The sequence below is a fragment of the Mangrovimonas sp. CR14 genome (assembly GCF_011764015.1).
GTDB lineage: Bacteria > Bacteroidota > Bacteroidia > Flavobacteriales > Flavobacteriaceae > Mangrovimonas > Mangrovimonas futianensis.
Genome location: NZ_JAAFZY010000001.1, coordinates 519,044 through 634,386 on the forward strand (window position 1 = coordinate 519,044; position 115,343 = coordinate 634,386).

Here is a 115,343-nt window from a genome sequence, read left to right on the forward strand (position 1 = left end):
TGGTCTCCTGAAATGCGCACTCTTACGGTTCTTTCGGGAGTGGAATTAAGAAAGCCTTGTACCAAATAGGTTTTCTTTTGAGCTTCTTGTTTGAAAACTTCAGAAGAGACTAAAAATTTGCGTTCTATTTCAACCATATTGGATGTGATATCGTCATTTAAAAATAGCATAAATTTGTGTTATGGACCAAGATATACCTATTCGGAAAATAATTCATGTGGATATGGATGCTTTTTATGCTTCCGTTGAACAAATGGATCAACCAGAATTGAAAGGTAAACCGATTGCGGTTGGCGGAAGTAGTAAACGAGGAGTTGTAAGTGCTGCAAGCTATGAAGCTAGGAAATTTGGTGTGAGAAGTGCCATGAGTGGGATTCAGGCCAAACGGCTATGCCCTGAGTTGATTTTTGTAAAGCCAAGATTTGAGAGGTATCACGAGATTTCTAAACAGATTCGAAAAATTTTTTTGGACTATACCGATAAAGTAGAGCCCTTGTCTTTGGATGAAGCGTACTTGGATGTAACTGAGAATAAGAAAGGACACCCTAGTGCAACCATGGTTGCTAAGGAAATTAGAGATCGCATTTTGGAAGAAGTTGGTTTAACGGCTTCCGCAGGTATTTCCATCAATAAATTTATTGCAAAAGTAGCCAGTGATTTTAATAAACCAAACGGTCAAAAAACTGTCAATCCTGAAGAGGTTTTGGATTTCCTTGAGGCTTTGGATATCAAAAAGTTTTATGGAGTGGGCAAGGTTACAGCCGAAAAAATGTATCAGTTAGGAATCTTTACGGGCAAAGATTTAAAAAATAAGTCACTGGAGTACTTGGAAGACCATTTTGGCAAGTCGGGCAAGTATTATTTTTACGTGGTTAGGGGTATTCATACAAGTGAAGTGAAGCCAAATAGGATAAGGAAATCCTTGGCAGCCGAACGGACTTTTAGCGAGAACCTTTCCTCTGAGGTTTTTATGCTAAAGAAGTTGGATCATATTGCCGATGAGGTGTCCAAGAGACTTCAAAAAAGTAACGTGTCTGGAAAAACGATTACTTTGAAGATTAAATACAGTGATTTTTCGCTTCAAACACGCAGTAAAACTTTGCCTTATTTTGTTCAGGATAAGAGTTTAATTCTTGAAACAGCCAAAGAGCTTCTATACCAAGATAGATTGCAAAATTCGGTGAGGTTATTGGGGATTTCACTGTCCAATTTAAATACTGAAAAACAAAAAACGCCAACAGAACCAAATTCTGTTAGCGTTCAATTGCGTTTTGAGTTTTAGATTTTATTTTGAAATTTCTCTAATACGTAATGTATTAGTCATTCCTTTCTCTTGAATAGGCATGGAAGCTAAACTAATTACCATGTCACCTTTTTTCACATATCCTTTTTTCTTGGCTATTAAGTTGACATCTTGAATAGTCTTATCTGTTGAAACCATTTTGTCATAATAAAAGGCATTAACACCCCATAAAAGACTTAATTGTGTCAAAATATGTTTGTTTGAAGTGTACACTAAAATATGAGATTTTGGTCTCCAAGCAGAAATTTGAAACGCGGTATAACCACTATTAGTCAAAGTGGTAATAGCTTTTGCGTTAATTTCGTTGGCCATCAAAGCTGCATGGTAACAAACAGATTTAGTAATATATCGCTTGGTTTTGATGTGTGGTGGTGATTGCGGTACTTGAATCAAAGCTGAGTCTTCAACACTTTTTATGATGTTAGACATGGTTTTGATAACCTGAACAGGATATTGTCCAACCGAAGTTTCTCCTGAGAGCATTACGGCGTCAGCCCCATCCATAACCGAGTTGGCAACATCATTTACTTCAGCTCTTGTAGGTGTCAAGCTTGAAATCATGGTTTCCATCATTTGGGTCGCAATGATTACAGGAATTCTAGCTTGTTTAGCTCTTAACACCAATTTTTTCTGAACCAACGGCACTTCTTGGGCTGGAATCTCAACTCCTAAGTCCCCTCTTGCTACCATAAGACCATCGCAATAGGCTACAATTTTATCAATATTCTCAACAGCTTCTGGTTTTTCAATTTTTGCGACAATAGGAATTTTTTCACTACTGTGTTCTTTAATCAAGTCTTGAAGCTGAATTAAGTCTTCTGCATGTCTTACAAATGAAAGTGCAATCCAATCTACCTTTTGTTTGATGGCAAAAATGGCATCTTCTATATCTTTTTCAGTTAAGGCAGGTTGTGATATTTTAGTATTTGGAAGGTTAACACCTTTTTTAGACTTTAAAGGTCCTCCTTGAATAACACGGGCTTTAACTTCTGATTCCCCATCTGTAGAAACCACCTCAAAAATCAATTTCCCATCATCCAACAGGATTTTTTCACCGGGTTTGGCGTCCTGAGGGAAATTTTTATACGTCATGTAAACTCGCTCTTTGGTGCCTTCAAAGCGCTCACCAGTAGCAAAGATGATTTCATCTCCTTCTTTGACAAAGACATCACCTTTCATCACACCAACTCTCAATTTAGGACCTTGCAGGTCACCTAAAATAGCAGCATTATATTCGTATTCTTCATTGAGTTCACGAATCATTTTAATGCGCTCTTCAACATCTTTATAATCGGCATGGGAAAAGTTAATTCTAAAAACGTTAACGCCTTCATCTAACATGCCTTTAAGAACTTCTTTACTACTTGTAGCAGGACCTAAAGTCGCAACTATTTTGGTTTTTTTCTGTTGTAACATTAATTAAAAATTAAGTTGTCTTTTGATTTGATTAGGTTGGGTTCAATTTTATACGCCGTTGAAATTTGGGATATTTCCTGAATTCGGTTTACGATGCGTTTATCAACTTGAAATTGGTGGAAATCGTCGCAAATTTTAAGGAAATAGTTTACATTTTTAAATTCTGGCATCAAATAAAATGTTTTGGTTATTTTTTTGTCATCACCAAATAATGTTGAACCATCATTTTTAGTATCAGAGAGTTCTACTTTACAAATGTTTGATACCACATTCCAGGTGGTCATTTGAGAAGGATTCTCCCATTCAAACAATGAAAATCTGGCATTGTTTTTAAAATCTACATCCTCTCGTTTTCTTACTAAACGAAGGTTTAATGCCTTGTTTAGCAGGTAAACCAAGCGGTAATCTTCAATAGAGGTATGAATGCCAATTAAGGTATACTCTATCTCATCGAAAAAATCATCAAGGTTTAGCTTACGTATTGCCATACAACCAAAATTCGGTGTAAATATAGCACTTCTAACCGTTATTTTTGTAAACGGAACTTTAATCTTCCCAAGTATTTTCTACGAAAACGTTGTAGGGTCAGTTGTTTAGAAAGATTTGGATATTTGTTTCTGAAAGACAAAAAAGGCACGTTTGGATGCTTTCTCTTCTGCTTTCTTTTTTGAAGTAGCCCTAGCTTTAGAGACGACCTTGTTGTTAATGGAGAGTTTCACTGAAAAATGCTTCATCTCATCATTGCCAGTATCTTCATAAACATCATAATTGAATGTTTTCTTTTCCTTTTGACACCACTCAATTAAAAGGCTCTTGTAACTAATGACCTTACCTTCAAGTTTTTCAATGTCAACATAAGGGATGATGACTTTTTTATAGATGAATTTTTCGCAGTATTTATAACCCCTATCTAGGAAAATGGCACCGATAAGTGCTTCAAATAAGTTGCCATAAATATTGTCGCCAAACTGTCCTTTAGGAATTTTACTCTCTACCAAGGAAATTAAATTAAGCTCTTTGCCCAATTCGTTAAGGTGTTCACGACTTACAACCTTAGAGCGCATTTTAGTCAAATAGCCTTCGTCTCCTCCAGGAACTTCTAAATATAAGTGGGAGGCGATCACAGCGCTCAACATGGCATCACCCAAAAATTCCAAACGTTCATAGTTAATAGGATTTCCCTTATCGTCCTTGATATTCATGGATCGATGCGTGAAGGCCGTCTTAAAATATTTTAAGTTTTTTGGTTTGAATCCTAAAATATTACGAATAGAAATAAAAAAATTCCCGCCACTGTTGGAACGGGAATTTAATATGTTTCGAATGTTTTTCACTCGCTATTTTAATCAAGTTTCTTGAACAATACGCAGGCGTTATGACCACCAAAGCCAAAGGTATTGCTCATGGCTACTTTAACGTTTCTCTCTTGTGCTTTATTTAATGTTAAATTAAGTTCAGGATCAATATTTTCATCTACAACTTGATGGTTGATGGTTGGAGGAACCAAATTGTGTTCCATAGCCATAATAGAGGCAATGGCTTCAATGGCTCCTGCAGCACCTAACAGGTGTCCTGTCATGGATTTTGTAGAATTGATATTAATGTTTTTGGCATGGTCTCCAAATACTTCCTTGATGGCTTTCAATTCAGCCACATCCCCTAGAGGGGTAGAAGTTCCGTGGGTGTTGATATGATCAACATCCTCAGGTTTTAGACCTGCATTTTCCAAACAATTTTTCATTACCGCAACAACTCCAATACCGTCTGGATGAGGTGCTGTCATATGATAAGCGTCTGAGGATAATCCTCCTCCTACAACCTCGGCATATATTTTTGCTCCTCTCGCCTTGGCATGTTCATATTCTTCAAGAATGATTGCTCCAGCTCCTTCACCTAAGACAAATCCATCTCTGGTTGCATCAAAAGGACGTGAAGCCGTTTCTGGGCTTTCATTTCTTGTAGATAATGCATGCATTGCGTTGAATCCGCCCATACCAGCAATGGTAACAGCAGCTTCACTACCTCCGGTAACAACCACATCACAGTGGCCCAATCGAATGTAGTTTAATGCATCAATCATGGCATTTGCAGAAGAAGCACAGGCTGAAACCGTCGTATAATTAGGTCCCATAAATCCATTTTTAATGGAAATATTACCAGGTGCAATATCTGCAATCATTTTAGGTATAAAGAATGGATTGAATCTCGGAGTACCATCTCCCGCTGCAAAGTTTAAAACTTCATCTTGAAATGTTTCCAATCCTCCTATTCCTGCTCCCCAAATAACACCAACCCTCAATTTATTGATTTTGTCCAAGTCCAAATTCGCATCTGCAATGGCTTCATCAGAAGCGACCATCGCATATTGCGTAAACCTGTCCATTTTCCGAGCTTCTTTACGGTCAATAAAATCGGTAACGTTAAAGTTTTTTACTTCACAAGCGAATTTGGTCTTGAACTTTTCAGTGTCAAAATAGGTAATAGAAGCCGCTCCACTTTTCCCATTTTTCAGGCCTTCCCAATATTCATCCTTGGTATTTCCTATAGGGGTAAGTGCTCCTAAACCGGTGACTACAACTCGCCTTATTTCCATAAAAAATAACTTATTTTGCGCCTTCTATGTATGAGATAGCTTGACCTACTGTTGCAATGTTTTCAGCTTGATCATCAGGAATTTGAATATCGAATTCTTTTTCGAACTCCATGATTAATTCCACAGTGTCTAATGAATCTGCTCCTAAATCGTTAGTGAAGCTTGCTTCAGGAACTACTTCGTTTTCATCTACACCTAATTTGTCTACGATAATCGCTTTTACTCTTGATGCAATGTCTGACATAATCTTTTAATTTTAAGTTTTAATTAGGACGCAAAAATAAAAAACTTTATTTTAAAACATACCTTTGGTTTAAAAATGTGATTCTAAATTTACTAAAATAACCAATAAGTATTTCGGTTTTTGCATTCTATTTGTAATTATTTATTCTTTTTTTTGCTGAGTAACAACTGTCATAACAATAAATGAAACGAATTGTAATCTTTGCCTCTGGTAGTGGGTCTAATGCCGAAAATTTAATTACTTTTTTCAAAGAGAGAGAAGATGCTTCTGTGGTTTTGGTTTTAACTAATAATCCACAAGCCAAGGTGCTTGATAGGTGTAAAAGATTGAAAGTTAGTGCTTTGTCCTTTAATCGTATAGCGCTGGTGGAAACCAATGATGTTTTGGAGCTTTTGAAGAATGCTAAACCAGATTTAGTTGTTTTGGCTGGATTTTTATGGAAATTTCCTGAAAACTTGTTGCATGCCTTCCCAAACAAAGTGATTAACGTGCACCCTGCTTTACTGCCAAAATTTGGGGGTAAAGGTATGTATGGTATGCATGTACATGAAGCTGTGGTGGCTAATAAAGAAAAAGAAACCGGGATTACCATTCATTACGTGAATGAGCACTATGATGAGGGAGCTATTATTTTTCAGGCCTCATGTCAAGTTGAGTCTACAGATACGGCCGAAGATGTGGCTGCTAAAATTCATGAGTTGGAAATGGAGCACTTTCCAAAAGTTGTTGCAAAGCTGTTGAATGAGTAAGAAAAAGAAAAAATACTATACCGTTTGGAAAGGGAAGCATACTGGAGTTTTTGAATCTTGGGAGGATTGTAAGGCTCAAATTAAAGATTTTCCGGGTGCCATCTACAAGTCCTTTGGTTCCTTTGAGGCTGCTAAAAAGGCTTTAAAGGGGAACTATAAAGATTATGTTGGGAAACAAAAGACCTTTGTTAGTCCATTGACAGACGACCAATTAAAGAAAATTGGTTCGCCCAATACAAATTCCATATCAGTCGACGCCGCTTCAAGTGGTAATCCAGGAAAGATGGAATATCAAGGTGTTGATACACAAACCAAGAAACGTATTTTTCATCAAGGCCCATTTGCTGAAGGCACCAATAATATAGGTGAGTTCTTGGCCATTGTTCATGGCTTGGCGTTATTGAAGAAAAAAAATAGTGATAAAATCATCTATACGGATTCCAGAACGGCATTAAGTTGGGTAAAAAAGAAAACCTGTAATACAAAATTGGAACGTTCTGAAAAGAACAAAGACCTATTTGAACTAGTAGATCGAGCTGTTAGTTGGTTGAAAAACAACACTTATCATACGGTGATTGTCAAATGGGAAACGAAAGCTTGGGGTGAAATTCCAGCGGACTTTGGAAGAAAATAGCATTCGTATATTCAAGCTTAAAACACTATATTTGCACCAAAATTCTGAAACCTCCTTATGGGTAAATTAGTGATTGTAGGAACAGTAGCTTTTGATGCTATTGAAACGCCTTTCGGTAAAACCGATAAAATTCTTGGTGGTGCCGCCACATTTATAGGACTGGCTGCTTCTCAATTTGAGGTAGATTCGGCTGTGGTATCTGTGGTTGGTGGTGACTTTCCAAATGAATATTTAGAGCTTTTAGAAAGTAAGAGTATGGATATTTCTGGAGTAGAGGTAGTGCCTCATGGCAAAACATTCTTTTGGAGTGGTCGCTATCACAACGATATGAATTCCAGAGATACGCTTGCAACAGAATTAAATGTGCTGGCTGATTTTAAACCAGTTGTTCCAGAAAATTTTAAAGATGCCGACTATGTGATGTTAGGAAATTTACATCCAAACGTCCAATTAGGTGTTTTAGAACAAATGGAAAAGAAACCCAAATTGGTGGTTTTGGATACCATGAATTTTTGGATGGATAACACATGGGATGAATTAATGGAGGTGATCAAAAAAGTGGATGTTATCACTATTAACGATGAAGAGGCTAGACAATTAACTGGAGAGCATTCTCTTAAAGTGGCCGCTAGAAAAATTCAGGAAATGGGGCCTACCTATGTGGTTATTAAAAAAGGGGAACACGGCGCTTTATTGTTTAATGGAGGCAATGCTTTCTTTGCTCCAGCCTTACCGTTGGAAGAAGTTTTTGATCCAACTGGTGCAGGGGATACGTTTGCAGGGGGATTTATAGGCTATTTGGCGAGTGTAGATAATGTGACATTTGAAAGCATGAAAAATGCGATTATTTATGGATCAACTTTGGCTTCATTCTGTGTGGAGAAATTTGGAACAGAGAGGATGAAACACCTATCAGCCAATGAGGTAAGGAAACGCCTGCAGGAGTTTAAAAAATTAACACAATTCGAAATTGAATTAACATAAATTAGCGCGCTCAAAACTGAGCGCGTTTTTAATTAAGAACAACAACACAACAAACAGGAAATGAGTGACGCTATAAAACACGAATGCGGGATTGCACAACTTAGGCTTTTAAAGCCACTTGAATTCTATAAAGAGAAATACGGAAGTGCTTTTTATGGAGTAAATAAGATGTACTTAATGATGGAGAAGCAGCACAACCGAGGTCAAGATGGTGCTGGTTTTGCAAGTATTAAGTTGGACACTAAACCTGGTGAAAGGTATATCAGTCGCGTTAGGTCCATTGCGCAACAGCCCATTCAAGATATTTTTGATCAAATTAACCAAAGGATCAATAAGGAGCTGACAGAACATCCTGAATATGCTGATAATGTAGAGCTTCAAAAAAGGCATATTCCATATGTAGGAGAAGTGTATTTGGGTCACGTTCGCTATGGTACGTTTGGTAAAAATAGCGTGGAGAGTGTACACCCATTTTTAAGACAAAACAATTGGATGCATAGAAATTTAATTGTTGCTGGTAACTTCAATATGACCAATGTAAATGAGTTGTTTGATAATTTGATTCGTTTGGGTCAACATCCTAAGGAAAAGGCAGATACCATAACCATTATGGAGAAAATAGGTCATTTTCTTGATGACGCAGTTGCTAAGCTTTACAAAAAGTTAAAAAAAGAAGGTTACAGTAAAAATGAATGTTCGCCATTGATTGCAGAACGTTTAAATGTTGCCAAAATCTTGAGAAAAGCTGCCAAAAACTGGGATGGTGGTTACGCCATGGCTGGGTTGTTGGGTCATGGAGATTCCTTTGTTTTGAGAGATCCAGCGGGAATTAGACCAACCTATTACTATCAGGATGATGAAATTGTCATTGTAGCTTCAGAAAGACCTGTTATTCAAACAGTTTTTAATGTGAACTATGACGATGTTAAGGAATTAGAGCCTGGGCATGCTATAATAACTAAAACTACAGGAGAGGTTTCCATTAAAAAGATTTTGGAGCCACTACCAAGAAAAGCATGTTCCTTTGAACGTATTTATTTCTCTCGTGGAAGTGATGCAGAAATTTATCAAGAGAGAAAAACTTTAGGTAAAAAGTTAATTCCTAAAGTACTGAAAGCTGTAAATCATGATACGGATAACACCGTGTTTTCATACATTCCAAATACAGCAGAAACATCCTTTTTTGGGATGATAGAATCTGTTGATCAGTATTTGAGTGAGCGAAAAACAAAGGCTATTATTGCTGGAGATGGAAAATTAACAGAGCAGGAAGTAACAGATATTTTATCTCAAAAACCGAGAATTGAAAAAATTGCTATTAAGGATGTTAAGTTAAGAACTTTTATTACAGAAGATAGTAGTCGTGATGATTTGGTGGCACACGTTTATGATGTTACCTATGGTGTTGTCAAGAAGGATGACAATCTGGTTATTATTGATGATAGTATTGTTAGGGGAACTACATTGAAAAAGAGTATCATTAAAATGTTGGATCGATTGAACCCGAAAAAAATAGTGGTAGTTTCATCTGCTCCACAAATCAGGTATCCAGATTGTTATGGTATTGATATGGCTAGACTTGAAGATTTAATTGCCTTTAGAGCTATGTTGGAATTATTGAAGGAAAACGATAAATATCATATGGTGGAGGAAGTTTATCGCAAGTGTTTAGCGCAAGTAGAGCTTGAAGATAAGGATGTTAGAAACTTTGTAAAAGATTTATATAGCCAATTTACTGCAGAGCAAATTTCAGATAAAATATCTGAGCTTATTTCTGATGAAACTGTAAGTGCAGAGGTAGAAACTATTTTCCAATCAATAGAAGATTTGCATGAAGCATGTCCTAAAAATTTGGGAGATTGGTATTTTACTGGGAATTATCCAACACCAGGTGGAAATCGCGTGGTGAATAGAGCTTTTATTAATTTCTTTGAAGGAAATAGGGAGAGAGCATATTAACCATAAAATTTGATATATACGGTTCGTCCTATAAATCAGTCTTTTAATCTAATATATATGCATTTCGTCTATTATTTATTTCGAAATGAGAAAATCCATCTAATTTAGTAAGACCATAACATAAGTAGGTTAAGTTCATGGTAGATTTGGGGCAAAAAAAGGTGAACACTTGTTCGCCTTTTTTTATGCCCTTTCTTATTTTAAGTCTTTCAAAAACCCAATTTTATCCTTTTTTAATGCTTCTTGTCTAATTTTTAGGCTGTTGGACTATTTTATTTTATGATTTCATTGCTTTCGAAGTTCTTTGAACTACCATAACATAAGTAGGTTAAGTTTATGGTAGATTTGGGGCAAAAAGGTGAGCACTTGTGTTCACCTTTTTATTTTATATAATTTGTTGCAAGTCAATCTTTTTTAATCTGTATTTGCTGATTTTCTAACTTTCAACAGATTTTACAACCGTTTATCTATTTTCTATTATCATTTGATTTCTTTCCTTATATATTTGAATCACCATAACATAAGTAGGTTAAGTTTATGGTAGATTTGGGGCAAAAAAGGTGAACACTTGTGTTCGCCTTTTTTATTTTCTAGAAATAAAAAAAGCAGTCCATTTGGACTGCTTTTTTTATCATGTGAGTTATGCTTAGAAATTATTTTGCTTCAGCATAGCGTCTTTCAACTTCATTCCAATTAATTACCTTGAAAAAGGCTTCAATGTAATCTGGTCTTCTGTTTTGGTAATTTAAGTAATAGGCGTGTTCCCAAACATCCAGACCTAAAATTGGAGTCCCAGTACAACCAACACCTGGCATTAAAGGATTATCTTGATTAGGTGTAGAGCAAACTTCAACTTTTCCTCCCTCATGAACACATAACCAAGCCCATCCAGATCCAAATTGTCCTGCCGCTGCTTTACTAAAGGCATCCTTGAAAACTTCAAAAGAGCCAAATTCAGCTTCAATGGCATCTTTAAGTTCTCCTGATAAACGACCTTTATCTTCAGGGTTCATAACTTCCCAGAAAAGACTGTGGTTATAAAAACCACCACCGTTATTTCTAACAGCTTTGTTATCCATATCCAAATTGATTAGGATGTTTTCAATGGTTTTTCCTTCTAAATCTGTTCCTTGAATTGCATCATTTAATTTACTTGTATAACCTTGATGGTGTTTTGTATGATGAATTTCCATGGTACGAGCATCGATATGTGGTTCCAATGCATCATACGCATATTTTAGTTTCGGTAATTCGAAAGCCATAATATATTGTTTTAAAGTTTATAAAAAATTTCCCTCAAATTTACGGATAAATGCGTTCAATTAAAAATAATATATCCTTATGAAATCATTGATACTTCTTATCTTGTGTTAAATTTTTATTAATGACGTCAAGCTCTCCTTTTCTGATTTACAGTGCTTCTGCAGGAAGTGGTAAAACTTATACTCTAGTTAAAGAATATCTCAAAGTGCTTTTGAAGCGTGATAATCTAGATCACTTCAAGCATATTCTGGCTATCACTTTTACAAATAAGGCTGCTGGAGAGATGAAATCGAGAATATTGGAAAAATTAAAGGTTTTTTCCAATACGGTGGGTGATGGTCAATTAGATTCTATGTTGCTCGATATATCTAATGAAATTGGTCAGGATCAAGTCTTAATTCAAGAGAAGTCGGCACAACTTTTAAAATATATAGTCTACAATTACTCGGCTTTCAATGTTTCTACTATTGATGGGTTTACCCATAAATTAATAAGAACCTTTTCTCATGACCTAAAGGTTCCTATGGATTTTGAAGTGGAAATGGATGTTGACCAATTGTTGGGAGAGGCCGTGGATGCATTAATTGCTAAGGCTGGAATTGATAAGAGCCTTACTCCTGTTTTAGTGGATTTTGCTATTGAAAAGGCTGATGAGGATAAAAGCTGGAATATAGCATATGACCTGAATAAAATAGCTAAATTACTTCTCGGAGAATCAGATTTAGAACACGTTGAAAAACTCAAAGGTAAAAATCCTGAAGACTTTAAAATCCTAAAACAATTTTTAAAGGAGAAAATTGAAAGGACAAAGGAGGAGCTCATTGGGTTGGCAAATAAAACCCTTGAATTCATTGCGTCCTGTGGCTTGGAACCAAGTCACTTTTATAGCAGTTACTACCCTAAACTGCTGCAAAAGGTTTCGGAAGGGAATTTTGAGGTCAATTTTGAAGTCCAATGGATCAATAAGTTTTTGAACGGAGAGCAGTTGTATACTGCAAAGCAAGCTCCTGAAATTTGTTCTATAATTGACAGCATTCATTCAGAATTGGCTAGAGTCTTAATGCAGATAAAGCAGCTTATTTTTCAACTGGAGTTTTATCGTGTTTTTTATAAAAATATTACACCGCTTTCCGTGCTTCATGCAATCAACAATGAATTGAAATTGCTGAAGGAAGATCAAAATAAACTGTTGATTTCAGAATTCAATAATTTAATTAGTAAAGAGATTAAGGATCAGCCTACGCCATTTATTTATGAACGGTTGGGAGAAAAATTCAGTCATTTTTTTATTGATGAGTTTCAAGACACATCTGTGAAACAATGGGATAATTTACAACCATTATTAAGCAATCCATTAGATAATAGAATTGGGTCTGTACTGTTGGTTGGTGATGCCAAACAGGCTATTTACAGATGGCGTGGTGGAAAAGCTGAGCAATTTCTTGATCTGGCCAATTCAGAAAGAGACTCTCCATTTCAAGCTGAAAAAAATATTGCTAATCTTCCGGCCAATTTTAGGAGTCATCAAACCATAGTAGAATTTAATAATGGGTTATTCGATTTCCTAGCAAAAGGGTTTTTTGATCACTCAGATTATTCAAACCTTTATACTTCAGCAAAACAAGAGGTAAAGTCACTTGATTCAGGATTTGTATCATTGGAATTTTTGGAACTTCAAGACGAGGACAGCAGAGAGGAGGCTTATTGCATCAAAACACTAGATATAATTTTGGCTAACCAAAAAAAGGGATTTGAGTTTGGTGAAATCTGTGTTCTAGTAAGGAAGAATAAAGAAGGGATAGTCATTGCAGATTATTTGAATGACCAAGGCATCCCTGTTATATCTTCTGAGTCTTTGTTGCTTATTAACTCTCCGGAAGTTTCATTTGTTATTGATTTTTTAACCTGGATGGTGCAACAAGACAATAAAGAAGCTCAGGTAGATTGGTTATATTATCTGTCTCAGCAAATACAACCTGATGCTCCCCATCAATTCATTCAAAAATTTATTAATGAAAGTGATGAAAACCTATTTGAAAAACTTCAAGCATTAGGTTTTGATTTGGATTATAGTACGGTGATGGAATGGCCACTTTTTGAAATGACAGAAGATATCATTCGGTGTTTCAAACTGCATAAGACATCTAATGCATATTTACAATATTTTCTGGATGTTGTTTTTGAATTTTCAGAAAGCAAGAGCTCTGACTTGCCTTCATTTTTGGAATATTTTGAAGAGAAAAAGGATAAGCTAAGTATTGTGACACCGGTAGATCAAAATGCAGTTCAAATCATGACAATCCATAAGTCCAAAGGCTTGGAATTTCCTGTTGTGATTTTCCCATTTGCCGATTTAGAAATCTACCGAGAGCAAGATCCTAAGGAGTGGTATCCTTTAGATACAAATACATTCTTTGGGTTCGAGGAGGGGCTTCTCAGTTTTAATACGAGTATGAAGGAATTTGGTGATGTTGGGGAAGCGATTTATACACGACATCGTGCAGAGCAACAATTGGACAATATTAATTTGTTATATGTTGCTTTAACCAGGGCTGAAGAACAGTTATATGTCATATCGAAGCAAACAAAGGTTAAAAGTAGGGTTGATGATTTGAAATCCTATGCAGACATCTTTGTTAAATATTTAGAACACCTCAACGAGTGGGATGAGGGGAAGTTAGTTTATACGTTTGGAACTCCAGAAAGGTTTGTAAAAAGTAAGTCTGAATTACCAAAGAAAGTGAAAGCGCTAGAATTTATTTCAGTTTCAAGAAAGGACCACCAATTGGAAATTTCAACCAAATCAGGAATGCTTTGGGATTCTAATCAGGAGAAAGCACTAGAGAAAGGTAATTTGGTTCATAAGTTACTTGCTAATATAAGAACCATTGATGATTTGGATTTTATATTTGCTGAATTCAATGAAATGGTTTTGAGCGATTTTGAAAAGGAAGAATTGCTGACCCAATTGCGCGAAATTATTTTCCATCCCCAGCTTCAAAAATATTTTGAAGGAGAATCTATAAAAATCAATGAGCGGGATATCCTTTCTACTTCAGGAGCTATTTATAGACCGGACAGATTGGTTATTGACGGTCAAAGAAATGCCACTATTATTGACTATAAAACAGGTAAGGCCCTGAAAAAACATGACCAACAATTACTTAGCTATGAAAAGGCTTTGGGTGAGATGGGAATAAAAACCGAAAAGAAAATACTTGTTTACATAAATGAAGAAATTGAAATAAAAGAGTTTTAACTTTACAACCAAATCAATCTAATTTAAATCATGTACGGAAAGATTAAGGAATATTTACAGCAAGAATTGCAAACAATTAAGGACAATGGCCTTTTTAAAGAAGAGCGCATTATTACCTCGGCTCAAGGGGCTGAAATTACCTTGAATACGGGCGAAAAGGTTTTAAATTTTTGTGCGAATAATTATTTGGGACTTTCCAATCATCCTGATGTGGTTCAAGCGGCTAAGGACGTTATGGATACACATGGATTTGGAATGTCATCTGTTAGGTTCATATGTGGTACCCAAGATATTCATAAGGAATTAGAATCGAAAATTGCCTCTTTCTACGGTACAGAGGACACTATTTTATATGCTGCAGCTTTTGATGCCAATGGTGGTGTTTTTGAACCATTATTAGGTCCGGAAGATGCGATTATTTCAGATTCTCTAAATCATGCATCCATCATTGATGGGGTTCGGTTATGTAAAGCCGCAAGATATCGTTATGAAAATAGCAATATGGAAGATTTGGAAAGCCAGTTGCAAGCAGCTAATGAAAATGGTGCTCGGTTTAAAATCATAGTGACTGATGGTGTGTTTTCCATGGACGGATTGGTTGCGCCCTTAGATCAGATTTGTGATTTGGCTGATAAGTACGATGCCATGGTAATGATAGATGAATGTCACGCTGCTGGGTTTATTGGAAAAACTGGAAGAGGAACCTTAGAGGAAAAGGGCGTCTTAGATCGCATTGATATTATTACTGGGACCCTTGGTAAAGCCTTAGGTGGTGCTATGGGGGGATATACCACAGGTAAAAAGGAAATTATTGAAATGTTGCGTCAACGATCAAGGCCTTATCTTTTTTCAAACTCTTTGGCACCGGCTATTGTAGGTGCTTCTATTAAGGTGTTTGATATGTTGGAAAATGATACAGCCCTAAGGGACAAGTTGGAGTGGAATACAAATTACTTCAAAGAAGGAATGAAAAAAGCTGGATTTGATGTTATAGACGGGGATTCTGCTATTGTGCCTATTATGTTATATGATGCCAAGCTATCTCAAACTATGGCTAATTTATTGTTGGAAGAAGGAATTTATGTTATTGGGTTCTTCTTTCCTGTAGTTCCAAGGGATAAAGCAAGAATTAGAGTACAACTTTCAGCAGCCCATGAAAAGGCTCATTTGGACAAGGCTATAGCCGCTTTTGTGAAAGTTGGAAAAACGCTTGAAATTATATAATCAAATTTAGACAAATGTGAGTATTCATGGGTTAATATTCAATATTTTTCTATATTTGTCTTTGTTAATAATATTTAACAACTTACATTTGCTTACAATTAACACTTAAAAATTAAATTTTTGAATATGAAAAATCTTAGCAGATTACTGTTTGCAATGTTGCTAGTTTTGAGCTATAGCAGCATGAATGCACAAGATGAAAACAATCCATGGGCAATTGGTATTGGAGTGAACGCTGTTGACTTTTACCCAGTAGGTGAAGATGCTCCTCGTGGTGGTATGTTTGATGAATATTTCAACGTTGGAGACCACTGGAATATTTTACCTTCACTATCAAGCTTATCCGTTGCAAGATATATCGATGCTGGTTTCAGTGTTGGAGTAACTGGATCTATTAACAGAATAGACAAATGGGGAGATATGGAAGTAGACGATCTTTCTTACTATGGTGTTGATGGTACTATCAAGTACAGCTTCGGATCTCACATTGGATCTTCAGTTTTTGATCCTTACCTTGGTGTTGGTGGGGGTTATACTTGGGTTGATGAAATCGGTGCAGGAACTGTGAATGGAACTTTAGGTTTCAACGTATGGTTTACTGAAAACATCGGTTTAACAGTTCAAAGTGCTTACAAACATGCTTTCGAAGATTATTTAGATACACATTTCCAACATACTGCTGGTATTACTTTCAAATTTGGAGGTAAAGATACTGACGGTGACGGAATCTATGACAAGGATGATGCTTGTCCAGAAGTACCTGGTTTACCAGAATTCAATGGTTGTCCTGATACTGACGGTGACGGAATCGAAGATTCTAAAGATGATTGTCCAAACGAAGCTGGTACAGCTGAGTTCAACGGATGTCCTGATACTGATGGTGACGGAATCGCTGATAAAGATGATGATTGTCCTTCTGTAGCTGGATTGAAATCTCTTAACGGATGTCCAGATTCTGACGGTGACGGTGTTGCTGATAAGGATGATGAGTGTCCAAACGAGGCAGGTCCTGCTGCAAATAAAGGATGTCCTTGGCCAGATACTGACGGTGATGGTGTTCCAGATAAAGATGACTTATGTCCAGAAAAAGTAGGTACTGTTGCTAACCAAGGTTGTCCAGAAGTAACTGAAGCAGTTCAAAAAGCATTGAATGCTTACGCTAAAACAATCTTGTTTGATACTGGTAAATCAACAATCAAAGCTCAGTCTGAAAAAGTATTAGGTGATATCATCGCAATCTTGAAAGAGTATCCTAACGCTAGATTCAACATTGAAGGTCACACTGATAGTGTTGGTAGCGAAAGCTCAAACCAAAAATTATCTCAAGAAAGAGCTAGTTCTGTAATGACTTACTTAATTGAAAACGGAGTAGCTTCAAACAGATTAACTCACGAAGGTTTTGGAGAGTCTAAACCAATTGACACTAACAAAACTAGAGCTGGTAGAGCAAACAACAGAAGAGTTGAAATCAACTTAATAAAATAAGTAATATTCAATAAATTATTTGAAAAACGCCTCGAGAAATCGAGGCGTTTTTTATTTTTAGGATATGACAACATTCATCAAAGAAGTCCTCTTAGATTTAAAGAAGAAACAAGTTGATTTCTCTCAACTAATTTTTATTCTCCCTAGTATTAGGGCGGGGGTTTTTCTAAAGCAGGAATTGGCTTCTATATTGGAGAATACTATTTTTTCACCTGAGGTAATTAGCATTGAAGAATTCACTCAAGAATTGTCCGGCTTAAAGCCATTATCAAATGTGGAATTGCTTTTTGAGTTTTATGACGTGTATAGTCAATTGACTGAGTCATCAATAAGGGATTCCTTTGAGGGTTTTTCTAAATGGGGCCAAATATTGTTGCAAGACTTTAATGAGGTGGATAGGTATTTAATCCCTGAAGAAGATATATTCAACTACATTAGTGCTATCCAGGATTTAAAAGTTTGGTATAAGGATGAATATGCCACCGATTTTATAAAGCAGTATAAGGCTTTTTGGGGTAAGTTACTGGAATACTATCAAACACTTAGAGAAAGTCTCTTAAATAGCGGCTATGCTTATCAAGGTCTTGTTTACAGGCAGGCCGTTTCAAACTTAGAGGATTATATACAGTCTTCAAAAAGAACACATGTTTTTATTGGTTTTAATGCGCTCAATCAAGCCGAGGAATCTATTTTCCAAGAACTTTTGCACAATGAAATGGCAAGTGTCTACTGGGATATTGATAAAGTCTTTTTTGACAACAAGCTTAATGATACCGGTTTGTTTTGTAGGAAGTATCGGTTTGACTGGCCTTACTTTAAAAAGCATCCTTTTAATTGGGTCTCAAACTACTATTCTGAGAAGAAGGAAATAAATCTTTACGGCGCTCCAAAAAGTATTTCCCAGGCTAAACAAATTGGAAATATTTTGAAGGAGGGAAATTTAGATATTACAAAAACAGCTGTTGTTCTAGCAGATGAAAAGTTGTTATTGCCTACATTAAATGCCCTTCCAAAGGACATCCAAACCTTAAATATTACCATGGGATTAAAACTGGAGTCCGTCCCCATGGCAAGTATGTTTGAGAAGCTATTTTATTTGCAAAAACAAGGAAGGAGTACCATGTATTTTAAAGATGTTGAAAGCATCTTGGCACATCAGCATATTTGGCCTCTTTTTCAAACGGGAAATGAAAATTGGGCACAGAAAATAATTCAAGATATAAAACTTAATAATTTATCCTTCTTAACCATTGAGAAACTTAAAGAATTGGCTCCCAACCATCATAACATAATAGATGTTTTATTTTCAGATTGGAAGCATCGTTCTGAAATAGCTCTAGAACGAATCGACCAACTTGTATTTTTAATTAAAAAACATTTGGAGGTTCAAAAGGAGGATCAAAAGTTAGCCTTAGAGTATTTGTATAAATTCCATGCTTTGTTCAATGACCTGAAGCATTTACAGCATCGCTTTGAACATCTTCAAACAATCAAAACACTACATGAAGTTTATAAAAATTTGTTGGGGTCTGAAACTGTTGATTTTGTTGGAGAACCACTAAGCGGACTTCAAATTATTGGGATGCTTGAAACCCGGGTATTAGATTTTGAAAATGTGATTATCGCGTCAGTGAATGAGGGGATATTACCAGCGGGGAAAAGCCAGAATTCATTTATTCCCTATGACGTCAAACTGACCTATGGTTTGCCAACCTACAAAGAGAAGGATGCTATTTATACGTATCACTTTTTTAGGTTGATTCAAAGGGCTAAAAAGGTTCATATTATTTACAATACGGAAGTGGACCATTTTGGAGGAGGAGAGAAGAGTAGACTTCTACGCCAGATGGCGTTGGAAGGGATTCATGAAATAGAAGAACAAATGGTGCTTCCTCATGTTCCGCCTATTCAAAAGGAATTAAAATCAATTCCTAAAGATCAAACCATTTTGCAAATACTACAATCCTATGCATCAAACAACGGATTTTCACCTTCTTCACTGACGAGTTACATCAGAGATCCTTTTACGTTTTATAAACAACGGGTCTTAAAAGTGAAGGAGTATGAAGAAGTTGAAGAAACTGTGGCCGCCAATACTTTGGGAACTGTTGTTCACAATACTTTGGAGGATTTTTACAGACCTTTTGTGGGATCGTTTTTAGAGGTTGAAAAACTAAAGGCGCTCAAACCTAAAATTGCTTCCATGGTAAAAAAGCACTTTGACGGTATCTATAAGATGGGTGATATTACCAAGGGTCAAAACTTAATTGTTTTTGAAATAGCAAAGCGTTACGTTTCCAATTTTTTGGACAAGGAAATACAAGAACTTCAAAACGGTAATACCATTAAATTATTGGCTGTTGAAGAAGACAATAAAATAGCCATCCAAATCCCAGAACTTGATTTCCCCGTCTTTATAAGTGGTAAGGTAGATCGTATAGATGAGTTTAATGGGATGACACGCATCATTGATTATAAATCAGGTAAGGTCGATCCTGGCCAAGTCGAGATAGTCAATTGGGAAGACCTTGTTACAGATTATGATAAATACAGTAAAAGCTTTCAGGTATTGACCTATGCATTAATGATACATGAAAAACAATTACGATCGCTGCCATTTGAAGGGGGAATTATTTCTTTTAAAAACTTAAGTAAGGGTTTTATGAAGTTTGGAATCAAAGATAATCCAAGGTCAAGATCAAAAAATCAATTGATTACTCAAGAGGTTTTGAAGTCTTTTGAAGTAGAATTGAAAAAACTGATTATCGAGATTTTTGATTTGAACACCCCTTTCGTAGAGAAGTAATTAAATCCTTCTTCCAAGATTATTAAAAAATACGTCAAATGACGTATTGTGCCAAGAAAGTGCTTTGTTGATATTTGAAGTATATGAATATCTTATATGCTTAATATTATGAAAACTAAACAACTAGTCACTTTTCTGTCACTTTTTATTGCATTATCGACAATGGGTCAGGATAAAGTGAAATATTCTGATGATGAAATCGATATGCTAAAGGCATATTATTTCAATGAAGGTTTCAATACTCCAGCAACCAAAAAGGTGTCTACCTTGGTTATGAAGGATGGAGCAATTCATAAAGGATATTGCAAAAGTATTGTCACCAAAAAGGGACAAATTCACCAGCTGTATTTCAAAGATAGTATTTCAGGAAATAAAGAAACTTACAAGGCTGAGGATATATCAGAAGCATATCTATTTGCAAGTGGTATGGAGAAGTTTAACAAGATGTCCAAAAAATTCAGTAATTATGGAATGGGAGGTAGAAATAGTGTGGATAAATTGACTTCGAGTGATGAGATATATTTCATAAACCAAAAAGTGGCGTTAAAAAATAAGAAAGACGAGAAAGAATTTTTAATGCAATTAATAAACCCTAGTTTCGGTAAATTCATTTCCGTTTATCATGATCCTTTTGCAAAGGAAACACAAGGAATGAAATTTGGTGCAGCTCCTAAAATAGGCGGTGGTATTATAAAGTCTTATTATGTGCAAAAAGGAGATAAGATTATTTGGCTTCATAAAAATGACTTTGAAGAAAATTACCAATTCCTTTTTGGTGACAACGAATCTTTCATGAAAAAATATCCTTATAATTCGGTAGACTGGGATTGGTTTAGTGCTTTAGTAAATGAATATACCAGACTGGCATTGGAAAGTGAAAGTGAATAATATTTGGTCAAAATAAGTAAAATAAAAACCCCATGAAATCACTGATTCATGGGGTTTATTTATGTGGAGCATATCGGAGTCGAACCGATGACCTCTACGCTGCCAGCGTAGCGCTCTAGCCAGCTGAGCTAATGCCCCAAGCTCTAGAATGCGAAAATACTACTTTTTCTAAATAAATTGAGTTTCTTTTAAAAGATTTTATTGAATACCACTGAGCACCAAAACAGGCATCGTACTGCAGTGAAAGTCCTTTTTTAAAATGGTGTTGCTTTCCCATAATTTGGTAAAAAAACCACGTTTACGCCTTACCACACAAAGAAGATTGGCTTGATATGTTTGGTAATTCTCTAAAACGCCTTGAAACGTTGTGGGACTTTCAACATGGGAAAATTGATGGACTAGGGTTTCTAATTCAGGATGTAAATTAAAATCTGCCTCTTGGTAAGTAGGCGTTTTGACTAAAAGGAGATCTAGTTTCGCATCATAATGTTTCATAACTAATTTCAAGGGTTCCAGAACACCTTCCTTTTTGATGTTGGCCGATTTCATTGCCAACAATATTTTGGAGATGGGTTCAAAAACATAGTTTTCAGGAACTATTAGCGCGGGAATCTGTGTTTGTTTAATCACTTTTCCAGAGGTCTGTCCTAAATATACCTCTTCCTTGATAGAGGTTGTTCTTGGGGCGATCATTAATAAATCAATTTGAAGATCAGATTGAAGGGTCTCCAAAGTGGAAATGAGTTCCCCAATGATGGATTTAGAAATGATTTCTACTCCTTTTTGATCCACCGATTCGAGAAGTAATTCCAATTCTTTTTCTACTTCGTCAACCAAATAGTTTCCAACCTTGACACTAGTTCCTGAATGTGGATAGATATCATTGATTTTAACTAAATAGATTTTCGCATTAAATGTGTGTGCAAAATCAATCGCATATTGTAGCAAACCTTTGGCATTTCCAGAAGATCCAATCAGAACTAAAATATTCCTCATAATTCAAATAATTTATAAGTAATTTGGAAACAAAATTACAGATAATCTTGATAAGAAAAGCCCAATTGGCAGATTTGGATCGCTTGCTTGAAATTACGGGAGCATGTGCACGTCATATGCAGGACCATGGCATATTTCAATGGAATGAATTCTATCCAAGTTTTGAAGCCTTTAAAACCGATGTAAACCGGCAGGAATTATACGTTTATGAATTAAAGGGTACTGTTCAAGGATGTGTTGTACTTTCAAGCCTTAAAGATGCCGAGTATGAGGCTGTGGAATGGTTAACCCCAGAAAGCAGGCACCTTTACATCCATCGGTTGGCAGTTCATCCCAAGGTTCAGGGTCATGGAATTGCTAGAAAATTAATGACATTTGCCGAACAGTGGGCAATCGATAATAACTATGATTCTATCAGATTAGACACGTTCTCCAAGAACCTCCGAAACCAAAAATTTTACGAACTTCGCGGTTATAAACGACTGGGTGAAATATATTTCCCCAAGCAAAGCGAATTTCCGTTTTATTGTTACGAACGTCTCTTGTGACTACCGATTTAAGTTTAAAACATATCAATAAATTGGCCATCCCGGCATTGATTGGTGGCATATCCGAGCCTATATTGTCTTTGACCGATACGGCGGTTGTCGGTAATATGGAGCTGAATGCTACAGAATCTTTGGCAGCCGTGGGTATTGTGGCCACTTTTTTATCCATGCTTATTTGGGTGTTTGGCCAAACAAGAAGTGCGATTTCTTCTATTATTTCTCAATACCTGGGAGCCAATCGCCTTCCTGAAGTCAAATCATTACCTGCACAAGCCATTACTATTGTAGTCTTGATCAGTTTACTGATTTTGGCCATAACTTTTCCGTTTTCCAGACAAATTTTCAAACTGTATAACGCGTCAGGACTTATCCTGGAATACTGTGTGGAGTACTTCAGAATCCGTATTTTCGGATTTCCGTTCACTCTTTTTACCATAGGTGTGTTTGGTGCTTTTAGAGGGCTTCAAAACACATTCTATCCCATGGTGATAGCCATCATTGGTTGTGTGTCTAATGTGCTTTTAGACGTGCTTTTGGTATATGGTGTGGAGGGTTTTATTCCTGCAATGAACATCCAAGGGGCTGCCTATGCCAGTGTAATTGCCCAAATTCTTATGGCATTGATTTCGGCGTTTTACTTGTACCAAAAAACACCATTGCCTCTTGTGGCGACTTGGCCCCTAAATAAAGAAATTAAAAAATTCACTTTCATGGTCCTCAATTTATTTGTGAGAACCATAGCTCTTAATGTGACACTTTATTTCGGTTCTTCTTATGCTACAAGTTATGGAGCAAACTACATAGCGGCCTATACCATAGCCATTAATCTCTGGTTTTTGGGAGCCTTTTTGATAGATGGATATGCTAGCGCCGGTAATATTTTATCGGGTAAATTGTTAGGAGGAAAGCGGTATCATGATTTGATACAGTTAAGCAACAAGCTAATTATCTATGGGATTGTAGTTGGAACAATCATGGCTTTAATTGGTACAGCGACCTATAGTTCTATTGGGCGTATTTTTACAGATGATGAAGCTGTTTTACAAGAGTTTTACAAGGTCTTTTGGATGATTTTAGCAATGCAGCCCCTATGTGCCTTGGCATTTATTTTTGATGGTATGTTTAAGGGGATGGGAAAAATGAAGTATTTGCGCAATTTATTGCTGGTAGCAACCTTTGGGGTTTTTATCCCAGTTTTACTTTTTGTTGATTACCTGAATTTGCAACTCTATGGTATTTTTATTGCTTTAACTGTCTGGATTATTGCCAGAGGAATTCCCTTAATCGTAAAATTTCGAAAACTCTTTTTACCCCTTGCCCAAAAAGCGTAACTTTGGTTTGTAAATTCACTAAGTGATATGTTTTTGTTGAACTTTTTGCAGGAACCAAGCATTGAGGAAAAAATAAAAAATGCACCTGATAAAGGCTATGAAATAGGCGTTTTTATCGGGACTATGTTGCCTTTTTTGGTTTTGGTTCTGGTAGCTTATCTTATTTATAGATACAACAAAAATCGCGTCGATAAATAATACGTTATGGGAGGAAATATGTTGTTTCTGCTGTTGGCAGTCGTTTTAATTATTATTTATATCTACAATCGAAACAGAAGGCTGTAAGCAGTCTATCTGGTTTTTAACCAACCAGTGATACTCAACCTTCTTGTGTTAACGGGTTTGACCTCGTGTTCGATAATTTGGCTTTCAAAAATAACCATACGACCCGGGAAGGGATAGATTACTTTTTCAGTTTCCTCGCCATTTTCATTGAGATAAAGTACCAATTCACCACCATTTTCTGGTAACCAATTTTCGTTGTTTAAATAGCAAACAATGGATAGCTTTCTTCTATCATCATTCTGAAAGGTGTCCAAATGACGCTTGTAAAAAGTACCTGTAGGATAAACGGCATAGTGAAACTCCTTTTGTAAGATGCCCAAAAAGCAGGTTCTATTTAAATAGGAAATCAGGTTGTTTACCTTGTCAAAGAACATTGTTTCAGCGGGAGTTGCCTGATTTTGGTCCAACCACATGATATGATCGCCCCTTATGGATTTAATGATGTTTTCATTAACCTTATTGCCAATAGCGGCCTTTTTAAAGGAGTCTTCTTTATAATTATCTAAAAGGGAATTACGAAGCGTATGCACTTCTTCTTCAGTAAAAAAGGTCTCAACAATACTATATTGTTGATGCATTAAATCAGATATAATCTGCTCATACTGCGGATTTTCAATAAAATCCAATTGCTCAAAAAGCTCTTCCATTGACTTCAATCACAAAAAGTGCGCAAATGTAATTTAAAAACCCATAGATTTTACAAATTCAATACCTTTGCAGTGAAATTTTTTTAGTGATGAGCCAAATAAGAATTACCAAGCAATTTTCCTTTGAAACAGGACATGCTTTATACGGGTACGATGGAAAATGTAAAAACGTTCACGGTCATAGTTACAAATTGGCGGTGACCGTCATTGGGCAGCCTATAGAGGATACTACCAATGTGAAATATGGAATGGTAATCGATTTTGGGGATTTAAAAAAAATCGTCAAGGAAGAAATCGTGAATGTCTTTGATCATGCTACCGTGTTTAATAAAAACACGCCACATGTGGAGTTGGCAAGGGAATTGGAGAGTCGCGGACACAATGTGTTATTGGTAGATTACCAACCCACTTCCGAACGTATGGTCATAGATTTTTCAGAAAAAATAAAAAGCAGATTGCCAGAGAATATCCAATTGCACTCGTTAAGACTGCAGGAAACAGATTCCAGTTATGCCGAATGGTATGCAAGCGATAATTAATTAAATTTGATAAATTGAATAAATTGAATTGTCGCAATTAGCCCGTCAAAGGGTACGCGCCATTGAGTATCGACTATATGAAAATCCCCGCCGGAAAGAAAATATATTTTGCTTCAGACAACCATTTAGGCGCTCCCACATATAAAGAGTCATTGCCTAGGGAGAAGAAGTTTGTGGCATGGTTGGATGAAGTCAAGGAGGATGCAGCCGCCATTTTTCTTTTGGGTGATTTGTTCGATTTTTGGTTTGAATACAAAACCGTTATTCCAAAGGGTTTTACCCGTACTTTAGGGAAGCTGGCTGAAATTACTGATTCTGGCATCCCTGTCTTTTTCTTTGTGGGCAACCACGATTTGTGGATGAATGGGTATTTTGAAGAAGAACTGAACATTCCAGTCTATCACAAACCTCAAGAATTTGTTTTCAACAACAAGGTATTTTTAATTGGTCATGGTGATGGATTGGGACCGGGAGATAAAGGATATAAACGAATGAAAAAAGTTTTTACCAATCCCTTTTGTAAATGGCTATTCAGATGGTTGCATCCCGATTTGGGCGTTAAATTGGCAACCTACCTTTCGGTGGAAAACAAATTGATATCTGGAGAAGAAGATGCTAAATTTTTAGGGGAAGATAACGAGTGGTTGGTACAGTATTGCAAGCGGAAACTGGAAACCAATGCCATTGATTATTTTGTATTTGGTCACCGACACTTACCGCTAGAAATAGACCTAGGAGGAAACTCCCAATACATCAATTTAGGAGATTGGATTGGCTATTACACCTATGGGGTTTTTGATGGGGAGAAGATGACTTTGGAAAAGTATTAAGGGCTATTATAATTGCTCTGTAAAATATTCCTATTTTTTAATTCTCCAAAGCAGGAATATAGAAGAGCTAAACCAAAAAGTAATATAGGATTTTATCTAAAGTACAGTAGTTGATATAAAAATATAGTACACTTAAAACTCTTGTTTTGTATTCCATAATATCAATCTAATTGGGAAAGAGGATTATCATAATTTAAATCCTTGCAATCATTATGAAGAGAAATAAAAATCATTGCAGAAAGAAAGTCATCCTCAAAAACTCAATTTTCATTTCTTTTTCGGTTTTTTTTATTCCAGTCATCAATAAACTCTAAATATTCAGGATATGACATCACCCTATTTTTATTTTTATATTCTTCTATTTTTTTTTCAACTAGTTTATAAGATTTAGCTGTTAATACAGCCTGCGGTGTTTCAAATTCTAAAATTATTCCAGGTAATGTCCCGTGAGGAGTAGGGCCTCCCCTAAAACTTAAAGAAGGGCAAAACCAGGCCACAATGGGGAAAGATTTGGAATTGGCGAATCGAATGTCTTTTAGCGTTCCAGTAGCTTTATAACATGTTAACCCTAATATCTCTTTTTTAGATTTAGAAATATCCCAAATAACATCGTAGGGATTAAGTTTTCGATCAATATTAACCCAAACATCAAAACCTCCCAAGTAGGATATACTATCATTTAAATCTGTATAGATGTCATTACCATCCAAAATTCTACTTACAATTGAAGTGACTGAAACATTATAGTTGTCAGAAACCATTGGTTTTTTGTATGAAAAAAAATACTTGTTCCCGTCAGACAATAGTTTAAAATTGATAAATTTTACTAAACTTTTCTTTTCATTTAAGTTATCATTTAGAAAATCATTAGCTGCTTCACTAATTGTATTATCGTAAATTCTAGATTTTAACTCTGCACTATATTCAATTTCGATTGTTTTTTTTTCTGTAAAACTAAGTAATAGGATGGCAACAAGAGGAACAAGTATTTGTTTCATAAAATAAAGATTTTTTTAAGGGATATCTACAATCAGATTTCCACAGTCATTAGGATAATATGCAAAACAAACTCAATAGAGTTCTATTAAATTCTAAATTGTTGGTTGGCTAAATCATTGTGTTGCCAACTGGTTAAACAAATTGTATTGTTGAAGCCTTTGGCACTCTTAGTTTTAAGGGAGAAATAAAAAACTAACACTAGTTATGTTGTATAGCTTGTCTCTAAATGACATTGTAAACGGCTTCAAATGTTTACGTTATCAAATCAGGATATTCCAAACCTACAAAAAAGGAATAGCTAATTGTACAACTTTTTTAAAATGACTAGGTATTTCATCGAAAAGTTGGGGTTTCCATTACGGTTTTTTCCGTAATGTATAATAATTGAATTACAGGATGTTAGGATTTATTGGGTGTCTTCCTCCTCATGCGCTTCCATATCCTTGGTTAAATCCAAACGTCTAAAGGAAGGTGACACCAAACCAGTGGTGATCACGGTTAATAAAGTCATCGTGCCTCCAAAAACGACTGCTGTGACTGTTCCCATAAGTTTTGCAGTTAGACCACTTTCAAACGCCCCTAATTCATTGGAGGAACCAACAAAAATAGAGTTAACTGAAGAGACGCGTCCACGCATGTGGTCAGGCGTCTTGAGTTGCAAAATGGTTTGTCTAATTACGACCGACACCCCATCAAACACGCCACTAAAGAATAAGGCGGCCAAGGAGATCCAAAAGTATTGTGACAATCCAAAAACAATAATACTTACCCCAAATCCAAACACGGCTCCAAGCAACTTAAATCCAGCTTTTTTGCTTAAAGGCATGTAGGCGGTTACCAACATAGTAAGCAAAGAACCTACTGCGGGAGCTGCCCGTAAAACGCCGAACCCTTGGGAGCCTACTTTTAGAATGTCTTGGGCAAAAACCGGTAATAAGGCCACGGCACCTCCAAACAAAACAGCAATCATATCTAAGGTGATGGCTCCTAAAATGGCTTGGTTTCCAAACACAAATTGAATGCCTTCTTTCAAACTTTTTCCTACCGATTCCCCAATTTTAGGATTGAGAATGGGCTTTTTGGAAATATTAAATAACGCAGCCAGCGCTAAGACCACACAACCAAAAATAAAAAGCATGGTCCAATGAACCCCTATCCAGTGAATGGAAAACCCGGCTAGGGCAGGTCCCATTACGGCAGCCATTTGCCAGGTAGAGCTACTCCAAGTGGCCGCATTAGGGTAAAGTTTTTTAGGAACAATCAAAGCCACTAAGGAGAATACCGTAGGGCCAATGAAAGCTCGAACAAAGCCACCAAGAAAGACCAAAAAGTAAATGGCATACAGAATGAGCTTTGAGTTCCACTCAGCCACAATCTGATCCCAGGTTAAAAGGAACAGGGCAAAACTGATACATGAAAACGCTACAATACACTTGATGAGTAGATTTCGTTTTTCATTCTGATCGACAAAATGGCCCGCATAAAGCGCCATTAAAACCGCGGGTACAACTTCCATCAATCCGATGATACCCAATGAAAAGGGATCTTTGGTCATGGAATACACTTCCCACTCAATCACAATAAATTGCATGGACCAGGCAAAAACCAATGCAAACCTGACAATAAGGAATATATTGAACTCTTTTATACGAAGTGAAGCGTATGGGTCTTTTTTGGCCATTTGGTTTTGGGAATTGGAAACTCAAATGTACAATTTGAAATTGGGTTTAGGAATTCTATTAGAAGTAAATTAAGAGGCTATAAGTTTAAATTCTACCCGTCTGTTTTGCTCCCGTCCAGCATCCGTTTTATTACTTGCTTTGGGCTTGGAGCTCCCAAAACCAAACCATTTAATTCTCTGCGAATCCAAGCCTTTTTGAATCAAATAGTCTGACACGGCTTTGGCGCGTTGTTCAGATAACTCATGGTTTCTTTCAGATGTTCCCACGTCATCTGTATGACCATAAATCTCTACGGATAGGTTGGGATGCTTTTTTAAATGGTCGTAAAGGGCATTCAATTCGTCTTTGGATTTTGGAAGGAGGATGGATTTATCAAATTCGAAAAGAACATTTTTTAAGGTGTAGACTGTTTGTTCTTCAAAGGTTACTAAAAACTTTTTTATAGGTTTTTCAATCTGTTTTATCGGTTTTGGATGAAGGAGCTTTATCTCGACATCATCAATGTAGTAATATCCCATGGGCTTCAATTCATTGCTTTCAAGCTTTTCCACATCAGCATTCAAATTGCTTTCAAAATTGCCAATAAGAAAATAGGTCTCAAACCCTTTGGCTTTGTAAGTGGTTGTTATTTCTACCCATTGGGTTTTATCATTTAAATACCCTTTATGAAAAATAGGCCTGTAACTAACATTACTGGATTTTTCTGCGATCCTACGAGCATTGATGGCTCTATCATAATTGATGTTACTTAGTTTGTGGTCTAAAAAATAAACCCCAAAATGTTTAATGGCTCTGTTGGATAGTTCTGCGAGACTGACATAGAAAGAGATTTGATAGGTGCTGTCTTTTTCTAAAGTGGAGGCGAGGGTTCCTTGAATGTATTCGCGGTAATTACCATGTGCAAACCCATAAAAACCAGCATAGCCTTTTCCTGTTCGGGCTTTTTGGTATCCGTTGAAATTTTTGTAACCTACTATCTGACTACACTCATTAAAATAATCGGGTGTCCCACCTGTTGGACGTAGCCAATATGGAACATCATTATTTTCTTCTTCGAAACTGATATAGCCAATACTTGCAGGACAGTTTTTATAATCTTCAAAGCTAGGATTTAAAACCAAGTTTTGAGCATAAAGTCCTGAGCAAAATAGAAAAAGAAAGAAAAATCTCATAACAAGCGGAACGGAAAAACGACTCACTTTATTTTATGTCCCTTAATTTTAATTGCAGCGAGGTCTGTCCGTTCCAGTGGTTTTCATCCACCGAATAGACTGCTTTAAAGGTTTTTGGTTTTTCGATAAGTGGTAACTTCTCACCTAATCCAAAGCCTATGGCCACAAAGGAGTCGCTGTCATTTTGTTTGACAGTAATCCTGAGGTGTGTGCCATCTCCCACACATTTACCATAACCTGTATCTTGCAGGTCTTCTGTCATAAAAATGGGAGTCATGTTACCTGGACCAAAGGGTGCAAATTGTTTTAGAATGCGGTAAAACTTAGGTGTGATATCACTTAAAGGAATCTGGGCGTCAATTTTAATTTCAGGGGTTAAAAGGGTTTTGTCAATGGTGTTTGAAACCACATCTTCAAAAGCTTGTTTAAAGGCTTCGTAGTTTTCTTCTTTAAGCGTTAACCCAGCAGCATACTTATGTCCGCCAAATTGCTCAATGTGATCGCTACAGGCTTCCAAAGCATTATAAACATCAAACCCACTCACCGATCGAGCCGATGCTGCAAGCTTATCACCGCTTTTTGTAAACACCAGAGTGGGTCTGTAGTAGGTTTCGGTTAAACGGGAGGCGACAATGCCAATAACTCCTTTGTGCCAAGAATCTTGATACACAACGGTTGTGTAGCGTTCTATTTCGTTTTTCTCCAGAATTTGCTCCAGCGCTTCCTCTGTAATTCGGCTGTCTTCTTCTTTTCTATCAGAATTATAGGTTTCAATAGCTTTTGCAAATTCTACAGCTTTTGAATAATCTGTTTCTGTCAATAATTCTACGGCATGATTGCCATGTTTCATACGTCCAGCCGCATTGATTCGAGGTGCAATAATAAACACCACATCGGTGATGGTCAATTGGTCTTTTTTTACTTGAGCAATAATGGCTTCAAATCCCGGTCTGGGTTGGGTGTTGATTACCTGCAAACCAAAATAAGCCAAGACTCTATTCTCTCCTGTAATAGGGACAATATCAGCGCCTATGGCAGTAGCTACTAAATCGAGATATTCGGTAAGATCTTCTGGCGTTTCTCCTTGTTTGGAAGCCAAGGCCTGAATCAGTTTAAAACCCACACCACATCCGCATAATTCTTTGTAAGGATAATTGCAATCTTCTCGTTTGGGATCCAAAACGGCCACGGCTTTTGGAAGTTCTTTACCGGGGCGGTGGTGGTCACAGATAATAAAATCGATGCCTTTTTCTCGGGCGTAAGTAACTTTATCTAATGCCTTGATCCCGCAATCCAAGGCAATGATGAGACTGAATTCGTTATCATGGGCAAAGTCAATGCCTTTAAAAGAAACCCCATAGCCTTCATCATACCTATCAGGAATATAGGTAGCCACCAAATCAGTCCGGGTCCTTAAATACGTGCTCATTAGGGAAACGGCCGTTGTGCCGTCAACGTCATAATCACCATAAACCAAAATTCGTTCGCCATTGGTTAGAGCTGTTTCAATACGTTCAACAGCTCGATCCATATCCTGCATTAAAAACGGATCATGTAAATCATCCAAATTTGGACGAAAGAAGGTTTTGGCTTCTTCAAAGGTTTCAATACCGCGTTGAACCAGCAAACTCGCAACTGCACTTTCCACCTGTAAATCGTTGGAAAGGGTAGCTACTTTTTCTGGTTGAGGTTTAGGTTTGATGGTCCAACGCATGGGCAATTATTCTTTAACTCTGATATAACTTGAATAAATCTCTTGATCGTTTTTTAAAACAACCACTTTGTAATATTGATTCTTAGGAAGATACGATAAATTTAAATCAATTGGTCCAGATTTAAAATTTGGATAATGATGTTCTTCAAATACTTGGTCCTCCTTTTCTCTATCAACAATTTTAATGGTCACTTTTCCAACTGTATTGGAAAAGTAATCAATGCTTACTGGGCCATATGTATTTCTAGGAAAAGCCGTCACCTTTTCAGCTTTATCCATATGATATGTCTTGGTTGAATCGACTTTAAAGTTATAAACGATATCATTTCCAAAATCGGAATTGAAGTGTTTAATAGCCTGTCCCTGTAAATCCTCAAATCTAATTTCTCCTCTGCCAGCCGTATCATGGTACCAAAAATCAAGACCATCACCTACACTATCGGTCAATTTAAATTGATAGAGACCTTCTTTTAGTCGGATGGTATCCCGATACACTTTATTGGGTTTGATTTCGGTGGTATCTTTTACAAAAATAGACTGCCCTCCAGCATTTGTGAAACCATAGATGTTCTCACTTTGTTTTTGGTTGGTTTTATAATAAACAATAAACTCTTTTGGGAGGTAGTCAGGACGTTTGTACTCGGTCTCCAAAGAATTGTCATGAGAAAAAGCATCCTTTTTCCCATTGGGTTTACTTAAACGGATTTGAAACATAGCAGTTTCCTCGTCTGTAAAAATGATTTCAGGGAGTTTCAGTTCCTGTGTTTCGGCAAATGCTAAATGACCGTTCCATTGGTAGGTTTTTTGAGGTTCACCTTTCAAACCATACTGAATGTCTAAGCTCTCCAATGTTTTAGAACCATTATTTTTTATTTTGATAATGGGATAGCCCAAAGTAGGATTTCGTCTGCTGTTCACATCCGATCCTGAAGGTTCGATGACCTCCAAAAGGGATACATCGTTTTGATTGTTGGGAGCTTTATATTCAATCACATAGGCCGTGATGACTTCATCTGCGCTGGGGTCTTCTGTTTCGTAAGGTTCCATGTTGATATCCATCACAAAAGGTTGCCCTTTTTCTATGGGTAGCACCATTTCATCGGGTTGCAGCAAATATCCGGGACACCAATTGGCCCGATCAAAAATCCAAGTACCAGCTTGGGGATATAAAGGGTTGCTGCCGCAGCTCGTCCAAACATCTTTATGTTCTATTAATTTATCATTTACTAACACCTCCCGATATTTACTGCAAAACTCACCGCAACCATTGGCGTCCATACCATGTCCGGTATGCAGAATTTTAATTTTAGCAACGCTCGTTTTTTTGTGAAGTTTGATATTTTGAGGAGTTAGGTGGCTTTCAATGGGGTTGTTTTTATCACCATATCGAAACTTGCCATCATACACTTTATGGATGGCTAAAGGATGAGCAACAGGTTCTCCAAAAGTGATTTCAAAATCAACAGTAATCTTCCAGCCTCGTTGTTTGTTGTCTTCATAACCCGTATGAATGTATTCCACTTCAATATCATCTCTCAGTAACATGCTGAAATCTGTGACATCCAATTGCCATTTGAAGCTCCAGTCCTTTTGATAAAAGGCACCATAAGGTGTCAGCATCCTGGCAATTTCATAAACGGTGGTGTCTTTTTTGGAACGGATGTTAATCTTGTCGGCATAATCCCAGTGGGCGCAGTTGATGGAATCAGGACACTCAAAAGTTAAGTTTAATATGATGCTCCTGATATCTTGTTTTTTACTAGGAAATTTCACCCAATGTTTATAACTGTTTTCTCCCTTGGAAGGGTCTGTGACTATGACTTCCTGATTATGGGAAATGACATGGGACTTATTTTGGGCCAATAGAAAATGGGTGCCTCCAAGAATGAGGAAGCACCCTATTAAAATTCTTAATTTCATAGTTAGTGATTGTGGTAATGAATAGCAATCTTTACTTCAGCAAATTGACGGAACATTTCCATGACGCCACAATATCTTTCAACTGATAAATCTACCGCCTTTTTAATTTTCTTTTCATCCAATTGGCTTCCGTGAAAGTGATATTCTACCAACACTTTATTGTAGTATTTTGGGTGTTCTTCGGTAAGTTCTCCATGTACATCTATTTTGAACTTGGTATATTCAACTCTCATTTTTTTAAGCAGAGACACCACGTCCAAGCCAGAACACCCTGCTAATGACGACAGCATCAAAGCTTTTGGGCGCAGGCCTTCACTTTGTCCACCATGTTCTGGAGAGGCTTCTATAAAAAAGGTGTTGCCACTGGGGTTGTTTGATTCGAATAGCATCCCTGATTCCCATTGAGTTGTCACTAAATCTGTCATCTAAATAAAATTTTTTGTTACTTGAAGCTTCAAAAATACCACTTAAAAATCTAAAAAAGAACAATTATGCCGTTAGTTACACCGTTGCCAGCAGACCATGATTTAGAAACCAAAGAATTGGCAAATTTCTTTAATGAAACCTTGGGCTTTTGTCCAAATTCTGTGTTGACTATGCAACATAGACCCGCCATTTCAAAAGCTTTTATAAACCTTAACAAAGCCGTTATGGCCAACGAAGGGAGGGTTACTTCCGCTCTAAAGCGAATGATTGCCTGGGTAAGTAGTAATGCTACGGGTTGTAGGTACTGTCAAGCCCATGCCATAAGAGCAGCAGAACGCTATGGAGCCGAACAAGAGCAGCTTGATAACATTTGGGATTACAGGACGCATCCTGCTTTTAGTGAGGCAGAGCGGGTGGCATTGGATTTTAGTTTGGCGGCCTCCCAGGTACCCAATGGGATGACCAGCGATATAAAAACTAGACTATATGAGCACTGGAACGAAGGGGAGATTGTAGAAATGTTAGGTGTCATTTCCTTGTTCGGTTATCTAAATCGATGGAATGATAGTATGGCAACCTCCATTGAAGATGGCGCTGTTGCTAGTGGTGAACAGTATCTAGGTAAGCATGGTTGGGAGAAAGGGAAGCATCTATAATTAATTTGATATTGAGCCGTTTATAACTAACATAACCTAACTAAATTCTTATGAAAACACTTCTTTTGACACTTTGTTTCGTTTTAATGACTCCCAAATTGGAGGTGGCTAAAGACCCTATAATAGGCACTTGGAAAATGACCAAATTGGTTTGGCAATATGAAAATGGCACTACAAAGGATAGGGCGCTGGGGAAGCATACCTTACATAAAACCTTTGCCTACTACGGAGATGGAACCCTTGTCTTTAGGGAATACCTTTACAATGAGGACACTGATCATTTTGATTTACCCGGAAATGAGATAACAAAAGGGACTTGGATTAAAAGAGAAGGACAAGAATATCAAAGGGAAATGAAACGGTATTATGGAGACAAAATATCATCTACCTACCCTAATTCTTCTCGTGTTTTTGTGTTTTCTGAGGACCAAAACTCCATGCAGATAATCACCGATTTTGAAAAAGACGAAACCATATTTGAAGGAAATAATAAGCCTGTTAAGGAAGTGGCCTATTTTGTAAGGTGGCAGTAATAAGTTTATATCTTAAAATAATTATTAGTTGATACCATTTTCTTAAGTAGACTGTTGTTTTATCTTTTCAATGCAAAATGTCCAGTAAAAAAATGACCATTTCCTAAATCTGCTCTAAACCAATAATCATTTGTTGCCATCTTTTCATCCTTGTAGGATCCGTCCCAACCAATATCATTTGAAGACAATTGCGTTAATAGTTTACCATATCTGTCAAAAATCAATATTTTTGAATTAGGGAACTGACGAATGCCTGCAATTTGCCAAAAATCATTATCTCCATCGTTGTTAGGAGTAAAGAATTTGGGGTAGTCTATTATTGAGACTGTTTTCGAATCTTCTCCACAACCATCCTGATCTCTTACAGAAACCTCATATGTACCGCCAGGTAAATTTGAAAAATAATTGCTTTCTTGATAGTTGACACCATCAATGGAATACTCAAAGTTACCATCACCAGATGCTATTATTTCAATATAATTATTTCCAAGTTCTCCATAATTTACTTGTAAAATTTCAGGTAATTCCGAGCGAATAACATTAAAAGAAAATGAATTTTCGCAAAGAACACCATTTTCAAATTGTGTGACTGTTAAAATATAACCTCCTTCTTCTGTTAAAACCGCGAGGTAAGAATCAGACATCAAGGTCCCATCTTCATAAGACCAATTAAAAGAGTTAAAATTGGGATTGGTAGTTAAAGAAAACGAGGGTTCTAAGTCACAAATTAGGTATTCATTTTCCAAGTTAATTTCGGGTAAATCATTTACAATTAACTCAAAAGATGTTTCAGCAAAGCAAATGGGGTTTGATGAATCTTCAACTCTAATATGGATGGTTTGAGAATAGGGTTCTGTGTTTTGAAATGAAGCAGGTAATGGGCTTGGTAAGGGGTTGAAATTGGAATCAAAATACTGAATTGTTAGTCCTGTCTGATTCTCTATTATTTGATTTTGGATGTCTGTAGTATCAAATTCTGAATATCCATTTCCTAAATCACATCCAAATAAATTATTTGGTTGGTTAATATTGGGTTGTGTTATTGTTTGCAGTTGTAAGGTCGTTTCAGAAAAACAGGTTGTGTTATTGTTTGTAACCCTTATGGTAATAATATCATTAAATGGGTTAGAATTGGTAATGGGGTTAGGTAAGGGGCTAGGTAATTGAATTCCGTTTTCGTCAAAATAATCAACAGTCATCCCAACCTGTCCATTTAGGATTTCACTTTCTAAATTAGTAGTGTCAAAATATTCTGAAATACCATCGTTGTTATCGTCACATCCAAATATTGTTTGAGGTTGATTGATCACGGGATTATCATTGATAATCAAATTTATAATGATTTCGGATGAGCAATTGGTGATGGTATCAGTAACTAAGGCTATAACATAATCTTGATAGGGCGTAAGGTTCAAAAAATTAGTATAATCTTGGGGTGATATCAAAGTGTTATTGCTGTTATAAAGCGCTACAGTTAAATTAGTTTGGCCATTTATTAAGTCATTTGGAATGTTTTCTAGACTAAATTCAGAAAAACCTCCTATTTGCGTATTACATGCATGGATATCTTCGACTTGATTAATATTGGGTATGGGGATAACTGTTAAGTTAAATGAAGTTTCCGTATAACAACACAGGTCACTACTGTTACTTACTCTGGCAGTGATTGTTTGAGAATTTGGCTGTGTATTTGTGAAAGGATTAGGTAATGGACTAGGTAATTGATTTCCATTTTGGTCAAAATAGGAAACAACAACTGCCGTTTGGCCATTAGTGACTTGGGACTCTACATTAGATGTGTCAAAATTTGAAGAGATTCCTGAGCCAGAAACGCTTTCACAACCCTCAAGATTCTCAATGGGGTATGCTATTGGTGGTTCGGCAACAGAAATAGTTTCATTCAACACAAATGTGCTTCCGTCGGTGTGTTGGATAGTTGCTGTTATGGCATATTGTCCAGGAGAGGAAAAATCATGTTGGGGTGAGATTAAATCAGAATTATTGTTTGGGCTTGAGGGAGCATCACCAAAATCCCATTGAACGGTATTTATGTTGTTCTCGTTGTTAAGATGAAATTCTACAAGGGTATTTGTGCAATCATTGGTAAAATTTAAAGTAAAAGGGTCATTGGTACTATTCTTACTTCCTGTTACATTTATATAAAAATTAGCATTGGGATAGCCCATGTCGGTGGCTGTGACAAAACCATTGATGGGTGTCGCATTTGATATACAGTACCTTTGCCACGAAAGGTCATTGTCCTCAAGCGAGCCGGCTATAAAAGCAACTGAAGAAGGGGAACCTATGCCTCCCATTCCCTTCTTAACTTCCACAAGGATACGCAAAGTTCCGGCGGGTACCATGATTGGGGTTTCAAAATCGATTGTTATGATTTCTGGGGTATCATTAATGTTCCAAGGCAAATCAACTTCTTGACTCTCTCCAATTAAATTAGATTCTGAAAAAGAGCTTGGGAAATCATCGTCTATGGCATAAATCCTGAATTGACCTGTCGGAATCCATGACGTATTAACTATGGCAAATTGCCCTTTATTGATGATAAATTCATCATCAGAATCAATACCAAATTCTTCGAGCGTAAAAGTTCTTGACCAATAAATATTTGAGGAGGTACATGAATGAATATTGGTTTGAACAACTTCACATGAATTGTGAGTGAGGGTTATTTGGGCATTTATATTAAAAATCCAACAAAATGATATTAATACAAAGAAATTAAGTTTAAGGACTTTTTGCATTTTTTGGTATTATAGGTCTTGCTTTACAAAGCTAGTTTAATTTAAATTTATTTAGAAGAAGATTAAAGTATCATGGGTTCTAATTTCAAAAAAAGTATTTAGATAATTAAAAGTTTCTTCATAAAATAACTGGAAATCAATCCTGTAAAAAGATAAATCCAGCAGGGGTTTATCACTTTTTCCCAGCCACAACTACAACAATTTCTCCCTTTGGAGGGTGGGCGTTATAATGTTCCAGGACTTCCTTGACAGTACCACGAACGGTTTCTTCATACAGTTTGGTAAGTTCTCGAGAGACCGATACCTGGCGGTCTTCACCAAAGTATTCACAAAAGTGACCCAGTGTTTTAAGAAGTTTATGCGGACTCTCATAAAAAATCATGGTTCTGGGTTCTTCGGCAAGCAAGGTCAAGCGGGTTTGCCTCCCTTTTTTAACAGGTAAAAAGCCTTCAAATACAAACTTGTCGTTAGGTAAGCCACTATTTACCAAAGCAGGCACAAAGGCAGTAGCCCCAGGCAAACATTCTACTTCTATGTGGTTTTCTATAGCGGCACGGGTCAATAAAAACCCAGGGTCAGAAATGGCTGGGGTGCCGGCATCACTTATCAAGGCAATAGATGAACCGCCTTTAAGGCGTTCTATTAAGCGCTCTAGCGTTTTATGTTCGTTGTGCATGTGGTGTGACTGGGAGGGCGTTGTAACCTCAAAGTGCTTGAGCAATTTACCAGAAGTTCTGGTGTCTTCGGCAAGAATCAAATCGACCTCCTTTAAGACCTCAATGGCTCTAAAGGTCATGTCTTTTAAATTTCCAATGGGAGTAGGAACTATATAGAGTTTGCTCATTTTGTAAGGTTGAATGTTCAAATTTACAATCTTTTAGGGTATCTTAACGCAACCAAAAAAGGAATTTGACGTCTACTATAAAACCAACTTATGCTTCAAAGGATCCTACTATTCTGTTTCTTCCTATTCAGTATACCATTTATTTTTTCACAGACCACAGACTTGTCAGTCTCTGTTGCAGCTCAAAATCTGGAAGGTAGTGATGTGTCACAGGTTCACATATTTGAAGATTTTCAATATGTTGTTACCATAAGTAACTCTGGAGGAACTGTAAGCAATGCTACTTTTTCTGTTGACCTGAGTGATTCGGTTATAGTGGAATCTTATATGTCACAAAACAATTTAGGTGGAGCTAGTTTGATAACAGATTTTATTATGGCTGCTGGGAATGTGTTGACAGGAACGGTCCCAAGTTTACCAAACAATTCGAGTGTAGAAATCAAACTTTTGGTTACGGCACCGCCAACTCCTGGGGGGATTGCCATAAATGCCTCTGTAGAGGCTCCAACAGGCACTTCGGACGTGAATATGGGGAATAACCAATCTATTATTTCTATGGACGTGGTTGATCTTCCTATTGATTTTACGGTGTCCCACTGGCAAGTGAGTCCGCCAGAAGGAACCGGTATTAGCGCTTGGGGGGATATGGTGACTTATCAATTTACCATTACCAATAATAGTATCATAGACTATCCATTAAATTGGTTTTCTGGCCGCATGAATTTGCTTTCCAATATTAATGCGGGGAAGGCTTTTGTGGTTTTGGAATCTTTAAGTTGTATAGGAGCAAGCGGGGGTATGGATTGTACTGATGTTTCAGCTACTAGTGGGACGGCTGTTGTGAGCTCTTCGCAAAGTGTTTTTACCTTTTCAAGTCCTATCGAGTTTACAGCTGGTGGATCTTTGACCTTTGAAGTGCAATACCAATTTACTGGGGCTACTTGTGCTCTAGCCCTGGAACCTTTGGAAGTGGGAAGTTATATTCGATTGAATATAGATCATGAAAATGAGTCTTCAGACGATTCCAATATTGTTGAAACGGGCCTTTTGGAAAGTGAACTCTGTGATGCAACGGATGTTTGTATAGACACCGTTCAAATCAATCCAGAGCCTACCGAGGTAGTTGGATGGGGAGAGGAAGTTACATTGGTGACAACTGTTTGTAACAACGGACCCATGGACTCCTTTGTGGAGTTCTTTCTTCAGAATTTAAGTTCGGCGCTTATTGATTGGGACATTATTTCATTGAACTGTACGACTACCACAGGTGACGTTAATTGCGATGATTTTGAATTGAGTATAACCGACATGTTTTGGACCAGTGATACATTTGTTTTACCAGCCAATACAACGATTACCATTGAAACGGTAGTCGTTTTTAATGGGCCTGAATGTGCTACAAGTCCGGGGACTTTATTGGCCACTTTAAAAAGTGTGATCAATATCATGCAGAGTGGGCTTATTGACACCAACCCTGATAATAATTATCAATCTGACAATGTTATTCTAGAAATGTTGCCAGATTGCCCAACGGCAGATATTTTTGTTTCAAAAGATCAAATATATCCTGAGTTGCCTGTTGGTTCGTCTGAAGATAATACAGCCAATTGGGGCGAAATTACTTATGAAATCACAGCCCAAAATAATACAGAAGTAGATGTTCCTATTGGACTGCATGACTACATAACTGTGGTGCAGGGAGTGGATATCACAGGTACTTTGGTTTCGGTTGATTGTGTTTCGACAACGGGTACTGCCACTTGTTTCCCCTTGGAGCATTTGTATATAGGACAGGTTTTTGATGGGATTCCCGAAGGTGGTGAGGATGATGTTTTGTGGGAGATTTTGGAAGCTGATAATTGGATGTTGCCTGCACAAAGTTCGGTGACCTTTCATGTGGTGGTAGATTGGCAACCCAGTTGTTCTGATGAGGATGTTTATGTAGACAACCATGTGACCATTGATTATTTCAGCAACCTGGTCGTAGACAACAATGAGAACAATAATGCGGCAAGCGTAAGAACCTATTTGGCACCTTGTGTGGATTTGCTGGTGCAGACCTTTCCAGAATTTCCGCAGGTCAATATCAATCAAGGGTTTAACTGGATTGTAGATATCACCAGTAGTAGTGCTAGCTATAATGCTGTAAATATTGATTTTGAGAATATTTTGGGAAATGAATTCATTATTAATGGTACGCCTACTTGTACGGTTACCAATGGTAATGCCGCATGTATGAGCAATATCAACATCAATGGAAACACACTAACAGGGATCATCCCATTTATGGATGCCAATTCCACGATTCGGGTGATTATCCCGGTGAACGCACCCAATTTTGGAGGTGCTTTTACCAATACGGTTTCAGCCATTCCAAACCCCGATGACAATGAGGAAATATCTCCAGAGACCAATATTTCCATCAGTAATGTGCAGGTGATTGCACCATTTTTAGTGAAGTCGTTTGATCCAGATACGATCTATGAGGGACAGCAAACCACCTTGACATTTACTATTAATAACACCTCTACCAGTCCACAACAAACGGGTATTGTGTTTGTGGATAATCTTCCTATGGGAATGGTGTTAAATGGGCCTCCCACTTGGGTCATGACCAATGGGGCCACAGGAGATTTTGTTGGTGATGTAGGCGATACTTTTGTGGGTATTACCAATTTGACAATCCCACAAGGGATTTCGAATTGTACATTTTCAGTAGAGATAATAGCTAATGAGGCAGGGAGTTTGGTCAATGCGTATACCAATTTTAGTGATCTTGTGAATATTGATGCCACCCAAACCTATGCGGAGCTTACCGTTTTGGAGGATACTACAGATGTCGATATCGCTGTGGTCAAATCTGTTGAGCCAGATGAAAGTTCTCTTGGTGAAAGTGTTGTGTTTACCATCCAAGTCACAAATAATGGTTCTTCTACAGGGAATAATATAGAAATAACCGAGATGCTTCCTACGAGTTTTGTGGTGGATAGTTATGAGGTGAGTACAGGTACTTTTGATATGGCAACTTACGTTTGGAGTCTTTCCAGTTTGGCGCCACAACAAACAGAAACCTTGACTCTGGAGACGACTATTGTTTCATCGTCTGGGCTTACCAATGTGGCCGTGTTAACTGGGCTTCTGGAAACAGATAGGGATGAGACTAACAATTCCGATGAGGCATCGGTAACCTTGGACAATTGTTTGGAGATACCTCAGGTGTTTACTCCCAACAATGATGGATTCAATGACTATTTTGTGATTCCGTGTCTTCAGGATTATGGTTCCAATAACATCCGAATCTATAACAGATATGGCACCACCGTTTTCAAAACAGAGAATTATGACAATGAGTGGAATGGAAAACCAAACCAAGGAATCTTGCATGACTCCAAAACTCTTTTACCAGTAGGAACCTATTACTATGTCTTAGAGATTGATGCTTTGGATAAACCCGTGGTTGGGTGGGTTTATTTGACTTATTAGTTAAATTTACGCTCTATAATTTCCATAAAACGTTCCTCAAATTCTTCTTTTCCTGCCCAATTATTATGATCTGGTTTGATCATGTTTTGGATTAGATTTTCTGCATCTTCAAAATCGTCCAGCGTGTTAATTTGAGAGATGACACGATCATAATCTTGTGAGTTACCACCAAACAGATGCTTGATAAAGGCTAGTTTATCGTTTAGGCCTATGGTGAAACCACCACGTTTAATATGGTCGTTTAGAGATTTTTTTCCGTTGCCTTGTTTGGAGAGCGGCTCAAAAACGGGTGTTTCTTTAAAGTCCGCCGTTATTTCGTCAAAATCGTTTTTGTGGTATTTGGGTTGATTTGGGATGGCTTTTTCAAACAGCTCATCTACCTGTTGAGATTCTTGAGGCATGTGAGCTACCATATCCTTGATTTTTTCAATGGCAGGTTCCATAATTTCCTCATGCTCATTATCATCCAAATTAATGTAGATTTTATCATCAATTTCAATGTTGTCGCTAATATTGTGATTGAATGCTATATTAATGAGGTCAAAAAATGAAGAATCACTTTCTATGGTAGGTAAATCTTCTTGAAAATTGTCTCTAGCAAATTTTAAAACCGTAAGTTTTTCATACAGCGCCGCTACTTCACGATGCATTTTGTCAATATCATCCTTTCCTTTTAATTTAAGGATTCTATGGGCAATGCTCATCAATTCAGCTTCCAACTTCTTCTTCATAACTTTTAAGATTTAATCCAATATATGCTTTTGTTTTTTAATAAATTTACGCCACCTTTATACAGAACGAGTCATCACCCTGATTTAGTGTTAAAATTACAAAATGTTTCTCGAAAATACGGTAAATCATAAAGAACAATTTGGTTGGATTGAAGTGATATGTGGATCTATGTTCTCGGGTAAGACCGAAGAATTGATCCGTAGATTGAAGCGTGCCCAGTTTGCCAGACAGAAGGTTGAAATTTTCAAACCGGCTATAGACGTACGTTATGATGAGGATAAGGTGGTGTCTCATGACTCCAATGAAATAAGGTCTACACCTGTACCCGCTGCAGCCAATATTCCCATTTTGGCAGATGGTTGTGATGTGGTAGGGATCGATGAGGCCCAGTTTTTTGATGATGAAATAGTGAGGGTTTGTAATGATCTTGCCAATAAAGGGGTACGCGTGATAGTAGCTGGCTTGGATATGGATTTTAAAGGCAATCCATTCGGACCCATGCCACATCTTATGGCAACTGCCGAGTATGTTACTAAAGTGCATGCCATTTGTACGAGAACAGGAAACTTGGCCCAATATAGTTACCGTAAATCAAAGAGTGACGATTTGGTTTTGTTGGGAGAGGTTGATGAATATGAGCCTTTGAGTAGGGCTGCCTTTTACAAAGCTATGTTGCGTGACAAAGTAAGGAACATGAAGGTAAATGATCCTGAAGTGGTTATTAATAAATCTAAAGAAGACCATGCCGAAGACCAAGGAGACCCTATTGGAGATTAACCTGAATTCTCTAGCTCATAACTTCCAATATTTAAAATCCCAAATTTCATATAACACCAAGTTTCTGGCTGTAGTAAAAGCCTTTGCTTATGGTAGTGATGCGGCTGTAATTGCCAGGGAACTGGAGGAGTTAGGAGCTGATTATTTTGCGGTTGCCTATTCTTATGAGGGAGCTGCCTTAAGGGATTCTGGTATAACAAAACCTATTTTGGTATTGCATCCCCAGCCAATTCATTTTAATACCATTATAGAGAGATGTTTGGAGCCGAATCTCTATAGTTTTAAAGTACTTGAGGCGTTTATTAAAATAGCTGAACAAAGCAATCAAATAGATTATCCCATTCATATTAAATTCAATACAGGTTTAAATAGATTGGGATTTAATGAGCAAGATGTTCCAGAAATCATTCAAATTTTAAAGGCTACAAAAGCTGTGAAGGTACGATCCATATTGTCGCATTTGGGTGCTAGTGAAGATCTGAATGAAAAGGAATTTACAGGAAAGCAAATTAATTTGTTTAAAAGCATAGCAGAAACTTTTGAGAGCCAATTAGGAAGCAAAGTCCTTAAGCATATGTGCAATACTTCTGGTATTTTAAACTATCCGGAAGCGCATTTTGATATGGTAAGAAGTGGTATCGGTTTATATGGCTTTGGGAATTCGGAATTGCAGAATAAAAATTTCAAACCCATAGCAACATTAAAATCGGTTATCTCTCAAATCCATCAATTGCATGAAGGGGATAGCTTGGGATATAACCGGGGATTGATTGTTGAGAAGCCTACGAGGACCGCTACTATTCCAGTAGGTCACGCTGATGGTATTAGCAGACTGTATGGAAAAGGAAAGGGTTATGTTTTAATAAATGGTCAAAGGGCCTATATTTCTGGGAATGTTTGTATGGACATGATCATGGTGGATGTTACCGATATTGACTGTGAAGAAGGTGATGAAGTTATCGTTTTTGGAATGGCTTCAACTGCCGATCAATTGGCACAAAGAGCAGGCACCATTTCCTATGAGTTGTTAACCGCTATATCACAGCGCGTTAAAAGAAAGATTATCTCATAATTTTTGTTTTAGGGATTGGTTTTTTTCTATTTTCGTACTAGTTCTAACTATTAATCAATATTATTATGTTAAAAGAGTTTAAAGAATTTGCCATGAAAGGCAATTTGGTGGATATCGCCGTCGCGTTTGTAATGGGTGCTGCTTTTAATAGTGTTGTTACTTCATTTACTGGAGGTATCGTTTCCCCACTAATTGGTTTGATTTTCAAAACCGATTTCAAGGACTTAAAGTACGTTGTAGAAGAAGGTACTTTAAATGAAGCCGGTGAAAAGGTGGGAGAAGTGGCTGTTATGTACGGTGAGTTTTTGACCAACTTGTTGGACTTCATCATTGTAGCCTTTGTAATGTTTATGATTGTTAAGGCTGTTAATGCAATGAAAAAGAAGGAAGAGCCAGCTCCAGAAGCGCCAAAAGGTCCAACTGAAACAGAATTGTTGGTAGAAATAAGAGATTTATTAAAGAAATAATTATTCGCTACACTATATATTCTAAACCTAAAACCACCCAACACGGGTGGTTCTTTTTTGTAATTAAAATTCATGGAAATTTGAATATTAATTACTTTTGTAGCTTATTAAATTTTTAAATCATGAAAATAGCAGTTGTAGGCGCCACAGGTATGGTTGGCGAGGTGATGTTGAAAGTTTTGGAAGAAAGAAACTTTCCAGTATCTGAATTAATTCCAGTAGCATCAGAAAGAAGTGTAGGGAAAAAGGTGACCTTTAAGAATAAGGAGTTCACTATTGTTGGTTTGGAGACAGCTGTGAAGTTAAAACCTGAAATCGCTATTTTTTCGGCAGGTGGAGGAACCTCATTAGAATGGGCTCCTAAGTTTGCTGAAGTTGGAACTACGGTTGTAGACAATTCATCAGCATGGAGAATGGATCCTACCAAAAAACTGGTAGTTCCAGAAATCAATGCCAAAGTTTTAACAAAGGAAGATAAAATTATTGCCAATCCTAATTGCTCAACCATTCAATTGGTGATGGCATTGGCACCATTACATGACAAATACAGAATGAAGCGTGTAGTAGTTTCAACCTACCAATCGGTTTCTGGTACAGGTGTAAAGGCGGTCAATCAAATGGAGAATGAAGTAAAAGGTGTGGAAGGCGAAATGGCCTATCCTTACCCTATCTTTAAAAATGCGCTTCCTCATTGTGATGTGTTTGAAGATAATGGATACACTAAAGAAGAGATGAAATTGGCGCGTGAGCCTCAAAAGATTCTTGATGATAAAACGTTTTCAGTTTCTGCGACAGCAGTTAGAATTCCAACGGCTGGTGGGCACAGTGAATCTGTGAATGTGGAGTTTGAAAATGATTTTGACTTGGCTGATGTAAGAACTTTGCTAAGTGAAACTCCAGGTGTCATCGTTCAGGATAATCCGGGAGCTAACTCCTATCCAATGCCTATTTATGCGCATAATAAGGATGAGGTGTTCGTAGGAAGAATTAGAAGGGATGAAACACAACCCAATACGTTGAACATGTGGATTGTGGCTGATAACTTAAGAAAAGGAGCAGCTACCAATGCGGTTCAAATTGCTGAATATCTAGTAGAAAAGGAATTGGTGTAATCACTTCCAAAAATATAATACATGTGAAAACCACCTTCTTTAAGGTGGTTTTTTATTTTCACCTCATATTTTAATTAATCGTTGCTCGGTTATGAATTGATTGTCAATAGGGGAGAAAAGCAGGCAAACAAAAACCTGCCACATGAACCACTTAAATTTCATAAAGGCAGGTCTGTAAAATCGATTAATAGCATTCCAAATGTCGCTATTAATTTTAAACCAGACATTAAAAATCTTTCAATAGCATGAAAATCTGATAAATTGCTTAGATGTGTATTTTATTGGGATTAACTGTATTTCACCTTTCTTAGAATTCTCATGGCGTCTTTGTATAAGGTGTATATTTCCTCATTGTAAGCCTTTAGGTATGGTCTAATTTCAATGAGTTTGTCAATAGCATCATGAAATAGATTAAAATAACAAAGGAGGTAGGTGATTGGTAAGTTTTTGAGGTCGTGTTCCTCATGGTTGCTTAAACTCATTCCTTTTTTTAATTTCTCCAGGAGGTTATTGTTTGTGTTATAAATATGATAGAGTACCCTTTTGTCATATTGTGGTGGTTGGAACAATAAATCGGTTTTAATGTGGTAGGTAGCATTGTTTTTAAACTCAATTGTGGTTTCTTCAAGTGGGTAATATTTATAGGAATTCTGAAGTCCCAAACGAACATACTCAATAATCTTAAATGTGTTTTCGTCATATTTAATAGAAACCTCGTCTAGATTGGAATAAAAAAGTCTAACCTGCTCGTTAATTAACTTGATATCCACCCGAGAGAAAAACACTTCCTCTTTAACCACTTTCTTCAGGCCAGCCCAACATACCACGAAGTACTCCTTAAAGACCTTGTATTGGGGCGAAAAATCTTTTCGTGTATTCATGAAATCAAACACACCGTCCAGAGTGTGTTCTATGTTGTTTTGGGCATGCCTTTCAATATCAGCAACAATACTGGAATTGTTATCCTTGATTTCGATATCAAATACTTTGGGCATACTCATACTGCCATCCCTAAAGAAGACGGACCCACCATAGTACTTCCAGATATTTTTTCTGAGGGAAGTTATCTTGTTGTCCCCTTTGGCTCTAATGGTTACCAAACCTACTACTTTGTCGTCTGGCAAATGAGGAAAGGGAATGTTTTCATATTGTACGATAGGGGGATTGGTCAAATAGGCATTGATTAAGTTTTGAATTTTACTATCATCAAAAAAATCGGTCCCTACAATTTGATTGTCTTCGTCCTCAACTCCAATAACAATAAAGGAATTGTTGTTAGGGTTGCTGTTGGAGAGGGCACAAATATGCTTTAAGAATTTGGCTTTCCCTTCTTTGTGCGAAATATCAATTCGACGCTTTTTGTCATAAAAACTGTTCTCATCATTATGAGCCAATAAGTTTTTAATGAGCAAGCGTTTGTTAATCATGATAAAGATGGGGAAGATTTAATTATACTTCCTTTTTTAATATGGTTGATGAGGCTTGAGCTGTTGGAAAAATAAGCATGTCTGCAATATTCACATGAGGAGGTCTGGAGACAGCAAAATATATCGCTTCGGCAATATCCTCCGCTTGAAGCGCTTTATAACCTTTATAAACATTATCGGCTTGTGAGCCACCTTTAAATCGAACCTTGGAAAACTCGGTTTCAACCAATCCAGGATTGATAGCCCCTACTTTGATGCCATACGGATTCAAATCAATACGCATACCTTCTGTAATAGCCAGTACAGCATGCTTACTGCCGCAATAGACATTGCCCTTAGGATAGACTTCTTTTCCAGCCGAAGAACCAATATTTATGATATGTCCAGATTGTCTGTCTCGCATAGAGGGAATAATAGCTTTACTTATATATAACAGTCCTTTGACATTGATATCCATCATAGCATCCCAGTCGTCAAGAGATCCTTCATCTATGGGGTCTAGTCCATGGGCATTTCCAGCATTATTAATTAGGATATCAATCGTTTTAAAGGAGTTTGGTAGAGAGTCAATAGCTTTAAAGACTTCGTCTTTGTCTCTCACGTCAAAATTTAGGGTTGTTACGGGTCCAAGAGGCGACAATTCTGTTTTTAATTCATCTAGTCTGTCTTGTCTTCTTCCACAAAGAATAAGTTGAATGCCTTTTTTAGCAAATTCGACAGCTGTAGCCCACCCTATGCCACTGGTTGCACCAGTAATTAATGCAGTTTTGGTCATGTTGTTATTAATAGATCGTTTAATTCCTCATAAAAATAATTAAATCACGCTTGAAAAGCATATAGAAGGAAATGAAAATAGGATTTTTAAACATATCCCAATACAGACTTCTCTATTTTCAGAATTTACTATGTCTTAAAGGAAAGGTACTTTTGTTTTTGGTCTTACGGATTTGTTTTTTGGAAAATGTCGGCTGAAACACCCTATTTTCATTGGGGTTTAACAAACTTTCACATTTTAAAAAGGTCTTTTTAAGAAGATTTGTGCGTATATTATTTCAAACGAAGTTTAACCAAATTTAATTTTATGATTCGATTCAAACAACTTACACTAACACTACTAAGTATACTAACTCTTACCTTTATGGGATGTAGCGATGATGACGGTGATTCAACTCCTCAAGCTAGTACATCTCAAATATCTGTTAAACTGATGGATGAACCTGGAGACTATGAGCATGTTTTTGTAGAGGTACTAGATGTCATGGTCAAAGTGAATGATGAATCAGAAGGAGAAGATGGATGGGAAAGTTTGGGAGCCATCAATACAGGTATTTATGACTTATTAGAACTAACGGGCGGTATTAATGTGCTTTTAGTTGACGATTACACCATTCCAGCTGGAACTTTAAACCAAATCAGATTGATTCTTGGCGATGAAAACACTATTGTTATTGATGGTGTATCTCATCCTTTAAATACGCCTAGTGCACAACAATCAGGATTGAAAATTCAAGTGAACCATACATTAGAGCCAAATATCCACTATACCTTTTTATTGGATTTTGACGTTGATGATTCTATTGTAGAAGCAGGTAATTCAGGAAACATTAATTTACATCCGGTCATCAGAGCGACTACAGAAGCTGACACTGGAGCCATAGCGGGAAGCATTCAAAATGACGTGCAAACTGAAATTGTAGCAACCAATGGTATCGAAACAGTTTCCACTTTTGCCGATGAAGACGGTAATTTTGTTTTGGTAGGTTTAACTGGAGGTACTTACATTGTAACTGTAACACCAGATCCAGAATCCTTATTGACACCAATTGAAATTCAAGACGTTGAGGTAGCCGTAGGGAGCACAACGCAATTAGACCCTATCGTATTAGAGTAATATCCGTTTCTTTTAAATATATGTTAAAGAGCAGCAATCCTTTGCTGCTCTTTTATTTTTAACCTTACCTTAACAGCATCAAAATAAAAATTTTAACAATTTGCACCTCTTTAACGAGCAAAAAAACATACGGCTTAAATTTTGAATATGATGGAAGAAACAGGCACCATAGACATCAAATCAATCAATGAGAAAATTGAAAGGGAAAGTGCTTTTGTAGATTTATTGACCTATGAAATGAATAAGGTCATTGTGGGTCAAAAGCATATGGTTGAACGGTTGTTAATAGGTTTGTTGGGTCAGGGACACATTCTGTTGGAAGGAGTTCCTGGATTAGCAAAAACACTAGCGATTAATACCTTGTCTCAGGCTGTAGATGCTAGCTTTAGTAGAATTCAGTTTACACCAGATTTACTTCCCGCCGACGTAGTAGGTACCTTGATATATAACATGAAGGAGAATGATTTCTCTATCAAAAAAGGACCTATTTTTGCCAATTTTGTTTTGGCAGATGAGATTAACCGAGCTCCTGCAAAAGTACAGTCTGCCTTATTGGAGGCGATGCAGGAAAAACAGGTTACCATTGGTGACGAAACTTTTAAACTGGACAAGCCATTTTTGGTAATGGCAACACAAAACCCTGTGGAGCAAGAAGGGACTTACCCACTTCCAGAAGCACAGGTAGACCGTTTTATGTTGAAAACGGTAATCGAATATCCGTTACAAGCAGAGGAGCAACTTATTATAAGAGCCAATTTAAAAGGGGCTTTTGAAAAAGTAAATGCAGTTGTTTCAATAGATCAAATCTTACGTGCACAAAAAGCAGTTCGTGAGGTTTACATGGATGAGAAAATTGAAAAATATATACTCGATATCATCTTTGCGACACGTTTCCCAGAGAAATATAAACTTTCAGATTTAAAACCGCTTATCTCCTTCGGGGCCTCTCCGCGTGGTAGTATCAATTTGGCAACAGCTGCCAAATGTTATGCTTTCTTAAAACACCGTGGTTATGTGATTCCTGAAGATGTAAGAGCTGTGGTTCATGATGTGTTGCGTCACAGAATAGGAATTACCTATGAGGCCGAAGCCGAAAACATTACTTCTGTAGATATTATCAATAAAATAGTAAATGAGGTAGAGGTACCTTAATGGAAGTCTAAAGCCTAGTCTTTTTCATTTCAGTTATAAAGGGCTTTAAACTTGAGGACTAATTTATGGATACGAAGGAATTACTTAAAAAGGTACGTAAAATAGAAATCAAGACACGTAGGTTGTCTGATCACATTTTTGGGGGGGAATATCACTCGACCTTCAAAGGTCGTGGTATGACTTTTTCTGAAGTTCGCCAATATCAATTTGGGGATGATGTAAGAAGTATTGATTGGAATGTGACGGCACGATACAATGAACCTTACGTGAAGGTGTTTGAAGAGGAACGTGAACTAACCATGATGTTAATGGTGGATATTTCAGGTTCTGAAATGTTCGGTACCAGTCAGCAATTTAAAAATGAAATCGTTACCGAAATCGCCGCTACTTTGGCGTTTTCTGCTACCCAGAACAATGACAAGATTGGGTTGATTTTATTTTCAGAGGATGTTGAACTTTATATTCCACCCAAAAAAGGTAGGTCTCACGTTTTAAGAATTATCAGGGAACTCATAGAATTTGAACCTAAAAGCAAGCAAACCAATATTTCTGAAGCTTTAAAGTTTTTATCCAATGTGATGAAAAAGAAGGCCATTGTGTTTGTTTTGAGTGATTTTATATCAGATGATTATCAGCGTACCCTAAAGATTGTGTCTGGGCGCCATGATGTTACAGGGATACGCGTTTATGACCAGCGTGAGGAAAGTATTCCTAATCTGGGAATGGTTCAAATGCAAGATGGGGAAACGGGAGAGATGATGTTGGTAAATACGTCTTCCAAATCGGTAAGAAGGCAATACGAAGCGTATTACCACGACAAGGTAAACTATTATAAAGACAGTTTTGCCAAATCTGGTGCAGGCAGTTTAAGTTGCCGAACCGATGAAAGCTATGTGAAAAAATTATTAGGATATTTCAAAAGAAGAGGATAGAATGTGTAAAGATTGGTTGGATAAAAAGTATCTTAAAAATAGGCGAGCTCGAGTTTTAAAGCCTGTTTTTTCTTTTTTATTGGTACTTACTTCATGGTTTACCATGGGACAAGTTACCTCCTCCATAGATTCCACCTCCATTAAAATTGGGGAACAAATCACCTATCAAATCAAGGTTGAAAGTGGTCCTGAAGATTTGGTTCTTTTCCCAGAAGGGCAATCCTTCAAGCCTCTTGAGATGATTGAGTCTTATGCGGTGGACACCATAAAAAAGGACGCCAATTTTGAATTAATTAAAAAATATGGGTTGACCCAATTTGACTCGGGAACCTATTTCATTCCGAAGCAAAAAATAGTTGTGGGTAGTAAATCCTATTTTACAGATTCCCTAAAAGTTGAGGTCAACAACATTCAAATAGATACAACAAAGCAAGGACTTTATGATATCAAGCCGCTAATTGAGGTTAAAAAGTCTAGTAGCAATTGGTTGCAAACCCTTTTGATCATACTAGCTGTTATTGTGGTCCTTGGTGCTTTGGCTTATTGGTTTTTCTTCAGGAAAAAACCATTGACCGAAGAAGAGAAAATTGCTCTACTTCCACCTTATGATCGTGCCAAGTTGGCTTTAAAGAAACTGGAAGAAAGTCCGTATTTGGAAAATTCGGAATACAAGCAATATTATTCTGAATTGACTTTGGCCATCAGGAATTATTTGGATGAAAAAGTATATGACCACGCCTTGGAAAGTACTACTGATGAGTTGATCAACAGATTAAGACTTTTAAAGGATGGGAATCAAATTGATTTAAGTGCTGAAACCATAAAAAACTTGGAGTCCATTTTAAAAAGGGCCGATTTGGTGAAATTTGCCAAGTCTGAGCCAGATAAGGAATTGGCCAAGTTGGATAGGCAAACTGTTGATTTGGAGATTGATCATGTTAAAGAAGCCCTTCCAGAGCCTTCTGAAGAAGAAAAGCTCATGGATGAACAATATAAACTGGAGCAAGAGCGCAAATTAAAGCGTAAAAAACAATGGACTTTGGCCGGAGCGATAGGAGCCTTTATTGTTTTGATATTTGTTGGTTTCGGTTTGAAGTATGGCTTCAGTTACGTGAAAGATAAGTTGTTTCAAAATAGCTATTTGGAGCTTATGGAAGGTGAATGGGTTGATAGTGCTTATGGGGTTCCACCTGTTTATATGTCGACACCAGAAGTTTTAAAAAGGATAGATAAAGATACAGATGACAGCATCATGACCAAAACCACAACCTTTACTTATGGTTCGGTTGAAGATTTGGGAGTGTCTGTTAGTACGACCGTTAATCAGAATCAAGGACAGCAGCCACAGGGGGTGCAACCACAACAAGGACAGCAGGCTCCTAGTAATCCAGAAATTGACTTGAATGCTGCAGGCGAAAAGATAATGAAGGGATTCGAAGATAAAGGAGCTACTAATATCCTTACGAAGCAAGATAAATATACGACCCCAAATGGAGCCGAAGGATTGAATGTGCATGGGACATTCAACGTATCGGGGAAAGAAATGAATTATTCTTTGTTCTTGTTTGTAGCAGAGAATAATGCGGTATTACAGCAAATATTGATTACTTGGCCACAAAACCAAGAATATGCCGAGAAGATTGCCAATAGGGTTATTGGTTCCATTGAATTAAAAAAGCCTGAATGATGTTTGAGGGATTTGAGTTTCAAAATAAAGAGTTTTTTTGGTTGCTATTACTACTGCCAATAGCATTGGCGTGGTATATATTTACCTATAAAAGGCAAACAGCCGAGTTAAAGATTTCAAGTTTGAAAGGTTTTAAAGTGGCTAATTCCTGGTTGCCAAAAACCAAACACATTCTTATTCTTTTAAGGTTGGCTGCCTTGGCACTGGTTATTACCGCTATGGCTAGACCAAGAACTGTAGATGTTTCAACCAAAACCAAAACGACACGAGGAATCGATATTGTTATGGCGATAGACGTTTCTGCAAGTATGTTGGCTAAGGATTTGAGACCAAACAGATTGGAAGCATTAAAAAGTGTAGCAGCTCAATTTATAAAGGAGCGACCGAATGACCGAATTGGCTTGGTGGAATATGCAGGTGAGAGTTATACAAAAACGCCAATTACAAGTGATAAAGCAATTGTTTTACGCTCCTTGGAAGACATCAAATACAACAAGGTGATCGAATCGGGGACAGCTATAGGAATGGGATTGGCCACTTCAGTAAACCGATTAAAGGATAGTAAGGCTCAAAGTAAGGTTATTATTCTTTTAACCGATGGTGTGAACAATACCGGTTTTATTGATCCAAAAATTGCAAGTGAATTGGCGGTAGAATATGGTATAAAGGTATATACCATAGGATTGGGAAGCAATGGAATGGCGCTTTCACCTGTGCAAATCTTACCTAATGGTAATTTTCAATATGGTAGAGTACAGGTAGAAATAGATGAAGAACTTTTAAAAGATATAGCCAAAGTAACCGGCGGAAGGTACTTTAGAGCAACCAATAATGAAAAGCTAACAGAGATCTATGAAGAGATCAATAAATTGGAAAAAACAGAGATAGAAGAGTTTAAATTCTATAATTATCAAGAAATGTTTCGTCCATTGGTATTGTTGGCTGCGATGTTGTTGATGGTTGAATGGTTATTAAGAATAACAGTTTATAAAAGTTTTGTGTAAATGTTTCAATTAGAAGAAAAAATATGGTTTTGGGGCTTACTGGTAATACCAGTATTGGTGTTGTTTTTCTTGTTGTTGCAACTTTGGAAAAAAAGAGCAGGTAATAAGTTTGCAGATAAGGCATTACTTAAGAGACTAAGTCCCAATCAGTCTTTATTTAAATCAGCCTTAAAGCTGTTTTTGCTTTGTTTGGCTTTTGCCTTTTTGGTGATTGCTTTGGTCAATCCTAAAATTGGCACCAAATTGGAAACCGTAAAACGTGAAGGGGTAGATGTGGTCTTTGCCATAGATGTTTCAAAAAGTATGTTGGCAGAGGACATTGCTCCAAACAGGTTGTTGAAAACCAAGCAGCTGGTTACTCAAATTATCAATAATTTGGCGAGTGACCGTATCGGAATTATAGCCTATGCGGGAAATGCTTATCCGCAACTCCCCATAACGACTGATTATGCCTCTGCAAAAATGTTTCTTCAAAACATGAACACTAATATGATGTCGTCACAGGGAACAGCCATCAATGAAGCTATTGAGCTGGCGAAAACCTATTACGATGACGAAGACCAAACCAACAGGGTTTTAATCATCATTTCTGATGGGGAAGATCATGGCGAAGGTGCGGAACGTGCCGCAGAAGAAGCTTCAGAACAAGGAATACGCATATTTACCATAGGTGTTGGTGACGTTAAGGGAGGTCCAATTCCTATTAAAAGAAATGGTATCGTTCAAGAGTATAAAAAAGATAGTAATGGGGAAACTGTTATTACCCGTTTAAATGAAGAAACCCTAAAGAATATTGCATCTGAAGGAAATGGAGAATATATTCACGGGGAAAATACAACTGAGGTCGTAGAAAAGATTTCTGACGAATTGAATAAAATGGATAAAAAGGAATTTGAGTCTAAACAATTTGCCGATTTCAAAGACCAATTTCAATGGTTTTTGGCAGCAGCCATTTTATTGCTTTTTATTGATATTTTCCTTTTGGAACGTAAGACAGAATGGCTAAAACGATTAAATCTCTTTAATGAAAACCTTTAACTTTTATAAATTTTTTAACTGTCATCAAATCATCTGTTTGCTATATTCGTCTGTTATTTAAAGCCTAAATTAAAGAAATGACACGTTAAATGAACCGGATTATTACCTACATATTTTTAGTATTTACCACCGTTGGGCTGGCTCAAAATAAAGAGCAGGAGAAAAAGGAAGCTTTAGATTTAGAGCAGTCTAATGATATGGTTTATAACGGTAATGAATATTTAGGAAGTGATGATTATACCGCTGCAGAAATGGAGTATAGAAAGGCTATTTCCAAAAAATCCAGCAATGTTGCCGCATCCTATAACCTGGGGACCTCTTACTATCAAAACGGCAACATGGATGAGGCTCTTTTCAGATTGCAGGAAGCTGTAAAAAAGGCGACTTCAAAGGAGGAAAAGCACAGAGCATTTCATAATATCGGTAATATTTTGATTAAGAATGAAAAGTGTAAGGAAGCCGTAGAAGCCTTTAAAAGTGCCTTAAGAAATGATCCTAAGGATGATGAAACCAGATATAACCTCGCGTTAGCTAAAGAATGTGCTAAACAACAGCAGGATCAAAATCAAGATCAAGACGATAATAAGGACCAAAATCAAGATCAGAATCAAGATCAAAATCAGGATCAACAAAATCAGGATCAACAAGATCAAGAGAATAAAGACCAAGAAGGTGATCAAGATCAAGATCAAAAAGATGAGGGTGACCAAGAAAAGAAAGATGGAGACGATCAGAAGGATGATGAAGGCCAGCCTAAGGATGATAAACAAGATGAAGGCAAAGGAGATGATCAAAAGGATCAAAAACCGCCTCAACCACAACCAGGACAGTTATCTCCTCAGCAAATTAAAAACCTGCTAGAGGCTATGAATAATCAAGAACAAAAGGTTCAGGAAAAAATGAATGCTGAAAAGCAGAAGGGCGTAAAAGTCCCAACAGATAAAGATTGGTAATGAAGATGATTAATGAAGCAAAATCCATGAAAACATTAAAGTACATATCAGTTCTACTTTTTCTACTTTCTACTGGCTTTGCTACAGCTCAAGTAACATTTGAGGCCAAGGTAAGTAAAACCACCTTAGGGGTCAATGAACGTCTTAGGGTGGACTTTGAGATGAACAAGGATGGTGATAATTTCAATCCTCCAAACTTTGACAACTTTATGGTTGTAGGCGGACCTAACCAAGCAGTAAGTCATTCTTGGGTGAACGGAAAGAAATCTTTCAGTAAAACCTATAGTTTTTATTTAGCTCCTAAAGGTTTGGGAACCTTCACAATCAAACAAGCAACTATAGAAATTGATGGTGAAATTTATAAAACAACACCAGTAAAAGTCAAGGTTACCAAGGCTGTTGATAAGCCTAAAGATGGTAATAATGCAGATTATATTGCTTCTGAAAATATTCATTTGGTGGCCGAGGTTTCCAAAACAGACCCTTATTTGAATGAAGGCATTACCGTAGAATATAGGTTGTATGTTTCAGCCAACACAGGGGTTAGTAATTGGCGTGAAATAGAGAGCCCCAAATACAGTGACTTCTGGAGTCAGAACATTGATATTAAGGTGCCAAAAGTTCAAAATGGATCCTATAAAGGAGAACCTTATCGTTATGTCGTTTTAAGAAAAACTGTTTTATATCCTCAGAAATCAGGAAAACTGGAAATCGAACCTTTAAGCTTGGATATCACCATTGAGGTACCAACTAATAGAAGGGATATTTTTGGGAGTCGTTTAATGACCCAAGTGCATAAAACCATTTCTGCTGGAAGTAAAACTATAAGGGTAAAACCTTTACCTGAAGAAGGGAAACCAGCTAATTTCACCGGAGCTGTTGGAGAGTTCGATTTTGCAGTAGTTACTTCAAAAACAGAGTTGAATGCTTCCGAATCCTTTAGAGCGAAATTAGAGGTAAAAGGAAAAGGAAACCTAAAGTTGTTTGAAATTCCAAAACCTACTTTCCCTAGTTCTTTGGAGGTGTATGAACCAGAACATGATGAAAATGTTAGGACAGATGAAAAATTAGGAATGAACGGAAGCATTTCAGATACCTATACCATCGTGCCTCAGTACAAAGGAAAGTATCCTATTCCAAGTATTTCCTTTTCATATTTTGACTTAAAAACAAAATCATATAAGGAAGTGTCTTCTGGTGAAATATTGATTAGTGTGATTGATGGACCAACTAATAATTCTTCTTCTGATAATGCGATTACATCTGTTAATGCCAACAAACAGGAAGTAAAAACAAAAGGAAATCACTTAGCTTTTATAAAGACAGATACAAGTTTAAGCCCAATTGAAGGAGATGATTTTTTTGGTTCAAATGGTTTTTGGGCATTATTGTTAGCGCCTTTATTGGCCATTCCATTGGCTATAGTGTTTAGACGGAAAGCCGATGAGCGTCGTGCCGATGTGGTAGGAAATCGCTTGAGACAAGCAGATAAATTGGCCAAACGGTATTTGGGAGAAGCCAAAAAATCACTTGGTAACAAAGAAGCATTTTACATTGCCCTGGAAAAAGCTTTGCATAATTACCTAAAAGCGAAATTGAGTATTGAAACGAGCGATATGAGTAAAGAAAAAATTCAAGCTCTGTTGCAAGAAAAAGGAGTAGAGGAGCCAACTGTTTTAAGCTTTATGCAGATTTTACATAACTGTGAATTGGCAAGATATACACCCATAACACAGGTTGAAATGCAACAGGATTATCAAAAGGCAGCTGAGACTATTAATTTGGTTGATAAACAAATGCGATAAGGATGAAAGGATTGATGAAGACATATTTGTTTTTAAGTTTATTTTTTGTTGCTGGAGTCTTAGGGTATTCGCAAAACGATTCTCTTTTTAAGCAAGGAAATAAACTTTACAATGATGGGGAGTACCAAGCAGCTATAACTAAATATCAGAAGATATTAGAAAATGGGAAGCATTCGGCAGAAGTCTATTTCAATTTAGCCAATGCCCATTACAAATTAAATCATATAGCACCCAGTATTTATTACTACGAAAAGGCATTACAATTAAAACCCAATGATAAAGACATTAATAACAATGTCGGGTTTGCAAGGAATATGACCATTGATGCCATAGAAAAGGTACCAGAAGTAGGTTTTTCAAGATTTATGAAATCCATTGTTAATACCTTTTCATATAATACTTGGGGTATGATATCAATAGGATTCATGATTCTTTTTGTTCTATTCTTTTTAACTTATTATTTTACCTATTCTACGGGAAAAAAAAGAATTTCCTTTGTATTGAGTTTATGTTCCTTTGGAGTCAGTCTTACTATGCTGTTTTTTGCTTTTAGTAAATCGGGACTGGACGCCAAGGACCAACCTGCCATTGTTTTTGCACAAGAAACCCAGGTGAAAAGCGAGCCCAATTTAAGAAGTAATGAGGTGTTCTTGTTACATGAAGGTACCAAGGTTCAAATCTTGGATACCGTTAATAATTGGAAGCGAATCAAATTAGCCGATGGAAAAACGGGTTGGATCATTACAGGAGATTTGAAAGCCCTTTAGTTTTGTTTTAAATTATCATTTTTTTAATTGGCAAACCTTATATTTGTATAAGAATAATTTATACAAATGTTTAATCGTCTGGTTTCTACTTGTTTGTTTCTGCTTTTTGTTGCAATATCAACAGGGCCAACCATTCTTTCTATTTTGGATGAGGGTCTAGATGTCTCAATATTTTATAATTTGAATGAAGAAGAGAACATCCAGAAGGAAATTGCGAAACATTTAGAAGTTGAATTTTTAGAGAGTAATTACAGCCACTTAAACTCAGTATTTCAAGAGGATTCAGACCTTATAGTGTTTTACCAAAAGGCGTATACACCTCTAAGTCAAGAAAATATTTACCCCCCTCCCGAGAAGCACTTGCATTAGTTTTATTTTTCGTTAACTTTTCTAAAAAGTTAAATACATAGTTATTATTTAACATCTAAAATAGCATAGTATGTTTAAAACAATTAAAAGTGACTTGCCGGCAAGTATTGTAGTATTTTTTGTAGCCTTACCCTTGTGTTTAGGTATAGCTTTGGCTAGTGGGGCTCCTCTTTTTTCTGGATTAATTGCAGGAATTGTAGGCGGTATAGTTGTAGGGGCTTTAAGTGGGTCTAATATTGGTGTTAGTGGTCCAGCAGCAGGTTTAGCTGCTATTGTACTAACAGCTATTGGGTCATTAGGGGGCTACCAAAATTTTTTAGTAGCCGTTGTTTTGGCTGGAATTATTCAAATTATTTTAGGATTCCTTAAAGCAGGAATTATAGGGTATTATTTCCCTTCCTCTGTTATTAAGGGGATGCTCACGGGAATAGGAATTATCATAATATTAAAACAAATCCCTCATTTTTTTGGATATGATGCTGAACCTGAAGGAGCTGATAGTTTTATAGAAGCCAGTGGAGAAAATACGTTTTCAGCCATCTTTCATGTAGCCGATAATATTTCTCTCGGTGCAACTTTAATAGGAATTTTGGGGTTATTAGTCATTTTGTTCTGGGATAACATCTTGGCTAAAAAGGGTAAATTTTTTAAGATTTTACAAGGCCCCTTGGTAGCCGTAGTATTAGGAATAGTATATTTTATTTTAACTCAATCCCATGAGTCTCTGTCCATAGATTCATCACATCTCGTTTCGGTGCCTATTCCAGATGATTTGAATTCATTTTTAGGTCAGTTTAGTTTCCCTAATTTTTCAGCGATAACTAACTCAGAAGTTTGGTTGGTTGGTTTTACCATGGCTTTGGTAGCCAGTTTGGAAACTTTGTTGTGTGTGGAAGCTACTGATAAATTGGATCCAGACAAAAACGTAACACCAACCAATCGCGAATTACTCGCACAAGGTACCGGAAATATCATCTCAGGTTTAATAGGTGGTTTGCCTATAACACAGGTTATCGTGAGAAGTTCTGCAAATATACAATCTGGTGGAAAGTCGAAATTATCAGCCATTATACATGGCTTCCTTTTATTAATTTCAGTGATTCTTATCCCAAGGTTATTAAACAAAATACCTTTATCAGTTTTAGCTGCCATCTTATTGGTAGTAGGCTATAAATTGGCTAAACCAAGTTTGTTTAAGAAAATGGTTAAGATGGGGTGGAAACAATATGTGCCCTTTTTTGTGACGGTATTGGGAATCGTATTTACTGATCTCCTTGTTGGAATTAGTTTGGGCTTAGGTGTTGGAATTATTATCATTTTGATCAAAAGTTATCAGAACTCTCATTTCTTACATATTGAAGATAGAAGTAATGATCGTCACAAAATTAAAATGACTCTTGCGGAGGAGGTTACCTTTTTTAATAAAGGGGCTATTCTAAAAGAATTGGAAAACCTTCCAAAAGATACGTATCTCGAGTTAGATTTAATAAATACGAGATACCTTGATCAGGACATCATTGAGATTTTAGAAGATTTCCTATACAAGGCAAAAGAAAGAAGAATAGATATCAAATTAGTTTCAAAAAGAGGAGTGGTTGAAAATCCAGAAAGTTTTGTGGAGTTTTTCAAGACACGGCCCAAATCAAGTAAAAGTTTAAGTTAATGGTTTCGCAAATTTTATCGAGAAGGAAACCAACGATCCAAATAGAAAATTATGAAAGCACATACTAAGGAAACACAAGCTACGATGACTCCAGAAAAGTCATTGCAATTCTTAAAAGAAGGAAATTTAAGATTCCAAAATAACTTAAAAGCCAATAGAAATTTATTGGAGCAAGTTAACGATACCAGTGAAGGACAATTCCCATTTGCAACCATTTTGAGTTGTATTGATTCTAGGGTTTCTGCAGAATTGGTTTTTGACCAAGGATTGGGAGATATTTTTAGTGTACGAATTGCAGGTAATTTTGTAAATGAAGATATCCTAGGAAGTATGGAGTTCGCATGTAAATTGGCAGGAACCAAACTTATTGTGGTTTTGGGTCATACCAGCTGCGGTGCTGTAAAAGGAGCCTGTGACCATGCTGAAATGGGAAATTTAACGAAACTGATTGAAAAAATCACTCCGGCTGTGAAGGCAGTGAAAGAACCTTCTGAAGAAAGTATGAGAACCTCTAAAAATCTGGAGTTTGTGGATTCAGTTTCAGAGAAAAATGTTCATTTAACCATTGAAAGAATACATGCTGAAAGTCCTATTTTGGACGAAATGGAAAAAAATGGAGAAATTAAGATTATTGGAGCCATGTATGATATTAATACGGGAGCTGTTACATTTTTTGAATAGAAATAGAACATAGCGATTTTAAAAAATTAATGATTTAGTACTTTTAATGTAGCACATGGACTTAAATAGAGTATTTGAAAATAACGAAATATGGATCCGAGAGAAATTGTCTAAGGACAAGGATTATTTTAATAAATTGGGCGCAGGTCAAAGTCCGCAATTTCTTTATATAGGTTGCTCAGACAGTCGGGTAGATGTCGAAGGACTTATGGGTTTGGAGCCTGGAGAAGCTTTTGTCCATCGTAATATAGCCAACATGGTTATTGCAACCGATTTAAATGCCATGTCTGTGATAGAGTATGCTGTTAATCATCTCAAGGTGGCAGATGTGGTCGTTTGTGGGCATTATGCCTGTGGAGGTGTTAAAGCAGCCATGTTATCGGAAGATTTGGGATTATTAAACCCATGGTTGCGAAGTATACGGGATGTTTATAGATTACATTCAGAAGAACTAAATGCTATTTTGAATGAAGATGAAAGATATGATAGATTGGTAGAGTTGAATGTTCAAGAACAATGCGTCAACTTAATTAAAACGGCGGCTATACAAAAGGCTGTTAGAGAGCGAGGATTAAAGGTTCATGGTTGGGTTTTTGATGTTCATTCGGGTAAGCTCATTGATCTAAAAATTGATTTTGAATCTATTCTGGAAACAATTAGGCAAATTTATCATTTAGATTAAATATACCTTTAATAGTAAATCTAAAAAGCCATGGCATATGCCATGGCTTTTTGACTTAAAAACTAACTTTACCTTCAAATATAAAGGGTTTTATTGCAATAAACTGTAAACAAATTCTGGATAGCCACGTTCTCCTGATTCGTTAGACATAGCTAAAAATTTAAGCTTGTAAAGGTTACCATCGGTATCTTTGACAATATAAAAAACATGATCCTTTAGTGAAGGTTGAGTTCCTGGACCGCCACCATTTCTCCAGCTACTTCCTATTGCTCTTTGGTCGTTGTAAGTGAAATTATTTTCCACCACATGAGATAAAGCAAACGTGTTGTAAGACATGTCAGTTTCTTCTTCGGTATCAATCATATATACACCAACATTAGTTTTTGAATTATTCACCACAAAATCAGAGTATCCATAGGCTCCGTAATTTTCAATTAAATTGGTAAATACAGTAAAGTTTAGATCCCAGTTTGTTGAGGTTGGTTCGATGTTAACTTCATTGTTTGTGTCGAAACTAAAGAAAGTGAAGTTATAATCAGTATTTTTTGAAATAGTTACTTCTTGATGAGTAGTGGCATCCAATGGAGCATATTGCAAAATAAAATTGTTTCCATCTTTTAACACACGGATTTTCATCCATCCCCGGCTTTCTCCCGTCACAGAAATGCTTCCAGTTTCAGGTGTGTCGGTTCCAACTTCATATCCTAAATTCAACAGGTATACTTTGTTTTCAGAATCATTTTCAGAAATCTCTGCTATTGCAGTCCCAGAGATGTCTCCATTTGGAGCATCCACAAAGGCAGCACTTTCGGCTTGAAAGGTTCCAACCGCAGCAAAAGGTTGCAATTCCTGTACCTCTTGGTCACTTGAGGTAACTAAATCAATATCAGTAGAGGTAAGGGCAGCAGCAGCCATATAGATAGAACCATTTATAGCTACTCTAAAGCTATCACCAGAGTAAAATCCCAAATCCCAAGAATCACGTTGGATGCTTGTAGTTGTATTAGTACTTAAATCTACATATACTTGATTTTGTTGATTCGGGCCGCCTATTTCTGGAGTGACATTGGCACCCTCAATAATAATATTAATGGGGCCAGACGGCGTGTCGTCTTCACTGCTACAACTTGTAAAACCCAAGACGGTAGCTATACATAAAACATAAAAAAATTTGTTGATCATAATGGTTTTGATTTTAAATATTCAGATTGTATAAAAGTTTTAAATAATAGGAGCGTCCATAACCCAATAGCAGGGATTGATTTCCACTAGAATGTGTCCCTCCCGAAGCAGAATTGCTGATGCTTACCGAGGTTACATCCAAAAGATTTCTGGCTCCCAAAGTAAGTGTGAGGGCATCGTTAAAAACCGATTTTTTTAAAGAGGCATCCAACCACCCATAACCATTGGTAGTTTGTTTTACATAGAGGGAATTTCCGTTGTCATCTTCGCCAGAAGCTATGTAGGTTTGTTGTGGTCCTTGGTATTTGAAAAGCATGGTTACAAAAGTATTCCATTCCTTAAGGTGATAGGTGCTGCTAGTATTCACCTGGTAAGCATATAAAAAGTCATCATTGCTATTGACTTCATTATTGTTAATGCGGGAAATACCCTGGAGTGTGGCACCCAGTTTTAAAGTCCATCGCTCTGTATTTATAGCATTGTCCGAGGTGATTCCCCATAGTTTGTAGGCATCAATATTAATGTATTGATATTGAAGAGGCAGAGTGTTTACAACCGCCAAGTCAATTTTATCTTGAACATCTATATAACTTAATTTCAGGGAATTCAACAGAGATATGTCACCTAGATAACTGTTCTTTTTAAAATTGATAAAAGCTGTAATTCCGTTTTCTGGTTTTAGGTTTTCATTGCCCCTTACATCGTGGTTGGAATCGACAAAGTAGTAATAGAGTTCTTCAAAATTTGGGGTTCTGTAAGAAGTGCCCACATTTGCTCGCAATTGAAAGCCATTAGGCAATAAGTATCTGGCACTCAAACTACCGGTCAGTTGCGAGTGGTATTTGCTGTTGTACTCATAGCGTAATCCCGGTCTTAGCGATAGGGATTGTGTTACATTGTATTCCGACGAACCAAATAAGGAATAATTACCTTGAGTATGTGTTTTGTCTTGTTGTGTATAGTCTCCAGAAGCTTGGGTGTCAAATCCTTCAATGTACCTAGTTTCATAACCCAATTGAAAATTGAAAGTCTCGCTTTTTACTAAATTATTGACAGCTCCTTTAGAGAAAAACACCTTGCTCGATTGGTAGGTTTCATTGGTTTCATCCGTTTTTTCTTCGGTAAGGATGTAGTAGTTAAATTCGTTCAGATCTCTTTTTTGTTGTTGAAATGAAAAGGAAGCATCATAGTTGATACCAGATTCCAAGCTTCCATTAATATTGAGGTTGTTAACCCATCTATTGGTACTGAAAATCTTATCGGATGCTGATGGATTACTGGTTTGAGTTTCAACATCAATGTTAGACCTGACGGCTCTGTCATGGTAGTTCAGTGTTTCATTGAAATATTCTAATTTGTAGTTTAGGTTGAATCTTTCTGTTCGGTAATTAATCATGGCATTACCGGTCCATTGGGTTTTTGGTAACCATTCATAACCTCGTAAACTATCGTTGATATAATGTTTCTTTCCTTGGTTATTATTTAAATAACCAGCAAATTGATTGCGGTTGAATCCTAATTTTCCAAACCATTTGTTTGAAAAATTATGAGCTAAGTTTAAGCCTTGAATATGTCTGCCCTTATCAAACCAAGCGTATTCATCGCCTACAGTTTCTTCTTGCAAGAGAGCTTCCAGCTTCCAGTTGCTGTCAATGGATTTTTTAGTGATTATGTTAATTACTCCAGAAACAGCGTTGGCTCCGTATTCCACACCCATAGCACCTTCAACAATTTCAATCCGTTCAATGTCATCCAAATTGATTTGTGTAAGATCTATATTGTTCCCAAGTCCGTTATCACTAACCAAAGGAATATTATCTACCAATATGTTGAAGTATTGGGAATCCAGACCGAAAAAAGAAATAGTTGATTTTCCAGATTGGGAATTGGGAAGAATGGTAAGGTTCAAGTTAAAGTTGAGTAGGTCTGCTAAATTATTGGCTGCTTGATTGTCTATTTGTTCACGTTTGATCAGAATGACGTTATGAACCGATTTTTTTATGGATTGTGGATTGTATTGGCCTGTAACTACCACTTCGGTCAATTGTTCCGTAAGGGTTGAGTCCTGTTTGACCTCTTGGGAGAAGGTAAAGTTGCTTAAAAAAAGAATAAAATAAATGATGTTTTTATTTTTATTTAGACTCATTCTTGATTAGATTTGCTGCAAATATATCATTGTTATTTGAAATTAGTCTAAATAAGTATAAAAAATAAATCCAAAGATCATGAAACATGTTTTTACCTCATTTTGTTTAATCTTTTTATTAAACTTTTATGGGTTTTCTCAGTCTAAAAAACGACAAGATCAAGAAGCTATAAAAGAGATGTGTGGTTGTTATGAAGTAACCTTTAATTTTGCAGAAACTTTTGAATATTCTGGTGATTCTACATATGTGCCTTCCAAAACAAAGCATGATCGCGGCCTGGAATGGGTACAATTGGTTGAGGATGAATCAAACAAGATTTCCATGCAGCATTTATTGATCGTCGGCAAACCTGATAGTCCACATATTGTAAAACATTGGAGACAGGATTGGGTATTTGAAAACACCCAATTTTATATGTACGATCATAATAATAAATGGAAGTTTGTAACCCTTCCCAAAAATGATGTTAAAGGGCAATGGACGCAAAAGGTATTTCAAGTAGATGACAGTCCACGCTATGAAGGTTCAGCCTCTTGGGTTCATATAGATGGCAAAAGCTATTGGGAAAATGAAGCCTCTGCACCACTTCCAAGACGGGAGTATACCACTAGAAGTGATTATAATGTGACTATCAGAAGAAACCGTCATGAAATAACCGAAAAAGGTTGGATTCATGACCAAGATAATGACAAAGTGGTTCGTGAAGCTGGTAAGGATGATGTAATTTTGGCGCAGGAAAAAGGATACAATACCTATGAGAAGGTCGATGATTCCAAATGTCAGGCAGCTCAAGATTATTGGTCCAAAAATCAAGGGAAATGGGCCGTGGTAAGAACAAAATGGAGTCAAGTATTTGCCAGACACCAAGATTTAATTCTTGCTGAAAAAGTAGATAATAAAGGCCTGTTTAAATATTTGTTGGATGACGAAAACTACCAAACAGCTGATCAAATTAACCCAGTAATTGATTCCTTCGTAAAATAAGTTATATGATAAAGAATATTTTATTCGTTTTAGCACTAATTCAAGTAACGGTTGGTGTGTCTCAAGAAAATGTATTTCTAAATAGAGATTTTTGGAAAGCAAAACCTACCGTGGCATTGGTAGATGAAAAGATTAAAGAGGGTAATGACCCAGCCCAAGCCAATGGGAACAATTTTGATGGTGTGGTAATGGCCATTTTAGCCGATGCTCCTTATGAAACTATCACTTACCTCATTTCTCAAAAGGGGAACGATGTTAATAAATTGACCCATGACGGAAGAACTTATGTGTTTTGGGCTGCCTACAACGGAAATTCCGAATTGATGCAGTTTCTTATTGATCGTGGTGCAAGAATGGATATGACAGACGACCATGGTTTAACCCCTTTGAACTTTGCTGCAGGTCGCGGACAAATGAATACTAAGGTATATGATATTTGTTTAGCCAACGGTGCCAATCTTCAAAAGGATTTGAATAACAACGGCGCCAATGCCTTACTTCTTGCCGCTCCAAACGATCAAGATTTTAAATTGATGACTTATTTTAAGTCTAAAGGACTTGATGTGAACAGTGTTGATAGAGAAGGTAACGGGGTGTTTAACTATGTGGCTAGAACTGGTAATCTAGAATTATTGAATCAACTTCTTGAAAAGGGAATCAAAGGAAATGATCAGGCCTTTTTATTTACTGCGGCTGGTGCTAGAGGAAGTGCCAATGGAGTTGAGGTTTATAAATTTTTGGAGGATAAAGGTCTCAATCCAAATGTCACCAATGACGAAGGTCAAACCCCTTTACATATTGTCGCAGCTCGCAGTAAGGATAAGGAAGTTATAAACTATTTGTTGGAAAAAGGACTAAGTGTCAATCAGGAAGATCACAATGGCAATACCCCTTTCATGAATGCGTGTCAAAGAAATGATTTGGAAGTCGTTCAAATATTAGGGGAAGACGTCAAGCAAATCAACCACGCCAATAAAAAAGGTGAAACAGCTTTTTACTTGGCGATTGCAGGGAATAAATCCAATGTAGTTGGTTACTTGATAAATAAAAGAGCTGAAATAGGTGTAACAACGGCGGAAGGGAACAATTTGGTTTTTGCTTTATTAGAATCTTACAATGCTAGGAACAAAGAAGCCTTCGAGAGTAAGTTAAAACTATTAAGTGAAAAAGGTTTAGATCTCGAACAAGAACAAGGTAACGGTGATACATGGTACCACCTAGCGGTTAAAAAGGGAAGCAAGGAGCTTTTAGATATGGCTGCTAAAATGAATTTGGATATCAATGCCAAAAACAAGGAAGGAAGTACGGCCTTACACATAGCTGCTATGAAAGCTAAGGATGATCAAATCATGAAATGGTTGCTTAATCATGGTGCCAATAAAAAAATTACCACCGAATTTGAAGAAACAGTACACGATTTGGCACAAGAGAACGAGTTGTTAAAAAAGAATCAGGTATCAATAGAATTTTTAAAATAAATAAAATGTTTAAAAAAGTAAGTTTTTTATCATTCTTGACCATGTTAGTATTAGGGTTTTACTCCTTTACTAATAATGTAGATCTTATTAAGTATAAATGTATGGTTCAAATGACCAATTATACTGGTGAAGGCGCGTATATCGTTATTTCGTTAATCAATCCAAAGGGGGATTATGAAGAAACGCTATATGTTCAAGGAGATGACAGTGAGTGGTACAATACTTTGGAATCTTGGTGGAAATTTTATGGTAAAAAGCGTAATAACATCGATGCCATTACAGGAGCCACTATTTCTGGAGGGGAACGAACCATTTCTGTTATTTCCATAGATGATTCAAAAATCAATGCAGGTTATAAAATTCGATTTGAGACCGCAGTTGAAGATCAAGAATATTATCAAACGGATGTGGAATTTCCGTTAACTACTGAGAGTATTAAAGGCAAACATGAAGGAACAGGATTTATCCGATATGTTCGTATGATGCCTAATTAAAAAAACATTTATGACCATTTCAATTTGGAGATACAGTCACTTGGCGTTGGCTGTATCTTCCTTTGTATTTATTCTTTTGGCCTCGGTTACCGGAATTATTTTGGCATTTCAGCCTATTTCGGAACAAATGCAGCCCTATCATGTTTCCGATTTGGGCCAAGTTTCTTTGGCGGAAACCGTAGCTGTTTTTAAAAAGAATTATTCAGAGATTATTGAAATAAATATTGATGCAAATGGTTTTGTTGCGGCTTCTGTTTTTACAGAAGATGGTGAAAATTTAGAAGGATATTTCAATCCAGAAACAGCGCAGTATTTAGGGGAGAAAATAAAACCATCTCCTTTTTTTCAATGGGTCACCAATTTCCATAGGTCCTTATTTTTAAAAAGCACAGGGAGGTTTCTAGTGGGGCTTTTCTCCTTCTTTTTGTGTTTAATTGCGCTCTCTGGATTAGTCTTGGTGATTAAACGACAAAGAGGACTCAAACAGTTTTTCTCCAAGGTTGTCAACGAAAACTTTAACCAGTATTGGCATGTTGTATTAGGCAGATGGTCATTGATTCCAATAATTATAATCAGTTTGACTGGGGTCTATTTATCCTTAGAAAAGTTTGATGTTTTACCTCATGAGGCAAATGGACACCATGTAAATTTCGAAACCCTCAAAGCAAGTCCTGTCAAACCCATTTCTGTATTTAATTCCACTCAACTTTCTGAAGTTAAGTCCTTGGAATTTCCATTCTCTGATGATGTAGAAGATTATTTTATTTTGAAACTAAAAAATAGGGAGCTAGCCATTAATCAGTTTACTGGCGAGATTTTAAGTGAGATTCCGCAGTCTAATTTCCAACTGTTGTCCAGATTAAGTTTGAATCTGCATACAGGTAAGGGAAGTATATTATGGTCTTTAATTTTAGCTATAGCAGGAGTCAATATTATCTATTTTGTGTATTCCGGTTTTGCCATGACCTTAAAACGTCGGAAGTCGCGATTGAAGAATAAATTTAAAAAGAATGACTGTGAGTATATCATTTCGGTCGGTTCAGAAAACGGTTCTACTTTTAGTTATGCCCAAGTGCTCTATGAAGGATTGCTAAAGGCCAATAAAAAAGTGTTTATTTCAGAATTGAATGATTTTGGAGATTACCCAAATGCCAAACATCTCATTGTCATGACGGCGACTTACGGTCAGGGTGAAGCACCAACAAATGCTAATAAATTTTTGGACATCGTGAAGGACATGAATCCATCAGGAGTCAACTATTCTGTGGTAGGGTTTGGATCTTTGGCTTATCCAGATTTTTGTCAATTTGCCTTTGATGCAGATGGTGTCATGAATTCAAGATTTTCTCAGTTTTTGAAGCCCTTCACCATTAATGATAAATCCATAGAATCTTTCCAGAATTGGGTTAATAAGTGGTCAAAAAAGGCAGAAATTCCGCTATCGTTAGCATTAGAAGAGCTTCAAACAAAACCAAAACAAACCAAAAAGGCAACCATTCTTTCCAAAACGGATGTCCATAATCAACCAGATGACACTTTTTTATTAACGCTTAAGTCAAAAAGGTATCAGAGGTTTCAATCAGGTGATTTATTGGCTGTTTATCCCAAGAACGATTATAGGGAACGTTTGTATTCTATTGGGAAAGTGAAGGGCCACATGCAATTGAGCATTAAGTTTTATGAGAACGGTCTGGGATCAAATTACCTTTATAACGGCGAAGCAGGAGATATTCTAAAAGGAAAAATCATAAGTAATACCCATTTTCATCTTCCAAAGAAAAGGTCTCAAGTCATGATGATTGCCAACGGTACTGGGGTTGGCCCATTTTTAGGGATGATTGATGAAAACAAAAAACATGACATTCAATTGTATTTAGGGTTAAGAACCCAAGATTCCTATGAGCTCTATAAATCACAGGTTGAAGGCTATTTACAAGATAGAAAACTTTGTGGTTTTCAATTGGCATTGTCGAGGGAGCATAATAAGCAGTATGTACAAGACCTACTTTTGAATGATGCCGAAAAGGTTGCAAAATTATTGTTGAGTGGAGGAACCATCATGGTTTGTGGCTCCTTGGCTATGCAGAATGGAGTAATAAATGCGTTGGAAACTATATGTTCTGACTATGCTCAAAAACCATTAAGTTATTTTCAAAAGGAACAGCAATTAAAGATGGATTGCTATTAGGAGGCATTTTCATCTTCCTTAATTGGACGCTCTATTGCGTTGGCATTTCGGTCCATAATAATCGGGAAAATGGTAGGCAATAAAGATCGAACTGGTTCATAAAGCACAGAGTCCTTCATGTGCTCTTCTTGTCCCAAATCGATAGTATCATTATATTTCCCGTAAATGACCAAAAGAGCACTTAGAATCAATGCTATTTTAAGGCCGCCAAAAATGGCTCCAAGCAACCTATTTAAAATACCCAATGCTGCAAAATCGGCGAGTTTGGTTAAAGCTTTCCCTGCAAGGGCAATAGCTAAAACAATAATTAAAAAAGTAATGGCAAAAGCTACAATGGAAATGGTATTTTCTTCCCATTCAAAACGTTCTTTGAGAAGGTCAGAGGCGAAGTAACTGAAGTGAATCGCTCCAAAGACACCCGCTACCAGGGCAACCAAAGATGCAATTTCTACAAACAGACCTTTCATAAACCCTCGAACAATTCCGAATAATATGAGGGCGGCCAAAACAATATCAATAATGCTCATAGGTGTATTATTTCTGTAAATATACTGTAACTTTGCAACTTTAAAATTATTATGTCTAGAGACGAACAATTAAAGGAACGTTGGGAACTAGTAGTGACCAAATTATCCACTCAATTTGCAGACGGAGACCCATTAGATCTGGATGCTATTATCTATTTAATAGGGGTTCAGGAATTGGGACAATTACATAGAAAATTTAAAAAAGACCATAAAGTCGATTTGATGCATATAGCTATTTGTAGGCTGTTGGAGCCTTATGGCTATTATGAATTTGATTTCTTTGATGATGAGGGATGGCCTCATTATAAAGTCAAGGAACAACTTCCTAATTTAAAATCTGGAGAGCAAAGTGTTTTAATGAAGGAAGCCATTGTAAACTATTTTTTGGAAACAGAATATATCAAGTAAGATTTATTAAATTTGCCACTCATTTTTAGGAGTTATGATAGATAAGATTAAAGAGTTGATTGCTGAAGCAGAGGAATTTAAAGCTCAGTCGAAAGATGAGATTGAAGCTTTCCGAATCAAATATTTAGGTAAAAAGGGTTTGCTTAATGACTATTTCAAGGAGTTCAAGAATGTTGCAAACGATCAAAAAAAGGAATTTGGACAAACTATCAATACTCTAAAATCTACGGTTCAGGAAAAGGTAAATACTCTTAAGGAAGAGTTTGAAAGCAAGGAAGAGGAAAAAGGTATTTATGGGGATTTGACTCGACCAGGCGAACCCATTGAAATTGGGTCTAGACATGCTATTTCCATAGTAAAAAATCAAATTATAGATATATTTTCGAGGATAGGTTTTAACGTGAGTGAAGGACCAGAGATTGAAGATGACTGGCATAACTTTACAGCCTTGAACTTGCCTGAATACCATCCAGCTAGAGATATGCAGGATACCTTTTTTATTCAAACCGATCCAGATATTCTTTTAAGAACACACACCAGCTCTGTCCAGGTGAGGTATATGGAGAATAACAAACCTCCTATTAGAACGGTGTCTCCAGGAAGAGTTTATAGAAATGAGGCTATTTCAGCCAGGTCACATTGTTTCTTCCATCAAGTGGAAGGGTTGTATATTGATAAGGATGTAAGTTTTGCGGATTTAAAGCAAACGCTTCAGTATTTTACTACGGAGATGTTTGGGAAATCAAAGATTAGGTTACGTCCTTCCTATTTCCCGTTTACGGAGCCAAGTGCTGAGGTTGATGTATATTGGGGCTTGGAAACGGAAGTGGATTATCGCATTACCAAAGGAACCGGTTGGTTGGAAATCATGGGTTGTGGGATGGTAGATCCTAATGTGTTGGAGAATTGTGGAATCGATTCAAAAACCTATTCTGGATTTGCTTTTGGAATGGGAATTGACAGAATCGCCATGTTGCTTCATCAAATAGGCGATATTAGACTGCTAAGTGAAAATGATGTTCGTTTCTTAGAGCAGTTTAAGTCCGCTTTATAATAAGCACCACATAAATAGATTTGAAGTCCGATAAACATCGGACTTTTTTTATTTAACAATTTTTTAACTTCGATAAGTTCGGATTTGTCCGAACCAAACGTACCTTTGTTTCAAACTTTCTGAAAATGGACCAAGATCTGGTAGAAAAAAAGAAGCTTTTAATTGAGAAGTTAGGTGTGTTTATTGAAAAAAGAGACAACCTAGCTCCAGTTGCAGCAAGAATACTGTCCTATATTATTCTAACGGGTAAAACTGGAACTACCTTTGAAGATTTGGTTACCGATTTATGTGCGAGTAAAAGTACCATTTCAACCCACCTAAATCATCTTTTGGATTTAAAGTCTCTCAATTATTTCACTAAACCTGGAGATAGGAAAAAATACTATATCCTGAATAGAGATTCCATAATACAAAATATGGATAAAATGATTCAAATGTGGAAAGCCGAGTTGGACCTTCATTTGGAAATTAAACAATACAAAAAAGACATGAATGTCATACTTGACGATGAATCAAAATTTGAAATGACATTTCATGACGATTATATCACCTATTTAAATGTGGTGATGGAGTCAGTAGTAATATTAAAACAAAAATTAACCGAAACACATTCATAATCCGAGTAAATTAAAATGAAAACATTGAATTATCGCCTAGTATCGCTTTTTATATTGTCGATTTGGATATATAGCTGTAAACAAGAACCTCAGCAAAACCAACAACAAGCTCAGGCATTACCATTTGCCGTTACTGAAATTCCTCAAAAGGACATTACATCCTATGTGACGTATCCAACAACCATAGAAGGAACTATAAATAGTGAAGTTCGTGCTAAGGTTTCAGGATACATTCAAAAGGTTTTGGTAGATGAGGGGCAAAAAGTAAAAAAGGGACAAGCTTTATTTAAGCTGGAAACCCAAAGTTTGAGCCAAGATGCCGAAGCAGCCAAGGCAAGTGTCAATGTGGCGCAAGTTGAGGTTGAAAAATTAAAACCATTGGTAGATAAGAACATCATCAGTCCGATGCAATTGGAGACGGCGAAAGCTAATTTAGCTCAAGCCAAAAGCAACTACAACAGTATTTTGGCTAACATAGGCTATGCTACTGTTACAAGTCCTGTTGATGGATATGTAGGAGCTATTCCTTACAGAGAAGGGTCTTTGGTAAGTGCTACAAGCGCTAGACCTTTAACCACTGTGGCTAGTATTGAAAACGTATATGCCTTTTTCTCAATGAATGAAACGGAGTACCTAAACTTTTTACAACAGACCGAGGGTAAAACACTTCAAGATAAAATAAACAATTTCCCTAAGGTTGGATTGCTTTTGGCCAATGGTCAAGCTTATGACCAGAAGGGAACTATAGAAACAGTAACGGGGCAAATTGATGCAAACACAGGGACTGTAAGTTTTAGAGCTACCTTCAGTAATCCGAATCTATTACTTACTAATGGGAATAGTGGAACTATTGAAATTCCTAAAAATTATGAAAATGCTGTGGTAGTTCCACAGTCTGCAACTTTTGAGCAACAAGGACAAACCTTTGTATATAAAGTGGACGAATCAAATACAGCAGTGGCAACTTTGATAACTATTGCAGATAAGTCAAACGAACTATATGTTGTGGGGTCTGGTGTTAAGGCTGGAGACCTTATTGTAGTTAAGGGAATCGGAAAATTACGTAATCGTACACCAATACAACCACAAAAGATGGCTTTTGATAGTATTGTTAAGCCTATTAAACCTCTTTTTCAATAATATTTAGAAGACAGAAATTATGTTAAAAACATTTATAGAAAGACCGGTATTGTCTACCGTTATTTCCATCATTATAGTGATTCTGGGTGTTCTGGGCTATACCACGTTGCCCGTAGAACAGTATCCAGATATTGCACCACCAACCATTCAGGTGAATGCGACCTATCCAGGAGCAAGTGCCGAAACTATTTTGGAGAGTGTGATTATCCCGATAGAAGAGCAGATTAACGGTGTTGAGGGGATGACCTATATGACCTCTTCTGCTGCCAACAATGGTACTGCTAACATTACTGTTTTCTTCGATCAAGAAATGGATCCAGATATTGCTGCGGTAAACGTTCAAAATAGAGTGTCGCGTGCTAATCCCTTATTGCCTCAAGAGGTTGTGCAAACTGGGGTTACCACACAAAAACAGCAAACATCAGCTTTGATGTTCCTTTCTGTATATTCAGCAAATGATGATTACAATGCAACATTCGTTCAGAATTATTTAAAAATCAACGTTATTCCTGCATTACAAAGGGTGAATGGTGTTGGTGACGTCAACGTATTTTCCAACCAGGATTATGCGATGCGTATTTGGTTGAAACCAGAAAAATTGGCAGCCTATAATTTAGTCCCAAGCGATGTAACTGCTTCCTTACGCGAGCAAAGTTTAGAGGCTTCTGCCGGATCGTTAGGTCAGAATGACGGACAGGCATTTTCATATAATATCAAGTATAGTGGTCGTTTTAAAACTGAAAAACAATATGAAGATATTATTGTAAAGGCGCTTGACAATGGAGAATATTTGAGGCTTAAAGATGTTGCTAAGATAGAATTAGATGCTCAAGGATATGACTCATACGGTTTTACAGAAGGGCATCCAAGTGTCAATATGGGTATTTACCAAACGGCAGGGTCGAATGCACAAGAGATTATCAATAGTATTAAAACAGAGTTAGATCGTTTGTCTAAGGATTTTCCAGATGGGATTGATTATGAAATCAATTATGATACCAATAACTTCTTGACTGCTTCCATGAATAAGGTTAGAAATACCTTGGTAGAAGCTTTCTTGTTGGTATTTCTGGTGGTGTTTATTTTCTTGCAGGATTTCCGGTCTACTTTAATTCCAGCCATTGCAGTGCCAGTGGCAATTGTTGGAACCTTCTTTTTCTTGAATTTATTTGGTTACTCCGTAAACTTATTAACCCTTTTCGCCCTGGTATTGGCAATTGGTATTGTAGTGGATGACGCCATTGTAGTTGTTGAGGCAGTACACGCCAAAATAGATCAAGGGGCTAAAAGTGCGAAAACAGCAACATTAGATGCGATGCATGAAATTTCGGGAGCCATTATCTCAATTACTTTAGTTATGGCGGCCGTATTTATACCTGTGACTTTTATTCAGGGGCCAACGGGAGTATTTTACGAACAATTTGGTGTCACATTGATTGTTGCTATTTTAATATCGGCGGTGAATGCCTTGACCTTAAGTCCAGCATTGTGTGCGTTACTTTTAAAGGGTCATGACGACCATGAGGATAAAAAGAAAAGTTTCCTTCAAAAATTCTACAATAGATTTAATGCTGGGTTTAATGCTACCACCGAGCGCTATGGAAGATCTTTGACATTTTTATATAAAAACAAGTGGGTTTCAGCTGTTATTTTAATATTGTCAGGAGTTGGGATATACTGGGCAGCAAATAGTACACCTACAGGTTTTGTGCCTAATGAGGACCGTGGAATCATCTTTATGAATGTGGAATTACCTGCGGGTGCTTCTATGGATAGAACCAGTATGGTAACCCAAGAAATGTATCAAAAAGCCAAACAAATTCCTGGTGTAAGAGGGGTTACTGTAATCAATGGTAGAAGTTTAATTAGTGGTGCTGGTACCAATTATGGTCTGGGATTCGTGAAATTGAATGATTGGTCAGAACGTGAAAGTGAAGATCAATCCTCCAATGCCATTATAGGTAAATTATTTGGAATAGCAGCGAGTATTCCAGATGCCAATATTATATTCTTTGCACCACCAAGTATTCCAGGATTTGGACTTTCCGGAGGATTTGAAGTGAACTTGTTAGATAAATCTGGAGGAAGCTTTGAAGATTTAGATGCTACCACCCAGCAGTTTATTGGTAATTTGATGAAACACCCAGAAATTCAGTATGGACAATCGTCATTTAACACCAAATATCCGCAGTATGAATTGGATATCAATGTGCCATTAGCAAAACGTTTTGGGGTGCCTATCAGTAGCATTTTCTCAACCCTACAGGGATATATCGGAGGGGTATATGCTGCAGACTTTGCAAGATTTGGTAAGCAGTATCGTGTATATGTACAAGCGCAACCTGAAGATAGAAGTGATGCTAGTTCCTTGAATGAATTATATATTAAGACCGGTAGTGGTGATATGGCGCCAATTACGCAGTTTGTAAGTTTAAAACGCGTTTATGGTCCGCAAACGGTAACACGTTTTAACCTTTATAATTCAGCAAAAATTAGTGGGGCATCTAATCCAGGATTCAGTACAGGTGATGCCATTGCCATTGTTAATGAAGAGATTAAAGGATTACCTAGTAATTATGAAGTAGCTTATTCAGGGTTATCCCGTGAAGAGGTAAGTGCAGGTAACCAAACAGTCGTTATTTTCCTTTTGGTAATTGTGTTTGTATACTTCTTGTTGGCTGCGCAATATGAAAGCTATCTCTTACCATTTGCAGTTATCTTGTCATTGCCTTTAGGGGTATTTGGAGCGTTTTTCTCAACCAAAGTCATGGGATTGGAAAACAACATCTATTTCCAAATTGCCTTGATCATGTTGGTAGGACTCTTGGCTAAGAATGCCATTTTAATTGTGGAATTTGCGTTGCAGAGACGCCGACATGGTGAAGACCTGGTAGATGCTGCCATACATGGAGCTAAAGCTCGTTTAAGACCTATTTTAATGACCTCTTTTGCATTTATCCTAGGTTTAATGCCACTAGTATTGGCAAAAGGAGTAGGTGCTGAAGGAAACAATTCCATTGGGACTGGTGCGGCAGGAGGTATGTTGATAGGTACTATTTTAGGAGTATTTGTTATCCCCATCTTGTTTATACTATTCCAATGGTTACAAGAAAAAGTATCAAGTAAACCAGCTGTTGTTGAAATAAAAGAAGAAAATTAATCATGATTTCTATTATAAAAAATATTCTTATGAACCGTGTGGTATTAATAGTGCTTGCAGCTTCAACTTTGCAAAGTTGTTTTGTTGCCAAGGAATACCAGAGACCGGAATTTGAAGAAACAACCGATCTTTACAGGACAGATAATTTGCCACAAGATAGTTTGTCAATGGCAGATGTATCATGGAAAGAGATGTTCACAGATCCTTATTTGATACAATATATTGAAGAAGGTTTGCAGAACAACTTGGACATACGTGTGGCTATCCAACAAATGGCTGCAGCAGAAGCTTATATGAAACAAGGAAAAGCTGGGTATTTGCCAAGTCTAAGTGCTGGGGCTTCAATGACCCATCAAGAATTGTCTAAAAATAGTCAATTTGGTTCCTTCTTTAATGGTGCTATTAACCAGTATGAGATCACTGGAAATCTTTCTTGGGAAGCGGATATCTGGGGTAAAATAAGAAGTAATAAAAGAGCGGGTGAGGCGAGTTATTTACAAAGTGTTTCCGCACACCAAGCTGTAAAAACCGAATTGATAGCGAGTATAGCCACTACTTATTACAGTCTTTTGGCTTTAGATTCTCAAAAGGCAGTTACCGAGCAAACCATTGCAGCAAGAGAAAGTAGTGTAACTACCATCCAAGCTTTAAAGGACGCAGGTCAGGTAAATCAGGTGGCTGTAGATGGTAATATCGCGCAGTACAACAATGCAAAAGCACTATTGATAGATGTTGAAGTTGCCATTTTCCAAACTGAAAACACATTGAATTTATTGCTGGGAAGACCGGCCCAAGAAATTCAAAGAACCCAGTTGGATGGTCAAAACCTTCAAGCCGAAATTAAATTGGGAGTACCTGCAACGTTGTTACGTAATAGGCCAGATGTGATGGCTTCAGAATATGCCTTGATCAATGCGTTTGAATTGACTAATGTGGCGAAAAGTAACTTTTATCCATCGCTTACTATTACGGCTTCAGGTGGGTTGCAAAGTTTGGAATTGGATGAATTGATTAATGTCAATTCTCTTTTTGCCAATATCGTTGGTGGATTGGCTCAGCCTATTTTCAATAAAAGGGCTATTAAAACACAACATGAAGTGGCATTGGCACAACAGGAACAAGCATTGTTGAACTTTAAGAGAGCTTTGTTGGTTTCAGGTAATGAAGTTTCTAATGCTTTATATAACTATGATGCCTTAACAGAAAAATATGACTTTAGGGAAAAGGAAGTAGAAGCTTTAAGACAAGCTGAAACAAATTCTGAGGAGTTATTGGTTAATGGTTATGCCACATACTTAGATCTGTTAACTGCCAGACAAAATGCACTCAGTGCAGAGTTGAATTTGATAGACAACAAACTTCAGCAATTATTGAGTGTGGTCAATTTATACAAAGCCCTTGGTGGTGGATGGAAATAATAATTAGGTCTTAAAAAAAAGCATTAATCATGAAAGCTATTTTTGTAGCTACAAATTTTTCTGAAACATCAGACAATGCTGTCCTCTATTCGGCATCTTTGGCACAATTGTTTCAAGCTAAGCTTGTACTATTCAATTCCTTTAAATTGCCTGTACACGCCGCAAATACTTGGTTGACGGTAGAAGCGATGGAGAAATTGATAGAAAAGAATAGAGCTAAGTTAAAGGAACAAGCCGAGGATCTTTCCAAAGCGTTCAAGATTCAGGTTGAATATGACTGCCAATATATAGACTGGGAACGTGAGGTAGACACTTTAATGAATAACCATGGTGCACGATTATTGGTTATGGGAATGTCGGCTAAATCCATGGAACAGAATTTACTTGGCAACCCGACAACCACATTGATCAGTATGAAAAAATTTCCTGTTCTAGCTGTACCCATAGGTGCCAAATTTAAGGGAATTGACAAGATCCTTTTTGCATGCGATTTAATGCAGGCGATTCCACTTAGAACATTAGCACGGTTAAAGGAAATTGCCGAACAGCTCAAATCGCAAGTAACCATGTTCTATGTTGAAAAGAAAGTCAACGAGTTACAGGCAGAGAATCCTATTTTTGAGCATATTGAAAAAGGCTTGGAAAATGTAGTGCATGTTTATAAGAAAGTAAATTCTGATACGGTTATTAAGGAAATTGAAAAAGAAATCCTGGAATCCGATTCAGATCTGCTCGTAATGATTCCAAAGAAATATGGTTTTTGGGAGTCTATTGTGCATAAAAGTAAAACAAGGGTCATGGCTTCGGGGCTTAGTATTCCGTTGTTATCTATTCCTGTAGATTAAATTTTAAGAGTAAGTTTTATTTGAAATGACCACAAAGCAAGATGTTTTAGAATGCTCTATTTCCAACTTTACCAAGTTTGGAAGTAAACGGTTCACTATGGATGAGCTTGCCACTACTCTCGGTATTTCAAAAAAAACTATTTATAAATTCTATTCAAGTAAAGAGGATCTAGTAATTGCTAGTGTAAAGTATTTAATTGATGACTATAATAAGGTAGTCGATGAAATAATAAGTCAATGTCCGGATCCTCTTTTTTGTATTCTTAAGATTTACGAAAAGGGGTTTGAGCGTTTGTCATATTTTAAACCGTCTTTCATCTTTGGTTTAAAAAAATACTACCCTTTGGCTAATAAATTGTTTGATGAATTCAGACACCGATTCGTAAGAGAAAAAGTTTATAGTTTGTTAGTCAAAGCCCAAGAACAAGGTCTCTTGGTAGATGAGGTCAACTTAAACCTTTTCTGCGATTTGTATTTTAACAGGATTGAGGAAATCGCTTTTTTACATGATAATTTGTTTCAAAGATATTCTTCACAGGAGCTTCTAGATCATTTCATTGTTTACAGCTTAAGAGGAATTACTAAGACCACTTATGTGTTTCCTAAACTGAAATAAGTTAATTTTACAGCATGAGAAAAGATATTGAAATCCCGAAGGTAGAAGGGGTATTTTGTGCTGCTGTCAATGAATTTAATCAAGTTCACAGAACCCAAGATTGGAACGTATATTTAATCAATGATAAAGATGTGCCTTTGGAAATGGTTTTAATTGTTTCCAGGGGATATTCGGCTGACAAGGAAACTTCTCTTATGAGGCATAAGTTGGAACAGTTGCCAGCAAAAAGTTATGCTAAGGTTGAGTTTTTACATGAGGATGTTTTAACCTTGAACAATGAATTTAAGGTGACTTTCTTTGAAGGGAATACTATGTTTGAAAAGACTTTCTTATTTCGACCCAATACTATCAATTTAAAGGCACTACAACCAATACCTTTAATGCAGGAAAAAGGTGTTGTGGTAAAGTAGAAAGATCTAAATAAAAAGAAACAAAGCCTCAAAATAAATTGAGGCTTTTGTTTTTCAATCTATTAAGATAAATGGTTATTTAAGATTTTAGCCCACCTTTGCGCCATAGGATATTCATTTCCCAATTGAGCGTTGAAATTTTCGCTGTACAGGATAAAATCTGCTAGCTTTTTTTCGTGTGTTTTATGTTTAAAACTAAGTTCTACTTGGGTTATAATTTCCTTTTTATCTTGCCCAGAACGTATCGTTTTAGATTGGGTATGGGCATAGCATTCGACTACGTGTTTTAAATCTACTTCATTTTCCAATGCTACTTCATCATTTTTTTTAACAAAGAAAGCCATTTGGTTGACTTCATCGAGGCCTATGGCATAATCACCACATTGTTCCACAGTTGAAATCTGGCATTGGCGATTTTGAGCCATTTGGTTTAAAGTGTTTATAACGTGTTTTTTCTTTTTATTGCTTCCTACTTGTACGGCTACAAAAGGGAATATACATATACTAACTATGATGGAACCCAATAGGGTACTTGCTACATCCATTTTTTATAAAATTTAAATTTGAAATAAGTTGAATATGGTCTTGTTGTTAAAGACCGCTAAATTTTTTAAAAATGGGATGCATTACCAATGGTAATGAAAGGGGAAAATGATTTGTGAAACCCCAAGAAAAATTTGAGGCTCTTCAGTATGAAGTGTAAAGGTACTGCTGCAAGCAGGTGTATAATTCTGTAAATGAAATGGCAAATGCCCAAAATAATGGGAAGAATCGGTATCAAAAATGACCTCTAAATCTGTTCCAAAAGTGGGAGCATATTCAAGAGGTTCAGAATGATTAAGGATACAATTATCATTTGTGGATACATCAGCCTTGTTCCCGTGGTTCAATTGGAAATCAGAAGACAAGCTTTCACAAGCTATTTCCTTGTTTAATGAAAACCCAACAAGCGAGAGAAAAAAGAAAAATCCAAAAATGTAAACTAACTTTTTCACAGAACAAATGTACATGATATTCATGTTAAGTTTTTGCAAAAAATAGGGGTCATGGGCATTTTTTTTCAAAAAATCTTCTTGAAATGATTCCAAATTAAAGCATTAGAAGATTAAGAAAACGTTATAGTTATCAATAAGTTAACTCTTATTTTAAAGACTTAATATGACTTTTTTCATGTTTATTTTTACATATGTCGTATACCTTTGATATGTAATTAAACAAGTAATGCCGTTTAAGTCACGGGAAGAGCTTGTAACCTGGGAATTATTAAGGGTAAATTTTGTATTTGACACTTAGATCGTTCTCAGCAACTAGATGAGATTATAATTAGTAACAATAAAAAATTAAGAAAATGGGAACTTTAGTAGAAGCCGAAAGAAACCTAGAAAAATATGGTTTGAAAGACACGGTAGTTCATTGGAATTTAAGCCCTGAATCCCTTCAAAAAATAACCGTTGAAAAAGGGATGGGGCAGGAAACTGCAAATGGCACCCTAGCCGTTAATACAGGAAAATTTACAGGGCGTTCACCTCAAGATAGATTTTTGGTACAAGACGAGTATACCAAAGATAAAATCTGGTGGGGAAAAATAAACAAACCTATTTCTCCTGAGAATTTCAACAAATTAAAAGACGAAGTCGTTGAATACCTTTCTGGTAAAGAAATCTATGCTAGAGATGGGTATGTGTGTGCCGATCCAGAGTACAAATTAAATGTTAGAACTGTTACAGAATTTCCTTGGTCAAACTTGTTTGTCAACAACATGTTTTTAAGACTTTCTGAAGAAGAACTTGAAACATTTGAGGAAGATTGGTTGGTGCTTTGTGCTCCTGGCTACGTAGCTCCAGATCCAGAGGCTGTTGGATTAAGACAAGGAAACTTCTCAATTATCAATTTTACAGATAAAATTGCATTAGTTGGAGGTTCAGCCTATACAGGTGAGATGAAAAAAGGAATATTTACCGCCTTGAACTTAATTCTTCCAGTAGAAAGAAACGTATTGCCTATGCACTGTTCTGCCAATGTAGGTGAAGAAGGTGATACAGCCATTTTCTTCGGATTATCTGGAACAGGAAAAACAACCCTTTCTGCAGATCCTAACAGAAAATTGATTGGTGATGATGAACATGGATGGACAGCCAATAACTCAATCTTCAATTTTGAAGGAGGTTGTTATGCCAAAGTTATTGACTTAACAGAAGAAAAAGAACCAGATATCTTTAGAGCAATCAGACCTGGAGCTTTACTTGAGAATGTTATCATAAATAATGGAGAAGTAGACTTTGAAGACAGCACCATTACTCAAAATACACGTGTAAGTTATCCAATCGAACATATAGATAACATTCAAGTTCCTTCTTATGCTGATAATCCTAAGAACATATTCTTCTTGACTTGTGATGCTTTTGGTGTGTTGCCTCCAGTATCTAAATTGACTCCTGGTCAAGCAGCTTATCACTTTATCTCTGGTTATACCGCTAAAGTAGCTGGTACTGAAGCTGGAATTACTGAGCCTGTACCTTCATTCTCTGCTTGTTTTGGAGCACCATTCATGCCATTGCACCCTACTGCATACGCTGAAATGTTAAGCGCTAAAATGCAAGAAGCTGGAGTAAATGTTTGGTTGATCAACACTGGATGGAGCGGTGGCCCTTATGGAGTTGGTTCTAGAATCAAGTTGAAATATACAAGAGCTATGATTTCTGCCATCCTTAATGGAGAATTAGATAATGTAGACTTCGAACAACATCCAATTTTCGGATTGTTCATGCCGAAGTATTGCCCAGGAGTTCCAACTGAAATTTTGGATCCGATGAATACTTGGTTGCAAAAAGGAGCTTACATAAGTAAAGCAATTGGATTAGCACATTCATTCCATTTGAATTTTGAAAAATTTGCTAGTCAAGCTTCCGCACAAATTATGGAAGGTGGACCACTTATTGATGAACACCATCAATTAGCTGACACGATATAAAACAATTTTTAGTTATTAATTATTGAAGTGCCTGCCTAATCTTCAGATTTTGGAAAACTTACTGAAGATTTAGGCAGGTTTTTATTTTTACACCTGGAGGTGAAAATATAATGCCTTAATGGGGAGTTCCAAAACTGTAATCCGTCAGAGTTAAATAAAAAATAAAGCGATTTTAATCCAGTTTATCTACAAGCTTACTGAATACCTTCTTGGTTTCTTTCCCTTCATATAAAACCGCATATACAGCATCAATGATAGGAAGTCTGGTTTTCTTTTTATTATTCTCATTGAGAAGATGGGCACTTTTGGTCGCATAATAACCTTCGGCCACCATATTCATTTCCATCATGGCACTTTTTACAGTATAACCTTTCCCAATCATGTTTCCAAACATACGGTTTCTGGAAAAAGTAGAATAGCCTGTTACCAATAAATCCCCTAAGTAAGCTGAGTTATTGATGTTTCGTTTCATCTTGTGCATTTTCTTGATAAAACGTTTCATTTCCCTAATGGCATTACTCATCAAAACACTCTGGAAATTGTCTCCATATCCCAAACCATGAGCAATACCAGCCGCAATAGCATAAATATTTTTTAGCATGACAGCATATTCTAATCCTATGACATCATCACTGATTTTGGTTTTGATGTATTCGCTAGAAAGTTTACTGGCAATTTCTTTGGCTTTTTTTGAATCGGCACAGGAAATGGTCAAATAAGAAAGACGCTCTAGAGCTACCTCTTCAGCATGACACGGTCCAGCGATAACAGCAATGTTTTCAAAAGGAATGTGATAGATATCGTGAAAATGCTCACCAACCAGTAAACCAGATTCAGGAATAATTCCCTTAACGGCAGAAACAATTGTTTTATTTGAAATATCAACCGTTAGTTTTTCTAGTTCAGACTGCATAAAGGCAGAAGGAACGACAAAGATTAGAACATCGGCATAGGTTGCCATTTCATTGATGTCGTTGCTTAATTTCAGCATGGAAACATCAAATTCTACAGAGCTTAAATAACTGGGATTATGCTCTTCCTTCAGTAAGTGTTCTTTGATATAAACACTTCTCATATACCATCCAACTTCATTTAAATTTTCGCACAACATTTTTACAATGGCTGTTGCCCAACTGCCTGCACCAAAAACGGCATATTTAAGTGGTTTTTCCATAAAAGGATTTCAAATATCAATAACTTAATCAAAAGTACATAAAATTAAAGTGTTTAAAAAAGCAGAACAGCAAGGAGTAGGTTTTTTATGAATATTCTAATGGAAGGATGGTTTGGGTGTAATTATGGAGCGCGTTTTTGAGAGAACTTTTTCAAGCTGAAAAATAAGTTGGTAATTTGTCTTTTGATCCTTTGTATATCGTTTATAATAAGTATTTTTAAAGGGTCAAATACATTCATTTCAATCCAATAAGTTGACTTATTTAAACTTCAAAACATCCCTAGTTAAGCTATTCGTCATTGCTTTTATTTTGCTATTGAATTCTTGTAAAGAAAAAGCAACTTATGAGCCAGTTACTGAAGATACCGTGTTTTTATCAACCAAAGAACTTCCAGATAGTTTGTTTGTTGGCGACAGCAATTGTAAAACGTGTCATCAAAAAGAATATGCAGACTGGCAAGGATCACATCATGATAAGGCTATGGAATTGGCTAATGCCACATCGGTTTTGGCACCTTTTGAAGGAGAGGAGTTCACGAGTTTTGAGGTCACTTCACGGTTTTATAAAAAGGACGGTGACTTTTACGTGAATACCGAAGGCCCAGAAGGCACTTATGAAGATTACAAGATCATTTACACTTTTGGAGTAACGCCTTTACAGCAATATATCGTCCAGTTTCCCGATGGGAAGTTTCAATGCCTGAGTACGGCTTGGGATACTGAAAAAGAAATATGGTTTAATTTATATCCAGACTTTAAAGTAGTGCATTCCGAATGGTTGCATTGGAGTAATAAGGGACTTAATTGGAACACCATGTGTTCGGATTGTCATTCAACCAATGTGAAGAAGAATTATCATTTGCAAACAGATAGTTATAATACCCAATATGCCCTTATTAATGTGAGCTGTGAAGCTTGTCACGGACCAGGTAGGGAACACGTTGAAGAGGCTAGTCGTCTAGGGGACAAATACAAACCTAAAGGAAATATGCGTATGACTTTGTCAACGCCACCAAAACAGTTGGTTGATGAATGTGCTAGATGTCATATGCGAAGGGAACAATTTACCAATTCCTTTAATTATGAAGGAACCATGTTAGATCATTATTTTCCACAATTGTTGGAAGAGCCTTTCTACTTCCCAGATGGCCAAATTTTGGATGAGGATTATGTCTATGCCTCATTTACCCAAAGTAAAATGTATAAAAATAACATAGCATGTAATAATTGTCATAATTCACACTCCTTAGAGTTGAAGTTTGAAGGGAACATGTTATGCGCCCAATGTCATGCACCGGCAACTTATGACTCGCCATTACATCACAAACACGAAACCAATACAGAAGGTTCCAAATGTATCAATTGCCATATGACAGGAAGGTTTTATATGGGTAATGATTTTAGAAGAGATCATAGTTTTAGAGTCCCTAGACCTGACCAGAGTTTAAAATATGGAACGCCAAATGCCTGTGTGGATTGCCATACTGATAAGGACAACGAATGGGCTTGGAAAGAGTTTCAAAATTTATATGGGGAAGTCGATTCCATCCATTTTTCAGACAAATTGATTCCAGGTGTTTTGGGTCATGCTAATGCAGAAAATGGATTGTTGGATTTGATTAAAGACACCTCTGAGAATGAATTGGTGCGTGCTTCGGCAGTTAAAGCCTTAGGGCATTATGAGTTGGACCCATTAATCAGAGAGTATTTAAATTGGCTGAATGATGCTTCACCCATGGTACGTGGGGCAACGTTAGATGTGTTGAGCAACATCAATAATGCAGACTATGCCAATTATTTCTTGCCGCTGTTGAATGATAAGAAAAGATCGGTTAGGGTTAAGGCGTTTTATGCTTTGGCCACCTTAGACGCGTCACAAGTCCCTGCTGAATATTTAGAGAGCTATAAAAAGGTGGAAGAAGAATTTTTTGGATACCTAGATGTGACTTCAGATTTTGTGGGCGGGTTGGCCAAAAGGGCTAATTACAATATTAAGAAGGGAAACATTCAGGAAGCTATTTCCTATTATGAGAAAGCCATTGAAGTAGATAATTTGGATAACCGTTTAAGATATACCTTAGCCAATTTATACTACAACGTTCAAGCATATGAGAAGGCTGAACAAACATTTAGGGCCATCACAGAACGGGAGCCCGATTTCGGGCCTACCTATTATTCATTAGCGCTTTTGTATGCTGAGTTGGGTAGAACGGATGATGCCATAAGTGAGATGAATACCGCGATTATAAAAATGCCAGAGAACATTAGAACGTATTACAATTTGAGCTTGCTTTATGACCAAATGGGAGATAAGGGAAATGCCGAAACAACGCTTATAAAAGGGTTAAAAATGGATCCCAACAATGCAGATTTATTGTATGCCTTAGCATTTCATTATTCAAAATATAAGGAAATGAACAAGGCTTTAAACATTGCCGAAAAGCTTATGCGTCTATATCCCAATAATCCGCAATATTCTAACTTTTACAGGCAATTACAAAGCAATTAACGGGTTCATGGTTTAGATCAAACCAACCTTGAAATAGCCTTCTTAAATCTCCGGTAAGGTTTTTTGGCACGTAATTTGGTTTCTTTTAAGAGTAGAACTTTTAAAAGCGAAGGATTATGAAAAAAATAAAACTACTTTTTGTTGCAGCCTTCTTGATGTTGTTTGCAACTTCTTGCCATCATGAAGAGATTATTGTAGAATATCAACCAGGTCCTTCACAGAATGCTTCCTTGGAGCAATTGTTGAGGTCTTATGAACTTTGGTATGTCGATATCAATCAAACTGTGGGGTATGGTGAAACACCTTTTTTACAAATAGCCTTTACTTTATCATTTAGAAATGGTGTCTTGTTTGCCAATAACAATTTGGTTGGCTTTGGAAGCCAGGGTAATGGATTTGGAATACCAGTAGGGGATTATGAGACCAACCAGATGATTCTGGATGTGTATCACGATATTGATGGTTTTCAGACTTATGATGTTTACCAAATAGATAGCAATACCATTGAATTGTATAACCCTAATAATGACACGTCCTATTTTTTAAATGGGTATCAAAGAAGCAATTTCGATTACAATTTTATCTTCTATGATAACATCCATTATTTTCTGCAAGAGTATGAGGCTTGGGAAAAGACTTATACCAGTAACTATGGTGCCATTAATGAATTTGACAACGAGAATTTTCTTCAGTTTTTAGCTGGAGGTAACAATAGCACTTTTAGAAGCTCTCAGGATCCTGTGGGATCCAACCCAAATTATTTGTATTGGGACTATACTGGAGTTTATGCAGTAGGCGATGTTTCCAACAACATGTACCTTAAAAAGCTTGTCTTGGATTATGATTATTTTGCCAATGAATATTTTGATTTGAGTGTACTTAATGATCAAACCATTGAGTTGTACCACCCAGCATCAGGAACCGTTTACGAATTTAAAGGAAGAGGGTACATTCAATATATGAAATCGGCAGAAGGCAAACAGACCAAAGAGCCTAAACAAAGAAAACGAACCTCTAAAATGAAGGACAATCCAAGGACTTCTTCAAGGGTTTAAATGCTGATACATATAATTATTTGAAAACCCAGATCATCAGGTCTGGGTTTTGTGTAATATAAAAGGTTAAATAAATGTTTAAATAGCTGGTTTTAATTGGATTTGGATTAAAATTTAAGGAATTTAGTATCTAACATTAACACTAAATTTTAAAACTATGGGATTATTTTCATTTATAAAAGAGGCAGGAGCCAAGGTATTTGGAACAAGTAAACCAGCTGTTGATGATGCCGCTGATGCTGCTGCAGCCAAAAAAAGGGTTGAAGAAGCCGCCGCTAGTCAGCTAGAGGAAACCATTCAAGACCTATCACTTCAGGTTGATGGTTTAAAAATTTATATTTCTGGGGATACTGCCACCATTACTGGTGCGGCCTATGATCAAAAAACAAAGGAAAAAGTAGTGCTTGTAGTGGGGAATACCAGTGGTATTGCTGTGGTAGATGATCAAATGACGGTCACCAATCCAGAGCCAGAAGCTCAATTTTATACAGTTGAAAAAGGAGATACGCTAAGTAAAATAGCTAAAGAATATTATGGGAATGCCATGAAATACCCTGTTATATTTGAGGCCAATAAACCTATGCTGAAAGATGCCAATTTAATCTATCCAGGGCAAGTGTTACGTATCCCAGCTTTAGATTAGAGATCTTTTTAAATAAACTAAAAAGCCCAATCATTTTGATTGGGCTTTAATATTTTTAGGAGTTGAAAGTAACACTCAAGGAAATGGGAACCGCCTTTAAGGCCTTAGATACAGGGCATCCGACTTTGGCTTTTTCAGCTAGTTCTTTAAACTGACTTTCGTCCATATTGGGTACCTTACCTTTTAGGTCCAAATTAATTTGTGTAAAGGCATAACCTTCATCTTGCTGTTCCATGGTAATGGTGGCATCCACATCCAGTTCGTCTGCGACAAATCCAGCCTCCTGAATTTGAAAACTTAGGGCCATGGCAAAGCATCCCGCATGTGCTGCTGCAATCAATTCTTCAGGATTGGTTCCTGCTTTTCCATCTTCATTCTCAAATCGTGCTTTGGTGCTGTATGGGGTTTTGTTTAAAACATGACTTGGACCTGTCAAATATCCGCTTCCATCTATTCCTTTGCCTTTCCAAATGGCATTTGCTTTTCTCTTCATTTTTAGTATTAGTTTAATGGTTATTCACTAAAGTTAAAGCAATGAGTAGACAATGCTAGTTAAAGAAGTTTTAAAGTTTAGTTTTAAATGAATTAGTAGTATCATAGATTTATTGTTAACTCCATGAATCCAATAACTTTGGTAGTTTTAACACTAATTTGCTATCAATGATGTGACCTCTTGACCGTCAAACTTCCAAATGCCGTTTTTTCCTCCAAACCAAATATCTTTCTGATGGCCTATGATGAATGTAATATCACTAAAGGCATATCCATTGGCATCCAGAAATTTGTTAAAGTTATTATCAGATAAAATACAGATACCGTTAATGCCTCCTATCCAAATGTTGCCTTTAGTATCTTCATAAAGGGCACGAATGTTCCTGTGGCAATTATTGTCATTCAAGGGAAATATTGAGAATGCTTCTCCATCATATATCGTCAAGGCACTTTTTCTATTGCCATTAAATCCCAACCACAGCTTGCCTGTTTTGGCTACAAGTATCTGCCGGATCATGTCATCACTTAAACCGTCCTGACGCAAAAACGTTTGAAAAGAGTTGCCATCATAGCGGGTCAAACCACCGTAAGACATGGAGGCAAACCAAATATTTCCATCTAGGTCCTCTTTGATATCTGGAATCCAATTGTGGTGCAAGCTATCTTCATATTTCATTCCGTCGTCTTTAAGAAATGAGGTGAACGTTTTTCCGTCATATCTGAAGGCACCGCCACCACCCGTGCCAATCCAAAAATCACCTTGGTTGTCTTGTATGATCGAATGTGCCGCATTGGGGTTGATAATAGGATAGACTTGGTCTAGCCAAACACTTGTGGTATCCTGAAAAGGAAGAGGTATATGTTCAAAATGCTCACTGTCATATTTGGTTAAGCCCTGTTGTGTTCCTAGCCATATGTTTTGATCTTTATCTTCAATAATGGAAAAGATGTGGTTACTGTTTAGACCGTTTTGCTCAGTAAATTGGGAAAATGTTTTTCCGTTGAAATGAAAAAGACCTCCACCTTGGCTTCCAAACCAAAGGTGTCCCTGGTGATCTACCATTCCTGTTGAAAAGCCATTTTCAGGCATAGGTGCAGAAATCATTTTACGGGCGTTCTGTTGTTCGGGCTTTTTCATTTGTCCAAAACACGCAAATAGGATTAACATGGAAATCAATAAAGCAATATTTAAAAGTCTTGGTTTCATTTGCCAACAACAAGTTTATTGATTCTAAGATAGGCAAATGAAACAAACTATAGAGAATGGATGTGGTTTCTAGGCTTTAGAAGAAAAGGAGTGAATACTACCTATAAAAATTCATTTCGTCCACATAGTTCCAAACATGTTCTGGTAACAGGGGTCTTATGTTCTTGCCATCTTTTATGGCCTTACGGATAAACGTGGAGGAAATCTCCATGATTGGAGCCTCTACAAACGTCACCTTGTCGTGCTGGTGGAATTGGGTTTCTATGTGCCCCTCAGAGATTCTGGGATATACATAAACTTGGTAGTTTTCCAAAATCACCTCATAGTTTTTCCATTTGTGGAACCCTTTTAAATTGTCTTCGCCCATGATCAGACAGAAATTGTAATTGGGATATTTTTCCTCCAAGTGGATTAAGGTATTGATGGTATAATTGGGCTGCGGCAAGTGAAACTCAATATCCGAAGGTTTAAGGTGGGGATAGTCCTGTGTGGCCCTGTAAACCATTTCAAAGCGGTGGTGGTTATCCAGCAGGGTACTTTTTTTCTTAAAAGGGCTGTGGGGAGTCACCACAAACCACACCTGATCTAGATCGCTAAACTCGGCCATGTGGTTGGCAATCACCAAATGCCCCACGTGTATGGGGTTAAAGGTTCCAAAATACAACCCTATTTTCATACTTAGTTATTGATGAAGTTTTCTACCAACATCTCGGCCTCATGTAGCGCTTTCTCAAGATTGTCATTTTCAATAATGACGTCAAACAAAGGCGCTGTGGCCAATTCGGCACTGGCTTTGGCAACCCGCATGTTTATTTTGTCTTCGCTTTCTGTCTTTCTCTTCTTCAGTCTTATTTTTAACTCGTCAATACTGGGAGGTTTTACAAATATGGCCAAGGTTTCTTGGGGATATTTGCGTTTGATTCGCAAACCACCAGACACGTCAATGTCAAAAATAACATGCTTTCCGTGAGACCAAATCCTCGTAACTTCAGATTTTAAAGTGCCGTAAAAATTATCGCGGTAGACTTCTTCCCACTCCAGAAACTCTTCATTTTTTATCTTTTTCTTAAATTCTTCAGCAGATAAAAAATAATAGTCCTTACCGTCCTTTTCTGTACCTCTTGGTTCTCTAGAGGTAGCCGAAATAGAAAACTCCAAGTTCAGTTTGTCTAAGCCTAATAAGTGTCTTACTATGGTTGTTTTTCCAGAGCCCGATGGGGCGGAGAATACAATAAGTTTTCCTTTATTCATATAGTTCGTCTTCTAGTGGGAGGTTGCCAATTGTCATGCTCAACGATTTCCCTTTCTTTTTTAATTTTATTGGAAATTCCTTTCCTTTTTTAAGTCCCCAATCATCTAGCAAGTCTGTGTTTAAAAATAAAATGGAGACAGACAAATTTGAGTCTTTTTTAAGATTCAATAGCCATTCCAAATCTTCTTCAAAGTACTTTTGTGATTGTCTATATTTATTCCAAGTTTGAAAAATGTAATAATCTGATTGTGGTAGCGATGATAGTTCTACCGGCTCTCCTTTTTCATTTTCCAATTTGCTTAAAAAGTTCTTGAAGTTAATCTGGGAATCAGAAGGGCAAGGACTGTAATTGGTTTCAAATTCCTGAAAAGCACTTGTCAATTGAACTCCAGAACATTCTTCGTTACCTTGATAGCAATACTTTTCACCTGTTTGACGATTGAAAAGCAGGATGTCAGAGTTAAACCCAAATATAAAATTCTTATAGATGGAAACGCTATCTTTTACCTTATCAATCTTCATGAAGTAAGTTTGTTGTGTAGGGTCTGATTCATTTAAATAGGCCATAACACTTTCCTTACTCTCTACTTTTGGATTTTTAAATCCTATGGCTTTCCTGACGACAGTGACGCAGGAAGTTATAATAAATAGAGAAATGAAAAATCCAATGAAAAGAATGCGAGACAATCTCATAATACGTTTAGTAACTGCTCTTTTATCTTTTCAAGTTCGTCTTTCATTTGCACTACCAATTTTTGCATAGGTGCATAGTTGCTTTTAGAACCTATGGTATTGATTTCCCTACCTATTTCCTGAGCAATGAATCCCAGTTTTTTACCATTGGAGTCTTGAGAATTGAGAGAGTTTACAAAGTAATCCAGGTGGTTTTTTAAGCGCACTTTCTCTTCGTTAATGTCAAATTTCTCTATGTAATAAACCAATTCCTGCTCAAAACGGTTTTCATCAACCTTCTCTTTGATGTCGGCAATACCTTTTCTTAAGCGTTCGCGCACACCTTCAATCCTTTCAGGATCCATGTCAATTACTTCGGTTAAAAGTTGGTCTATATTAGCGATGCGCTGTTTAAAGTCTGCTTCAAGTGCTTTTCCTTCGTCCAGTCTATAGGTAGCAATGGCCTTTAAGGCCTCTTGGGTACCCTTTAAGATGGTTTTCCATTCCTGTTCATCCATTTCGTCACGTTCGGTATTCAAGGCATCTGGGAAGCGAACAGCCATTTTTAAAAGTTCGGTTTCGTCACCATTGACTACCTCTCTCAGTTGATGAATGTATTCCTTAACAACCGGAAGGTTTACCGTCGTGCTGGTAGTTTCACCAGTCAGTTCCACATAGATGGAAAAATCAATTTTCCCTCTTTCTAACTTTTGGGCAATCATTTTCCTGAGTTCCAGTTCCTTTTCCCTGTATGCAGAAGGCATTCTGGCATTCAAATCAAGGTTCTTGCTGTTAAGTGATTTAATTTCAATGGAAATTTTTTTTGTAGGCAGCTGCAACACAGTCTTACCATATCCAGTCATGGAATGTATCATAAACTATCATCTAAAGTTGTACAAAGTTAAGGAAATCCAAAGGTTTAGAAAACAACGAATTTATATTATGCATGCACAATATATTTTTGGTATTTTTACGGCTTTAAAATTTGAAACAGATGTTTGTAAAAGAATTTGAAATACGCTGGAGTGATGTAGATGCTAACCGCCATTTGGCCAATAGCGCCTATACCAATTTTATGAGTCATACCCGTATGGCCTTTTTGATAGAAAAAGGATTTACAATGAAGGAATTGGCTAAGTTCAATTTGGGTCCCGTGGTATTTTATGAGCATATGTATTATTTTAAGGAAACCTTTATGGGGCAGGCTATAAAAGTGAGTTTACAAGTGTCTGGTTTGAGTGAAGATGGTAAATTCTTTAAGTTTGACCATAATTTCTATAACCAAAAAGGTGAAAACCTAGCCCACTGTGAAATGTTAGGTGGCTGGATGGATTTAGGTGCTAGAAAATTAACCTCCTTACCTGAGGAGTTGTTGGATATCGCCCACGAGTTTCCCAAGGCTCCCCATTATCATACCATTACCAAGGAAGATACCAGAAAACACAGTAAGGCACCGGTTAATTTGGAGTAGTCAATTTTGGCTTGGGCCGTCTGGTAACCAAATAAACACCAGAGAAAATAAGGATTGACGCCACAATTTTGACTGAATTAACATGGTCACTTCCCATAATCACTGCAAATATTCCCGCTACAACTGGTTGTATATATAAGAAGATACTTACTGTTGAGGCCTTTAAATGCTGAAGCGCTAAAGGATTCAAAAGATAGGTGCCAAAGGTCGCTGCAATGACCACAAAGAGCACTGATAACCAGATATAGGGTGTGAATAGATGCCATTCTACAGCAGCAAGCTCTGAATATCCAAACGGTAGAACCATAATGCTTCCAAAGAGAAACAACCATCTTATAAAAGTAAACGGATGGTATTTGGTAGCAAGTTTTTTTAGCAGGATGAGGTAGATGCTATAGGAAACGGCATTGATAAAAACTAGAAAATTACCTAGCACAATATCATCTCCAGACTGGGTGCTTCTGCCGTAAACTGATAAAATAATGGCTCCCGAAAAACCCAAAAGAATTCCCAACATCTTTAATAAAGTAATGCGCTCTTTTAGGAAGATGCTTGAAAACACCAACACCACAATAGGAACAACCGTCATAATTACAGAGGCGTGAATGGGAGTAGTGTATTCCAGACCTTTAAAAAAGGTGAGCATGTTTAAGACCAGGCCAAAAAAAGCAGCCACGATAAACCGAACAAAATCTTGGGTTTCTATTTTCTCTCGAGGTGTAAATAGACTCAACAACCAAAACATGCATGTGGCACCTAGGACTCTCAAAAGAATAAATCCAAAAGGTCTCACGTGACCTGCATCAATCACATCATTGGCAAAGGTGAAAGTAAGTCCATAAATTACCTGGACCATAAACACGGCAATAATGGAAAGGATTCTGATTTTATTCATTGACGGCCTGCTTCGCTTGTTCAACAACCTTAGCTGTGTTGCCAATAAAAATTTGGTCATTGATAATGATCACGGGACGTTTTAAAAAAGTGTAATGTTCAAGAATATAATGTTTGAAATCCTTTTCAGTTAAATCTTGATTTTTCAAGTCCATCTCTTTGTACAATTTGGCCCTTTTGCTGAAAAGAGCTTCATAGCTTCCAGAAAGTTCTGCCATCTCCTCAATTTGCTTTACAGTAATAGGTTCTGTTTTAATGTCTTGATATATAAAGTCTGAAGGCAGGTTCAAATCTTTGATAATTCTTAAACACGTATTGCAGGTTTTAAGGAAATATACTTTTTTCATGAGATAGCATACAAAATTTAACGTTGCAAAATAAAGGCTTTTAGTCAACAAACAAGTATCTTTAGCACTATAAAAATGAATGGTATGGATTTTATTTTTGAGGTACTCCCTAAGTCAAGACTGTTTTTTGAAAAGGTATTAAATGAAACATCTTTAGACGATTTAAACAAGATTCCTGATGGGTTTAATAACAATATTATTTGGAATATTGCACATGTTGTGGTTACCGAACAGCTATTGGCGTATAAGTTAAGTGGGTTGGAGCCTAATGTAAGTGCAGATATGATTCAAGCCTATATGAAAGGGACAAAGCCGCAAGGAAGCGTAAGCCAAGAGTTTGTAGATGAGTTAAAGACTTTGTTGTTTTCTACCATAGAAAAAACCGAGCAAGATTATAAAGATGGGTGTTTTACCAATTTTCAGGAATACACAGTTTCAACTACAGGGAATACTTTGAAAACCCTTGATGATGCCCTTCGGTTTATATTGTTTCATGAAGGCCTGCATTCAGGCTATGTCATGGCTTTGATGAGAGCGTTAAAAAGTTGATTTTTAATGTCTAGTCTTTATCTACAGGAAGGTGAAATTCGAAAATTTCAAATTTTTCAACGGACTTATAAGACATCAAAAGAACAAATTTATCATTTTTAATATTTTCTTCAGTTGGTAATATTTTTAACAACATTTGACTCTTGGTTAGGTTCTTGCTATCAATGGATCTAATACTTTTCCCAATAAAACTAGTCGTGTTTTTATCAATATTCTCTAAAGTCACAACCACATAATTATCTGAATTCAATTTTAATGAGCTAGCACCAGACCTAAATTTTAAAATTACTTTTTCAGTGTTTTTGGAAAACACAAATCCATTAATGGATGAATCAAAGCTTTGAGCATTTAAATTTGACATCCAAAATAATATCAAGAAAAGGCAAAACTTGACTTTTTTACAAAAACTGTCCATTGTGTAAATTATAATTGTTATTTGTTATCCAGAATTATGAAGTCTGTAAGTTCCTTATAGGGAATCCGAAATTCAATCATTCCAGTTGCATAGGGACCTATCTCGTATGGGTTGTATAAGAAGATGACTCCTTGGTCATCAAAACCCATATTTTCTGGCATGACAAAACTAGTATCCTCAAAAAGGATTTTATCGGTTTCTATGACTTCCTTTTGAAAATAAGCCTCGGCCACTTTTGTAAAATTCTCTTGGTCTGAAATTAAATCGTTTTGCTCCATAGGCATGCCGGTTTGTGGGTTAAAATTGAAAAATGTGATGGAAGACATGCCATGTGCACCACCTGTGAAGACATAACTATCTACAGATATGCAAATCAAGGTTGGGCTTTGATAGCTAATTTCACCTTCTATGTCGGCTTCCCATTTCATTGGAGAGTCAGGAAAATCAGTAATAAAAGTAGCATATTCATTATTGAAATCTGAGATACTTTCTTTAATAGGCATGGTGTAGACTTGATCAGGATCGCCAATATGAAGTATGGTAGAAACAAAGGTTTCTAAAGTTTGATTAATTTGTAAGGAGGCTTCATCATCACCTTCAGCAAAAGGTATTTTTACAGTCACATAGCTGGGATCATCAACAGATTCGGATATTTCCGAAAAGACTACTGAAGAATTCTCATTTTCACAAGAAAAAACAAGGATAACAAGAAAGGCAATGGTCAGGGCTTTGAATTTCATAAAAGGTAGTTAAATTCAATCTTAAAGATAGCCATTTGCATTTGAATAGATGGGTAGAAAGCCTAACTTTGTCAAAATTTTTTAGCATGAAATTCAATACAAAAACCATACATGGAGGACAAAAACATGACCTAGCTTATGGCGCGGTGATGCCTCCCATTTACCAAACATCAACTTATGCCCAAAGTACTCCTGGTGGACATAAAGGGTTTGAATATTCCAGAACACATAACCCAACCAGACAGGCTTTGGAGAATGCCTTAGCAAGTATAGAAAACGGAACTCACGGATTAGCTTTTGGCTCGGGTTTGGCAGCTATTGATGCCGTTATGAAATTATTAAAGCCTGGAGATGAGGTGATTTCCACCAACGATTTATACGGAGGATCTTATAGGTTGTTTACCAAAATATTTCAAGACTTCGGAATCAAGTTTCATTTTGTGGGTATGCAGGATGTGTCAAAGATTGAAGATTATATCAATGAAAATACCAAATTGGTTTGGGTAGAAACTCCTACCAATCCCATGATGAACATTATTGATATTAAAGGGGTTTCTGAAATAGCCAAAAAGCACAAGTTGTTGTTGACTGTAGATAATACGTTTGCTACGCCTTACCTTCAACAGCCTTTAGATTTAGGTGCAGATATCGTTATGCATTCTGCAACTAAGTATTTGGGCGGACATAGTGATGTGGTTATGGGAGCTTTGGTAGTTAAAGATGAAGAATTAGCAGACCGATTGTATTTTGTTCAAAATGCCAGTGGTGCTGTTTGTGGACCACAAGATAGCTTTTTGGTTTTGAGAGGTATCAAAACCCTTCATGTTAGAATGCAACGTCATTGTGAAAATGGGAAAAAGGTAGCTGAGTTTTTGGAAAGTCATCCAAAGGTGGAAAAAGTATATTGGCCAGGATTTGAATCCCACCCTAATCATAATGTGGCTAAAAGTCAAATGAGTGATTTTGGGGGAATGATTTCATTTACCACAAAGGGGAATAATTATGAAGAAGCCATTAAAACAGTAGAAAACCTTAAAGTATTTACATTAGCTGAATCTTTGGGGGGTGTGGAGTCCTTAGCTGGTCATCCTGCAAGTATGACACATGCTAGTATCCCTAAAGAGGAGCGTGAGAAAACAGGAGTGGTCGATTCTTTAATTAGACTAAGTGTGGGAATTGAAGATGCTGATGATTTAATAGAAGATTTGAACCAGGCCTTAGGGTAAAACCGTTAAGTAATAAAACAAAAAGAGCCACATCATAGTGGCTCTTTTTATTTATGTATAACTTTTTTTAATCCAAATAGTAAATATAACCAAAGTTCAACCAAAGCAACCAGTCGTTATATTTGTTGTAGCTCAATTTATGGTTAAGGCCATCAATCCAATCACTACCATAATACTGCCAGCGCATATCAAGCATTAAGTCAGATAATTTGGTAAGTTTGTATCTAACACCCACACTGGTAACAAGCGACCAAGTTGAGCCTGAGTCTAAATTAAGAGGGTAGTAATCAGGAGGATCGGAAGCGTCCCACCATCCAAAATCATCATCTAAATCAAACCCACCATATATATTGGCAGGATCCATAACATTTCCGGTACCAAAAGTTGTCCAGGAGTCTGGGTGGTAATTCACGTAATGAATACCCAAACTAACAAAGGGGGCAAAACGATAACTAAAAGCTTGAAAGGAACGAATGCTCAAAGGGAAGTATTCCAATTGCATCCCGATATCAAAATTTTGAGCCTCACCTTTATGTGGTTTTAACCTCGGTGCATTGGCATAAGTACCAAAATGATCCAAGGGTGTGTAATTCCAGGAAATTTCACTTCTTAACTTAAAATGATCATTGAAATAAGTATCTGTAGAATAACAATTACACTCTGCACTATAGGAAAAGTTGATGTAGTGAATGATACCAATTCCTATTCCCGTATTTCCAAAGTTGGTTTCTTCGTTATTCCTAATTCCGTAATCTGAACGGAACTGAACAGGACCTATAATGGCTCCGATTTCATGCGAAAAGCCTAACTGGGAAAAGCTAACCTGAACACTGAAAAGTAGGAAAAGTAGGGCTAATGGTAATCTCTTATAGGACATAGTTCGCGTTAAGTCAGTAGTATAAGTGATTCACAAATATATGAAATGCTTGGTATCCACCAAATTAAAAAACTTACTGAAAACCATATAGATAACAGATGCCTTAAATTTGCATTAAAAAATTGTGAAAATTTAAAAAAATCACCGTTTAAATTTAAGATAACGTATATTTGCACCCGTTAAACTTAATATTATTTGATATCTTCAAAAATGGACAACAAAATTGAAGCTTTTTTAGACCTTGTTAAGCAAAGAGACTCTCACGAGCCAGAATTCTTACAAGCTGTAGAGGAAGTAGCCGAGACGGTTATTCCTTACATTGTTGAACACGATATTTATTATGGCAAAAACATTTTACTTAGAATGGTGGAACCTGAAAGAGTCATTTCTTTTAGAGTTTGTTGGGTAGATGATAAGGGAGAAATCCAAGTAAATAGAGGATATCGAGTTCAAATGAACTCTGCCATTGGGCCATATAAAGGAGGATTGCGATTCCATCCTTCAGTAAACCTTAGTATTTTGAAATTCTTGGCTTTTGAACAAGTATTCAAAAACAGTTTGACTACACTACCTATGGGAGGTGGAAAAGGAGGAAGTGATTTTGATCCTAAAGGAAAGAGTGATAATGAAATCATGAGATTCTGTCATGCTTTTATGTCGGAGTTGTTTAGACACATTGGAGCAAGTACAGATGTGCCTGCTGGTGATATTGGTGTTGGATCAAGAGAAATTGGATTTTTATTCGGAATGTATAAGAAATTAAGAAACGAATTTACGGGTGTTTTAACCGGTAAAGGACTTTCTTGGGGAGGATCTTTGATTAGACCAGAAGCTACAGGTTATGGAACGGTTTACTTTGCAGAAAGTATGCTTAAAACAAAAGGAGATAAGGTAGAAGGTAAGAAGGTGGTTATATCAGGCTCTGGAAATGTGGCGCAATTTGCTGCTGAAAAGGTTCTTCAATTAGGAGGGAAAGTATTGACCATGTCTGATTCTTCTGGATATATTCTTGACGAAGAGGGTATTGATGCGGAAAAATTAAAGTTCATCATGGACTTGAAAAACGTTAAACGAGGTCGTATTAATGAATATGTTGATGCTTATCCAAATGCCAAGTTTTTCAGTGGAGAAACTCCTTGGAAAGTGGCTTGTGATATGGCATTGCCATGTGCTACCCAAAATGAACTGCATGGAGATGATGCTGAGGCTTTGGTTGATAATGGTTGTTTCTGTGTTAGTGAAGGAGCAAACATGCCATCAACAAAACAAGCGATTGAAGTTTTCCACAAGGCAAAAATTTTATTTGCTCCAGGAAAAGCATCAAATGCTGGTGGTGTAGCTACTTCTGGTCTAGAGATGACTCAAAACTCATTACGTTACAACTGGACAAGAGAAGAAGTTGATAAAAAATTAAAGGAAATCATGGAAGATATTCATAAGTCTTGTATCGAATATGGTAAAGAAGATGATGGATATATTAACTATGTTAAAGGAGCAAACATTGCTGGATTCGTTAAGGTAGCAGATGCTATGTTAGCACAAGGGATTGTTTAAATTTCACACAAACTAATTACTAAAACCTCCAATTTTGGAGGTTTTTTTATTTGATATTGTATGATTTTATCCTAATTATCGTTAGATATAAATATATTTGACGCAGTAATTTATTTATGATAAGAAAAGTCCTCTTAATTGTTTATTTATTGATAAGTGGCTTTGTTTCAGGGCAAGATTATTCTTCCCTGTGGAAAGGTCATTACTCCTATTTCAATATTCAAGATATATCTCAGGGAAATGGCAAAATTTATGCTGCAGCTGAGAATGCCATATTTTCTTATGATACGACTACATCAGAATTAGAAACCATTGATACGGTGAATGGTTTATCTGGAGAATCCATATCTGCGATTTATTATAGTGAAGCCTATATGATGTTATTGGTCGGTTATGAGAACGGTTTGATTGACATTGTCATGGAAGATGGCAATATATTGAGTGTAGTTGATATTCTGGACAAACCTACCATTCCTCCAAATACCAAAAGAATTAATCATTTTAAGGAAAATGAGGGGATCGTATATATTTCTACTGACTACGGTATATCTGTCTATGATTTGCTAGCTCTTGAATTTGGGGATACTTATTATATTGGAACTGGAGGCGCCCAAATACCAATTAAACAAACGGCTTTACATGGTGGTTTTATATACGCTGCTTGTCAAAATAACAATGGGTTAAAAAGAGCATTGGCATCTAGTAATGATTTAATAGATTATCAGCAGTGGTCAAATATTACGGGGGGGAATTTTCTAGGAGTGCAAGATATATCAGATCAATTATATGCAGTAAGAAACAATAGGGAGTTATCAAGAGTCCAAAATGGTATGTTAATACCATTAACCAACTATCAAGATCAGCTGCTTAGTATGAAAAGTGTCTCAGAATCACTTATTATCGCCACTCAGAATGAAGTATTTGTGTATGACGCAAGCTTTAATCAATTGGGGTATGTTCATGTTAATCAAACTGAAGCCAATACTTTTACCTCTGCAACTGTAAAGGATGGATTTATTTATATCGGGACAGGAAATATAGGCATGTTAAAGACGGCACTTACTGATGCAACCATTTTTGAGACAATTTATCCAGATGGACCTTTAAGAAATGGAGCCTTTTCAATTCAAGCTAGACAAAATAATTTATGGATGACTTATGGAGATTACACTTTGAGTTATAATCCAGCTCCATTAAGATTTCATGGAATTAGTCATTTAAATGGTGAAAGTTGGGTTAATATTCCCTATTCAGAGGTCTTAGGGGCGATAAATTTAAATAAGATGGCTATCAACCCATTTAACGTTGGACAGGTTTTTATAAGCTCTTTTTTCGATGGAATCCTAGAAATTAATGATGATGTACCTACCATTTTGTATGATGAGTCTAATAGTGGATTGGAATCTTTAATATTACCTAATAATCCAAATTATAAAAACATAAGGCAAAGCGCATCCATTTTTGATTCAAATGGAATTTTATGGACATTAACAGCGAGAGTTGCTAAACCTTTAAAGTCTTATGATCCTACAACACAGCAATGGCAGGGATATTCTTTCGGAACCCTATTTTCTGCCGATGAAGCTTTAAATGCAGAATTTGGTTATTCTGATATTGAATTAGATGCCAATGGGAACAAATGGATCGGAGGATATCTATTGGGGTTAATCGGTTACAGTTCTAATGGGACACTGAAAAATATGGCTTCGGAGGAGGAAAATTTACCTAGTCCTTTTATTACTTCTCTGGCTGTGGATAAGCAAAATCAAGTTTGGGTAGGGAACTATAAAGGGTTAAGAGTGCTCTATAATACAACTGGTTTTTTTGATGGCTCTGTTTCTCAATTGGAATCTATTATCATCTTAGAAGATGGTGTTCCCAAAGAATTGCTGTATGAACAATATGTTACCGATATTGAGGTTGATGGAGCTAATAATAAATGGATAGGAACCTTTTCGTCAGGACTATTTTATCTAAGTTCCAATGGCCAAGAAACTATCTATCATTTTACCAAAAAAAACTCACCCCTGCCTTCCAATAATATAGTTGATATTTCTATTGATGAGTCCAATGGAACAGTTTACATTGCAACAGCTAATGGATTGGTGTCATTTTCTTCGGGTGGCTCTGAGACAACATCAGATTTTGAAAATTCATTCGTCTTTCCCAATCCAGTAAGGCCTGAATTTAATATCAACAATGATAAAGTAAAAATAAGAGGCTTACCTGAAAACGTCAATATTAAAATTTTGGATATTGAGGGTAATCTAGTGGCAGAGGCCAAATCAAATGTGAACATGAGATATAGAGGCTATAATCTTGAAATAGACGGAGGAACGGCGTTTTGGAACGGTAGAAATTTGGGTAATAATACAGTTGCCTCAGGAGTCTATCTTATCATGCTTTCAGATTTGGATACCTACGAAACCAAAGTACTGAAACTAATGGTGGTAAGGTAATGATTGCTAAAACCAAAGGTATTGTGCTATCTTCAATCAAGTATCAAGACCATGACTTAATTGTGAGATGTTACACGGAAAAGTTCGGTACGATAAGTTTCCTTTTGAAGGGTGTGATGAAATCTAAAAGGGGGAGCAAAAATGTTGCTTTTTTTCAGCCTTTAACTCAATTGCAATTAGAAGTAAAACATCAATCGAATAGAAGCCTGCATTACATTCAAGAAGTCAAGGTATATTATATTTATGAAACCTTACATTCCAATATTATCAAAGGCTCATTGGGAATGTTCCTAGCTGAGGTTTTAAGCAGTAGTTTGAAGGAAGAAGAACCAAACGAAAACCTATTTGCTTTTATTGAAACAGCTTTTCAATGGTTGGATCAGGAATCTCATTTTGCCAATTTCCATTTACTATTCCTTTTGAACCTAAGCAAGCATCTTGGGTTTTATCCAGATGATTACCTAAAGGAAGAACGGTTCTTTTTTAATCTTCAAGAAGGGAAGTTTGACAAGGAGCAACCTAAAAGAGGCATTGCTGGAACTCAGGTTGATTTATTAAAGACTCTTATGGATTCCGATATTCAATCCATTAATTCGGTTAAATTAAATGCAAGCCAACGACAAGAATTCTTGAACACCCTCTTGTTCTATTATGAATTGCATCTTGAAGGATTTAGAAAACCAAAATCTTTAGAAGTCTTCAACCAACTATTTCATTAAACCGATTCTCTACCTTTTTATCGCCTTTTTGGTGATTTCTTGACCGCTATCCAACGTAACCTTGGCTAAATAAGCAGAGCTACTTAGTGATGAAAGATCCAAAACCTCTTTTGATGAGTTTCCTGTAAAAGTCAATAAAGATCTGCCTAAAAGATCATAAATCTGAACATTTTCAATTGTTTGATTTTTTCTAACAGTAAAGGAAACCATGCCATTATCAAGTTCAATAATAGTTAAGTCATTTGTGTTCAATACTGATTCTGAAGTAGACAACGCATTGGTTTGGAAAACAATTTCAAATCGGTCATTGAATTCGCCTGCTTCTGAGTTAAATGTATAGGCAGATTGGGTCAAATCATGATACGTATTGAAGAAATTATCTTTAATATAGATAGAATGGGATAACATAAAATCACCTTTTAATTGCGCAATTTCGAAATTGAATATGCTAGCTTCTTCAATATTGGTTTGAAAACCCAGAGGAATAACTTCTTCAAGCGTTAAACTTTCAGGATGTTTACCTTGAATAGCAAACTTTTTATTGGAATCTTCTATCTGGAAATAGGCCAAAGTCATGTTATTGGAAACCGAGTTTGCGGGAGCATCATAATACATATAATCCAATCCGTTAGTAGCTCCGTCCTTATAACCTACAACTACTTGACTAAAAATACCGTTATCACTGGTAAGACTCAATGTAATGGATTCCATCGAATTGGTTTCTTGGGTGGCGTTTCTAAAGAATTGTGAGTTATCACTATTTCCCTTAACTCGCATGGAATTGTTGAAAATCACATCCTTTGATTGAATGTCGCCAGCATCGCTTGAAGGGTCACTTGTAAATGTTGTCCCTAATGCGCCATCTGACATCGTAATGAAAAAGCCCTGACCTGAAGGGATCATACGATTATCAGGATTACTACCATCACCACCAGCAGAGGTAGCCGTTGAGCCTATACCGTTAATGATGGCATAGTCAGATTGGGAAAAGTTTAAGGCTTGGTTTCCACTGGCATTCCCATTGGCATCAGTATTTTGTGACCATAAATAGATGGCGCCTTCAATCACTCTATTGGGAGCAGACGATATATCTGTATTGTATTCCAAAAAGGCATCGGCACTAATGGCTGACGGATAAGGATTTCCGATGAAATTCCAATTATTATCATCAGGTTCTTCGTCGTTACGATAAACTGGGACAGAGATCACCCCATTGTTAAAAAGACCTTTAAACTGATATAAAAACTGACATCCCGGTCCTCCACTACATGGAAAGGAATTAAAACCTATAGTGCTATGAGTAGAGGCGTATCCAACACCCGGCAACATATCATCAGAAGCATTCATCAATTGCCAATCAACTCCTGTACCGTCGGAAATATAATTGGGGTCATCATCAATATCATCAATTCCAGGGTTTGGATTAAATGTATTGGTATTAGAATTTTCTTCATAAGAATCTCTAAAATCTTGGCCGCTAAATTTAAATCGTCTGTTGGGATTGGCTTCAGCGAGGGCATCGCCTATGGTTTCGACCGTTGGAGAACTCCAATAAGTGTATTCATACCAGTGAGCCATAGGTGCCGTTAATTTATCTACTTCACAATTGTCTGGGTTGTCGGCTTCAAATACACCGTCATCGTTTACTTGCACAAAGGCTGCTTGGGGATGCACCAAAATAGATCCGTTGCCGTTAACATAAACACTGTATTGTACTTCTACATAGGTGTTGCTGCCTCCGTTGTCAATATCACCAATTATTAAAGCGCTATTATTGATAATCAGGTTACAAGCTTCAAAACTTTCTGAAGAGGTGGTATTATAGTCTGCGTTTAAGATGGCTATAGTGTTTGAAGTTGGATTAGAAGGAGTCCAGGTAGAGCCATCCCAAGTCACAGATTCCAGTTCCAATATAACAGCATTAGAGGCTGTAAAACAGGTTTGGTCATCTTCTCGTATCTGACAATAAAATTGGTAATCAACCACAGGAAATATGTCTAGGATTTCCAAAATGGCAGAATCAGAATTATTGAAGGTTGCATCATCCATAATTTCTGTCCAACCGGAATCTCCGGGAGCCAAATAGTACCATTGATAAGCTAAGGAGTTCCCTCCACTATATCCTTCATCTGCTGCAACACTAATGGTGGCGGTATTACAGGATTGATTGATTGTAGGGCCAGAGGTGATGCTTGGAGGGATACCCAAGGAGAAATCAAAATAACCAAAATGACTATAATCGGAATCATTACAACTTGTCCAGTCTACCATATCCCAATCTGATAAATTAAATGACATGGTTGGAAGTATGGAGGCATTATTGTGCCTTCTAAAATTAACCCCATTATTACCAATACCTAAGTTATTGGCCCAATTGTTACTATACTTTTCACCAAAACTGTCTTTCTCTCCCGTATTGCTCCCAGAGACTTTTTCCAATACAATAGCATCAGAGCTATTTATATCAAAATTGATACCGCTAACAGACGAAAAGGATTGGTTAGGTGTAATGCTTAAGCCATTCGATGTTAAATCACAACTTGTACTACCAACGGCTATAACATGGGTAGAGTTATTGGCCAAAGAGCCGGTTAAAGCACTTGTACTAGACTGACTAGAATTTCCATTATTGTATATTTTGATGACATATTCAGAAAGATTTACTGTAGACCCTGTACCGTTGAATAATTCTATTAAAGAAGAACTTCCAGTAGAGGCGTCTGATACTTCACTAATAAATAGGTCTCCAGGGGGCGTTGAAATAGTACTTGCATCGCAACCCACAATCATACTATCAATAACTGAAAAGGCATTGGAAGAAGAGCACCCAACATTAAAAATGACATTGATATTGCCACTTGAAGCACCATTGGGAACACTTACAATGAGCTCTGAACTTGATGTTGATATAATAGGCATGGAAATACCATTAATGCTAGCGGTAGCATCTGTAAGATCAAAACTGGAAGTTATTGTAATGTCTGTTCCTTCAGGACCAGAACTAGGCCACATGGAACTGGTGAAAGAGGAACTGCAAACACCAGTTCCTTGAATCATAAACTCAAAATTACTTTCATCCGAATCATTGTTGATAATTCTTACTATTGCGGTCCGAATGCCATCAGCTAAAGGATGAAATTTAATGTCAAATGAACTAGATCCCAAAGAAGTTATTGGTGTTTCTGGTTGAGTGGTTACAATAAAATCACCTGGATTATCACCAATAACTTCTACTATTGGTGATCCTGATAGGGTTAAGGATGTTTGCCCAATGTTATGAATTGTAAAGGTTTTAGTGTCACCATCATTGTTAATATTGGTTGCGGCAAATAAGGTATTGTTTAATCCGTAAGGAGCACTAAATCCATTAGGAATGGTAATACTACCTCCTTTAATAACAATTTCAGGGCCGGAGGGTTGGGTGATATTAACGGTATAGTCTTCAACCTCACCACTATACCCAATCTCGCAAGGTGTTGCATATGCGGCCCATTTGGTAGCGATACGCATTCTTGTGTCACCAATCAAGGCATTTGTTGGCACTTCAATGTTTAAAGGTGAATTTGTTGTTGGGCCATTAAAAACATTATAGGCGTCCCCTAAATCATAAGCTTCGGTTGTAGTATTAAAGGACCCATCCTGATTCCAATCAATCCAAGCCTTAGTGTAAACAGAACCATTTCCATCAACTTCCACATTAACCGATAAATTATAAGAGCTTCCCAGCTCTAAATCAGTCGAAAGATTCGTGTAATCTGTATAACTGTTATTGCTTGAGGTGACACTGTTGTTTATTGTGTTGAAAAATACACCCGTAATACCAGTGTCATAACTCATGTTGCCATAGCCATCACAATAGGTGAGAGTAGGGGTAGCACAAACTTCAATACCTTCACTCCATACCGAGCCACGTTTAATGTAAACTTTAAAACAATAATTTAATCCATTGGTTAAGCCGGTTATTGCCTTCGAGCTTACCGTAGATGTTGTGGCATATACTACAGTATTGGTAGTTGAATAGGGCGCATTAACTGGGGCATAGCTGCCAGTTGGAGTAAATGTAACAGACCCCTGGTTGGCAACGATAAGTAACTCATCAAAACATGAAGTAGGTGTTGGGTTATTCCAACTTAAATTGACTTGGTTAGTAAGAGGTGTAGCAATTAGGTTGCTAATATCTCCCTGAGCTGTACCATTTGTAACAGTACTTCCGCCCGTACCACCACTTGACCATCCTGTAAGTGATTCACCAACATAAGAATATACTGTAAACGAATAATTATTATTTTCAGTTAACCCTGTAATAGTAGCAGATGTAGCATCACCCTTATAAACGACGCGACCAAGTGATGCAGGTGTTACAGGAGTAGCTAATGAAAAATCTGAATTAGAAGTATAAGTGTTAGCATCTGTTTTGGTTCCAGCAGGATCGGTTGCACCATTAATTGCAAAAACAACATAACCTGTTGGAGTAGTTCCTGTAGCTGGAGGTGTCCAGCTTAAAATAACACTATTATCCTCAAAACAAGCTGAAATACCAGTTACGTTATTTGGATTAGGATTAGTTAGGTTTAAAGTAGCACTGTTTGATGTTGTTGAACCACAAGCATTACTTGCGACACATCTGTAAAGATTGCCATCCATTGTTGCGTTTGTAGCTCCTGTTGTATAGGTGTTAGTTGTAGCTCCAGTACCACCTGTTACATTGTTCCAACCTGAACCTGAGTTAACTTCCCATTGGTATGCTGCAGCATCACTTGAAGCGAAAGAGAATGTTGCTGTGTTTGGTATTGTAGTATTTTGATTGGTTGGTTGTGTAGTTATATTAGGCGCGGTAATTCCAGTACCAGTTATAATGCTTGTAGCATCATCTGTTATTGTTGTGCTACTTATTGTTAAAGTAGCTGTTTGGGCTCCAACTACAGTAGGAGTAAATGTAACATCATAGGTGGCTGTACCAGAAGGGGCAATTGTAGTTGAGGATAAGTTGCTTACTACAAACTGGGGATCATCTGAAACCACATTAACATCAAGAGCAGGGACAGCACCATTATTGGTTATTGTATACTGTAGTGTAGTAGCAGATGTATTTAAGCAAGATGAGTCGTGGTTTGTTGAATCACCTGATATGGTAAGGTCTGAGGTTGAAGCACAAGATGATGTATGTCCAGAATTAGCAGGTCCATTTCCATAAGTTGTTAGGATCCATTCTGAATTAGTAGTATTTGTACCTGCAGATAATAACCAATTTGTGTTTGGACTACAGACAGTTGATTTTCTTGTTAAAGTATGATCAACAGTAGCATTATTTGTGCCAGCAATAGCCCAACCAGTACCTGGGTCTGCTCCATCAGTTCCAACTATATCTATTAACGTCCCAGATTTAGCAAGCCCAATAGCATCATCTCCATTCCAAGAACAAAAACCTGAATTGTATTCATCCGCTCCAGGTGTGTTTGTTGAATTATTAGCTACTACAATTGTAGCTCCATCTACTAACGTTGCTGTAGTAAAATTGTAAGTGCCTTCATTCCATGAGCCACCATTAGTAATTTTCCATAATTGATAGTTCGAAAGATTTACGGTACCCCCAGTGCCATTGTATATCTCAACATATTTAGCACTTCCAGGAGTACCTTCTCCATATTCTGAAATAATTAAATCTGAAACCTGCCCAAACCCAAAGTTTAAAGCGCCGAGAAAAATAAAAAAGAGGAGGGTGTATTTTTTTATCATGGGGTATTTGGATTAATTACATGTAATAAGGGACTGACAAATATAAATGAAAAGACCTAAAAAACAATAAGTTACAAATATCTTGTTATTAACAAATTGTTATTAATTTTGAGGGTATGGATACAGGTAAAACGTTTACGGTTGAAGAAGCGCAACGAGCCCTAGAAAATTATTGTGCTTATCAAGAACGATGTCACAAGGAAGTTAGAGAAAAGTTGATGGGTATGCGAATGATTCCTGAGGCCGTAGGCCATATTATTACCCATCTGATTCAGGAAAACTATCTGAATGAAGAGCGGTTTGCCAAGGCCTTTGCTCGAGGTAAATTTAGAATTAAAAAATGGGGAAGAAACCGAATTGTTAGAGAGTTAAAGTTTAGGGATATCTCCAAATTCAATATTGATACAGCTTTAAAGGAGATTTCTCCACAAGCATATCAGGAAACCCTTCATGAATTGGCCGTTAAAAAGGCGGATGGAATCAGGGAAAGCAACCTCTGGAAAAAAAAGAAGAAGCTGGCAGACTACCTCTTATATCGTGGATGGGAATCGCACTTGGTTTATGAAAAAGTAAATGAATTAATTTCATAAAAAAGTCCAGCAACATGCTGGACTTTACTTTTAAAAATAAAAATGTTTTATAAGTTGAAAACAGCTCCCACATTAACGTTAAACTGATTGTAAAGATGTTCTGCTGGTGTTAAGTTGTCATTGTATTTGGCAATAGGGAACTGTGCCTCGGTATATAAACCGAATCCTTCAGTGAAAAAGTATCTGGCTCCTACATGGCCTCCAAAGTTTTTAAGGCTTAGATTTAAACCAGGGTACAGGTCAAAATTCTCATCAATGTTCAGAACGTTTCCAATATTGGCATTAAAACGGGCTTTTAAATCAAAGCGATCTGTGAAATCTGCTTTTTCAACGACAGTTCCACCATAAACAACCACATCTTTATCCAAACCATTTGAAATTCCCAAGGCATAGCTTGAAGACACCCCAATAGAGATATTTTCTCCTAAACCATAATCATAAGATAGATTAATACCCGTGGCTGAATCCTGGAAGTTGGCACCAATTTGTAGTTTTTGGTCACCTTTACCCTTGAAAGCTTGTGCGTGAACAAACGATACAGCTAATAAGGAAAGGGCGCATAAAAATTGTTTCATAGTAATAGATTCTAAGTTTTACTAATCAAAAATACTAGATACTTTTGAGATATCTATGGGTTTTTACAACGGCTTGTTCATTTTTCCAGTCAATCCATTTTTGTCCTTGTACCCGTCTCATCAAATTATCTATATGACGCATAACGAAAATGTTATAAATGGCTTTACCTAAATTCTTAGGTTTTTTGGGTATGGACCTCAAGCTCATTGAGAATCCTGGGGTGATATAACGCATATAGTGCCAATAACCTTCAGGCATATAAAGGACCTCGCCATGGTTGAGTTCGGTTTTAAAACCTGTGGCATGCTGTAGTGCTGGCCATTGAGAATAATCGGGATTGGAAAAATCGATGTCTTCTCTGGTGATTAGGGAATGCGGAATTTTATAAAGTACTTTGTTCTGATTTTGATCAAAAAGAATGATCTCCTTTTTGCCTTCAAAATGGAAATGGAAAATATTGGCTAGGTCAATATCATAATGCATAAAGGTATAGGAGTTCTCCCCGCCAAAGAAGAGCATGGGGAGTCCCTTCATCAATTTTAAACCAAAGTCTGGGTAACTATAATCCGCTTGTAATTGCGGCACTTCCTTTAAAATGTTCCATAAAAAAATGCGATAACGGGTAGGCTCATTTTTGAGTAAATCAATGTAGTCACCCATTTTCATTTTAGAGTGGGGTTCGTTAAAACCATCTTTGTGGCTTACCGGTCGATCATCATAGAGAGGAACCACCTTATCTCCAGCAACGGATTTTATATAATCTAAATTCCATTTTGAAAACGCTGGCCAATCCTCAATAAAACGCTCGATAACCACAGGTTTTTGAGGTTTGTAATACTCTTTGAAAAAGGTGTCCTTATCTAGGGTCTTTACGCGAGGAATGGTTTTTAATTGCACCTAAACTGAAATGATGATTAACCTTTCAAAGTTAAGAAAAGGTTACCAAATGAATTATAGGGATTTGTTAATAATAAAAAACCCCCTAAAAAAGGGGGGCAATTATTAAGTAGTTGGAGTTTCTTCATCTTGAATGATGGGTTCATTAGGATCTTTACCTTTTAAATATTCAGGTAATTCCATTCCAGCCATGTTGAACATTTCCTGTAAAGGCGGAACAGATTGATATAAGCCTGATAAAAAGTTGGCTGTAGATCCTTTTCCGTCCTTACTTTGACCATTTTCCCAAACAGTCACTTTATCTATTTTAATATTTTTAATAGCCTCTGCTTGGATTTTTACCAATTCTGGAAGCTTGTCAGCAATTAAAAGTAATACAGCATCTCTAGAATTGTTTCCTGCTGCTTTTACAATTTGATCAAGACCTTGAGCTTGTTTTGTTAATACTTCAAACTGTCCTTGTGCTTCGGCTTGTGCTTTAAACAAAATGGCATCGGCCTCACCCCTAGCTTTTCTTCTGATTCTTTCAGCTTCAGCTTCCGCATCGATTTCTGCTTTGCTTTTTTCGATTTCAGCTGGGATGATAACATCAGCAATTTGAGAAGATCTTTCTCTTTCAGACCTGGCCATCTCTGCTTCTTTTTCTGCAGCGTAAGATTCTTCTAAAGCTTTGGCTGCTTGAACTTTTTCAGAGGCAATAGCCAATCTTTCTGCTTCTGCTTCTTTTTGTCTTCTTAGAGCATTGGAATTTGCCACCTCAATTTTTGCCGTGTTTTCTCCATCAACAGCCTTTGCATTTGCAGCCGCAACTTGAGTTCTTTCGTCTTGAACCGCATTAGCCTCACCAATGGACCCGTCTCTATTTTTTTCTGCTACTGATTTTCTGGCCGCGTTAATCGCGTGGGCAGCTGCTTCCTTACCTAAAGCTTCGATATAGCCAGATTCATCAACGATATCGGTAATGTTTACGTTGATAAGTTTAAGTCCTACTTTCTTAAGTTCAGATTCAACACTTTGGGAAATATTGGTCAAGAACTTGTCGCGATCGGAATTGATTTCCTCAATATCCATGGAAGCTACAACCAAACGCAACTGTCCAAAGATGATTTCTTTAGCCAATTCTTGAATGTCCTGTAGACCAAGTCCTAAAAGACGTTCGGCAGCATTTTGCATCACCCCCGGTTCTGTGGAAACCCCAATGGTAAACCTTGAAGGAACATTAACACGAATGTTTTGCTTACTTAGGGCATTTACCAGATTAACCTCAATAGAAATGGGTGTTAAATCCAAGTATTCATAATCTTGAATTACAGGGATAATCAAAGCTGCTCCACCATGGATACATTTGGCAGATTGGCCTCCGCCAACCTTACCGTAAACCACCAAAATTCGGTCTGAAGGACATCTTTTATATCGCTTGATAAGAACGACTAGGATTACAAAGAAAAATAGAATAGTAAAAATGATTCCTAAGGGCAAACCTAGGTCTGTCATTTGTAATAAAGGTATAGTCATGGTATAGATAATTAGGATTGTTTTTTAATTATTAGGATGCCATTGGCGGTTATTTCAGTAACAGAAATTACTGAGCCGGGTTTTAGATCTAGACTTTCATCTGTTATAGCTTCAAGTTCTCTCAGGGATCCTTGAACATTTATATGTACTTTTCCAATGGAAGAACGATTTTTACCTACGGTTAAATATACTTCCCCAATAGAATTGATGGCATTTTTATAGTCTAGGGTACCACTATCGTTTAACTTTTTCATATAGTGGAACATGGTTGCCATTATGGCCATCATAATCAATCCGCAAAAGAAAGATATTAAAATGGTTAATGGCTTTGAAAGACCAGCATCCATGCAGGCGATACCAGACCATCCAAATATGGTAAAGAAACCAACTAGGTTCTTGAAAGTTAAAAATTGGAATCCAATTCCTGTATCTGTTTCTATTTCTGTATCAACATCTCCTAAATCCGTTTCTCCTCCTAAAAGGCTTAAAATTAATGTGATAATAAATATTAATGAACCTGCAAGGGCAATGGTCCAATAGATTTTTGGAAATGTTTCCATGGTAGTATACCAATCCATCATAGTAGTTAGTTGTTAGTAAAGTTGAAAGATAAACTTTTTATAAAAAGAAAAAACTTACAAACGTCATGTTTTTTCCTTTACAACTTATGAGTATTCCAAAATCATTTTTTGTTACAAATAAAAAAACCCAAACGCTTCGTTTGGGTTTAGATTCTATGTCTTTTTAAACTTATTTAAATCTATAATTAAGACCGAAAAGAAGGTTGCCTTTTGGCATGGGAACTAAGTTCGTTTCATAATATTCTTCATTAAAAATATTGTTGGCAAAAACTGAAAGTTCCAATTGGTTGATGATAACCGATAACCCAGCGTCATACACGGTATAAGCTTGCCCAGAGGTTCTTTCGGCATATTTATATACCATGGTAGGTTGTAAAATATTAAAGAATCGTCCTTTATAGGTTGCGGTTACTTGATGTTTTAAAGAATTGATGGAATAGCGCGAGAAAGCGATGTCTAAATTTTTGACTTCATCATCAATAAAGGTATAACCTAAATCCATGAGTTGTGTATCACCTGCTATATTAAAACGATAATTGATATTGGCCTCAAATCCTTTGGTGTTCAAATCTCTGATATTGGTAGCTTGCCAAAGATCATCTTCATTTTCCTTGACATAGTCAATCAATTTTTTGGAATCACGATTAAAGAATGCCAAAGATCCATTCCATTTTGCACCTAGATATTTGATACCTATTTCCTCTGCTATGGCCTCTTCAGGATCCAATTGGTCATTACCCAAAGTCGTTGGATCACTGTAGTACAGGTCGGTATAGGTTGGAATTCGGTAAGTATAACCAACATTTCCATAAAATTTAAATTGTTCTGAAATGGAATACCCAATGTCAACCCCGGGGAAGGCATGAAACTTAAAATCTGAAAAATAGGTCAGAGCAACACCAGGAGTCACATCTAGTTTATCATTTAGAAACTTGAAACGATGCTCGAGGAAAAAATTGGTCATGAAGCGTTCGCGGTCCCCTAAATTATTGCTGGAAAGATATACTTGTGCCAAATCAACCCCAAATCCTGTTGTTCCTAAAGAAGATGAATAAGATCCATGAAGTTCGGCAGCAACTTTGTTGGTGATATGTAAATTTCTGTAAACCTCGGGATTGGTACGAATGAAAACATATTCATCCTGATTTCTTCTCCAGTACAATCTCGGTTTT

General features: G+C 36.8%; 101 protein-coding genes and 1 tRNA gene (2 of these 102 running past the window's edge). 58 read left to right on the plus strand and 44 right to left on the minus strand.

Annotated elements, in window-relative coordinates:
- Positions 1-137, minus strand: partial view of a CYTH domain-containing protein gene (locus tag GZ212_RS02290; RefSeq protein WP_166957263.1) — the beginning only. The gene continues 337 nt to the left of window position 1, outside the view; 137 of the gene's 474 nt are visible here — the first part of the coding sequence; the start codon lies at positions 135-137; its stop codon lies beyond the left edge, outside the window.
- 44 nt (positions 138-181) lie between these two features.
- Here GZ212_RS02290 and dinB point away from each other — a divergent pair, with 44 nt between their 5' ends.
- On the plus strand, positions 182-1,282 hold the full coding sequence (dinB, locus tag GZ212_RS02295; RefSeq protein ID WP_166956918.1) for a DNA polymerase IV: 1,101 nt from the start codon (positions 182-184) through the stop codon (positions 1,280-1,282).
- 3 nt (positions 1,283-1,285) lie between these two features.
- Here dinB and pyk read toward each other — a convergent pair whose 3' ends face one another.
- From pyk to GZ212_RS02320, 5 genes are all read right to left on the minus strand, one after another.
- A complete protein-coding gene (gene pyk, locus GZ212_RS02300; RefSeq protein WP_053970870.1) occupies positions 1,286-2,719 on the minus strand; it encodes a pyruvate kinase in 1,434 nt (477 codons plus the stop codon).
- The gene (locus tag GZ212_RS02305; RefSeq protein WP_166956920.1) at positions 2,719-3,207 is read right to left on the minus strand and encodes an IPExxxVDY family protein; all 489 of its coding nucleotides are present in this window, start codon (positions 3,205-3,207) and stop codon (positions 2,719-2,721) included. The genes pyk and GZ212_RS02305 overlap by 1 nt, the downstream gene beginning before the upstream one ends.
- Before the next feature lie 105 nt (positions 3,208-3,312).
- On the minus strand, positions 3,313-4,053 hold the full coding sequence (rnc, locus tag GZ212_RS02310; RefSeq protein WP_053970872.1) for a ribonuclease III: 741 nt from the start codon (positions 4,051-4,053) through the stop codon (positions 3,313-3,315).
- A gap of 8 nt (positions 4,054-4,061) precedes the next feature.
- On the minus strand, positions 4,062-5,312 hold the full coding sequence (gene fabF, locus GZ212_RS02315) for a beta-ketoacyl-ACP synthase II (RefSeq protein WP_166956922.1): 1,251 nt from the start codon (positions 5,310-5,312) through the stop codon (positions 4,062-4,064).
- Positions 5,313-5,322: 10 nt separating this feature from the next.
- The gene (locus GZ212_RS02320; protein ID WP_053970874.1) at positions 5,323-5,556 is read right to left on the minus strand and encodes an acyl carrier protein; all 234 of its coding nucleotides are present in this window, start codon (positions 5,554-5,556) and stop codon (positions 5,323-5,325) included.
- A 182-nt stretch (positions 5,557-5,738) separates the two neighbouring features.
- Between GZ212_RS02320 and purN the strand changes: the two genes are divergently transcribed.
- The 4 genes from purN to GZ212_RS02340 are packed head-to-tail and all read left to right on the plus strand — an operon-like array spanning position 5,739 to position 9,882.
- Complete coding sequence (gene purN / locus GZ212_RS02325; protein ID WP_166956924.1) at positions 5,739-6,305, plus strand: phosphoribosylglycinamide formyltransferase; 567 nt, start codon at positions 5,739-5,741, stop codon at positions 6,303-6,305.
- Positions 6,298-6,939, plus strand: a complete 642-nt coding sequence (locus tag GZ212_RS02330; RefSeq protein ID WP_166956926.1) for a viroplasmin family protein — start codon at positions 6,298-6,300, stop codon at positions 6,937-6,939. Before purN ends, GZ212_RS02330 begins: the two co-directional genes overlap by 8 nt.
- Positions 6,940-6,996: 57 nt before the next feature.
- Positions 6,997-7,923, plus strand: coding sequence for a PfkB family carbohydrate kinase (locus GZ212_RS02335; RefSeq protein WP_166956928.1), 927 nt, complete (start codon positions 6,997-6,999; stop codon positions 7,921-7,923).
- A gap of 60 nt (positions 7,924-7,983) precedes the next feature.
- Positions 7,984-9,882, plus strand: coding sequence for an amidophosphoribosyltransferase (locus GZ212_RS02340; protein WP_166956930.1), 1,899 nt, complete (start codon positions 7,984-7,986; stop codon positions 9,880-9,882).
- Between the two features lie 653 nt (positions 9,883-10,535).
- Here the strand turns inward: GZ212_RS02340 and GZ212_RS02345 are convergent.
- Complete coding sequence (locus tag GZ212_RS02345) at positions 10,536-11,144, minus strand: superoxide dismutase (protein ID WP_053970879.1); 609 nt, start codon at positions 11,142-11,144, stop codon at positions 10,536-10,538.
- A gap of 122 nt (positions 11,145-11,266) precedes the next feature.
- Here GZ212_RS02345 and GZ212_RS02350 point away from each other — a divergent pair, with 122 nt between their 5' ends.
- The 5 genes from GZ212_RS02350 (at position 11,267) to GZ212_RS02370 (ending at position 20,807) form a co-directional block, all read left to right on the plus strand.
- Positions 11,267-14,404 (plus strand): exodeoxyribonuclease V subunit beta, encoded by a 3,138-nt coding sequence (locus tag GZ212_RS02350; RefSeq protein WP_166956932.1) that lies wholly within the window; start codon positions 11,267-11,269, stop codon positions 14,402-14,404.
- A gap of 30 nt (positions 14,405-14,434) precedes the next feature.
- Positions 14,435-15,628, plus strand: coding sequence for a glycine C-acetyltransferase (kbl, locus tag GZ212_RS02355; RefSeq protein ID WP_166956934.1), 1,194 nt, complete (start codon positions 14,435-14,437; stop codon positions 15,626-15,628).
- 126 nt (positions 15,629-15,754) lie between these two features.
- On the plus strand, positions 15,755-17,113 hold the full coding sequence (locus tag GZ212_RS02360; protein ID WP_166956936.1) for an OmpA family protein: 1,359 nt from the start codon (positions 15,755-15,757) through the stop codon (positions 17,111-17,113).
- A 64-nt stretch (positions 17,114-17,177) separates the two neighbouring features.
- Positions 17,178-19,919, plus strand: a complete 2,742-nt coding sequence (locus GZ212_RS02365) for a PD-(D/E)XK nuclease family protein (protein WP_166956938.1) — start codon at positions 17,178-17,180, stop codon at positions 19,917-19,919.
- Positions 19,920-20,027: 108 nt separating this feature from the next.
- On the plus strand, positions 20,028-20,807 hold the full coding sequence (locus tag GZ212_RS02370) for a hypothetical protein (RefSeq protein WP_166956940.1): 780 nt from the start codon (positions 20,028-20,030) through the stop codon (positions 20,805-20,807).
- Positions 20,808-20,871: 64 nt separating this feature from the next.
- On the opposite strand, the gene GZ212_RS02375 is transcribed toward GZ212_RS02370, so the two are convergent.
- Together GZ212_RS02375 and GZ212_RS02380 are read right to left on the minus strand one after the other, a co-directional pair.
- Positions 20,872-20,945 (minus strand) — tRNA-Ala (locus GZ212_RS02375).
- A gap of 60 nt (positions 20,946-21,005) precedes the next feature.
- Complete coding sequence (locus tag GZ212_RS02380; RefSeq protein ID WP_166956942.1) at positions 21,006-21,803, minus strand: universal stress protein; 798 nt, start codon at positions 21,801-21,803, stop codon at positions 21,006-21,008.
- A gap of 47 nt (positions 21,804-21,850) precedes the next feature.
- On the opposite strand from GZ212_RS02380, the gene GZ212_RS02385 reads away from it, so the two are divergent.
- Together GZ212_RS02385 and GZ212_RS02390 are read left to right on the plus strand one after the other, a co-directional pair.
- Positions 21,851-22,351 carry a GNAT family N-acetyltransferase gene (locus GZ212_RS02385; RefSeq protein WP_166956944.1) on the plus strand — a complete coding sequence of 167 codons (501 nt, stop codon included), beginning with the start codon at positions 21,851-21,853 and terminating at the stop codon, positions 22,349-22,351.
- Positions 22,348-23,682, plus strand: coding sequence for an MATE family efflux transporter (locus GZ212_RS02390; RefSeq protein ID WP_166957265.1), 1,335 nt, complete (start codon positions 22,348-22,350; stop codon positions 23,680-23,682). The genes GZ212_RS02385 and GZ212_RS02390 overlap by 4 nt, the downstream gene beginning before the upstream one ends.
- A gap of 290 nt (positions 23,683-23,972) precedes the next feature.
- Here GZ212_RS02390 and GZ212_RS02395 read toward each other — a convergent pair whose 3' ends face one another.
- Positions 23,973-24,614 carry a 2OG-Fe(II) oxygenase gene (locus GZ212_RS02395; RefSeq protein WP_166956946.1) on the minus strand — a complete coding sequence of 214 codons (642 nt, stop codon included), beginning with the start codon at positions 24,612-24,614 and terminating at the stop codon, positions 23,973-23,975.
- An 89-nt stretch (positions 24,615-24,703) separates the two neighbouring features.
- Between GZ212_RS02395 and GZ212_RS02400 the strand changes: the two genes are divergently transcribed.
- Both GZ212_RS02400 and GZ212_RS02405 read left to right on the plus strand, forming a co-directional pair.
- Positions 24,704-25,153 carry a 6-carboxytetrahydropterin synthase gene (locus GZ212_RS02400; protein WP_053970890.1) on the plus strand — a complete coding sequence of 150 codons (450 nt, stop codon included), beginning with the start codon at positions 24,704-24,706 and terminating at the stop codon, positions 25,151-25,153.
- A 77-nt stretch (positions 25,154-25,230) separates the two neighbouring features.
- A complete protein-coding gene (locus GZ212_RS02405) occupies positions 25,231-25,983 on the plus strand; it encodes a UDP-2,3-diacylglucosamine diphosphatase (protein ID WP_053970891.1) in 753 nt (250 codons plus the stop codon).
- Positions 25,984-26,243: 260 nt separating this feature from the next.
- Here GZ212_RS02405 and GZ212_RS02410 read toward each other — a convergent pair whose 3' ends face one another.
- The 6 genes from GZ212_RS02410 to GZ212_RS02435 form a co-directional block, all read right to left on the minus strand.
- The gene (locus GZ212_RS02410) at positions 26,244-26,981 is read right to left on the minus strand and encodes a GLPGLI family protein (RefSeq protein ID WP_166956947.1); all 738 of its coding nucleotides are present in this window, start codon (positions 26,979-26,981) and stop codon (positions 26,244-26,246) included.
- Between the two features lie 407 nt (positions 26,982-27,388).
- Entirely contained in the window at positions 27,389-28,663 is a 1,275-nt protein-coding gene (locus tag GZ212_RS02415; protein ID WP_166956949.1) for an MFS transporter, read from the minus strand.
- A 69-nt stretch (positions 28,664-28,732) separates the two neighbouring features.
- Complete coding sequence (locus GZ212_RS02420) at positions 28,733-29,836, minus strand: OmpA family protein (RefSeq protein ID WP_166956951.1); 1,104 nt, start codon at positions 29,834-29,836, stop codon at positions 28,733-28,735.
- Between the two features lie 28 nt (positions 29,837-29,864).
- On the minus strand, positions 29,865-31,550 hold the full coding sequence (gene recJ / locus GZ212_RS02425) for a single-stranded-DNA-specific exonuclease RecJ (protein WP_166956953.1): 1,686 nt from the start codon (positions 31,548-31,550) through the stop codon (positions 29,865-29,867).
- 6 nt (positions 31,551-31,556) lie between these two features.
- Entirely contained in the window at positions 31,557-33,470 is a 1,914-nt protein-coding gene (locus tag GZ212_RS02430; protein WP_166956955.1) for a peptide-N-glycosidase F-related protein, read from the minus strand.
- A 2-nt stretch (positions 33,471-33,472) separates the two neighbouring features.
- On the minus strand, positions 33,473-33,895 hold the full coding sequence (locus GZ212_RS02435; protein WP_166956957.1) for an OsmC family protein: 423 nt from the start codon (positions 33,893-33,895) through the stop codon (positions 33,473-33,475).
- Between the two features lie 66 nt (positions 33,896-33,961).
- On the opposite strand from GZ212_RS02435, the gene GZ212_RS02440 reads away from it, so the two are divergent.
- Both GZ212_RS02440 and GZ212_RS02445 read left to right on the plus strand, forming a co-directional pair.
- The gene (locus GZ212_RS02440; protein WP_166956959.1) at positions 33,962-34,552 is read left to right on the plus strand and encodes a carboxymuconolactone decarboxylase family protein; all 591 of its coding nucleotides are present in this window, start codon (positions 33,962-33,964) and stop codon (positions 34,550-34,552) included.
- A gap of 50 nt (positions 34,553-34,602) precedes the next feature.
- A complete protein-coding gene (locus GZ212_RS02445; RefSeq protein ID WP_166956961.1) occupies positions 34,603-35,085 on the plus strand; it encodes a hypothetical protein in 483 nt (160 codons plus the stop codon).
- A 59-nt stretch (positions 35,086-35,144) separates the two neighbouring features.
- On the opposite strand, the gene GZ212_RS02450 is transcribed toward GZ212_RS02445, so the two are convergent.
- Both GZ212_RS02450 and rsmI read right to left on the minus strand, forming a co-directional pair.
- A complete protein-coding gene (locus tag GZ212_RS02450) occupies positions 35,145-37,844 on the minus strand; it encodes a T9SS type B sorting domain-containing protein (protein ID WP_166956963.1) in 2,700 nt (899 codons plus the stop codon).
- 172 nt (positions 37,845-38,016) lie between these two features.
- A complete protein-coding gene (gene rsmI / locus GZ212_RS02455) occupies positions 38,017-38,688 on the minus strand; it encodes a 16S rRNA (cytidine(1402)-2'-O)-methyltransferase (RefSeq protein WP_166956965.1) in 672 nt (223 codons plus the stop codon).
- A gap of 90 nt (positions 38,689-38,778) precedes the next feature.
- On the opposite strand from rsmI, the gene GZ212_RS02460 reads away from it, so the two are divergent.
- Positions 38,779-42,171 carry a gliding motility-associated C-terminal domain-containing protein gene (locus GZ212_RS02460; protein ID WP_166956967.1) on the plus strand — a complete coding sequence of 1,131 codons (3,393 nt, stop codon included), beginning with the start codon at positions 38,779-38,781 and terminating at the stop codon, positions 42,169-42,171.
- Here the strand turns inward: GZ212_RS02460 and GZ212_RS02465 are convergent.
- Positions 42,168-42,902 (minus strand): hypothetical protein, encoded by a 735-nt coding sequence (locus GZ212_RS02465; protein ID WP_166956969.1) that lies wholly within the window; start codon positions 42,900-42,902, stop codon positions 42,168-42,170. The two genes, GZ212_RS02460 and GZ212_RS02465, sit on opposite strands and share 4 nt — an antisense overlap.
- A gap of 103 nt (positions 42,903-43,005) precedes the next feature.
- On the opposite strand from GZ212_RS02465, the gene GZ212_RS02470 reads away from it, so the two are divergent.
- The 4 genes from GZ212_RS02470 to GZ212_RS02485 all read left to right on the plus strand — a co-directional run bounded on the left by GZ212_RS02470 (position 43,006) and on the right by GZ212_RS02485 (position 46,331).
- A complete protein-coding gene (locus tag GZ212_RS02470; protein ID WP_053970906.1) occupies positions 43,006-43,680 on the plus strand; it encodes a thymidine kinase in 675 nt (224 codons plus the stop codon).
- Positions 43,646-44,752 carry an alanine racemase gene (gene alr, locus GZ212_RS02475; RefSeq protein ID WP_166956971.1) on the plus strand — a complete coding sequence of 369 codons (1,107 nt, stop codon included), beginning with the start codon at positions 43,646-43,648 and terminating at the stop codon, positions 44,750-44,752. The genes GZ212_RS02470 and alr overlap by 35 nt, the downstream gene beginning before the upstream one ends.
- A gap of 65 nt (positions 44,753-44,817) precedes the next feature.
- Complete coding sequence (gene mscL / locus GZ212_RS02480; RefSeq protein WP_053970908.1) at positions 44,818-45,219, plus strand: large-conductance mechanosensitive channel protein MscL; 402 nt, start codon at positions 44,818-44,820, stop codon at positions 45,217-45,219.
- A gap of 122 nt (positions 45,220-45,341) precedes the next feature.
- The gene (locus GZ212_RS02485) at positions 45,342-46,331 is read left to right on the plus strand and encodes an aspartate-semialdehyde dehydrogenase (protein ID WP_053970909.1); all 990 of its coding nucleotides are present in this window, start codon (positions 45,342-45,344) and stop codon (positions 46,329-46,331) included.
- Positions 46,332-46,618: 287 nt separating this feature from the next.
- Here GZ212_RS02485 and GZ212_RS02490 read toward each other — a convergent pair whose 3' ends face one another.
- Positions 46,619-47,758 (minus strand): ATP-binding protein, encoded by a 1,140-nt coding sequence (locus GZ212_RS02490; RefSeq protein WP_166956973.1) that lies wholly within the window; start codon positions 47,756-47,758, stop codon positions 46,619-46,621.
- A 22-nt stretch (positions 47,759-47,780) separates the two neighbouring features.
- Complete coding sequence (locus GZ212_RS02495) at positions 47,781-48,533, minus strand: SDR family NAD(P)-dependent oxidoreductase (RefSeq protein ID WP_166956975.1); 753 nt, start codon at positions 48,531-48,533, stop codon at positions 47,781-47,783.
- A 306-nt stretch (positions 48,534-48,839) separates the two neighbouring features.
- Here GZ212_RS02495 and GZ212_RS02500 point away from each other — a divergent pair, with 306 nt between their 5' ends.
- The 13 genes from GZ212_RS02500 (at position 48,840) to GZ212_RS02560 (ending at position 62,382) form a co-directional block, all read left to right on the plus strand.
- Positions 48,840-49,649: a DUF4382 domain-containing protein gene (locus tag GZ212_RS02500; RefSeq protein WP_240923718.1), complete on the plus strand. Its 810-nt coding sequence runs from the start codon at positions 48,840-48,842 to the stop codon at positions 49,647-49,649.
- Between the two features lie 150 nt (positions 49,650-49,799).
- Positions 49,800-50,801, plus strand: a complete 1,002-nt coding sequence (locus GZ212_RS02505; protein WP_166957269.1) for a MoxR family ATPase — start codon at positions 49,800-49,802, stop codon at positions 50,799-50,801.
- 65 nt (positions 50,802-50,866) lie between these two features.
- Positions 50,867-51,733 carry a DUF58 domain-containing protein gene (locus GZ212_RS02510; protein ID WP_166956977.1) on the plus strand — a complete coding sequence of 289 codons (867 nt, stop codon included), beginning with the start codon at positions 50,867-50,869 and terminating at the stop codon, positions 51,731-51,733.
- Between the two features lies 1 nt (position 51,734).
- On the plus strand, positions 51,735-53,420 hold the full coding sequence (locus GZ212_RS02515) for a BatD family protein (RefSeq protein ID WP_240923720.1): 1,686 nt from the start codon (positions 51,735-51,737) through the stop codon (positions 53,418-53,420).
- Entirely contained in the window at positions 53,420-54,424 is a 1,005-nt protein-coding gene (locus GZ212_RS02520) for a VWA domain-containing protein (protein ID WP_166957273.1), read from the plus strand. The genes GZ212_RS02515 and GZ212_RS02520 overlap by 1 nt, the downstream gene beginning before the upstream one ends.
- Positions 54,425-55,462: a VWA domain-containing protein gene (locus tag GZ212_RS02525; RefSeq protein ID WP_166956979.1), complete on the plus strand. Its 1,038-nt coding sequence runs from the start codon at positions 54,425-54,427 to the stop codon at positions 55,460-55,462. It begins immediately after the preceding gene.
- An 89-nt stretch (positions 55,463-55,551) separates the two neighbouring features.
- The gene (locus GZ212_RS02530) at positions 55,552-56,415 is read left to right on the plus strand and encodes a tetratricopeptide repeat protein (RefSeq protein ID WP_166956981.1); all 864 of its coding nucleotides are present in this window, start codon (positions 55,552-55,554) and stop codon (positions 56,413-56,415) included.
- 26 nt (positions 56,416-56,441) lie between these two features.
- Entirely contained in the window at positions 56,442-58,220 is a 1,779-nt protein-coding gene (locus GZ212_RS02535) for a BatD family protein (RefSeq protein WP_166956983.1), read from the plus strand.
- Between the two features lie 14 nt (positions 58,221-58,234).
- On the plus strand, positions 58,235-58,987 hold the full coding sequence (locus GZ212_RS02540) for a tetratricopeptide repeat protein (protein ID WP_166957275.1): 753 nt from the start codon (positions 58,235-58,237) through the stop codon (positions 58,985-58,987).
- Positions 58,988-59,053: 66 nt separating this feature from the next.
- Complete coding sequence (locus GZ212_RS02545; protein WP_166956985.1) at positions 59,054-59,356, plus strand: hypothetical protein; 303 nt, start codon at positions 59,054-59,056, stop codon at positions 59,354-59,356.
- A 70-nt stretch (positions 59,357-59,426) separates the two neighbouring features.
- The gene (locus GZ212_RS02550) at positions 59,427-61,019 is read left to right on the plus strand and encodes a SulP family inorganic anion transporter (RefSeq protein ID WP_166956987.1); all 1,593 of its coding nucleotides are present in this window, start codon (positions 59,427-59,429) and stop codon (positions 61,017-61,019) included.
- 51 nt (positions 61,020-61,070) lie between these two features.
- The gene (locus GZ212_RS02555; protein ID WP_166956989.1) at positions 61,071-61,700 is read left to right on the plus strand and encodes a carbonic anhydrase family protein; all 630 of its coding nucleotides are present in this window, start codon (positions 61,071-61,073) and stop codon (positions 61,698-61,700) included.
- Positions 61,701-61,755: 55 nt separating this feature from the next.
- Entirely contained in the window at positions 61,756-62,382 is a 627-nt protein-coding gene (locus GZ212_RS02560; RefSeq protein ID WP_166956991.1) for a carbonic anhydrase, read from the plus strand.
- A gap of 90 nt (positions 62,383-62,472) precedes the next feature.
- Here GZ212_RS02560 and GZ212_RS02565 read toward each other — a convergent pair whose 3' ends face one another.
- Both GZ212_RS02565 and GZ212_RS02570 read right to left on the minus strand, forming a co-directional pair.
- On the minus strand, positions 62,473-63,564 hold the full coding sequence (locus tag GZ212_RS02565; protein WP_166956993.1) for an HmuY family protein: 1,092 nt from the start codon (positions 63,562-63,564) through the stop codon (positions 62,473-62,475).
- 13 nt (positions 63,565-63,577) lie between these two features.
- The gene (locus GZ212_RS02570) at positions 63,578-65,710 is read right to left on the minus strand and encodes a TonB-dependent siderophore receptor (protein ID WP_166956995.1); all 2,133 of its coding nucleotides are present in this window, start codon (positions 65,708-65,710) and stop codon (positions 63,578-63,580) included.
- A 79-nt stretch (positions 65,711-65,789) separates the two neighbouring features.
- Here GZ212_RS02570 and GZ212_RS02575 point away from each other — a divergent pair, with 79 nt between their 5' ends.
- The 4 genes from GZ212_RS02575 to GZ212_RS02590 are packed head-to-tail and all read left to right on the plus strand — an operon-like array spanning position 65,790 to position 70,855.
- Positions 65,790-66,695 (plus strand): DUF6607 family protein, encoded by a 906-nt coding sequence (locus tag GZ212_RS02575; RefSeq protein ID WP_166956997.1) that lies wholly within the window; start codon positions 65,790-65,792, stop codon positions 66,693-66,695.
- Positions 66,696-66,700: 5 nt separating this feature from the next.
- Positions 66,701-68,173 (plus strand): ankyrin repeat domain-containing protein, encoded by a 1,473-nt coding sequence (locus GZ212_RS02580; protein ID WP_166956999.1) that lies wholly within the window; start codon positions 66,701-66,703, stop codon positions 68,171-68,173.
- Between the two features lie 41 nt (positions 68,174-68,214).
- Positions 68,215-68,667 carry a DUF2271 domain-containing protein gene (locus tag GZ212_RS02585; RefSeq protein WP_240923729.1) on the plus strand — a complete coding sequence of 151 codons (453 nt, stop codon included), beginning with the start codon at positions 68,215-68,217 and terminating at the stop codon, positions 68,665-68,667.
- A 10-nt stretch (positions 68,668-68,677) separates the two neighbouring features.
- Positions 68,678-70,855: a PepSY domain-containing protein gene (locus tag GZ212_RS02590; protein WP_166957003.1), complete on the plus strand. Its 2,178-nt coding sequence runs from the start codon at positions 68,678-68,680 to the stop codon at positions 70,853-70,855.
- Here GZ212_RS02590 and GZ212_RS02595 read toward each other — a convergent pair.
- Complete coding sequence (locus tag GZ212_RS02595) at positions 70,852-71,382, minus strand: CvpA family protein (protein ID WP_166957005.1); 531 nt, start codon at positions 71,380-71,382, stop codon at positions 70,852-70,854. The genes GZ212_RS02590 and GZ212_RS02595 overlap by 4 nt on opposite strands.
- Positions 71,383-71,433: 51 nt before the next feature.
- Here GZ212_RS02595 and GZ212_RS02600 point away from each other — a divergent pair, with 51 nt between their 5' ends.
- The 9 genes from GZ212_RS02600 to GZ212_RS02640 all read left to right on the plus strand — a co-directional run bounded on the left by GZ212_RS02600 (position 71,434) and on the right by GZ212_RS02640 (position 81,050).
- On the plus strand, positions 71,434-71,790 hold the full coding sequence (locus GZ212_RS02600) for a hypothetical protein (RefSeq protein ID WP_053970928.1): 357 nt from the start codon (positions 71,434-71,436) through the stop codon (positions 71,788-71,790).
- Between the two features lie 34 nt (positions 71,791-71,824).
- Positions 71,825-72,844, plus strand: coding sequence for a phenylalanine--tRNA ligase subunit alpha (pheS, locus tag GZ212_RS02605; protein WP_166957007.1), 1,020 nt, complete (start codon positions 71,825-71,827; stop codon positions 72,842-72,844).
- Between the two features lie 125 nt (positions 72,845-72,969).
- Complete coding sequence (locus GZ212_RS02610; RefSeq protein WP_166957009.1) at positions 72,970-73,461, plus strand: GbsR/MarR family transcriptional regulator; 492 nt, start codon at positions 72,970-72,972, stop codon at positions 73,459-73,461.
- 15 nt (positions 73,462-73,476) lie between these two features.
- Complete coding sequence (locus GZ212_RS02615) at positions 73,477-74,601, plus strand: efflux RND transporter periplasmic adaptor subunit (protein ID WP_166957011.1); 1,125 nt, start codon at positions 73,477-73,479, stop codon at positions 74,599-74,601.
- A 19-nt stretch (positions 74,602-74,620) separates the two neighbouring features.
- A complete protein-coding gene (locus GZ212_RS02620; RefSeq protein WP_166957013.1) occupies positions 74,621-77,761 on the plus strand; it encodes an efflux RND transporter permease subunit in 3,141 nt (1,046 codons plus the stop codon).
- 2 nt (positions 77,762-77,763) lie between these two features.
- Positions 77,764-79,179: an efflux transporter outer membrane subunit gene (locus GZ212_RS02625; RefSeq protein WP_166957016.1), complete on the plus strand. Its 1,416-nt coding sequence runs from the start codon at positions 77,764-77,766 to the stop codon at positions 79,177-79,179.
- Between the two features lie 29 nt (positions 79,180-79,208).
- Entirely contained in the window at positions 79,209-80,024 is an 816-nt protein-coding gene (locus GZ212_RS02630; RefSeq protein WP_166957018.1) for a universal stress protein, read from the plus strand.
- A gap of 25 nt (positions 80,025-80,049) precedes the next feature.
- The gene (locus GZ212_RS02635; RefSeq protein ID WP_166957020.1) at positions 80,050-80,640 is read left to right on the plus strand and encodes a TetR/AcrR family transcriptional regulator; all 591 of its coding nucleotides are present in this window, start codon (positions 80,050-80,052) and stop codon (positions 80,638-80,640) included.
- Between the two features lie 14 nt (positions 80,641-80,654).
- A complete protein-coding gene (locus tag GZ212_RS02640; protein ID WP_053970936.1) occupies positions 80,655-81,050 on the plus strand; it encodes a hypothetical protein in 396 nt (131 codons plus the stop codon).
- Between the two features lie 62 nt (positions 81,051-81,112).
- Here the strand turns inward: GZ212_RS02640 and GZ212_RS02645 are convergent, their stop codons facing one another.
- Both GZ212_RS02645 and GZ212_RS02650 read right to left on the minus strand, forming a co-directional pair.
- Complete coding sequence (locus GZ212_RS02645) at positions 81,113-81,595, minus strand: hypothetical protein (protein ID WP_166957022.1); 483 nt, start codon at positions 81,593-81,595, stop codon at positions 81,113-81,115.
- An 81-nt stretch (positions 81,596-81,676) separates the two neighbouring features.
- On the minus strand, positions 81,677-82,069 hold the full coding sequence (locus GZ212_RS02650; protein WP_166957024.1) for a hypothetical protein: 393 nt from the start codon (positions 82,067-82,069) through the stop codon (positions 81,677-81,679).
- A gap of 329 nt (positions 82,070-82,398) precedes the next feature.
- Between GZ212_RS02650 and pckA the strand changes: the two genes are divergently transcribed.
- Positions 82,399-84,021, plus strand: a complete 1,623-nt coding sequence (pckA, locus tag GZ212_RS02655; RefSeq protein WP_053970939.1) for a phosphoenolpyruvate carboxykinase (ATP) — start codon at positions 82,399-82,401, stop codon at positions 84,019-84,021.
- 172 nt (positions 84,022-84,193) lie between these two features.
- Here the strand turns inward: pckA and GZ212_RS02660 are convergent, their stop codons facing one another.
- Complete coding sequence (locus tag GZ212_RS02660) at positions 84,194-85,195, minus strand: NAD(P)H-dependent glycerol-3-phosphate dehydrogenase (protein ID WP_053970940.1); 1,002 nt, start codon at positions 85,193-85,195, stop codon at positions 84,194-84,196.
- Between the two features lie 253 nt (positions 85,196-85,448).
- Here GZ212_RS02660 and GZ212_RS02665 point away from each other — a divergent pair, with 253 nt between their 5' ends.
- The 3 genes from GZ212_RS02665 to lysM all read left to right on the plus strand — a co-directional run bounded on the left by GZ212_RS02665 (position 85,449) and on the right by lysM (position 89,402).
- On the plus strand, positions 85,449-87,704 hold the full coding sequence (locus GZ212_RS02665; RefSeq protein ID WP_166957026.1) for a tetratricopeptide repeat protein: 2,256 nt from the start codon (positions 85,449-85,451) through the stop codon (positions 87,702-87,704).
- Between the two features lie 116 nt (positions 87,705-87,820).
- Positions 87,821-88,759, plus strand: coding sequence for a nicotinic acid mononucleotide adenyltransferase (locus GZ212_RS02670; RefSeq protein WP_166957028.1), 939 nt, complete (start codon positions 87,821-87,823; stop codon positions 88,757-88,759).
- Positions 88,760-88,916: 157 nt separating this feature from the next.
- The gene (gene lysM, locus GZ212_RS02675; protein WP_166957030.1) at positions 88,917-89,402 is read left to right on the plus strand and encodes a peptidoglycan-binding protein LysM; all 486 of its coding nucleotides are present in this window, start codon (positions 88,917-88,919) and stop codon (positions 89,400-89,402) included.
- 55 nt (positions 89,403-89,457) lie between these two features.
- Here lysM and GZ212_RS02680 read toward each other — a convergent pair whose 3' ends face one another.
- The 6 genes from GZ212_RS02680 to GZ212_RS02705 all read right to left on the minus strand — a co-directional run bounded on the left by GZ212_RS02680 (position 89,458) and on the right by GZ212_RS02705 (position 93,900).
- On the minus strand, positions 89,458-89,895 hold the full coding sequence (locus GZ212_RS02680; protein WP_053970944.1) for an OsmC family protein: 438 nt from the start codon (positions 89,893-89,895) through the stop codon (positions 89,458-89,460).
- Positions 89,896-90,048: 153 nt separating this feature from the next.
- Positions 90,049-91,101: a two-component regulator propeller domain-containing protein gene (locus GZ212_RS02685; protein ID WP_166957032.1), complete on the minus strand. Its 1,053-nt coding sequence runs from the start codon at positions 91,099-91,101 to the stop codon at positions 90,049-90,051.
- A gap of 97 nt (positions 91,102-91,198) precedes the next feature.
- Complete coding sequence (nadD, locus tag GZ212_RS02690) at positions 91,199-91,777, minus strand: nicotinate (nicotinamide) nucleotide adenylyltransferase (protein ID WP_053970947.1); 579 nt, start codon at positions 91,775-91,777, stop codon at positions 91,199-91,201.
- Between the two features lie 2 nt (positions 91,778-91,779).
- Positions 91,780-92,352 (minus strand): guanylate kinase, encoded by a 573-nt coding sequence (gene gmk, locus GZ212_RS02695; protein WP_166957034.1) that lies wholly within the window; start codon positions 92,350-92,352, stop codon positions 91,780-91,782.
- Positions 92,345-93,040, minus strand: a complete 696-nt coding sequence (locus GZ212_RS02700; RefSeq protein ID WP_206080365.1) for a hypothetical protein — start codon at positions 93,038-93,040, stop codon at positions 92,345-92,347. Before GZ212_RS02700 ends, gmk begins: the two co-directional genes overlap by 8 nt.
- A 2-nt stretch (positions 93,041-93,042) precedes the next feature.
- Positions 93,043-93,900, minus strand: a complete 858-nt coding sequence (locus tag GZ212_RS02705) for a YicC/YloC family endoribonuclease (protein ID WP_166957038.1) — start codon at positions 93,898-93,900, stop codon at positions 93,043-93,045.
- A 119-nt stretch (positions 93,901-94,019) separates the two neighbouring features.
- On the opposite strand from GZ212_RS02705, the gene GZ212_RS02710 reads away from it, so the two are divergent.
- Positions 94,020-94,496, plus strand: coding sequence for a thioesterase family protein (locus GZ212_RS02710; protein ID WP_166957040.1), 477 nt, complete (start codon positions 94,020-94,022; stop codon positions 94,494-94,496).
- Here the strand turns inward: GZ212_RS02710 and GZ212_RS02715 are convergent.
- Both GZ212_RS02715 and GZ212_RS02720 read right to left on the minus strand, forming a co-directional pair.
- A complete protein-coding gene (locus GZ212_RS02715) occupies positions 94,483-95,391 on the minus strand; it encodes a DMT family transporter (RefSeq protein ID WP_166957042.1) in 909 nt (302 codons plus the stop codon). The genes GZ212_RS02710 and GZ212_RS02715 overlap by 14 nt on opposite strands.
- Complete coding sequence (locus GZ212_RS02720; protein ID WP_166957044.1) at positions 95,384-95,737, minus strand: arsenate reductase family protein; 354 nt, start codon at positions 95,735-95,737, stop codon at positions 95,384-95,386. The genes GZ212_RS02715 and GZ212_RS02720 overlap by 8 nt, the downstream gene beginning before the upstream one ends.
- 84 nt (positions 95,738-95,821) lie before the next feature.
- Here GZ212_RS02720 and GZ212_RS02725 point away from each other — a divergent pair, with 84 nt between their 5' ends.
- Positions 95,822-96,286 (plus strand): DinB family protein, encoded by a 465-nt coding sequence (locus GZ212_RS02725; protein ID WP_166957046.1) that lies wholly within the window; start codon positions 95,822-95,824, stop codon positions 96,284-96,286.
- 10 nt (positions 96,287-96,296) lie between these two features.
- Here the strand turns inward: GZ212_RS02725 and GZ212_RS02730 are convergent, their stop codons facing one another.
- Complete coding sequence (locus tag GZ212_RS02730) at positions 96,297-96,647, minus strand: hypothetical protein (RefSeq protein ID WP_166957048.1); 351 nt, start codon at positions 96,645-96,647, stop codon at positions 96,297-96,299.
- Between the two features lie 71 nt (positions 96,648-96,718).
- Positions 96,719-97,441, minus strand: coding sequence for a DUF3298 and DUF4163 domain-containing protein (locus tag GZ212_RS02735; RefSeq protein WP_166957050.1), 723 nt, complete (start codon positions 97,439-97,441; stop codon positions 96,719-96,721).
- Positions 97,442-97,527: 86 nt separating this feature from the next.
- Between GZ212_RS02735 and GZ212_RS02740 the strand changes: the two genes are divergently transcribed.
- A complete protein-coding gene (locus GZ212_RS02740; protein ID WP_166957052.1) occupies positions 97,528-98,667 on the plus strand; it encodes a cystathionine gamma-synthase in 1,140 nt (379 codons plus the stop codon).
- Between the two features lie 67 nt (positions 98,668-98,734).
- Here the strand turns inward: GZ212_RS02740 and GZ212_RS02745 are convergent, their stop codons facing one another.
- Positions 98,735-99,544, minus strand: coding sequence for a glutamate dehydrogenase (locus tag GZ212_RS02745; RefSeq protein WP_053970956.1), 810 nt, complete (start codon positions 99,542-99,544; stop codon positions 98,735-98,737).
- A 210-nt stretch (positions 99,545-99,754) separates the two neighbouring features.
- Here GZ212_RS02745 and gdhA point away from each other — a divergent pair, with 210 nt between their 5' ends.
- The 3 genes from gdhA (at position 99,755) to recO (ending at position 104,276) form a co-directional block, all read left to right on the plus strand.
- Positions 99,755-101,098: an NADP-specific glutamate dehydrogenase gene (gene gdhA, locus GZ212_RS02750; RefSeq protein WP_166957054.1), complete on the plus strand. Its 1,344-nt coding sequence runs from the start codon at positions 99,755-99,757 to the stop codon at positions 101,096-101,098.
- A gap of 116 nt (positions 101,099-101,214) precedes the next feature.
- A complete protein-coding gene (locus GZ212_RS02755) occupies positions 101,215-103,557 on the plus strand; it encodes a two-component regulator propeller domain-containing protein (RefSeq protein ID WP_166957056.1) in 2,343 nt (780 codons plus the stop codon).
- A complete protein-coding gene (gene recO / locus GZ212_RS02760) occupies positions 103,557-104,276 on the plus strand; it encodes a DNA repair protein RecO (protein ID WP_166957058.1) in 720 nt (239 codons plus the stop codon). Before GZ212_RS02755 ends, recO begins: the two co-directional genes overlap by 1 nt.
- A gap of 9 nt (positions 104,277-104,285) precedes the next feature.
- Here the strand turns inward: recO and GZ212_RS02765 are convergent, their stop codons facing one another.
- Positions 104,286-110,012 (minus strand): lamin tail domain-containing protein, encoded by a 5,727-nt coding sequence (locus tag GZ212_RS02765; protein WP_166957060.1) that lies wholly within the window; start codon positions 110,010-110,012, stop codon positions 104,286-104,288.
- Between the two features lie 116 nt (positions 110,013-110,128).
- On the opposite strand from GZ212_RS02765, the gene GZ212_RS02770 reads away from it, so the two are divergent.
- Positions 110,129-110,602 (plus strand): regulatory protein RecX, encoded by a 474-nt coding sequence (locus tag GZ212_RS02770; RefSeq protein ID WP_166957062.1) that lies wholly within the window; start codon positions 110,129-110,131, stop codon positions 110,600-110,602.
- A gap of 47 nt (positions 110,603-110,649) precedes the next feature.
- On the opposite strand, the gene GZ212_RS02775 is transcribed toward GZ212_RS02770, so the two are convergent.
- The 5 genes from GZ212_RS02775 to GZ212_RS02795 all read right to left on the minus strand — a co-directional run.
- The gene (locus GZ212_RS02775; protein WP_166957064.1) at positions 110,650-111,177 is read right to left on the minus strand and encodes a porin family protein; all 528 of its coding nucleotides are present in this window, start codon (positions 111,175-111,177) and stop codon (positions 110,650-110,652) included.
- A 34-nt stretch (positions 111,178-111,211) separates the two neighbouring features.
- The gene (locus tag GZ212_RS02780; RefSeq protein ID WP_166957066.1) at positions 111,212-112,075 is read right to left on the minus strand and encodes a cupin-like domain-containing protein; all 864 of its coding nucleotides are present in this window, start codon (positions 112,073-112,075) and stop codon (positions 111,212-111,214) included.
- Positions 112,076-112,180: 105 nt separating this feature from the next.
- Complete coding sequence (locus tag GZ212_RS02785) at positions 112,181-113,590, minus strand: flotillin family protein (protein WP_166957068.1); 1,410 nt, start codon at positions 113,588-113,590, stop codon at positions 112,181-112,183.
- A gap of 11 nt (positions 113,591-113,601) precedes the next feature.
- Positions 113,602-114,171: a hypothetical protein gene (locus GZ212_RS02790; protein WP_166957070.1), complete on the minus strand. Its 570-nt coding sequence runs from the start codon at positions 114,169-114,171 to the stop codon at positions 113,602-113,604.
- A gap of 169 nt (positions 114,172-114,340) precedes the next feature.
- Positions 114,341-115,343, minus strand: partial view of a TonB-dependent siderophore receptor gene (locus GZ212_RS02795; RefSeq protein ID WP_166957072.1) — the 3' portion only. 824 nt of this gene lie beyond the right edge of the window; 1,003 of the gene's 1,827 nt are visible here — the last part of the coding sequence; its start codon lies beyond the right edge, outside the window; it ends in the stop codon at positions 114,341-114,343.

Excerpts from the sequence above, each read along its gene's own strand:
- GZ212_RS02590 (WP_166957003.1), top strand. The coding sequence starts at position 68,678 with ATGACCATTTCAATTTGGAGATACAGTCACTTGGCGTTGGCTGTATCT.
- GZ212_RS02560 (WP_166956991.1), top strand. The coding sequence starts at position 61,756 with ATGGACTTAAATAGAGTATTTGAAAATAACGAAATATGGATCCGAGAG.
- GZ212_RS02335 (WP_166956928.1), top strand. The coding sequence starts at position 6,997 with ATGGGTAAATTAGTGATTGTAGGAACAGTAGCTTTTGATGCTATTGAA.
- gdhA (WP_166957054.1), top strand. The coding sequence starts at position 99,755 with ATGGACAACAAAATTGAAGCTTTTTTAGACCTTGTTAAGCAAAGAGAC.
- recO (WP_166957058.1), top strand. The coding sequence starts at position 103,557 with ATGATTGCTAAAACCAAAGGTATTGTGCTATCTTCAATCAAGTATCAA.
- GZ212_RS02415 (WP_166956949.1), bottom strand. The coding sequence starts at position 28,663 with ATGGCCAAAAAAGACCCATACGCTTCACTTCGTATAAAAGAGTTCAAT.
- GZ212_RS02380 (WP_166956942.1), bottom strand. The coding sequence starts at position 21,803 with ATGAGGAATATTTTAGTTCTGATTGGATCTTCTGGAAATGCCAAAGGT.
- GZ212_RS02625 (WP_166957016.1), top strand. The coding sequence starts at position 77,764 with ATGATTTCTATTATAAAAAATATTCTTATGAACCGTGTGGTATTAATA.
- GZ212_RS02615 (WP_166957011.1), top strand. The coding sequence starts at position 73,477 with ATGAAAACATTGAATTATCGCCTAGTATCGCTTTTTATATTGTCGATT.
- GZ212_RS02485 (WP_053970909.1), top strand. The coding sequence starts at position 45,342 with ATGAAAATAGCAGTTGTAGGCGCCACAGGTATGGTTGGCGAGGTGATG.
- GZ212_RS02460 (WP_166956967.1), top strand. The coding sequence starts at position 38,779 with ATGCTTCAAAGGATCCTACTATTCTGTTTCTTCCTATTCAGTATACCA.
- GZ212_RS02680 (WP_053970944.1), bottom strand. The coding sequence starts at position 89,895 with ATGAAGAGAAAAGCAAATGCCATTTGGAAAGGCAAAGGAATAGATGGA.
- GZ212_RS02670 (WP_166957028.1), top strand. The coding sequence starts at position 87,821 with ATGAAAAAAATAAAACTACTTTTTGTTGCAGCCTTCTTGATGTTGTTT.
- recJ (WP_166956953.1), bottom strand. The coding sequence starts at position 31,550 with ATGCGTTGGACCATCAAACCTAAACCTCAACCAGAAAAAGTAGCTACC.
- GZ212_RS02470 (WP_053970906.1), top strand. The coding sequence starts at position 43,006 with ATGTTTCTCGAAAATACGGTAAATCATAAAGAACAATTTGGTTGGATT.
- GZ212_RS02440 (WP_166956959.1), top strand. The coding sequence starts at position 33,962 with ATGCCGTTAGTTACACCGTTGCCAGCAGACCATGATTTAGAAACCAAA.
- GZ212_RS02630 (WP_166957018.1), top strand. The coding sequence starts at position 79,209 with ATGAAAGCTATTTTTGTAGCTACAAATTTTTCTGAAACATCAGACAAT.
- pckA (WP_053970939.1), top strand. The coding sequence starts at position 82,399 with ATGGGAACTTTAGTAGAAGCCGAAAGAAACCTAGAAAAATATGGTTTG.
- GZ212_RS02365 (WP_166956938.1), top strand. The coding sequence starts at position 17,178 with ATGACAACATTCATCAAAGAAGTCCTCTTAGATTTAAAGAAGAAACAA.
- kbl (WP_166956934.1), top strand. The coding sequence starts at position 14,435 with ATGTACGGAAAGATTAAGGAATATTTACAGCAAGAATTGCAAACAATT.
- nadD (WP_053970947.1), bottom strand. The coding sequence starts at position 91,777 with ATGAAAATAGGGTTGTATTTTGGAACCTTTAACCCCATACACGTGGGG.
- GZ212_RS02570 (WP_166956995.1), bottom strand. The coding sequence starts at position 65,710 with ATGAGTCTAAATAAAAATAAAAACATCATTTATTTTATTCTTTTTTTA.
- GZ212_RS02710 (WP_166957040.1), top strand. The coding sequence starts at position 94,020 with ATGTTTGTAAAAGAATTTGAAATACGCTGGAGTGATGTAGATGCTAAC.
- GZ212_RS02770 (WP_166957062.1), top strand. The coding sequence starts at position 110,129 with ATGGATACAGGTAAAACGTTTACGGTTGAAGAAGCGCAACGAGCCCTA.
- fabF (WP_166956922.1), bottom strand. The coding sequence starts at position 5,312 with ATGGAAATAAGGCGAGTTGTAGTCACCGGTTTAGGAGCACTTACCCCT.
- GZ212_RS02420 (WP_166956951.1), bottom strand. The coding sequence starts at position 29,836 with ATGAGATTTTTCTTTCTTTTTCTATTTTGCTCAGGACTTTATGCTCAA.
- GZ212_RS02465 (WP_166956969.1), bottom strand. The coding sequence starts at position 42,902 with ATGAAGAAGAAGTTGGAAGCTGAATTGATGAGCATTGCCCATAGAATC.
- GZ212_RS02720 (WP_166957044.1), bottom strand. The coding sequence starts at position 95,737 with ATGAAAAAAGTATATTTCCTTAAAACCTGCAATACGTGTTTAAGAATT.
- GZ212_RS02345 (WP_053970879.1), bottom strand. The coding sequence starts at position 11,144 with ATGGCTTTCGAATTACCGAAACTAAAATATGCGTATGATGCATTGGAA.
- GZ212_RS02650 (WP_166957024.1), bottom strand. The coding sequence starts at position 82,069 with ATGAATATCATGTACATTTGTTCTGTGAAAAAGTTAGTTTACATTTTT.
- GZ212_RS02495 (WP_166956975.1), bottom strand. The coding sequence starts at position 48,533 with ATGACCAAAACTGCATTAATTACTGGTGCAACCAGTGGCATAGGGTGG.
- GZ212_RS02340 (WP_166956930.1), top strand. The coding sequence starts at position 7,984 with ATGAGTGACGCTATAAAACACGAATGCGGGATTGCACAACTTAGGCTT.
- alr (WP_166956971.1), top strand. The coding sequence starts at position 43,646 with ATGCCGAAGACCAAGGAGACCCTATTGGAGATTAACCTGAATTCTCTA.
- GZ212_RS02580 (WP_166956999.1), top strand. The coding sequence starts at position 66,701 with ATGATAAAGAATATTTTATTCGTTTTAGCACTAATTCAAGTAACGGTT.
- dinB (WP_166956918.1), top strand. The coding sequence starts at position 182 with ATGGACCAAGATATACCTATTCGGAAAATAATTCATGTGGATATGGAT.
- GZ212_RS02635 (WP_166957020.1), top strand. The coding sequence starts at position 80,050 with ATGACCACAAAGCAAGATGTTTTAGAATGCTCTATTTCCAACTTTACC.
- GZ212_RS02735 (WP_166957050.1), bottom strand. The coding sequence starts at position 97,441 with ATGAAATTCAAAGCCCTGACCATTGCCTTTCTTGTTATCCTTGTTTTT.
- GZ212_RS02530 (WP_166956981.1), top strand. The coding sequence starts at position 55,552 with ATGAACCGGATTATTACCTACATATTTTTAGTATTTACCACCGTTGGG.
- GZ212_RS02540 (WP_166957275.1), top strand. The coding sequence starts at position 58,235 with ATGAAGACATATTTGTTTTTAAGTTTATTTTTTGTTGCTGGAGTCTTA.
- GZ212_RS02400 (WP_053970890.1), top strand. The coding sequence starts at position 24,704 with ATGAGCCAAATAAGAATTACCAAGCAATTTTCCTTTGAAACAGGACAT.
- GZ212_RS02595 (WP_166957005.1), bottom strand. The coding sequence starts at position 71,382 with ATGAGCATTATTGATATTGTTTTGGCCGCCCTCATATTATTCGGAATT.
- GZ212_RS02435 (WP_166956957.1), bottom strand. The coding sequence starts at position 33,895 with ATGACAGATTTAGTGACAACTCAATGGGAATCAGGGATGCTATTCGAA.
- GZ212_RS02765 (WP_166957060.1), bottom strand. The coding sequence starts at position 110,012 with ATGATAAAAAAATACACCCTCCTCTTTTTTATTTTTCTCGGCGCTTTA.
- GZ212_RS02730 (WP_166957048.1), bottom strand. The coding sequence starts at position 96,647 with ATGTCAAATTTAAATGCTCAAAGCTTTGATTCATCCATTAATGGATTT.
- mscL (WP_053970908.1), top strand. The coding sequence starts at position 44,818 with ATGTTAAAAGAGTTTAAAGAATTTGCCATGAAAGGCAATTTGGTGGAT.
- GZ212_RS02320 (WP_053970874.1), bottom strand. The coding sequence starts at position 5,556 with ATGTCAGACATTGCATCAAGAGTAAAAGCGATTATCGTAGACAAATTA.
- GZ212_RS02545 (WP_166956985.1), top strand. The coding sequence starts at position 59,054 with ATGTTTAATCGTCTGGTTTCTACTTGTTTGTTTCTGCTTTTTGTTGCA.
- GZ212_RS02775 (WP_166957064.1), bottom strand. The coding sequence starts at position 111,177 with ATGAAACAATTTTTATGCGCCCTTTCCTTATTAGCTGTATCGTTTGTT.
- GZ212_RS02490 (WP_166956973.1), bottom strand. The coding sequence starts at position 47,758 with ATGATTAACAAACGCTTGCTCATTAAAAACTTATTGGCTCATAATGAT.
- GZ212_RS02350 (WP_166956932.1), top strand. The coding sequence starts at position 11,267 with ATGACGTCAAGCTCTCCTTTTCTGATTTACAGTGCTTCTGCAGGAAGT.
- GZ212_RS02715 (WP_166957042.1), bottom strand. The coding sequence starts at position 95,391 with ATGAATAAAATCAGAATCCTTTCCATTATTGCCGTGTTTATGGTCCAG.
- GZ212_RS02450 (WP_166956963.1), bottom strand. The coding sequence starts at position 37,844 with ATGCAAAAAGTCCTTAAACTTAATTTCTTTGTATTAATATCATTTTGT.
- rsmI (WP_166956965.1), bottom strand. The coding sequence starts at position 38,688 with ATGAGCAAACTCTATATAGTTCCTACTCCCATTGGAAATTTAAAAGAC.
- GZ212_RS02520 (WP_166957273.1), top strand. The coding sequence starts at position 53,420 with ATGTTTGAGGGATTTGAGTTTCAAAATAAAGAGTTTTTTTGGTTGCTA.
- GZ212_RS02430 (WP_166956955.1), bottom strand. The coding sequence starts at position 33,470 with ATGAAATTAAGAATTTTAATAGGGTGCTTCCTCATTCTTGGAGGCACC.
- GZ212_RS02395 (WP_166956946.1), bottom strand. The coding sequence starts at position 24,614 with ATGGAAGAGCTTTTTGAGCAATTGGATTTTATTGAAAATCCGCAGTAT.
- GZ212_RS02610 (WP_166957009.1), top strand. The coding sequence starts at position 72,970 with ATGGACCAAGATCTGGTAGAAAAAAAGAAGCTTTTAATTGAGAAGTTA.
- GZ212_RS02660 (WP_053970940.1), bottom strand. The coding sequence starts at position 85,195 with ATGGAAAAACCACTTAAATATGCCGTTTTTGGTGCAGGCAGTTGGGCA.
- GZ212_RS02370 (WP_166956940.1), top strand. The coding sequence starts at position 20,028 with ATGAAAACTAAACAACTAGTCACTTTTCTGTCACTTTTTATTGCATTA.
- lysM (WP_166957030.1), top strand. The coding sequence starts at position 88,917 with ATGGGATTATTTTCATTTATAAAAGAGGCAGGAGCCAAGGTATTTGGA.
- GZ212_RS02685 (WP_166957032.1), bottom strand. The coding sequence starts at position 91,101 with ATGAAACCAAGACTTTTAAATATTGCTTTATTGATTTCCATGTTAATC.
- GZ212_RS02445 (WP_166956961.1), top strand. The coding sequence starts at position 34,603 with ATGAAAACACTTCTTTTGACACTTTGTTTCGTTTTAATGACTCCCAAA.
- GZ212_RS02725 (WP_166957046.1), top strand. The coding sequence starts at position 95,822 with ATGGATTTTATTTTTGAGGTACTCCCTAAGTCAAGACTGTTTTTTGAA.
- GZ212_RS02745 (WP_053970956.1), bottom strand. The coding sequence starts at position 99,544 with ATGTCCTATAAGAGATTACCATTAGCCCTACTTTTCCTACTTTTCAGT.
- GZ212_RS02575 (WP_166956997.1), top strand. The coding sequence starts at position 65,790 with ATGAAACATGTTTTTACCTCATTTTGTTTAATCTTTTTATTAAACTTT.
- purN (WP_166956924.1), top strand. The coding sequence starts at position 5,739 with ATGAAACGAATTGTAATCTTTGCCTCTGGTAGTGGGTCTAATGCCGAA.
- GZ212_RS02510 (WP_166956977.1), top strand. The coding sequence starts at position 50,867 with ATGGATACGAAGGAATTACTTAAAAAGGTACGTAAAATAGAAATCAAG.
- GZ212_RS02755 (WP_166957056.1), top strand. The coding sequence starts at position 101,215 with ATGATAAGAAAAGTCCTCTTAATTGTTTATTTATTGATAAGTGGCTTT.
- GZ212_RS02790 (WP_166957070.1), bottom strand. The coding sequence starts at position 114,171 with ATGATGGATTGGTATACTACCATGGAAACATTTCCAAAAATCTATTGG.
- GZ212_RS02360 (WP_166956936.1), top strand. The coding sequence starts at position 15,755 with ATGAAAAATCTTAGCAGATTACTGTTTGCAATGTTGCTAGTTTTGAGC.
- GZ212_RS02330 (WP_166956926.1), top strand. The coding sequence starts at position 6,298 with ATGAGTAAGAAAAAGAAAAAATACTATACCGTTTGGAAAGGGAAGCAT.
- GZ212_RS02550 (WP_166956987.1), top strand. The coding sequence starts at position 59,427 with ATGTTTAAAACAATTAAAAGTGACTTGCCGGCAAGTATTGTAGTATTT.
- GZ212_RS02620 (WP_166957013.1), top strand. The coding sequence starts at position 74,621 with ATGTTAAAAACATTTATAGAAAGACCGGTATTGTCTACCGTTATTTCC.
- GZ212_RS02785 (WP_166957068.1), bottom strand. The coding sequence starts at position 113,590 with ATGACTATACCTTTATTACAAATGACAGACCTAGGTTTGCCCTTAGGA.
- GZ212_RS02555 (WP_166956989.1), top strand. The coding sequence starts at position 61,071 with ATGAAAGCACATACTAAGGAAACACAAGCTACGATGACTCCAGAAAAG.
- GZ212_RS02740 (WP_166957052.1), top strand. The coding sequence starts at position 97,528 with ATGAAATTCAATACAAAAACCATACATGGAGGACAAAAACATGACCTA.
- GZ212_RS02525 (WP_166956979.1), top strand. The coding sequence starts at position 54,425 with ATGTTTCAATTAGAAGAAAAAATATGGTTTTGGGGCTTACTGGTAATA.
- pyk (WP_053970870.1), bottom strand. The coding sequence starts at position 2,719 with ATGTTACAACAGAAAAAAACCAAAATAGTTGCGACTTTAGGTCCTGCT.
- GZ212_RS02535 (WP_166956983.1), top strand. The coding sequence starts at position 56,442 with ATGAAAACATTAAAGTACATATCAGTTCTACTTTTTCTACTTTCTACT.
- GZ212_RS02640 (WP_053970936.1), top strand. The coding sequence starts at position 80,655 with ATGAGAAAAGATATTGAAATCCCGAAGGTAGAAGGGGTATTTTGTGCT.
- GZ212_RS02500 (WP_240923718.1), top strand. The coding sequence starts at position 48,840 with ATGATTCGATTCAAACAACTTACACTAACACTACTAAGTATACTAACT.
- GZ212_RS02600 (WP_053970928.1), top strand. The coding sequence starts at position 71,434 with ATGTCTAGAGACGAACAATTAAAGGAACGTTGGGAACTAGTAGTGACC.
- GZ212_RS02515 (WP_240923720.1), top strand. The coding sequence starts at position 51,735 with ATGTGTAAAGATTGGTTGGATAAAAAGTATCTTAAAAATAGGCGAGCT.
- GZ212_RS02645 (WP_166957022.1), bottom strand. The coding sequence starts at position 81,595 with ATGGATGTAGCAAGTACCCTATTGGGTTCCATCATAGTTAGTATATGT.
- gmk (WP_166957034.1), bottom strand. The coding sequence starts at position 92,352 with ATGAATAAAGGAAAACTTATTGTATTCTCCGCCCCATCGGGCTCTGGA.
- GZ212_RS02705 (WP_166957038.1), bottom strand. The coding sequence starts at position 93,900 with ATGATACATTCCATGACTGGATATGGTAAGACTGTGTTGCAGCTGCCT.
- GZ212_RS02505 (WP_166957269.1), top strand. The coding sequence starts at position 49,800 with ATGGAAGAAACAGGCACCATAGACATCAAATCAATCAATGAGAAAATT.
- pheS (WP_166957007.1), top strand. The coding sequence starts at position 71,825 with ATGATAGATAAGATTAAAGAGTTGATTGCTGAAGCAGAGGAATTTAAA.
- GZ212_RS02305 (WP_166956920.1), bottom strand. The coding sequence starts at position 3,207 with ATGGCAATACGTAAGCTAAACCTTGATGATTTTTTCGATGAGATAGAG.
- GZ212_RS02565 (WP_166956993.1), bottom strand. The coding sequence starts at position 63,564 with ATGATCAACAAATTTTTTTATGTTTTATGTATAGCTACCGTCTTGGGT.
- GZ212_RS02405 (WP_053970891.1), top strand. The coding sequence starts at position 25,231 with ATGAAAATCCCCGCCGGAAAGAAAATATATTTTGCTTCAGACAACCAT.
- GZ212_RS02585 (WP_240923729.1), top strand. The coding sequence starts at position 68,215 with ATGTTAGTATTAGGGTTTTACTCCTTTACTAATAATGTAGATCTTATT.
- GZ212_RS02410 (WP_166956947.1), bottom strand. The coding sequence starts at position 26,981 with ATGAAACAAATACTTGTTCCTCTTGTTGCCATCCTATTACTTAGTTTT.